The 113,215-nt window shown below is 71.5% G+C and carries 108 protein-coding genes, 1 tRNA gene and 2 pseudogenes (2 of these 111 only partly in view); 80 read left to right on the forward strand and 31 right to left on the reverse strand.

Annotation, left to right across the window (positions count from 1 at the left end; genetic code table 11):
• The 8 genes from JK361_RS19915 to JK361_RS19950 all read left to right on the forward strand — a co-directional run.
• Nucleotides 1-458, forward strand: partial view of a ketosynthase chain-length factor gene (locus JK361_RS19915; protein ID WP_201820078.1) — the 3' portion only. 760 nt of this gene lie to the left of the window's left edge; only the last 458 of its 1,218 coding nucleotides appear in the window; its start codon lies off the left edge, out of view; its stop codon occupies nucleotides 456-458.
• A 101-nt stretch (nucleotides 459-559) separates the two neighbouring features.
• Nucleotides 560-835 (forward strand): acyl carrier protein, encoded by a 276-nt coding sequence (locus tag JK361_RS19920; RefSeq protein WP_201820081.1) that lies wholly within the window; start codon nucleotides 560-562, stop codon nucleotides 833-835.
• Nucleotides 836-1,040: 205 nt separating this feature from the next.
• Nucleotides 1,041-2,111: an acyltransferase domain-containing protein gene (locus JK361_RS19925; RefSeq protein ID WP_201820084.1), complete on the forward strand. Its 1,071-nt coding sequence runs from the start codon at nucleotides 1,041-1,043 to the stop codon at nucleotides 2,109-2,111.
• 82 nt (nucleotides 2,112-2,193) lie between these two features.
• Nucleotides 2,194-3,183 (forward strand): dTDP-glucose 4,6-dehydratase, encoded by a 990-nt coding sequence (gene rfbB / locus JK361_RS19930; RefSeq protein WP_201820087.1) that lies wholly within the window; start codon nucleotides 2,194-2,196, stop codon nucleotides 3,181-3,183.
• A 37-nt stretch (nucleotides 3,184-3,220) separates the two neighbouring features.
• Nucleotides 3,221-4,384 carry a nucleotide disphospho-sugar-binding domain-containing protein gene (locus tag JK361_RS19935; RefSeq protein ID WP_201820090.1) on the forward strand — a complete coding sequence of 388 codons (1,164 nt, stop codon included), beginning with the start codon at nucleotides 3,221-3,223 and terminating at the stop codon, nucleotides 4,382-4,384.
• A gap of 13 nt (nucleotides 4,385-4,397) precedes the next feature.
• Nucleotides 4,398-5,153 (forward strand): NAD-dependent epimerase/dehydratase family protein, encoded by a 756-nt coding sequence (locus JK361_RS19940; protein WP_201820093.1) that lies wholly within the window; start codon nucleotides 4,398-4,400, stop codon nucleotides 5,151-5,153.
• Nucleotides 5,154-5,163: 10 nt separating this feature from the next.
• Nucleotides 5,164-6,360: a nucleotide disphospho-sugar-binding domain-containing protein gene (locus tag JK361_RS19945; RefSeq protein WP_201820096.1), complete on the forward strand. Its 1,197-nt coding sequence runs from the start codon at nucleotides 5,164-5,166 to the stop codon at nucleotides 6,358-6,360.
• Complete coding sequence (locus JK361_RS19950; RefSeq protein WP_201820098.1) at nucleotides 6,360-7,508, forward strand: MupA/Atu3671 family FMN-dependent luciferase-like monooxygenase; 1,149 nt, start codon at nucleotides 6,360-6,362, stop codon at nucleotides 7,506-7,508. The genes JK361_RS19945 and JK361_RS19950 overlap by 1 nt, the downstream gene beginning before the upstream one ends.
• Before the next feature lie 76 nt (nucleotides 7,509-7,584).
• Here the strand turns inward: JK361_RS19950 and JK361_RS19955 are convergent, their stop codons facing one another.
• Both JK361_RS19955 and JK361_RS19960 read right to left on the reverse strand, forming a co-directional pair.
• Nucleotides 7,585-8,205: a rhomboid family intramembrane serine protease gene (locus tag JK361_RS19955; protein ID WP_201820107.1), complete on the reverse strand. Its 621-nt coding sequence runs from the start codon at nucleotides 8,203-8,205 to the stop codon at nucleotides 7,585-7,587.
• Nucleotides 8,206-8,357: 152 nt separating this feature from the next.
• Nucleotides 8,358-9,404 carry a class I SAM-dependent methyltransferase gene (locus tag JK361_RS19960; protein WP_201820110.1) on the reverse strand — a complete coding sequence of 349 codons (1,047 nt, stop codon included), beginning with the start codon at nucleotides 9,402-9,404 and terminating at the stop codon, nucleotides 8,358-8,360.
• A gap of 191 nt (nucleotides 9,405-9,595) precedes the next feature.
• Here JK361_RS19960 and JK361_RS19965 point away from each other — a divergent pair, with 191 nt between their 5' ends.
• Nucleotides 9,596-10,945, forward strand: a complete 1,350-nt coding sequence (locus JK361_RS19965; RefSeq protein ID WP_201820114.1) for a nucleotide disphospho-sugar-binding domain-containing protein — start codon at nucleotides 9,596-9,598, stop codon at nucleotides 10,943-10,945.
• A gap of 96 nt (nucleotides 10,946-11,041) precedes the next feature.
• Here the strand turns inward: JK361_RS19965 and JK361_RS19970 are convergent, their stop codons facing one another.
• The 4 genes from JK361_RS19970 to JK361_RS19985 form a co-directional block, all read right to left on the reverse strand.
• On the reverse strand, nucleotides 11,042-11,761 hold the full coding sequence (locus JK361_RS19970) for an ABC transporter permease (RefSeq protein WP_236053308.1): 720 nt from the start codon (nucleotides 11,759-11,761) through the stop codon (nucleotides 11,042-11,044).
• A 5-nt stretch (nucleotides 11,762-11,766) separates the two neighbouring features.
• The gene (locus JK361_RS19975; protein WP_201820120.1) at nucleotides 11,767-12,729 is read right to left on the reverse strand and encodes an ABC transporter ATP-binding protein; all 963 of its coding nucleotides are present in this window, start codon (nucleotides 12,727-12,729) and stop codon (nucleotides 11,767-11,769) included.
• Nucleotides 12,730-12,761: 32 nt separating this feature from the next.
• A complete protein-coding gene (locus tag JK361_RS19980; RefSeq protein WP_201820122.1) occupies nucleotides 12,762-13,877 on the reverse strand; it encodes a ketoacyl-ACP synthase III family protein in 1,116 nt (371 codons plus the stop codon).
• 391 nt (nucleotides 13,878-14,268) lie between these two features.
• Nucleotides 14,269-15,267: an aldo/keto reductase gene (locus JK361_RS19985; protein WP_201820124.1), complete on the reverse strand. Its 999-nt coding sequence runs from the start codon at nucleotides 15,265-15,267 to the stop codon at nucleotides 14,269-14,271.
• A gap of 260 nt (nucleotides 15,268-15,527) precedes the next feature.
• Here JK361_RS19985 and JK361_RS19990 point away from each other — a divergent pair, with 260 nt between their 5' ends.
• The 8 genes from JK361_RS19990 (at nucleotide 15,528) to JK361_RS20025 (ending at nucleotide 23,886) form a co-directional block, all read left to right on the forward strand.
• Nucleotides 15,528-16,568: an aromatase/cyclase gene (locus tag JK361_RS19990; RefSeq protein WP_201820126.1), complete on the forward strand. Its 1,041-nt coding sequence runs from the start codon at nucleotides 15,528-15,530 to the stop codon at nucleotides 16,566-16,568.
• Entirely contained in the window at nucleotides 16,561-18,138 is a 1,578-nt protein-coding gene (locus JK361_RS19995) for a class I adenylate-forming enzyme family protein (protein WP_307787285.1), read from the forward strand. Before JK361_RS19990 ends, JK361_RS19995 begins: the two co-directional genes overlap by 8 nt.
• Nucleotides 18,139-18,167: 29 nt before the next feature.
• On the forward strand, nucleotides 18,168-18,473 hold the full coding sequence (locus JK361_RS20000) for an antibiotic biosynthesis monooxygenase family protein (protein ID WP_201820128.1): 306 nt from the start codon (nucleotides 18,168-18,170) through the stop codon (nucleotides 18,471-18,473).
• Between the two features lie 72 nt (nucleotides 18,474-18,545).
• Nucleotides 18,546-20,300: an FAD-dependent oxidoreductase gene (locus JK361_RS20005; protein WP_201820130.1), complete on the forward strand. Its 1,755-nt coding sequence runs from the start codon at nucleotides 18,546-18,548 to the stop codon at nucleotides 20,298-20,300.
• A complete protein-coding gene (locus JK361_RS20010; RefSeq protein ID WP_201820132.1) occupies nucleotides 20,297-21,085 on the forward strand; it encodes an SDR family oxidoreductase in 789 nt (262 codons plus the stop codon). Before JK361_RS20005 ends, JK361_RS20010 begins: the two co-directional genes overlap by 4 nt.
• A gap of 161 nt (nucleotides 21,086-21,246) precedes the next feature.
• On the forward strand, nucleotides 21,247-22,464 hold the full coding sequence (locus tag JK361_RS20015; protein WP_201820134.1) for an FAD-dependent monooxygenase: 1,218 nt from the start codon (nucleotides 21,247-21,249) through the stop codon (nucleotides 22,462-22,464).
• A 58-nt stretch (nucleotides 22,465-22,522) separates the two neighbouring features.
• Nucleotides 22,523-23,308, forward strand: coding sequence for a cyclase family protein (locus JK361_RS20020; protein WP_201820136.1), 786 nt, complete (start codon nucleotides 22,523-22,525; stop codon nucleotides 23,306-23,308).
• A gap of 113 nt (nucleotides 23,309-23,421) precedes the next feature.
• On the forward strand, nucleotides 23,422-23,886 hold the full coding sequence (locus JK361_RS20025) for a nuclear transport factor 2 family protein (RefSeq protein WP_201820140.1): 465 nt from the start codon (nucleotides 23,422-23,424) through the stop codon (nucleotides 23,884-23,886).
• Between the two features lie 77 nt (nucleotides 23,887-23,963).
• Here JK361_RS20025 and JK361_RS20030 read toward each other — a convergent pair whose 3' ends face one another.
• Together JK361_RS20030 and JK361_RS20035 are read right to left on the reverse strand one after the other, a co-directional pair.
• Complete coding sequence (locus JK361_RS20030) at nucleotides 23,964-24,830, reverse strand: ABC transporter permease (protein ID WP_201820143.1); 867 nt, start codon at nucleotides 24,828-24,830, stop codon at nucleotides 23,964-23,966.
• Entirely contained in the window at nucleotides 24,827-25,783 is a 957-nt protein-coding gene (locus tag JK361_RS20035; RefSeq protein ID WP_201820146.1) for an ABC transporter ATP-binding protein, read from the reverse strand. The genes JK361_RS20030 and JK361_RS20035 overlap by 4 nt, the downstream gene beginning before the upstream one ends.
• Nucleotides 25,784-25,983: 200 nt before the next feature.
• Here JK361_RS20035 and JK361_RS20040 point away from each other — a divergent pair, with 200 nt between their 5' ends.
• The 10 genes from JK361_RS20040 (at nucleotide 25,984) to JK361_RS20085 (ending at nucleotide 38,813) form a co-directional block, all read left to right on the forward strand.
• A complete protein-coding gene (locus JK361_RS20040; protein WP_201820149.1) occupies nucleotides 25,984-27,228 on the forward strand; it encodes a nucleotide disphospho-sugar-binding domain-containing protein in 1,245 nt (414 codons plus the stop codon).
• An 86-nt stretch (nucleotides 27,229-27,314) separates the two neighbouring features.
• Entirely contained in the window at nucleotides 27,315-28,598 is a 1,284-nt protein-coding gene (locus JK361_RS20045) for a nucleotide disphospho-sugar-binding domain-containing protein (RefSeq protein ID WP_201820152.1), read from the forward strand.
• Nucleotides 28,599-28,624: 26 nt separating this feature from the next.
• On the forward strand, nucleotides 28,625-29,713 hold the full coding sequence (locus JK361_RS20050; protein WP_201820155.1) for an NAD-dependent epimerase/dehydratase family protein: 1,089 nt from the start codon (nucleotides 28,625-28,627) through the stop codon (nucleotides 29,711-29,713).
• Between the two features lie 150 nt (nucleotides 29,714-29,863).
• Complete coding sequence (gene rfbH / locus JK361_RS20055; protein ID WP_201820158.1) at nucleotides 29,864-31,183, forward strand: lipopolysaccharide biosynthesis protein RfbH; 1,320 nt, start codon at nucleotides 29,864-29,866, stop codon at nucleotides 31,181-31,183.
• Nucleotides 31,180-32,256 (forward strand): ketoacyl-ACP synthase III family protein, encoded by a 1,077-nt coding sequence (locus tag JK361_RS20060; RefSeq protein WP_201820161.1) that lies wholly within the window; start codon nucleotides 31,180-31,182, stop codon nucleotides 32,254-32,256. The genes rfbH and JK361_RS20060 overlap by 4 nt, the downstream gene beginning before the upstream one ends.
• 1 nt (nucleotide 32,257) lies before the next feature.
• A complete protein-coding gene (locus JK361_RS20065) occupies nucleotides 32,258-33,748 on the forward strand; it encodes a class I adenylate-forming enzyme family protein (RefSeq protein ID WP_201820163.1) in 1,491 nt (496 codons plus the stop codon).
• Between the two features lie 93 nt (nucleotides 33,749-33,841).
• Entirely contained in the window at nucleotides 33,842-34,093 is a 252-nt protein-coding gene (locus JK361_RS20070; RefSeq protein WP_201820166.1) for a phosphopantetheine-binding protein, read from the forward strand.
• 47 nt (nucleotides 34,094-34,140) lie between these two features.
• The gene (locus tag JK361_RS20075) at nucleotides 34,141-34,890 is read left to right on the forward strand and encodes a glucose 1-dehydrogenase (RefSeq protein WP_201820169.1); all 750 of its coding nucleotides are present in this window, start codon (nucleotides 34,141-34,143) and stop codon (nucleotides 34,888-34,890) included.
• A gap of 72 nt (nucleotides 34,891-34,962) precedes the next feature.
• The gene (locus tag JK361_RS20080; protein ID WP_201820171.1) at nucleotides 34,963-37,317 is read left to right on the forward strand and encodes a methyltransferase; all 2,355 of its coding nucleotides are present in this window, start codon (nucleotides 34,963-34,965) and stop codon (nucleotides 37,315-37,317) included.
• A gap of 29 nt (nucleotides 37,318-37,346) precedes the next feature.
• The gene (locus tag JK361_RS20085; protein ID WP_201820174.1) at nucleotides 37,347-38,813 is read left to right on the forward strand and encodes an NDP-hexose 2,3-dehydratase family protein; all 1,467 of its coding nucleotides are present in this window, start codon (nucleotides 37,347-37,349) and stop codon (nucleotides 38,811-38,813) included.
• 354 nt (nucleotides 38,814-39,167) lie between these two features.
• On the opposite strand, the gene JK361_RS20090 is transcribed toward JK361_RS20085, so the two are convergent.
• The gene (locus JK361_RS20090) at nucleotides 39,168-39,860 is read right to left on the reverse strand and encodes a dTDP-4-dehydrorhamnose 3,5-epimerase family protein (protein WP_201820177.1); all 693 of its coding nucleotides are present in this window, start codon (nucleotides 39,858-39,860) and stop codon (nucleotides 39,168-39,170) included.
• Nucleotides 39,861-40,202: 342 nt separating this feature from the next.
• On the opposite strand from JK361_RS20090, the gene JK361_RS20095 reads away from it, so the two are divergent.
• Nucleotides 40,203-41,510, forward strand: a complete 1,308-nt coding sequence (locus tag JK361_RS20095; protein ID WP_201820180.1) for a hypothetical protein — start codon at nucleotides 40,203-40,205, stop codon at nucleotides 41,508-41,510.
• A gap of 71 nt (nucleotides 41,511-41,581) precedes the next feature.
• Here the strand turns inward: JK361_RS20095 and JK361_RS20100 are convergent, their stop codons facing one another.
• A complete protein-coding gene (locus JK361_RS20100) occupies nucleotides 41,582-42,781 on the reverse strand; it encodes an MFS transporter (RefSeq protein WP_201820183.1) in 1,200 nt (399 codons plus the stop codon).
• A 388-nt stretch (nucleotides 42,782-43,169) separates the two neighbouring features.
• Here JK361_RS20100 and JK361_RS20105 point away from each other — a divergent pair, with 388 nt between their 5' ends.
• On the forward strand, nucleotides 43,170-43,538 hold the full coding sequence (locus JK361_RS20105; RefSeq protein WP_201820186.1) for a hypothetical protein: 369 nt from the start codon (nucleotides 43,170-43,172) through the stop codon (nucleotides 43,536-43,538).
• A gap of 299 nt (nucleotides 43,539-43,837) precedes the next feature.
• Here JK361_RS20105 and JK361_RS20110 read toward each other — a convergent pair whose 3' ends face one another.
• The 4 genes from JK361_RS20110 to JK361_RS20125 form a co-directional block, all read right to left on the reverse strand.
• Nucleotides 43,838-44,062 (reverse strand): DUF397 domain-containing protein, encoded by a 225-nt coding sequence (locus tag JK361_RS20110; RefSeq protein ID WP_372448723.1) that lies wholly within the window; start codon nucleotides 44,060-44,062, stop codon nucleotides 43,838-43,840.
• A gap of 83 nt (nucleotides 44,063-44,145) precedes the next feature.
• A complete protein-coding gene (locus JK361_RS20115; RefSeq protein WP_201820191.1) occupies nucleotides 44,146-45,813 on the reverse strand; it encodes a DEAD/DEAH box helicase in 1,668 nt (555 codons plus the stop codon).
• Between the two features lie 242 nt (nucleotides 45,814-46,055).
• Nucleotides 46,056-46,259 (reverse strand): cold-shock protein, encoded by a 204-nt coding sequence (locus JK361_RS20120; protein WP_007383480.1) that lies wholly within the window; start codon nucleotides 46,257-46,259, stop codon nucleotides 46,056-46,058.
• Between the two features lie 228 nt (nucleotides 46,260-46,487).
• Nucleotides 46,488-46,826 (reverse strand): helix-turn-helix domain-containing protein, encoded by a 339-nt coding sequence (locus JK361_RS20125; protein ID WP_201820193.1) that lies wholly within the window; start codon nucleotides 46,824-46,826, stop codon nucleotides 46,488-46,490.
• 617 nt (nucleotides 46,827-47,443) lie between these two features.
• Here JK361_RS20125 and JK361_RS20130 point away from each other — a divergent pair.
• From JK361_RS20130 to JK361_RS20185, 12 genes are all read left to right on the forward strand, one after another.
• Nucleotides 47,444-48,388 (forward strand): chlorinating enzyme, encoded by a 945-nt coding sequence (locus JK361_RS20130; RefSeq protein WP_201820198.1) that lies wholly within the window; start codon nucleotides 47,444-47,446, stop codon nucleotides 48,386-48,388.
• 13 nt (nucleotides 48,389-48,401) lie between these two features.
• Nucleotides 48,402-48,677: a phosphopantetheine-binding protein gene (locus JK361_RS20135; protein WP_201820201.1), complete on the forward strand. Its 276-nt coding sequence runs from the start codon at nucleotides 48,402-48,404 to the stop codon at nucleotides 48,675-48,677.
• Between the two features lie 10 nt (nucleotides 48,678-48,687).
• Nucleotides 48,688-49,446 (forward strand): thioesterase II family protein, encoded by a 759-nt coding sequence (locus tag JK361_RS20140; RefSeq protein ID WP_201820203.1) that lies wholly within the window; start codon nucleotides 48,688-48,690, stop codon nucleotides 49,444-49,446.
• A complete protein-coding gene (locus tag JK361_RS20145) occupies nucleotides 49,439-51,022 on the forward strand; it encodes an amino acid adenylation domain-containing protein (RefSeq protein WP_201820206.1) in 1,584 nt (527 codons plus the stop codon). The genes JK361_RS20140 and JK361_RS20145 overlap by 8 nt, the downstream gene beginning before the upstream one ends.
• Before the next feature lie 82 nt (nucleotides 51,023-51,104).
• Entirely contained in the window at nucleotides 51,105-52,118 is a 1,014-nt protein-coding gene (locus tag JK361_RS20150) for a beta-ketoacyl-[acyl-carrier-protein] synthase family protein (RefSeq protein ID WP_201820209.1), read from the forward strand.
• A 25-nt stretch (nucleotides 52,119-52,143) separates the two neighbouring features.
• Nucleotides 52,144-53,445, forward strand: a complete 1,302-nt coding sequence (locus JK361_RS20155) for an aminotransferase family protein (RefSeq protein WP_201820213.1) — start codon at nucleotides 52,144-52,146, stop codon at nucleotides 53,443-53,445.
• A gap of 202 nt (nucleotides 53,446-53,647) precedes the next feature.
• A complete protein-coding gene (locus tag JK361_RS20160; protein WP_236053269.1) occupies nucleotides 53,648-54,943 on the forward strand; it encodes a hypothetical protein in 1,296 nt (431 codons plus the stop codon).
• A 166-nt stretch (nucleotides 54,944-55,109) separates the two neighbouring features.
• Nucleotides 55,110-56,072, forward strand: coding sequence for a cyclase family protein (locus JK361_RS20165; protein WP_201820216.1), 963 nt, complete (start codon nucleotides 55,110-55,112; stop codon nucleotides 56,070-56,072).
• Between the two features lie 112 nt (nucleotides 56,073-56,184).
• Entirely contained in the window at nucleotides 56,185-57,765 is a 1,581-nt protein-coding gene (locus tag JK361_RS20170) for a GMC oxidoreductase (protein ID WP_201820219.1), read from the forward strand.
• 210 nt (nucleotides 57,766-57,975) lie between these two features.
• Nucleotides 57,976-58,770 carry an SDR family oxidoreductase gene (locus JK361_RS20175; RefSeq protein WP_236053317.1) on the forward strand — a complete coding sequence of 265 codons (795 nt, stop codon included), beginning with the start codon at nucleotides 57,976-57,978 and terminating at the stop codon, nucleotides 58,768-58,770.
• Between the two features lie 38 nt (nucleotides 58,771-58,808).
• Nucleotides 58,809-60,251: a cytochrome ubiquinol oxidase subunit I gene (locus JK361_RS20180; RefSeq protein WP_201820224.1), complete on the forward strand. Its 1,443-nt coding sequence runs from the start codon at nucleotides 58,809-58,811 to the stop codon at nucleotides 60,249-60,251.
• Nucleotides 60,248-61,267 (forward strand): cytochrome d ubiquinol oxidase subunit II, encoded by a 1,020-nt coding sequence (locus JK361_RS20185; RefSeq protein ID WP_201820226.1) that lies wholly within the window; start codon nucleotides 60,248-60,250, stop codon nucleotides 61,265-61,267. Before JK361_RS20180 ends, JK361_RS20185 begins: the two co-directional genes overlap by 4 nt.
• Nucleotides 61,268-61,378: 111 nt before the next feature.
• Here the strand turns inward: JK361_RS20185 and JK361_RS20190 are convergent, their stop codons facing one another.
• The 4 genes from JK361_RS20190 to JK361_RS20205 form a co-directional block, all read right to left on the reverse strand.
• On the reverse strand, nucleotides 61,379-63,217 hold the full coding sequence (locus tag JK361_RS20190; protein WP_201820228.1) for a glycoside hydrolase family 15 protein: 1,839 nt from the start codon (nucleotides 63,215-63,217) through the stop codon (nucleotides 61,379-61,381).
• Between the two features lie 463 nt (nucleotides 63,218-63,680).
• Nucleotides 63,681-64,244, reverse strand: a complete 564-nt coding sequence (locus tag JK361_RS20195) for a gluconokinase (protein ID WP_201820231.1) — start codon at nucleotides 64,242-64,244, stop codon at nucleotides 63,681-63,683.
• Nucleotides 64,245-64,827: 583 nt separating this feature from the next.
• A complete protein-coding gene (locus JK361_RS20200; RefSeq protein WP_201820234.1) occupies nucleotides 64,828-65,049 on the reverse strand; it encodes a hypothetical protein in 222 nt (73 codons plus the stop codon).
• Nucleotides 65,050-65,384: 335 nt separating this feature from the next.
• Complete coding sequence (locus JK361_RS20205; protein ID WP_236053270.1) at nucleotides 65,385-65,750, reverse strand: hypothetical protein; 366 nt, start codon at nucleotides 65,748-65,750, stop codon at nucleotides 65,385-65,387.
• 173 nt (nucleotides 65,751-65,923) lie between these two features.
• Here JK361_RS20205 and JK361_RS41320 point away from each other — a divergent pair, with 173 nt between their 5' ends.
• The 4 genes from JK361_RS41320 (at nucleotide 65,924) to JK361_RS20225 (ending at nucleotide 70,717) form a co-directional block, all read left to right on the forward strand.
• Nucleotides 65,924-67,498, forward strand: coding sequence for a serine/threonine-protein kinase (locus JK361_RS41320; RefSeq protein WP_268983151.1), 1,575 nt, complete (start codon nucleotides 65,924-65,926; stop codon nucleotides 67,496-67,498).
• 704 nt (nucleotides 67,499-68,202) lie between these two features.
• The gene (locus JK361_RS20215) at nucleotides 68,203-68,556 is read left to right on the forward strand and encodes a hypothetical protein (protein ID WP_201820237.1); all 354 of its coding nucleotides are present in this window, start codon (nucleotides 68,203-68,205) and stop codon (nucleotides 68,554-68,556) included.
• The gene (locus tag JK361_RS20220; protein ID WP_201820240.1) at nucleotides 68,553-69,845 is read left to right on the forward strand and encodes a WXG100-like domain-containing protein; all 1,293 of its coding nucleotides are present in this window, start codon (nucleotides 68,553-68,555) and stop codon (nucleotides 69,843-69,845) included. The genes JK361_RS20215 and JK361_RS20220 overlap by 4 nt, the downstream gene beginning before the upstream one ends.
• On the forward strand, nucleotides 69,842-70,717 hold the full coding sequence (locus tag JK361_RS20225) for a hypothetical protein (RefSeq protein ID WP_201820243.1): 876 nt from the start codon (nucleotides 69,842-69,844) through the stop codon (nucleotides 70,715-70,717). Before JK361_RS20220 ends, JK361_RS20225 begins: the two co-directional genes overlap by 4 nt.
• Before the next feature lie 526 nt (nucleotides 70,718-71,243).
• Here JK361_RS20225 and JK361_RS20230 read toward each other — a convergent pair.
• On the reverse strand, nucleotides 71,244-71,594 hold the full coding sequence (locus JK361_RS20230) for a MerR family transcriptional regulator (RefSeq protein WP_201820246.1): 351 nt from the start codon (nucleotides 71,592-71,594) through the stop codon (nucleotides 71,244-71,246).
• 635 nt (nucleotides 71,595-72,229) lie between these two features.
• On the opposite strand from JK361_RS20230, the gene JK361_RS20235 reads away from it, so the two are divergent.
• The gene (locus tag JK361_RS20235; protein WP_201820249.1) at nucleotides 72,230-72,604 is read left to right on the forward strand and encodes a GvpU-like protein; all 375 of its coding nucleotides are present in this window, start codon (nucleotides 72,230-72,232) and stop codon (nucleotides 72,602-72,604) included.
• A gap of 242 nt (nucleotides 72,605-72,846) precedes the next feature.
• Here the strand turns inward: JK361_RS20235 and JK361_RS42860 are convergent.
• Nucleotides 72,847-73,062, reverse strand: a pseudogene (locus tag JK361_RS42860) (DEAD/DEAH box helicase); the annotation flags it as partial.
• A 358-nt stretch (nucleotides 73,063-73,420) separates the two neighbouring features.
• Entirely contained in the window at nucleotides 73,421-73,624 is a 204-nt protein-coding gene (locus tag JK361_RS20240; RefSeq protein ID WP_201820252.1) for a cold-shock protein, read from the reverse strand.
• 421 nt (nucleotides 73,625-74,045) lie between these two features.
• Between JK361_RS20240 and JK361_RS20245 the strand changes: the two are divergent.
• Nucleotides 74,046-74,231: pseudogene (locus JK361_RS20245) on the forward strand (PIN domain-containing protein); the annotation flags it as partial.
• Between the two features lie 540 nt (nucleotides 74,232-74,771).
• Here JK361_RS20245 and JK361_RS20250 read toward each other — a convergent pair.
• Nucleotides 74,772-75,188: an arsenate reductase ArsC gene (locus JK361_RS20250; protein ID WP_201820256.1), complete on the reverse strand. Its 417-nt coding sequence runs from the start codon at nucleotides 75,186-75,188 to the stop codon at nucleotides 74,772-74,774.
• A gap of 125 nt (nucleotides 75,189-75,313) precedes the next feature.
• On the opposite strand from JK361_RS20250, the gene JK361_RS20255 reads away from it, so the two are divergent.
• Together JK361_RS20255 and JK361_RS20260 are read left to right on the forward strand one after the other, a co-directional pair.
• Nucleotides 75,314-75,628 (forward strand): ArsR/SmtB family transcription factor, encoded by a 315-nt coding sequence (locus tag JK361_RS20255; protein WP_201820259.1) that lies wholly within the window; start codon nucleotides 75,314-75,316, stop codon nucleotides 75,626-75,628.
• 57 nt (nucleotides 75,629-75,685) lie between these two features.
• Nucleotides 75,686-76,474: an aquaporin gene (locus tag JK361_RS20260; RefSeq protein ID WP_201820263.1), complete on the forward strand. Its 789-nt coding sequence runs from the start codon at nucleotides 75,686-75,688 to the stop codon at nucleotides 76,472-76,474.
• A 65-nt stretch (nucleotides 76,475-76,539) separates the two neighbouring features.
• On the opposite strand, the gene JK361_RS20265 is transcribed toward JK361_RS20260, so the two are convergent.
• A complete protein-coding gene (locus tag JK361_RS20265; protein WP_201820266.1) occupies nucleotides 76,540-76,917 on the reverse strand; it encodes an ArsR/SmtB family transcription factor in 378 nt (125 codons plus the stop codon).
• A 219-nt stretch (nucleotides 76,918-77,136) separates the two neighbouring features.
• Here JK361_RS20265 and JK361_RS20270 point away from each other — a divergent pair, with 219 nt between their 5' ends.
• The gene (locus tag JK361_RS20270) at nucleotides 77,137-78,525 is read left to right on the forward strand and encodes an FAD-dependent oxidoreductase (protein WP_201820269.1); all 1,389 of its coding nucleotides are present in this window, start codon (nucleotides 77,137-77,139) and stop codon (nucleotides 78,523-78,525) included.
• Between the two features lie 441 nt (nucleotides 78,526-78,966).
• Here JK361_RS20270 and JK361_RS20275 read toward each other — a convergent pair whose 3' ends face one another.
• Complete coding sequence (locus JK361_RS20275) at nucleotides 78,967-79,731, reverse strand: DUF3800 domain-containing protein (protein WP_201820272.1); 765 nt, start codon at nucleotides 79,729-79,731, stop codon at nucleotides 78,967-78,969.
• A gap of 462 nt (nucleotides 79,732-80,193) precedes the next feature.
• Nucleotides 80,194-81,291, reverse strand: a complete 1,098-nt coding sequence (locus JK361_RS20280) for a DUF1152 domain-containing protein (RefSeq protein WP_201820275.1) — start codon at nucleotides 81,289-81,291, stop codon at nucleotides 80,194-80,196.
• A gap of 92 nt (nucleotides 81,292-81,383) precedes the next feature.
• On the opposite strand from JK361_RS20280, the gene JK361_RS20285 reads away from it, so the two are divergent.
• The 13 genes from JK361_RS20285 to JK361_RS20345 all read left to right on the forward strand — a co-directional run bounded on the left by JK361_RS20285 (nucleotide 81,384) and on the right by JK361_RS20345 (nucleotide 90,037).
• Nucleotides 81,384-82,124: a GntR family transcriptional regulator gene (locus JK361_RS20285; protein ID WP_201820278.1), complete on the forward strand. Its 741-nt coding sequence runs from the start codon at nucleotides 81,384-81,386 to the stop codon at nucleotides 82,122-82,124.
• A gap of 278 nt (nucleotides 82,125-82,402) precedes the next feature.
• Nucleotides 82,403-82,867, forward strand: coding sequence for an ATP-binding protein (locus tag JK361_RS20290; RefSeq protein ID WP_201820281.1), 465 nt, complete (start codon nucleotides 82,403-82,405; stop codon nucleotides 82,865-82,867).
• A gap of 65 nt (nucleotides 82,868-82,932) precedes the next feature.
• The gene (locus JK361_RS20295; protein WP_201820284.1) at nucleotides 82,933-83,661 is read left to right on the forward strand and encodes a GntR family transcriptional regulator; all 729 of its coding nucleotides are present in this window, start codon (nucleotides 82,933-82,935) and stop codon (nucleotides 83,659-83,661) included.
• A 121-nt stretch (nucleotides 83,662-83,782) separates the two neighbouring features.
• A complete protein-coding gene (locus tag JK361_RS20300; protein WP_073934345.1) occupies nucleotides 83,783-84,133 on the forward strand; it encodes an SCO3933 family regulatory protein in 351 nt (116 codons plus the stop codon).
• 5 nt (nucleotides 84,134-84,138) lie between these two features.
• Nucleotides 84,139-85,515 (forward strand): FtsK/SpoIIIE domain-containing protein, encoded by a 1,377-nt coding sequence (locus tag JK361_RS20305; RefSeq protein WP_201820287.1) that lies wholly within the window; start codon nucleotides 84,139-84,141, stop codon nucleotides 85,513-85,515.
• A gap of 83 nt (nucleotides 85,516-85,598) precedes the next feature.
• On the forward strand, nucleotides 85,599-86,279 hold the full coding sequence (locus JK361_RS20310; RefSeq protein ID WP_201820290.1) for a DUF2637 domain-containing protein: 681 nt from the start codon (nucleotides 85,599-85,601) through the stop codon (nucleotides 86,277-86,279).
• Between the two features lie 19 nt (nucleotides 86,280-86,298).
• Nucleotides 86,299-86,499, forward strand: a complete 201-nt coding sequence (locus JK361_RS20315; protein ID WP_159770605.1) for an RING finger protein — start codon at nucleotides 86,299-86,301, stop codon at nucleotides 86,497-86,499.
• Nucleotides 86,499-86,690: a mobile element transfer protein gene (locus tag JK361_RS20320; protein ID WP_201820293.1), complete on the forward strand. Its 192-nt coding sequence runs from the start codon at nucleotides 86,499-86,501 to the stop codon at nucleotides 86,688-86,690. Before JK361_RS20315 ends, JK361_RS20320 begins: the two co-directional genes overlap by 1 nt.
• A 26-nt stretch (nucleotides 86,691-86,716) precedes the next feature.
• The gene (locus JK361_RS20325) at nucleotides 86,717-86,911 is read left to right on the forward strand and encodes a hypothetical protein (protein ID WP_060880374.1); all 195 of its coding nucleotides are present in this window, start codon (nucleotides 86,717-86,719) and stop codon (nucleotides 86,909-86,911) included.
• A gap of 36 nt (nucleotides 86,912-86,947) precedes the next feature.
• Nucleotides 86,948-87,211, forward strand: coding sequence for a SpdD protein (locus JK361_RS20330; protein WP_201820296.1), 264 nt, complete (start codon nucleotides 86,948-86,950; stop codon nucleotides 87,209-87,211).
• 131 nt (nucleotides 87,212-87,342) lie between these two features.
• Nucleotides 87,343-88,644: a replication initiator gene (locus JK361_RS20335; RefSeq protein WP_201820298.1), complete on the forward strand. Its 1,302-nt coding sequence runs from the start codon at nucleotides 87,343-87,345 to the stop codon at nucleotides 88,642-88,644.
• Entirely contained in the window at nucleotides 88,641-88,856 is a 216-nt protein-coding gene (locus tag JK361_RS20340) for an excisionase family DNA-binding protein (RefSeq protein ID WP_201820300.1), read from the forward strand. Before JK361_RS20335 ends, JK361_RS20340 begins: the two co-directional genes overlap by 4 nt.
• Entirely contained in the window at nucleotides 88,856-90,037 is a 1,182-nt protein-coding gene (locus tag JK361_RS20345) for a tyrosine-type recombinase/integrase (RefSeq protein ID WP_201820311.1), read from the forward strand. The genes JK361_RS20340 and JK361_RS20345 overlap by 1 nt, the downstream gene beginning before the upstream one ends.
• Nucleotides 90,038-90,086: 49 nt before the next feature.
• Here JK361_RS20345 and JK361_RS20350 read toward each other — a convergent pair.
• A tRNA-Gly gene (locus JK361_RS20350) sits at nucleotides 90,087-90,160 on the reverse strand.
• Between the two features lie 258 nt (nucleotides 90,161-90,418).
• On the opposite strand from JK361_RS20350, the gene JK361_RS20355 reads away from it, so the two are divergent.
• The 3 genes from JK361_RS20355 (at nucleotide 90,419) to JK361_RS20365 (ending at nucleotide 91,850) form a co-directional block, all read left to right on the forward strand.
• Entirely contained in the window at nucleotides 90,419-90,589 is a 171-nt protein-coding gene (locus JK361_RS20355; protein WP_201820793.1) for a hypothetical protein, read from the forward strand.
• Nucleotides 90,590-90,757: 168 nt separating this feature from the next.
• Complete coding sequence (dcd, locus tag JK361_RS20360) at nucleotides 90,758-91,333, forward strand: dCTP deaminase (protein WP_201820314.1); 576 nt, start codon at nucleotides 90,758-90,760, stop codon at nucleotides 91,331-91,333.
• 13 nt (nucleotides 91,334-91,346) lie between these two features.
• Complete coding sequence (locus JK361_RS20365) at nucleotides 91,347-91,850, forward strand: phosphoribosyltransferase (protein WP_201820317.1); 504 nt, start codon at nucleotides 91,347-91,349, stop codon at nucleotides 91,848-91,850.
• A 135-nt stretch (nucleotides 91,851-91,985) separates the two neighbouring features.
• Here JK361_RS20365 and JK361_RS20370 read toward each other — a convergent pair whose 3' ends face one another.
• Nucleotides 91,986-92,945, reverse strand: coding sequence for a Yip1 family protein (locus JK361_RS20370; protein ID WP_201820320.1), 960 nt, complete (start codon nucleotides 92,943-92,945; stop codon nucleotides 91,986-91,988).
• A gap of 447 nt (nucleotides 92,946-93,392) precedes the next feature.
• Between JK361_RS20370 and JK361_RS42075 the strand changes: the two genes are divergently transcribed.
• Both JK361_RS42075 and JK361_RS20375 read left to right on the forward strand, forming a co-directional pair.
• Nucleotides 93,393-93,518, forward strand: coding sequence for a hypothetical protein (locus JK361_RS42075; RefSeq protein WP_262418722.1), 126 nt, complete (start codon nucleotides 93,393-93,395; stop codon nucleotides 93,516-93,518).
• A gap of 32 nt (nucleotides 93,519-93,550) precedes the next feature.
• Nucleotides 93,551-93,877 (forward strand): antibiotic biosynthesis monooxygenase family protein, encoded by a 327-nt coding sequence (locus JK361_RS20375; protein ID WP_201820322.1) that lies wholly within the window; start codon nucleotides 93,551-93,553, stop codon nucleotides 93,875-93,877.
• 240 nt (nucleotides 93,878-94,117) lie between these two features.
• On the opposite strand, the gene JK361_RS20380 is transcribed toward JK361_RS20375, so the two are convergent.
• Complete coding sequence (locus JK361_RS20380) at nucleotides 94,118-96,400, reverse strand: (Fe-S)-binding protein (protein ID WP_201820325.1); 2,283 nt, start codon at nucleotides 96,398-96,400, stop codon at nucleotides 94,118-94,120.
• 200 nt (nucleotides 96,401-96,600) lie between these two features.
• Here JK361_RS20380 and JK361_RS20385 point away from each other — a divergent pair, with 200 nt between their 5' ends.
• From JK361_RS20385 to JK361_RS20415, 7 genes are all read left to right on the forward strand, one after another.
• Nucleotides 96,601-97,626 carry an MraY family glycosyltransferase gene (locus tag JK361_RS20385; RefSeq protein WP_201820328.1) on the forward strand — a complete coding sequence of 342 codons (1,026 nt, stop codon included), beginning with the start codon at nucleotides 96,601-96,603 and terminating at the stop codon, nucleotides 97,624-97,626.
• A gap of 94 nt (nucleotides 97,627-97,720) precedes the next feature.
• Entirely contained in the window at nucleotides 97,721-99,568 is a 1,848-nt protein-coding gene (gene dnaK / locus JK361_RS20390; protein WP_201820336.1) for a molecular chaperone DnaK, read from the forward strand.
• A complete protein-coding gene (grpE, locus tag JK361_RS20395; protein WP_201820353.1) occupies nucleotides 99,565-100,221 on the forward strand; it encodes a nucleotide exchange factor GrpE in 657 nt (218 codons plus the stop codon). The genes dnaK and grpE overlap by 4 nt, the downstream gene beginning before the upstream one ends.
• 33 nt (nucleotides 100,222-100,254) lie before the next feature.
• Nucleotides 100,255-101,424 carry a molecular chaperone DnaJ gene (gene dnaJ / locus JK361_RS20400; RefSeq protein WP_201820355.1) on the forward strand — a complete coding sequence of 390 codons (1,170 nt, stop codon included), beginning with the start codon at nucleotides 100,255-100,257 and terminating at the stop codon, nucleotides 101,422-101,424.
• Nucleotides 101,425-101,428: 4 nt separating this feature from the next.
• The gene (locus tag JK361_RS20405) at nucleotides 101,429-101,878 is read left to right on the forward strand and encodes a heat shock protein transcriptional repressor HspR (RefSeq protein WP_201820358.1); all 450 of its coding nucleotides are present in this window, start codon (nucleotides 101,429-101,431) and stop codon (nucleotides 101,876-101,878) included.
• Between the two features lie 480 nt (nucleotides 101,879-102,358).
• The gene (locus tag JK361_RS20410) at nucleotides 102,359-103,465 is read left to right on the forward strand and encodes a sugar ABC transporter substrate-binding protein (protein WP_201820361.1); all 1,107 of its coding nucleotides are present in this window, start codon (nucleotides 102,359-102,361) and stop codon (nucleotides 103,463-103,465) included.
• Nucleotides 103,466-103,759: 294 nt separating this feature from the next.
• On the forward strand, nucleotides 103,760-104,803 hold the full coding sequence (locus tag JK361_RS20415) for a helix-turn-helix transcriptional regulator (RefSeq protein WP_236053275.1): 1,044 nt from the start codon (nucleotides 103,760-103,762) through the stop codon (nucleotides 104,801-104,803).
• 227 nt (nucleotides 104,804-105,030) lie between these two features.
• On the opposite strand, the gene JK361_RS20420 is transcribed toward JK361_RS20415, so the two are convergent.
• Complete coding sequence (locus JK361_RS20420; RefSeq protein WP_201820366.1) at nucleotides 105,031-106,041, reverse strand: helix-turn-helix domain-containing protein; 1,011 nt, start codon at nucleotides 106,039-106,041, stop codon at nucleotides 105,031-105,033.
• A gap of 312 nt (nucleotides 106,042-106,353) precedes the next feature.
• Here JK361_RS20420 and JK361_RS20425 point away from each other — a divergent pair, with 312 nt between their 5' ends.
• The gene (locus tag JK361_RS20425; RefSeq protein ID WP_201820369.1) at nucleotides 106,354-106,689 is read left to right on the forward strand and encodes a Rieske (2Fe-2S) protein; all 336 of its coding nucleotides are present in this window, start codon (nucleotides 106,354-106,356) and stop codon (nucleotides 106,687-106,689) included.
• A gap of 139 nt (nucleotides 106,690-106,828) precedes the next feature.
• On the opposite strand, the gene JK361_RS20430 is transcribed toward JK361_RS20425, so the two are convergent.
• Nucleotides 106,829-107,242, reverse strand: coding sequence for a pyridoxamine 5'-phosphate oxidase family protein (locus JK361_RS20430; RefSeq protein WP_201820372.1), 414 nt, complete (start codon nucleotides 107,240-107,242; stop codon nucleotides 106,829-106,831).
• A gap of 113 nt (nucleotides 107,243-107,355) precedes the next feature.
• Between JK361_RS20430 and clpB the strand changes: the two genes are divergently transcribed.
• Entirely contained in the window at nucleotides 107,356-109,977 is a 2,622-nt protein-coding gene (gene clpB, locus JK361_RS20435) for an ATP-dependent chaperone ClpB (protein WP_201820375.1), read from the forward strand.
• 126 nt (nucleotides 109,978-110,103) lie between these two features.
• On the forward strand, nucleotides 110,104-110,634 hold the full coding sequence (locus tag JK361_RS20440; RefSeq protein ID WP_201820378.1) for a YbjN domain-containing protein: 531 nt from the start codon (nucleotides 110,104-110,106) through the stop codon (nucleotides 110,632-110,634).
• A 47-nt stretch (nucleotides 110,635-110,681) separates the two neighbouring features.
• Here the strand turns inward: JK361_RS20440 and JK361_RS20445 are convergent, their stop codons facing one another.
• Nucleotides 110,682-111,866: a pyridoxal phosphate-dependent aminotransferase gene (locus JK361_RS20445; protein WP_201820380.1), complete on the reverse strand. Its 1,185-nt coding sequence runs from the start codon at nucleotides 111,864-111,866 to the stop codon at nucleotides 110,682-110,684.
• Between the two features lie 141 nt (nucleotides 111,867-112,007).
• Between JK361_RS20445 and JK361_RS41335 the strand changes: the two genes are divergently transcribed.
• Together JK361_RS41335 and JK361_RS20455 are read left to right on the forward strand one after the other, a co-directional pair.
• Nucleotides 112,008-112,376, forward strand: a complete 369-nt coding sequence (locus JK361_RS41335; protein ID WP_236053277.1) for a hypothetical protein — start codon at nucleotides 112,008-112,010, stop codon at nucleotides 112,374-112,376.
• Nucleotides 112,377-112,705: 329 nt separating this feature from the next.
• A protein-coding gene (locus tag JK361_RS20455; protein WP_201820383.1) for a DUF2617 family protein crosses the window boundary here: on the forward strand, nucleotides 112,706-113,215 show its 5' portion. Its footprint extends 15 nt past the window's final position; the window shows 510 of its 525 coding nt (coding positions 1-510); it begins with the start codon at nucleotides 112,706-112,708; the stop codon falls past the right edge of the window.

The raw sequence follows: 113,215 nt of genomic DNA on the forward strand, positions 1-113,215 counted from the left end.
GGGAGATCGCCGGCTACGCGGCGACCTTCGACCCGCGCCCCGGATCCGGCCGCCCGCCGGGCCTGCGCCGGGCCGTCGAGGAAGCCCTGGCCGACGCCCGGGTGACCGCCGCCGAGGTGGACGTGGTCTTCGCCGACGCCGCCGGCGTACCGGAACTGGACCGCGCCGAGGCCGACGCGCTGACCGAGGTGTTCGGCCCGTACGGCGTGCCGGTCACGGCACCCAAGACCATGACCGGCCGGCTCTTCGGCGGCGGCGCCTCCCTGGACGTGGCGACGGCGCTGCTGTCCCTGCGGGACGGGGTCGTCCCGCCGACCGCCAACGTCACCGCCCCCGCCGACGGCTGCGCGCTCGACCTGGTCACCGGCTCCGCCCGCGAGGCCCCGCTGCGCACGGCGCTCGTCCTGGCCCGTGGATACGGCGGCTTCAACGCGGCCATGGTCGTGCGCCGCGTCTGACCCGCCCCGCGCGGCCGGGGCAGCCCGCCGCGCCACGCCCGCCCATCAGGGACGGCGGCGCACGGCCGCCCGTCCCGGTCATCCGAGAGGAACAACCACCCATGTCCGTTCACACCCTGATCGACCTTCCGGAACTGACCCGTCTGCTGCGCGAGTGCGCCGGTGAGGAGGAGGGCGTCGACCTGGACGGCGACGTCCTCGACACCGTCTTCATGGAACTCGGCTACGACTCCCTGGCCCTGCTCCAGGTCGTCGGCATCATCCAGCGCGACCACGGCATCGAACTCGACGAGGACGCCGTCGCCGAGGCCGAGACCCCCCGCGCGCTGCTCGACGTCGTCAACTCCGCCGCCCGGGCCGAGCGGATCGCCGCCTGAACCACCCGGACCACCCGGACCCCGGGCCACCCGGACCACCCGGACCACCCCACCCGGCCGTGTCCCCCGACGGCCACCGCGCGGCCGCCCCGCTCCCCCCGCGGGGCGGCCGCCGTCTGCTTCCCGGACCGCCGCACCCGACCGGTCCGGCCCCGCCTTCGGTGAACGGCCCCTGCCGGGCCGCCGAACTACCAGGAGAGGGACCATGAGCGCAGTCGACACCCGTGCGCGCCCGCCGCACGACCGCCGGCCGGACGACGACACGGGCGGCCCCGAACGGATCGCCCTGCTGCTGCCCGGCCAGGGCGCCCAGCGCCCGGCCATGGCCCACGGGCTCTACGGCACGGAACCCGCGTTCACCGAGGCGGTCGACGAGGTCCTCGCGCTGCTCGGCGCGGAGGGCGACCGCATCCGCGCCGACTGGGCCGCCGACACGCCCGCCGTGCCGCTCGACCACGTCTCGCGCGCCCAGCCGCTGCTGTTCGCCGTGGACTACGCGCTGGGCCGGACACTGCTGGCCCGGGGCCTCGGGCCGGCCGCCCTGCTCGGGCACAGCGCGGGCGAGACGGCCGCGGCCGTGCTGGCCGGGGTGCTGGACCTCGACGACGCCGTGCGGCTGCTCGCCGAGCGGATCCGGCTGCTCGCCGAGGCACCGCCCGGCGGCATGCTCGCCGTCGCCGCCAACCCCGGGCAGGTCGCGCACCGGCTCACCGACCAGGTCGTCATCGGCGCCGTCAACTCCCCGAACCAGCTGCTGCTCGCCGGCCCGGAACCCGACCTCGGCACGGTCGCCGAACTGCTGCGGGCCGACGGGCTGACCTGTGCGCGGGCCAAGGCCACCACGGGCTTCCACAGCCCCTCGGTCAGGGCGGCCTGCGCCGCGCAGATCCCGTCCTTCCGTGCGGTGACGCTGCGCCCGCCGCGCATCCCGATCGTCTCCGGCTACACGGCCCGGCCGCTGACCGACGCCGAGGCCACCGACCCCGTCTTCTGGGCCATGCAGCCCGCCGAGCCGGTGCTGTTCGGGGCCGCGCTCGACCGGCTGCTCGCGGACGGGCCGTACCACCTGGTGGAGGCCGGCCCGGGGCAGAGCCTGTCGGCGCTGGCCCGCCGCCACCCGGGCGTCACCCGCGGCGGCAGCCGCGTCACCCCGCTGCTGGCCGCGCGCCCGCGCGGACCGGAGGACGACCGGGCCGCGCTGCGCACCGCCGTGGAGCGGCTCGCCCCGGCGGCCGGGTCCACGCGGGATCGATCCCGTTTCGAGGCGCGGGCATGACGCTCGGCTCGGCCTCGTGCCGCCGAGGTCCGCTGAGCGTCACCGAGCAACTCTGCCGAGCAAGGCCGAGGAAGGAGAGACCATGAAGATCCTGGTCACGGGAGGCGCGGGCTTCATCGGCTCGCACTACGTGCGCTCCCTGCTGGCCGGCGCGTACCAAGGCTTCGAGAACGCCCATGTCACCGTGGTCGACAGCCTCACCTACGCCGGAAATCCCGACAACCTGCCCCTGGGCCACCCCCGCCTGGAGTTCGTCAAGGGGGACATCTGCGACCTGCCGCTGCTCCAGGAGGTGCTGCCCGGCCACGACGCCGTGGTGCACTTCGCCGCCGAGTCCCACGTGGACCGCTCCCTCGCCGGCGCCGCCGACTTCGTCCGCACCAACGTCGGCGGGACGCAGAGCGTGCTGGAGGGCTGCCTGCGGTCCGGTGTCGAACGGGTCGTGCACGTCTCCACCGACGAGGTCTACGGCTCGATCGACGAGGGCTCCTGGACCGAGGAGTCCCCGCTGCTGCCCAACTCCCCCTACGCGGCGTCCAAGGCGGGCAGCGACCTGATCGCCCGCTCCTACTGGCGCACCCACGGCCTGGACCTGTCGATCACCCGCTGCTCCAACAACTACGGCCCGCACCAGCACGTGGAGAAGCTGATCCCGCTCTTCACCACCAACCTGCTGGAGGGCCTGCCGGTCCCGCTGTACGGCGACGGCGGCAACGTCCGCGAGTGGCTGCACGTCGACGACCACTGCCGGGCCGTCCAGCTGGTGCTCACCAAGGGCGAGGCGGGCGACATCTACAACATCGGCGGCGGCCACCACGCCACCAACCGGGAGATCACCGAGCGGCTCCTCGACCTGTGCGGCCGGGACTGGAGCCTGGTGCGCAAGGTCGCCGACCGCAAGGGGCACGACCTGCGGTACTCCCTCGACGACAGCAAGATCCGGGAGAAGCTCGGCTACGAGCCGCGGGTGCCGTTCGAGCAGGGGCTCGCCGACCTCGTCGACTGGTACCGCGAGAACCGCGACTGGTGGCACCACCCGAACGCGTCCCAGGCGCTCAGCCCGGCGTCCTGACCACCCCGACCGCACGCGAGACGACCAAGGAGTCGACATGCGGGTCTTGTTGACCACCGCGCCCCTGCACGGGCACTTCTTCCCGACGGTGCCGCTGGCCTGGGCGCTGCGGGCCGCGGGCCACCAGGTGCTGGTCGCCTGCCCGGAGAGCTTCACCGGCACGGTCGCCGGGGCCGGGCTGCCCGCCGCCGCGTCCGCACCGCACGTCGCCTTCGAGGAGTTCATGCTGCGCGACCGCGACGGCCGGCCGCTGCCCCCGCCGCGGGACCCGGCCGAGCGCCGGCGCAGCAGCGCCCGCGCCTGGGGACGGCTCGCCGCCCGCACGCTGGAGGGAACCCTGCGGATCGTCGAGGACTGGCGCCCGGACCTGGTGCTGAGCGAGCCCCTGGAGTACGCGGGCCGGCTCGCGGCCGCCGCCCACGGCATCCCATGGGCGGAGGCCGGCGTCGGCCTGTCCGACTTCGGCGACTCCCGGGGCCCGGCGACCGAGGAACTCGCCCCGGAACTGGCGCGCCTTGGCCAAGGCGCCCTGCCCGAGCCGGCCCTCGTCCTCGACGTCCGCCCGCCCTCGCTGCGCGGCGACGGCCCGGCCCGAGGCCCGGTCATGCGCTACGTCCCCCACAACGGCGCCGACGTCCGGCCGGCCTGGCTGGGACTGCCCCGCAGCAGGCCGCGGATCTGCCTGACGCTGGGCAGCATGCTGCCCCGGCACGGCCGGCTCGACTTCCGCGGCCGGCTGCTCGCCCTCGCGACCGCGCTGGCCGGGACGGACACCGAGGTCGTCATCGCCGTCGACGACGAGGTCGCGGACGGCTGGGAACGGCTGCCGCAGGGCGTCCTGGCGGCCGGCCGCTTCCCGCTGGACCGCGCCCTGACCGGCTGCGACCTGCTGGTCAGCCACGGCGGGGCCGGCTCGGCGTTCGCCGCGCTGGTGCACGGCGTGCCGCAGGTGTGCCTGCCGCAGACCGCCGACCAGTTCGAGAACGCCGACCTGATCGCGGCGAGCGGAGCCGGGCTCGCCCTGCCCTCCGACGCGTCGGACGACACCGTGGCGGAAGCCGCCCGGACCGTGCTCGGCCGGGCCGCGTACGGCGACCGGGCCCGCGCGCTGGCCGGGGAGATCGCCCGGCAGCCGTCGCCCGTCGACGTGGTCCCCCTGCTGGAACGGCTCGCCGCCGCCCCGGCCGGCGCGGACGTCTGAGGAGCGTGGACGGATGCGCATCGTCGGCCACGGCTTCCTCGCCCGGCACCTGTCACCGCTGCGGGACGCCCACGACGGCGTCGTGCTGCTGGCCGCCGGAGTCTCCTGGGCGGCCGGCACCTCCGAGGCCGAGTTCGCCCGGGAGGCGGACCTGGTCCGCCGCGAGCTGCGCGCCTGCCGCGCCGAGGGCAGCCGGCTCGTGTTCTTCTCCACCGCCTCCACCGGCATGTACGGCGCCGACGACTGCCGTGGCCGGGAGGACGAACCCGTCGTGCCCTGCACCCCCTACGGCCGGCACAAGCACGGCCTGGAGGAGGAGATCCGCGCGTCCGGCGCGGACCACCTCATCCTGCGCATGGGCCACGTCGTGGGCCCCGGCCAGCCCGCGCACCAGCTGCTGCCCTCGCTGATCAGACAGGTCCGGGCCGGCGAGGTGGTCATCCACCGGGGCGCCGCCCGGGACCTGATCGACATCGACGACGTCGTCGCCCTCGTCGGCCGCCTGCTCGCCCTGGGCACCTCCCGGGACGTCGTCAACATCGCCTCCGGCGTGCCCGTGCCGATCGAGGCCGTCGTCGAGCGGATCGAACAGCGCCTCGGCACCACCGCGGTGCGCGGCTACGTCGACGGGCACCGCGGCAACCACCGGGTCAGCACCGCGCGGCTGCGCCGGCTGGCGGGCCCCGCGTACACGCGCTTCGACGCGGACTACCACCGGCGCGTGCTCGACAAGTACGTGCCCCTACCCGACCCGACCCTTACGGCCTGAGGAGCAACAGGTGCGTGTGCTGTTCGTGACGGCGGTCCTTCCGTCGCACTACTTCGTCATGGCGCCCTTCGCCTGGGCGCTGCGGGCCGCGGGCCACGAGGTGTGCGTGGCGGCCCAGCCGGAACTCGTGGAGACCGTGGCCCGCTCGGGGCTGCCCGTGGTCCCGGTGGGCGGCGAGGCCGACTTCGCCGCCCGCTACCGCGACCGGACCGCCGGCCGCCCCGCCGGGGCCGGCGCCCGGCCCGGCGACCCCAAGGCGCTGTTCTGCACGGTCGCCGACGGCATGGCCGACGACCTGGTGGCCTTCGCCCGCCGGTGGCGGCCGGACGCCGTGGTGTGGGAGCCGACGACGCTCGCCGGCCCGCTCGCGGCCGCCGCCTGCGGCGCCGTCTCGCTGCGCTACCTGTGGGGGCCGGACATCGTGGGCCGCGGCATCGGCCGGCACAACCTGCCGCCGCAGTTCGCCGAGCTGTTCGCGCGCTTCGGGATCGACGTGGACGACATCCCGGAGTGGTGGAACATCGACGCCTGCCCCGACGACCTCCAGGTCACGGGCAACACCCAGCGCGTACCGGTGCGGTACGTGCCCTACAGCAACTCCCAGCACGTGCCCGACTGGTTCCTGCGCCGGGACGGCCGCAAGCGGGTGTGCGTCACCCTCGGCATCACCATGACGGAGGTGGCGGGCGGGAAGTCCTTCTTCGCGCCGCGCGTCCTGGACGCCCTCGCCGAGCTGGACATCGACCTGGTGACCGCCGTCGTACCCACCCAGCGGCCGCTGCTGGAGGGCCGGGTGCCCGACGGCGTCCGGGTCGCCGAGGACGGCGCCCTGCACATGCTGCTGCCCTCCTGCGACCTGGTGATCCACCACGGCGGCGTGGGCTCCATGCTGACCGCCGCGCTGTACGGCCTGCCGCAGCTGACGATCACCCAGATGCCGGACCAGAGCTTCTACTCCGGCTACCTCGCCGGGACCGGCGCGAGCGTGCACCTCACCGGCGACGAGGCCGACCCGGAGACGCTGCGCTCCGTCGTGCGCCGGCTCCTGGACGACCCGTCCTACCGCCGGGCCGCCGACGGCATCCGTACGGCGATGCTGTCCCGCCCGACCCCGCAGCAGATCGTCCCGACGGTGGAGCGCCTGGTCGCCGCCGCGCGGGGCGCCGCCCCCACCCGCACCTGTGCCCCCGAACAAGGAGCAGCCTGATGACGGACGTGTCCTCTCCCGCCCCCGGGCACCCGGCCGCACCCGGACCGGACCCGGCCCCGCCCGGCGGGCTCGGCTTCGGACTGTTCTTCTTCGCGGCCGTCGGCGACGCGGCCACCGAGGCCTACCGGCTGCTCCTGGCGAGCGCCCAGCGCGCCGACGCGCTCGGCTTCGACTTCGTCTCCACCCCCGAGCGCCACTTCCACCGCTTCGGCGGCGCCTTCCCCAACCCGGCCGTCACCTCCGCGGCGCTGGCCGCGGTGACCCGGCGGGTCCAACTGCGGGCCGGCAGCGTGGTCACGCCGCTGCACCATCCGGCGCGGATCGTCGAGGACTTCGCGGTCGTGGACGGCATCTCCGGCGGCCGGGCCGCGATCTGCGTCGGCTCCGGCTGGAACGTCAACGACTTCGTGCTCGCACCCGACGCCTACGCCACCCGCCGCGAACGCGTCGTCGAGGACATCGCCGCCATCCGCGGCGCCTGGACCTCGGGCCGCTGGACGGGACGCGGCCCCGGCGGCGACGAGGTCCGACTGGACCTGTTCCCGCGCCCCGTCCAGCGCGAACTCCCCGTGTGGATCACGGCATCCCGCAGCGAGGAGACCTTCCGGCAGGCGGGCCGGCTCGGGACCAACGTCCTGACCCACCTGGAGAACCAGGACCTCGACGCGCTCGCCGGCAAGATCGACGTCTACCGTCGCGCCCGCGCCGAGGCGGGCTTCGACGCGGGCCGCGTCACCGTCATGATGCACACCTACGTCGCCGACACCGACGAGGAGGCACAGGCCGTGGCGGTGCCGTGGCTGAAGCGGTACCTGCTCACCGCGATCGACCTGGAGGCGCGGGCGGTCGGCGCGGGCGGCTCGATGAGCGGCGGCCGGCAGGGCCGTGACTTCATGACCCGGCAGGAGGCGCGCGAGCGGCTCGCCGGACTCGGGGTCAACCGCTACCTCGACGGCACCTCGCTCATCGGATCGGTCGAGCGGTGCGCCGGTGTCGCCGCCCGGGTACGGGCCGCGGGCGTGGACGAGATCGCCTGCCTGGTGGACTTCGTGGGCGACACGGACACCGTGCTCGGCGGCCTGGACCGGCTGAACGCGGTACGGGAACGCAGCGGCGCGCCGGCGGCAGTGGGCGCCGGCGTGTGACGGACCGCCGTACCGCGACGACCGAGGGCGTCCCCGGAGGATCCGGGGACGCCCTCGGTCCGTGTCCCGTCCCCCGTCAGCCCTTCGCGCGGCGGCGACGGCGCAGCAGCAGTCCCGCGCCGAGCGCGGCACCGGCCAGGGTGGGCAGTCCGTGGATGTCACGGAAGGCCGTGTCCACGACCGCTCCGGCCAGCACCGCCGCCCCCCATATCCGCACCCGGTTGAGCAGCGGCCGGGGCCAGCCGCGGTCCTGCGCCTCCAGGAACAGCCAGGACACCAGCCCGCCGGCCAGCCCCAGCACGGCGATGGAGTTGCCCGCGCCGTGCGGCTGCCACAGGTAGCCGGCGAACTCGCCGGCGGCCGCGGGCACCAGGTACAGCGCGAGCATGCCCCGGGCGCCGAAGATCCGCTCGACGGGGACGCCGAGGGCCGCGACGGCGGGCACGGTCACCAGGGCCTGCCAGCCGGGGGACTGCACGAGCAGCGGGGACAGGGTCCGCCACCACTCGCCCGACGCCAGCGCGTCGGGGTCGCGGCGCAGCGCCTCCAGCACGTCGGGGAACGGGAACTGGGCCGCGGTCACCGCCCCGGTGACCAGCAGCACGGACGCCGTCGCCGGCGGCACGCGCCACCGGCGGGAGCCGGGCCGGGAGGCCGGGGGCGGGATCCGCTCGTCGTGCCGTGCGCCGGTCACCATGCCCAACTCCTGTCTGCGCCGCGGTCGTCGCTGCCGTCCGGGCGGAACCCGGCCGGCCCGCCCATGCATCCCACACCTCGCTCGAGGCCCGCTCGAGCGTCCCGCCGGAGGCTACCGCGAGCCGTCGCGGGCACACAGCGGCGCATGCCTGCTCAGCTCCCGGACCCGGGACGGGAGGCGACCAGGATGCGCAGGGGCAGGCCCGGCCGGGCGTGCAGTTCGGTCTCGGTGAGCCCCGCCGCGGCCAGCATCCCGCGGTGCGCGTCCGACGAGTGCATCTCGCCGCCCCGCGTCCAGGACAGCATCAGCAGGCCCAGCAGGTGGGCGTGCGGTTCGTCCGCCGCGGGCTGGTCGCCGGTGGTGAAGCCCATGACGACCAGCCGGCCGTCCGGAGCGAGGGCCCCGGCCAGCCTGCGCACCAGCGCGGCGGCCCGCTCGGGCGGGAAGTGGAACAGCACGTTGCCGAGCACGATCAGGTCGTAGGTCCGGGTGAGCGGAACGTCGAAGGCGTCGCCCGGCAGCATCTCCACCCGGTCGCGCACACCGAGGCGTTCGGCGTGCCGGCCGGCCACCTCCAGCACCGTCGGCCAGTCCTGCGAGCCGACGCGGGCCTGCGGCAGCCGCTGGGCGAGGACGTAACCGGCCAGGCCGTGGCCGCAGCCGACGTCCAGCACGTTCAGCTCCGTACGCGGGCGGGCCCAGGAGTCGAGGACGTCCGCCAGCAGCTCGGCCGCGCGCAGCGTGCCGAACGTGGTGTGGGTGGCGAAGTCCGTCCAGTACGGGAAGTCGGGCGCGAGCGCGTCGACACCCGGCACCGGGGTCCCCTCGCGCACGGTCCGCGCCAGCTGCCCCAGCGCCTCCCACTCGCCCTGGCTGGACGCCACCGCGGCGATGCCGCCGCAGTACCGGGGACTGTCACTGACCAGCAACTCCTGTCCGCCTGGGACCAGTTCGTAGCGGCCGCCCCGCTCGTCGAGCAGGCGCAGCGCGGTCAGCGCGCCCAGCAGCAGGCGGGTGCCGCGCGGATCGGCGCCCAGCCGGGCCGCCACCTCCGCCGCGTCCGCCGGCCCCTTGGCCAGCGCGTCGAAGACACCCAGCTCGACGGCGGCGCGCAGCACGGCGGTCGCCTTGAAGCCGGCCATCATCTCGAACAGCCTCTGCGGTGTCAGGGGCTGGGGTGTGCTGTCGGCCTCGGTCACGCTCGCTCCTTCCACGGGCCGCCCCCTGGGGCGGCCGCCGGCGGTTTCCGGGCGCCAGCGTGGCCGGGCCCGCTTCAGCACCGCTCCACTGCGGCTCGAACCGGGACGGCGGACCGGCCGGGCCTCCACCCCTCCTCGAGGCGGGCGCGCGACGCTGGCCCGCCGACCCGGTTGTGTGCAGGAGGCCGCCCATGCGTGTGCTGTTCACCGTCTCGGCCTGGAAAGGCCACTGGTATCCCCTGGTGCCGCTCGGCTGGGCGCTCCAGGCATCGGGACACGAGGTGCGGGTGGCGTGCGCCCCCTCGCAGAGCGAGGACGTCGCACGGGCGGGACTCACCCCCGTACCCGTGCTCGGCGAGCTGGACATGGTCTTCCTGGCCCGCCTCCAGAACGTGTGGAACGCGCAGGCGGGCCGCTGGCCGTATGCCGGACTGCCGCCGCACCCGGTGACCGGCGCGCCCCTGCGGTCGCTGTCGGAGTTCTCGTTCGCCGAGTTCGCCCGGGAGAGCGGCGTACGTCTCGCGGCCCCCACCCGGGTGAGCCACGACGCGGCCGTCGGCCTGGCCCGCCGCTGGCGGCCCGACCTGGTGGTGCACGAACTGCTGAGCATGGAGGGCCTGCTGGCCGCCCGGGTCCTCGGGGTGCCGGCGGTGCTGCACCTGTGGGGGCCGGCCGGTACCCACGAGGACGAGCCCGGTCTGCGGCTCCGCCCGGAGGACCCCACCGGCTCCTTCGCCCGGTACGGGGTCGGCGAACTCGGCCCGGACCTGGTGGAACACGTCATCGACCCGTGCCCCGGGGCGCTGCGCCCGCGGACGTCGGCACGGCGGCTGCCGATGCGGTACGTCCCCTACAACGGCCCCGGCCACAGCGGACCCGGTCACGGCCCCGGCCATGGCGGCCCCGGTCTCGGCGGCCCCGGCCACGGCGGCCCCGGTCTCGACGGCTCCCTCGCCGGCCCTATCACCGCGTCGGCCGGGGAGCCGGGCGGCGCGGCGCGGCCGCGGGTCTCGGCCGGCGCGGCGCGGCCGCGGGTCTGTGTCGTGTGGGGGAACTCGGTCGCCCGGATGGTGGGCCCGCAGGCCGCCGTCCTGCCGACGGTGGTGGAGGCCGTCGCCGGGCTCGACGCGGAGGTGGTGGTCACCGCCAACGCCGCGGACGCCGCCGCGCTCGGCCCGCTGCTGCCGAACGTACGGGTCCTGCGCGATCAGCCGCTGCACCAGGTGCTGCCCGGCTGTGCCGCGGTCGTGCACCACGGCGGGGCCGGCGTGCTGATGACGGCGCTGGCCGCGGGTGTGCCGCAACTGGCGCTGCCCTGCGCGATGGACCAGTTCCTCAACGCCCGGCGGCTGGCCGGCTCCGGGGCCGGTCTGGCCGTACCCGCCCACGAGGCCGGCGTGGCGCGGATCCGGGAGGCCGTCACGGCACTGCTGGGGCGGCCCGCCCACCGCACGGCCGCCGAGGAGTTGCGCCGGGAGATCGCGGCGCTGCCGTCCCCGCTGCGGCTGGTCGAGGACCTGGAGAAGCTGGCCGCCCGCTGACGGAGAACGCGACCCGCCGGCCGGCAGACGCGGCCCGCGGCGGAAAACGCCGAGGGCCCGCCCCCTGTGGGGCGGGCCCTTCGTCGTGTGCGGGGTTCAAACCCGGATCTCGTCGCGCCGGTACAGCCACGCGGCGAGTGCGGCGAACAGCGCCAGATAGCCGCCGAGCACGGCCAGGTCCGACAGGTGCGGCCAGTGCCCGAGCTGGGTGCTGTGCCCGAGTTCGGCCAGGTGGTAGGTCGGGGTCAGCTCGGCCACGATCCGCAGCCACGACGGGAAGATCTCCACCGGCCAGAACAGGCCGCCCACCATGGAGAAGCCCATGTTCACCACCATCAGCCCGATGGTGATCGAGGTGGTGGAGAACATGTAGCCCAGCATGACGCTCAGCGCGCAGAAGACGAGGCTGCCGAGCCAGACGGCGCAGCCGGAGGCGAGCCACAGCGCGGCGGACATGCGGACGTGGTTGAACACCGCGCCGAACAGGAAGATCGTCAGGGTGGCGGCGAGGCTGACCGCCGCCGCCGTGAGGACCTTCACCGTGATGTACAGGCCGCTGGACATCGAGGTGAGCCGCAGCTGGCGGGTCCAGCCCACCTCGCGCTCGGCGGCGATGCGCGGGCCGCCGGTGTTCAGGGACGCGCCGATCGCGCTGAACACCGCCATGGACACCAGCAGGTACTTGGCGGTCGAGGTGCCGCCGAGGGTGTGGCCCTGTCCCCGGGCGGACGACAGGTAGATGATGATCGGCATTCCGACGGTGAACAGGACGAAACGCCAGTCGCGCAGGGCGCGCTTTATCTCCAGCTCCAGCATGACGGTCAACGTGCCGGCTCCTTCTCGCGCGACTCGCTCGGTTCCTCGGTCAGGCTCAGGTACGCCTGTTCCAGCCCCAGCCCGGTGATCTCCAGGTTCCGGAAGGGCGGCCCGTCCAGCACCAGGCCCCGGACGGTGGCGTCGGAGTCGGTGCTGCGCAGCACCACGGACTCGCCGTGGACGTGTGCGTCCAGGACGCCCGGCAGGGAACGCAGTGCCGTGTGTTCGGCGCCGGACGCGGTGAAGGCGATCCGGCGCAGCCCGGCCCGTGCCTTCATCTCGGCCGGCGTGGAGTCGGCGAGCAGCCGGCCCTCGTGCATCACCAGGATGCGGTCGGCGGCGCTGTCCGCCTCCTCCATGTAGTGCGTGGCGAACAGCAGCGTGCGCCCGGCCCGGGTCTGGGCCCGCATGGTCTGCCAGAACCGGTGGCGGGCCGACACGTCCATGCCGGCGGTGGGCTCGTCCAGCACGATCAGTTCGGGGTCCTCGACGATGGCGAGGGCGAACCGCAGGCGCTGCCGCTGACCGCCCGACAGCTTGTCCACCCGGTGGCGGGCGATGTCCTCGATGTCGGCCTGCCGCATGATCTCGTCGACCGGCAGCGGGTGCCGGGCCAGCCGGTGCACCAGGCGGATCACGTCCCGGACCCTGACCTCCGGCATCATGCCGCCGGTCTGGAGCATGGCGCCGACCCGCCCGGAGCGGATGGCGTCGGCGGGCCGCTGCCCGAACAGCCGGACCTCACCGGAGTCGGGCCGCACCAGGCCGAGCAGCATGTCCAGGGTGGTCGACTTGCCGGCGCCGTTGGGGCCGAGCAGACCGATGGTCTGGCCCGGCTCGACCGTGAAGGAGAGCCCGGTCACGGCGTGCACGTCGCCGTAGCTCTTCGACACGCCCGTCAGACTGATCGCGGCGGCCGGCGCGGGACGCACGGCCGTCGTCGGCGGGCTCCCGTGGACGGTTGGCATCGGAATCGGTGTTCCTTTCGTCGGTGCCGCCCTCACGGCACGGGGTGGGGGGTCGAGGGGTGGGGGGTCGAGGGGTGGGGGGTCGAGGGGTGCGGTCGGTCGCCGGAGGCGGGGCCCGCGGCCCACGCGGGACGCCGCAGGATCTCCACCACGGCGCCCGACCAGGTGAAGCCGGCGCCCACGCCCAGCAGCAGGCAGCGGTCGCCGGGGCCGACGGCACCGGTGTCCACGAGCCGGCCGAGACTGGCGAACTGGTCGCCCGCGCCGAGGTGGCCCACGCCGCGGAACCAGGACCAGGCGGTGCGGTCCGGGTCGATGCCGTACGGGGCGAGGTAGTTGGCCGCCAGCCGACGGCGTCCGAAGTGGGGGAGGACGAACCAGTCGATGTCGTCGAGCTTGACGTCGGCGTCGGCGAGCGCCCCCTCCAGGGCCTCGCGCTGCCCGCGCGCGCTGCGGGCGACGGTCTCGCTCATGCTCGCCGAGGACAGGTAGCCCTTCTGGCACGCCTTCACGTCCAGCGGGCTGCGGACGGAGAACGGCGCCGGGCCGAAGGGGTCGTCGCCGCGGTGCATGGCCTCCAGCGACGGGTCGGAGACCGTGACCAGGCTGCGCAGGCGGGCGTAGCCGTCCTCGTTGGACAGCACCAGGGCGGCGCCGCCGTCCCCGAACACGCTGCCCGGGTCGCTGAACCAGCGGTCGATGCCCGGCAGGCAGAAGCGGTCCGCTGCGACGGTGAGCACCGCCGAGGGGCCCGGGGCCGCGGTGAGGTGGGTGGCGGCGAGTTCCAGGGCCGCCATGCCGCCGTTGGACATCTGGTGGAGCTCGATCGCCTGGGACCGGCCGCCGCCGAGCGCGGCGCGCTGGACGTAGGAGGCCGGGGCCCACATGTCGTGGCCCTGGTAGTAGACGTTGGCGTAGAGCAGGAGCCGCACGGTGGCGGCCGGCAGCCCGGAGCGCTCGAGCGCCTGCCGGGCGGCCCGGGCGGCCATCTCGGGGGCGGGCTCCTCGGTGGAGACGGTGGCGGCGACGAACTCGGTGCGGGCCACGTCCCGTTCGCGGCACAGCCCTTGCGCCGCGGCGTCGCCGACCGGGAGAGGACGCGGCAGCCAGGTGCCGTTGCCTGCGACATACACCGCCTCGTACTTCATGGAAGGGACCTTTCGGTTGCGGTCTGCTGCGGGGCGGGCCGGCCGGGTCGGGGGCCGGACGACCCGGGGGCCGGACGGGTTCCTGGGGCTGGGGGTGCGGGCAGGCGCCTGGGGCTGGGCGGACGCGGGTGCGGGCGGGCGTCTGGGGCCGGGCGGACGCGGGGGCGGGCGGGTGCTTACGGACCAGGCGGACGCGGGCGGGGGCGGGGGGCGGATGCCCAGGGCCCGGCGGCCCGGGGGCGGGCGGACGCCCAGGATCGGTCGGGCCCCAGGGCCGGGCGGACGCCCAGGATCGGTCGGGCCCCAGGGCCGGGCGGACGCCCAGGATCGGTCGGGCCCCAGGGCCGGGCGGACGCCCAGGATCCGTCGGGCCCCAGGGGCGGGCGGGCGCCTAGGGGCGGGCGGGCTCCTGGGACCGGGCGGCTGTGGGCGGTTGGGGCAGGCGGGAGCCGGCGACCGCGTCGGGCGGGAAGCAGGCCGCGAGCCGCTCGGCGTGCGCGGGGCCGAGCCGCTCGGCGGCGGCCGCGATGTTCTCCAGCAGGTGCGCGCGGCGCCTGGTGCCGGGGATGGCGACGATGTCGTCGCCGCGGCCGAGCACCCAGGCCAGCGCGAGCCGGGCCGGCGGGATGCCGCTCTCGGCGGCGATCCGGGCCGCGTCGACGAGCAGACCGGTGTTGCGCGCCAGGTTCTCCGGGCTGAACCGGGGGTGGTTGCGGCGGTAGTCGCGCGCCCCGAGCGAGGCGGCGTCCACGGTGCCGGTGAGGAAGCCGCGGCCGAGCGGGCTGCACGCGACGAGGCCGACGCCCAGTTCACGGGCGGCCGGCAGCACGGTGTCCTCCACATCACGGGACCACAGCGAGTACTCGGTGGCGACGGCCGCCACAGGATGCACGGCGTGCGCGCGGCGCAGGACGCCGGCGGAGACCTCGGACAGGCCGATGTGGCCGATCTTCCCCTCGGCGACCAGCTCGGCGAGGGCTCCCACGCTCTCCTCCACCGGCACCGCGGGGTCGACGCGGGCCAGGTAGTACAGGTCGATGCGGTCCGTGCCCAGCCGGGCCAGGGAGGCCTCGCAGGCGCGCCGCAGATACGCCGGCGAGCCGTCGAAGCCGGTCGGGCGCCCGGGGCCCGAGAACACGGCGCCCCCTCGGGTGGCGATCACCGCCCGGTCGCGTACGCCGGCCAGCGCGCGGCCGAGCAGCGTCTCCACGCCGCCGCCGCCGTAGAAGTCGGCCGTGTCGAGGAGCGTGACGCCGCGCTCCAGCGCCTCGCGCACGAGCGCGACGGCGGCGTCCTCGTCGACGGGGCCGTAGCCGCCGGTCAGGCCGAGGCAGCCCAGCCCGACGGCGGAGACCTCGGGGCCGGCCGCGCCCAGCTTCCTGATGTCCATGTGGTCCTTCCCCTGAGCCACCCGACGGTCCCCGGCCCACACCGGAGACCGGTCACGACGTGACCGCGGCCAGGATGGCGACGCCACCTAGAGCACCGGTGGACCCCCGGATTCCGGCCCCGCCCGCCACCCGGCCCCACCGGATTCCGGACCCCCACCCCCGCACCCCCTCCACCCCCACCCCCCTCCACCCGGTCCACCGGGGCTCCAGTGGCCTTGGAGGGCGGCGGCCGAGGGTGCCGTCGGTGGTGAGGCGGGACGTGACCGCCCCCGAGGACCCCCTGATCGAGAGGACTGCCGTGTCGAAGCCGGAATCCCATGTCGTCGAGCGGAGCATCACGGTCCGGGCGCCCGCCGACGCCGTCTACCAGCTGGTCGTCGATGTGGAGCGCTGGCCGCAGCTCATCCGCTCGGTGGCCCACATCGAGCGCACGGCGCACGGCGCCGCGTCGGACGAGGTCCGGGTGTGGGCCGTGCGCGGCCACGACCAGGCCGCCTCCTGGACGTCGTACCGCGACCTGGACCACGAGGCACGCACCGTCGCCTTCCGCAACGACCCGCCGGCCGGGCCCACCGCCTCCTCGGGCGGCGAGTGGCGGGTGCGCGAAGGCGCCGACGGCACCAGCGAACTGACCGTGCGTCACACCTTCGTACTGGCCGACGGTGTCCCCGCGGCCGCCGCCGCCGAGGTGTCGGCCGGCGTCGGACAGCACGCGGAGGCCCAGCTCGGCGAGCTGGCGTACGCCGCCGAGCACCGCGAGGAACTGGCGGAGCTGACCATCTCCTTCGAGGACCCGCTGTTCATCGGCGGCACCGCGGAGGACTCGTACGCGCTGCTGTACCGCGCACGGGAGTGGCCCGACCGCTTCCCGCACGTCACCCGGATCGACATGACCGAGGACGAGCGCGGCATCCAGTTCTTCGACATGGACACCCTCACGCCCGACGGCCGGGCCCACACCACGCGTTCGGTGCGGGTCTGCATGCCCCACCACAAGATCGTGTACAAGCAGATCAGCCTGGCTCCGCTGCTGACCGCCCACACCGGGCACTGGCTGTTCACCGAGACGCCCGAGGGTGTCGTCGCCTCCGCCCGGCACACCGCGACCATCAACCCGGACGCGCTCGACCTGCTGTTCCCGGGCGCGACCGTGCAGGACGCCCGCGCGTACCTGCGCAAGGCGCTCAGCGCCAACAGCGTGAGCAACCTGCGCTTCGCCAAGGAGTACGCCGAGGAGCTGGCGGAGCGCCGGGCCCGGGAGCGGGCCGAGTCCCGCGCACGGGAGACGGCCCGTGCGTGACGCGACCGGTACCGGCCACCGGCGCAAGCCGCTGGACCTGCCGGACCTGACGCTCGGGGAGCTGCCGCGCCGGGCGGCGAGGAACTGGCCGGCGCGGACCGCCCTGCGCCACGGCACGCGGGCCCTGACGTTCGCGGAGCTGGACGCGGCGACCGACCGCTGTGCCGCCGCCGTCCGGCAGGCCGTGGGCACCGGCGCCACCGTCGGCGCGGCCACCGTGCTCGCACCGGTCTTCGCGAGCCTGTACTACGGCACCGCCCGCAGCGGGAACACCGTGGTGACCCTGAACCCGCTGGTGCGGGGCGAGGCACTGCGGCACGTCCTCGCGGCGTCCCGCGCCCGGCTCGCCTTCCTCACCGGCGAGATGTGGGAGCGGCTCGCGCCCTTCCGGGACGAACTGCCCGACCTCGCCACCGTCGTCGTACTCGACCGCCCGCCGGCCGGTGCGCCGGCCGGGACCGTCGCGCTGGAGACGCTGCTCGCCGGCGCCCCCGCGGACGGCACCGCGGACGAGCCGGCCGATCCCGGCACCACCGCCTGCGTGCACTTCACCAGCGGCACCACGGGCGCCCCCAAGGCGGTGCCGCTCACCCACCGCAACCTCACGGTGAACGCCGCCCAGACCGCCCAGGCCCAGGGCCTCGACGCCACGTCGGTCACGCTCAACCAGCTGCCGCTGTTCCACCTCATGCACCTGAACTCGGCGCTGTGGGCCGGAGCCACGCAGGTCCTGTGCCCCGACGGCGACGCGGCGGCCGCCGTGGCCGAAGCCGACCGGTACGAGGCCACGCACTGGTTCAGCATCCCGATGCGGCTCGCCCGGCTCGCGGCCGACCCGAGGCTGCCCGAGCTGAAGCCCCGTACGGTCCGCGGCATCTTCTGCGGCGGCTCCGCGCTGCCCGCCGGGCCGGCCCGGGTGCTGTCCGCGGCGTTCGGGATCCCGGTGGTGCAGGGCTACGGCCTCGCCGAGGCCTCGCCCACCGTCACCCTCGACCTGCCCGCCCGGCCCAGGCCCGGTTCGTGCGGTCCGCCGGTCGCCGGGACCGAGTGCCGCGTCGTGGACCTGGCCACGCGCCGGGTCCTCGGCGCCGGAGAGCGCGGCGAGATCCAGATCCGCGGCCCGCAGCTGATGCGCGGCTACCTCGGCCCGGACGGACGGCAGGGCTTCGACGAGGAGGGCTGGTTCTCCACCGGGGACGTCGGCCACCTCGACGAGGACGGCTACCTGTTCGTCGCGGACCGGCTGGGCGACGTCTTCAAGTGCGACAACGAGATCGTCGCCCCCACCGAGGTGGAGGCCGTCCTCGCCCGGCACCCGGCGGTCGCCGACTGTGTCGTCTTCGGCCACCCGGACGAGTTCAGCGGTGCCGTCGCCCACGCCCTCGTCGTACCGCGCGCACCGGAGAGCGAGGACGCCGCGGCCCTGGCGGCCCGCATCGCCGAGGAGGTCAACGCCGACCTCGCCCCCTTCCAGCAGATCCACTACATCGACGCGGTGCCCGCCCTGCCGCGCGGCCCCGGCGGCAAGATCCAGCGCCGTCTGCTGCGCGCGACGGCCCTCGGCACCTGACCCCGTACCCACGCACAGAAGGACAGGACATGGCCACGCTCATCAACGAACTCAAGGTCATCGGCGACGTCGAGGACTTCGAGCGCATCACCGCCGGCATCACCGAGTACATGCAGCAGCAGCCCGGCTACGTCAGCCACCGCATGCTGCGCTCCCTGCGCCGTCCCGGCGTCTTCGTGGAGATCGCCGAGTGGGAGAAGCCCGAGGACCACGTCCGCGCCGTGCAGAGCGAGGGCTTCCGCAGCCGCGTCCAGCAGCTGGCCGGCGTCATCGAGAAGCCGACCCCCGACCTGTACGAGCTGATCCACGAGAGCACCGCCGCCCACGCGGCCTGACCACCCGTACCCGTACCCCCGCCGCCCAGGCCCCCGGCGCTCGCCGCGGGGCCGGGGCAGACGGAAGGAGGCATGAGGACTGTGCGAGAACCCATCGAGGTGCTCGTCGTCGGCGCCGGGCCGGTCGGGCTGACCACGGCCTACGAACTCACCCGGCGGGGTGTCCGGGTGCGTCTCGTGGACGCGGCCGCCGGCCCGGCCGCGACCAGCCGCGCCATCGCCACGCATCCGCGGACGCTGGAGACGTACGACCAGATCGGGCTGCTGGACGCCGTCCTCGCCCGGGCCCGGCGCATCACCGCGTTCACCCTGTTCCAGAACGGCCGCCGGCTCGCCCGGCTCGACGCCGACTACAGCGCCAGCCCCACCCGGTTCCCCTTCACGGTGACCATCGAACAGGTCGCCACCGAGGAGGTGCTGCGCGAGGCGCTCGCCGGTCTCGGCGTCCACGTGGAATGGGGCGTGCGCCTGGAGAACTTCGGCCAGGACCCGGAAGGGGTCACCGCCACCCTCCGCACCGCGGACGGCGGCACCGAGGCCGTCCGCGTCCCCTGGCTGGTCGGCACCGACGGCGGACACAGCACGGTCCGCAAGGTGCTGGGTCTGCCGCTCGTCGGCGAGTCCAACGAGACCTGGCTGCTCGCCGACGCGGCGGTGGACACCGAACTGCCGCCCAACAGCATCTACTTGATCCGCGTCGACGGCGGCACCCTGATGATGGCGCCGATGCCGAGGGAGCGCCGCTGGCGCATGCTCGACACGGTCGACGTCAGCTACGGCGGCGACGACGCGGCGGTCGCCGAGCGGTTCTCGCGCAAGCTCACCGCCGGGCTCGGCCACGAGGTCCGCGTGCACTCCCCGCGCTGGGTGTCGGTGTTCACCGCGCAGCAGCGCATGGTGCCGGACATGCGGGCGGGCCGGGTCTTCGTCGCCGGGGACGCCGCCCATGTGCACAGCCCCGCCTCCGGGCAGGGCATGAACACCGGGATCCAGGAGGCCTACAACCTCGCCTGGAAACTGGCGCTGGTGGTGCACGGCCACGCCCGCGAGGAGCTGCTCGACACCTACGCCGCCGAGCGGGTGCCGGTCGGCCGGACCCTGCTCAGCTCCACCAAGCGCGCCACCCAGCTGGTCGCCCTGAAGAACGCGCTGGCCTCGGTGGCGCTGCCGGTCGTCTTCACCGCGGCCCGGCTGCTGCCGCCGCTGCGCAGGAAGATGCAGCGCACCGCGCTCGGCCGGGTGTCGGGGCTCGACCTCCGCTACGCCGACAGCCCGTTGACGTCCGCCCAGGACGCGTCCGGCCCCGGACCCCGGCCCGGGGAACGGATCGGCCAGGTGCTGCCGGAGCGGGCGGCGAGCGCCGGCTGGACGGCACTCGCCGGTGAACTGCGCGATCCGCGCTGGACCCTGCTGTCCTTCGGCGACGGCCCGGCGGTGCGCCGGGCGGCCGACCGGTACCGGCAGTGGCTGTCCGTGCGAACGGTCACCGCGTCCGCTGCGGCTGCGGCTGCGGCTGACGTGTCCGCCGTGACGGACGGGCCGGGCGCCGGTGCGCCGCTCGCCGGACCGGGGCCGGTGCCGTCCGCCGAGCCGGGGCAGGCGGTGCCCGACATCCCGGTGCCGCTCGCCGACCCCGGGCAGGTGCTGCGCACCGACCTGGGCGCGGCCCCCGGCTCGTGGCTGCTGATCAGGCCGGACGGCTATCTGGCCGCCCGCGGGACCTCGCTCGCCGACCCGGCCGCGCTCGCGGCCCTCGCCCGGGCGAGGGGCGAAGAACCCGCCCCGCCGGCCCCCCTCACCCTTGCGACCGCTCAGGAGGAACTGTGACCACGGCACTCGCGCCGCGGGCGGCGGAGGCCGCCACGCTGGGACTGGACGGGCGCGTCGCGCTGGTCACCGGGGGCACCCGGGGCCTGGGCCGGGCCGTCGCCCGCAAGCTGTGCGCCTCCGGCTGCGACGTGTACCTCAACTACGCCGGCAGCGACGCGGACGCCGAGGAGGCGGTCGCCGCGCTGAGCGGACTGAAGGGCACCGCCGTCGCGGTGAAGGGGGACATCACCCGCCCCGAGACGCTGCCCGCCCTGCTCGACCGGATCACCGAGCGCCACGGCCGCCTGGACATCCTCGTCCACAACGCGGCGTCCTTCCATCCGGCGCAGACGCTGTCCGCCTCGGTCCCGGACGTCCACCAGGACATCGCGGCGGCCGTCGACCCGCTGCTGCACTCCGCGGCGCGGCTGGCCGAGGCGATGGCCGGCGGTCCCGGCCGTGTCGTCGCCGTCTCCAGCCTGGGCGCGCAGGCGGTCGTACCCCGCTACGTCGGCCTGGGCCTGGCCAAGGCCGCGCTGGAGAGCCTGGTCCGCTACCTGGCCGCCGAACTGGCGCCGCGGGGCATCGCGGTGAACGCGGTGAGCACGGCCAAGCTCGACAAGGGCGGCCCGGCGGCCGTCAACCCCGAGGCCGCCCGCGCGCTCGCCGCGCGCACCCCGGCCGGCCGGCTGACCCGGCCCGAGGACCTGGCCGACGCGGTGGCACTGCTGTGCACGGACGAGGCGGCCTGGATCCACGGCCAGGTGATCACCGTGGACGGCGGCTCCCGGCTGCGGGCCTGACCTCGACCGCCCGCACCACCCGGCCCCTGCGAAGCGCCCGGACCGGCCCGCGGGGCCCGACCGAAGCGGCCGGCCCCGTACCGGCCGACCCGACCGTACGGCCCGCGCGGTCCGACCGGACCGCGTGGACCGGACCGACGACTAAGGATGCGAAGAGCACCGTGACCGACATCAGGACCGACGTGTGCATCGTCGGCGGCGGTCCCGCCGGGCTCACCCTTGCGCTGCTGCTGCTCAGATCAGGGGTGCGGGTGACCGTGGTGGAGAAGGCCCGCGGCCTCGACCGCGAGTACCGCGGGGAGATCCTCCAGCCCGGCGGGCTCGCCCTGCTGGACCGGCTCGGCGTGCTGGAGGACGCCCGCGACCGGGGAGCCTTCGAGCTCACCCGGTTCCGGCTGACCGATCCCCGCCGGGTGCTCATGGACTTCGACTACCGGCGCCTGCCCGCCCCGTACGACCACCTGCTCAGCCTTCCCCAGCGCCATCTGCTCGAGGCGCTGCTGTCCCGGTGCGAGCGGTTCGAGGAGTTCCGCCAGCTGCCGGGGCACGGCGTCGCGCGTCTGATCGAGGACGGCGGTGCCGTGCGCGGGGTGACCACCAAGAGCCGCGACGGCGCCCGCACGGTGACGGCCCGGGTCGTCGTGGGCGCCGACGGCCGCTACTCCAAGACCCGCGCCCTGGCCGGCATCACCAACCGCCGCCACGACGTGTTCGACATGGACGTGCTGTGGTTCAAGCTGTCGGCCGACCCCACCGGAGTCGTCCGCATCCACCGCGGCGCGGGCGGCCCCGTCATCGCCTACGACTCCCACCCGGGCAGCGTCCAGATCGGCTGGACCCTGCCGCACCACAGCTACCGGGAGATCGCCGCCCTCGGCATCGAGCACGTGCGGGAGCAGGTGGCCCGCTCGCTGCCCGAGTACGCGGACCGGATCCGCGCCTCGGTGGGCGCGCTGACGGACCTGACGCTGCTGGACGTCTTCGCCGCCCGCGCCGAGCGCTGGGTGCGCGACGGGCTGGTGCTGATCGGCGACGCCGCCCACACCCACAGCCCGCTGGGCGCGCAGGGCATCAACCTCGCCATCCAGGACGCGGCGGCCCTGCACCCCGTCCTGGTCGGCGCACTGGGCCGGGGCACCGGCCCGGTCGGGTCCGGCCCGCTCGCCGCCTACGAGCAAGAGCGCTCGCCGGACATCGACGCCGTCATGCGGTTCCAGGTGATGCAGAGCAAGGGCATGTTCGCCGAGAGCCGCCTCGCCGCCACCGTCCGCCCCCGGATCGCCAAGGCCGTCAGCCGCACCCCGCTGGGCCGCAAGATCACCCGCCGGATCGCCTACGGCAACCCCGCCATCCAGGTCCGCGAGGACCTCTTCGTCTGACCCCGACCACCGTCAGGCCCTCCGACCACCCGTCAAGCCGCCGAACCACGGAGAGAACATGCGGTACATCGACCTGTCGACCCCGATCGACGCCTCCCAGTGGGAGCCGGAGCCCGTCTCCCACGAGATCGTGACCCCGGCCGAGGGGGCACAGCAGATGGCCAGGGAGATGCGGGAGAACTTCAACCTGGAGTTCGACCCCGCCGAACTCCCCGACGGCGAGCTGCTGTCCATCGACAACCTCACGCTCAACAGCCACACCGGCACGCACATCGACGCCCCCTCCCACTACGGATCCCGGGCGAACTACGGTGACGGCCGTCCCCGCAACATCGACGAGATGCCGCTGGACTGGTTCTTCCGGCCCGCGTTCGTGCTCGACCTCACCGACGCCGGCGTGGGCACCGTCGACGCGTCGGTGATCGAGAAGGAGCTGGACCGGATCGGCTACCAGCCGCAGCCGTACGACATCGCGCTCATCAACAGCGGCGCCTGGCGCAACGTCGGCACGATGCAGTACTTCACCGACTTCGTCGGCCTGGACGCCTCGGCGACCGAGTTCCTGCTCGACCTCGGGGTGAAGGTCATCGGCACCGACGCCTTCAGCCTCGACGCCCCCTTCGGTCACATCCTGAGCACCTACGCCCAGACCAAGGACAAGAGCGTGCTGTGGCCGGCCCACTTCGCGGGCCGTGACCGCGAGTACTGCCAGATCGAGCGCCTGGCCAACCTCGACCGGCTGCCGCGGCCGTACGGCTTCAAGCTGTCCGCCTTCCCCATCAAGATCACCGGCGCGGGCGCGGGCTGGACCCGCGCGGTCGCCCTCGTCGACGACGAGGACTGACGGCCCGCACCGCCCGGAACGAGCCGGGGCCGGTCCGCGGACCGGCCCCGGCTCGTTCCCTGCCCCTTTCCCGCACCCATCCGCCCACGGCAACCCGACAAGGAGCCACCACGATGACCACGCTCACCGCGACCGCACCGGCCGTCGACCCGTCCCTCTTCGCCCAGCTCTACGCCGAGGTGCAGCAGTTCTACGCCCACCACTTCCACCTCCTGGACGCCGGCGCCGCCGAGGAGTGGGCCGCCACCTTCACCGAGGACGGCTTCTTCCACCCGGAGACGCTGCCCGTGCCGGTGTCCGGCCGTGCGGCCCTGGCCGCGGGGGTCCGGCGCACCCACGACGAGCTGGCGGCCGAGGGCGTGCAGCGCCGGCACTGGCACGGCATGGTGTCCGTCGTGCCGCGCGAGGGCGCCGAGGTACTCGACGTGCGCTGCTACGCGCTGATATTCAGCACCCCCCGGGGCGGCTCCGCCGCGCTGCGCATGACGTGCGTGTGCGAGGACGTGCTGGTCCGCGTCGACGGCGCCTGGCAGGTCAAGGAGCGCCGCGTCACCCGCGACGACCAGCCGGCCGGCTGACCGCGGCCGCCGCACGACACACCAGCGCCCCCGGCGGACATCCGCCGGGGGCGCTGGTGTGTCGGGGTCAGGCCGTCTCAGCCGAGCACGCGGCGCCGGAAGTTGCGCAGCGCCAGGCCGCCCAGCAGCACGACACCGCCGGCCTCCGCGAGCAGGAACGCCCACACGGGCATGTGCCCGACCTCCGGGGTGAGCGAGGCGCGCAGCCCCTCGCCCATGTACACCACGGGGTTGAGCAGCGTCAGGTACTGGAGCCAGGGCACCGCCTTCAGGGCCGACCAGGGGAAGTACACGCAGCCGAGCACGGTCAGCGGCGTGATCACGGCCGCGAACAGGTGCTGCACCTTCTGCACGTCGAACAGCGTGCCCAGCAGCAGCCCGGTGCAGGCGGCGAGCAGGCAGGCGAGGCCGAAGGTGGTGACGAACAGCGGCCAGTCGTGGACGTGCACGTCCGGGGCCTGCCCGCCGGCGTGCACGAGCAGCACCACGGGGAACACCACCAGGCCCGCCAGCATCGCCTGGATGGCGGCGGACACGATCTTCTGCGCGGCGATCACCCACAGCGGCACCGGCGCCAGCGCCCGGTCCTCCATCTGCTTGGTGTACGTCAGCTCCATCAGCAGCGGGATCATCACCGCGGTGATGCCCTGCACGGCGATGGTGATGGCCACCAGGCCCGGCACCAGCACCGTGGTGAACTTCGGGGCGCCCGGCTGGTCCCCGCCGAAGCCGCCGGCCAGCCCGATCTTCGGCAGGACGTAGGCGAACCCGAAGGTGAACGCGAGCGGCTGCATCACGGCACGCAGCACCAGCGAGCCCAACTGCCGCCGGGTGACCCGCAGATCACGGCTGAGCAGCGCGGCGAAGGTGTGCAGCCCGGTCGACAGCCGCCCGCTGCGCGCGGGCGTCGCCGTCGCGGTGGGGGAAGCGATGGTCGTGGTCATTCCCGGTACTCCCGTCCGGTCAGGTTGAGGAAGGCGGTCTCGAGGCTCGGCGGCAGCGTCGCGGCGTTGCGCACGGACAGGCCGTGGTCGCGTCCGACGGAGATCAGCTCGCCGAGCAGGCCGTCGGCGGGGGCCGTGGCGTGCACCCGCAGATCGCGGCCGTCCGCCTCGGCACGCTGCACGCCGTCCAGCTTCCCGGCGATCTGCGCCGCCGCGTCGGCCGGTTCGTCGAAGGAGACCGTGATGACGGTCTCGGCACCGGCACTGGCCTTGATGCCGTCGACGGTGCCGCAGGTGAGGACCTTGCCGTGGTCGACCACGGCGATCCGGTCGCACAGCTCCTCGGCCTCTTCGAGGTAGTGCGTGGTGAGCACGATGGTCTGCCCGGCCGCGTTCAGCTCCCGGAGCAGCTCCCACAGGTTGCGCCGCGCCTGCGGGTCGATCGCGGCCGTGGGCTCGTCCAGGAACAGGATGTCCGGCCGGTGCATCAGCGCGCGGCAGACCATGGCCCGCTTGGACTGACCGCCCGAGACATGGTCGTCGAGCCGGCCGGCCACCTCCGCGAGCCCGAACCGCTCCAGCAGCTCCATGGCCCGGCCGCGGGACTCCTTGGTGCTCATCCCGAAGAAGCGGCCGCGGAACTCCAGGTTCTCCAGCAGGCTGACCGCCCGGTCCATGGTGTTGGCCTGGGTGACCACACCGATGTGCCGGCGGACGTCCACGGCCTGTGCCGTCACGTCGAACCCGGCGACCTCCGCGCTGCCGCGCGTCGGCACGATCCGTGTGGTGAGCATCCCCAGCGTGGTGGATTTCCCGGCTCCGTTCGGCCCGAGGAGCCCGAAGAACTCGCCCTGCCGCACCTCCAGGTCCAGCCCGTCCACGGCGTGCACGGGCCGGCCGCCGCTGGTGTACGTCTTGTGTAGTCCTGTCGTGCGGATGGCCGCGTCCGTCATGGCGGCGTCCTCCTTCGGGTGCGACTGCGCCGGTCTGGGCCGAGGCTGGGTCCGGGCAGTAGAGACCCGCTCCAGCAGGCCTGGAGCCGACGGCCCCTCACCCGGCGCGGTCGAGGAGGGTTCGACACAGGATCGAGCCCGGCCCGGGAGCATCCCCCCGCCGAGCGGGGCCGGCCCGCGGCTGACGGAGAGGTCTCACCATGCGTGTGTTGTTCACGGTGTCCGACTGGTCGGCGCACTACGCGCCGATGATCCCCCTGGGCTGGGCGCTGCAGGCGGCCGGTCACGAGGTACGGGTCCTGTGCACGCCCGCGCAGGCCGAGCCGGTCTCCCGGGCCGGGCTGACCCCGGTGCCGCTGCTGGGCGGGCTCGACATGGTCACCCAGACGAGGCTGCTGTACTTCTGGGACGCGCAGGCCGGCCGGCGCCCCTACCCGGGCCTGCCGCTGCACCCGGTCACCGGCGAGGAGCTGGCCTCGCTGGACGACTTCGACTTCCCCGCCTGGGCCCGGGAGAACAAGCGGGAGATCGCCACCGCGGTCAAGGGCAACTACGAGGGGACGCTGGACTTCGCCCGCCGCTGGGGCGCCGATCTCGTCGTCCACGACCCGCTGGCCGTGGAGGGCCTGCTGGCCGCGAAGGTCACCGGGGTGCCCGCGGTGCTGCACGCCTGGGGCCCGGTCGGCACCGACGAGGAGGAGCCGGCGCTGCGGCTGCTGCCCGAGGACCCCGCGGGCTTCTTCCCCCGCCACGGCGTCGGCGCGCTGGGCCCCGACCTGATCGAGCACGTCGTCGACCCGTGCCCGGGCGACCTGCGGCTGCCCACCCGCGCCCACCGGCTCCCGGTGCGCTACACGCCGTACAACGGGCCCGGTGAGATGCCGGCCTGGGTGCTCGAGCAGCCGGACCGGCCCCGGGTCTGTGTCATCTGGGGCAATTCGCTGACCCGGATGTTCGGGCCGCGGTCGTTCATCGTGCCCGAGGTCGTCGCCGCGCTCGGTGAGCTGGACGTCGAGGTCGTCCTGACGGGCACCCCGCAGGACATCGCCGCGCTCGGTGAACTGCCCGCCAACGTACGGGCCTTCGAGCGCTTCCCGCTCCAGTTCCTGCTGCCGACCTGCGCGGCGGTGGTGCACCACGGCGGGGCCGGCTGCACGATGACCTCCGTCGCGGCCGGCGTCCCGCAGCTGGCGCTGACCTTCGCGGCCGAGCAGCAGGCCAACGGCACCCGGGTGGCGGCCGCCGGTGCCGGACTGCACCTGCGCGGCGACCTCGCCGACCGCGACACGGTGCGCTCGCTGGTACGGCGGCTGCTGGACGAGCCGTCCTTCGCGAAGGCCGCGCTGCACCTGCGCGAGGAGAACCGGGAGCGGCCCACGCAGGCCGCGCTCGTCCGTGAGCTGGAGCGCCTCGTCGCCGACCGCACGGCCGGCCGCGCCGCCTGAGCGCCGGCCGCGGTCCCCGCCCACCGATCACGCGGACGCCCGAAGCGGGCCGACGCCCGAAAACGCCCGAAGAAAGCGGTGCTCCCATGCGCGTGCTGTTCACGGTCTCCGACTGGCCGACCCACTACTTCCCGATGGTGCCGCTCGGCTGGGCGCTCCAGGCCGCCGGCCAAGAGGTCCGGGTGGCCTGCGCCCCGTCGCAGGCCCGCACCCTGGAACGGGCGGGACTCACCCCCGTACCGGTCCTCGGCGACCTCGACATGGTCTTCCTGAGCCGGTTCAAGAACCTCACCGACATCAAGGCGGGCACTTGGCGCTACCCGGGGCTGCCCGGCCTGCATCCCGACACCGGCGAGGAACTGGAGTCGCTCGACGGCTTCGACTTCGCCGGGTACGCGCAGGAGTGCAAGCGCAGGATCGCGGGCGAGACCGGCAAGGGACTGGCCGGCGTCCTCGCGTTCGCCCGCGCCTGGCAGCCCGACCTGGTCGTCCACGACCGGCACAGCATGGACGGGATCTTCGCCGCCCGCGCGCTGGGCGTGCCCCATGTCGCCCACCTGTGGGGACCGGTCGGCACCGAGGAGGACGATCCCGAGCTGCACCCGCTGCCCGTCGACTACACCCGCGCCTTCCCCCGGCACGGTCTGCCGGAGATGGGCCCCGGCCTCGTCGAGTACGTCATCGACCCCTGCCCGCCGAGTCTCGCCCCGCCGACCGGCGCCACCCGGCTGCCCGTGCGCTACGTCCCGTACAACGGGCCCGGCGCGATGGCGCCGTGGGCGCTCGAGCCGCCGGCCCGGCCGCGGGTGTGCGTGCTGTGGAGCAACTCGGTGGGCCGGACCTACGGCACCGCCTCCTACCTGGTGCCCCGGGTGGTCGGCGCCCTGGCCGGCCAGGACCTCGACATCGTCCTGCCGGTGCACCCCGACGACGTGGCCACGCTCGGTGAACTGCCGGACAACGTGCGGGTGGTGGAGCAGTTCCCGCTCCACCTGCTGCTGCCCACGTGCGACGCGATCGTGCACCACGGCGGCGCCGGGTGCGTGATGACGGCGGCCGCGGCCGGGGTGCCCCAGCTCGCCCTCACGTTCGGGCCGGAACAGGACGCGGACGGGTCGCGTCTGGCCGCCACCGGCGCGGGACGGCACGTCACGGGCGACCGCGCCACACCGGAGCTGATCCGCTCGGCGGTCACCGCCCTGCTGTCCGACCCGTCCTACCGTGCGGCGGCCGCCCGGCTGCGCACGGAGAACGGCGCCCGCCCGGCCCCGGACCGGCTGGTGCCGGTGCTGGAACACCTGGCGTCCACGGGCCGCCTTCCGGCCACGCCCGCCGCGCCGCACACCGCTTCGCCGTCCGCCGCCGCCTGACGGCCGCGCAAGAGAAAGGCAACCCGATGAGCGGCCCACCCCAGCCGCCCCCCACCGACCGCCCGGACCCGACCGGCCGCCCGGACCCGACCGGCCGCCCGGACCCCACCGGTCGCCTGGGCCCCGCCGGCCCGGTCCGCCGGGGTCCTGCGGTCCTGGCCGCCGCCCCGCGCGTCGTCGTGCTCGGCGGCAGCGGTTTCGTCGGGCGGCACGTGTGTGCCGCCTTCGCCGCGGCCGGCCACGACGTGGTGTCCGTGGCACGGCGCGCCGTGACCGGCCTGCCCGGCGTGCACGGCGTCTCCCTCGACCTGCTGGCCGCACCGGAACCCGCCCTGGCGGGCCTGCTGCGCGACCTCGCGCCCTGCGTCGTGGTGAACACGACGGGCGCGGTGTGGGACGTGTCCGCACGGCAGATGACGGACGTCAACGTACGCCTCGTCCGGCGCGTCGTCGCGGCCGTGGGCGAGCTGCCCGAACCGGCCCGGCTGGTCCACCTCGGCTCGGTCCACGAGTACGGCCCGGTCCCGCGGGGCACCACCCTCGACGAACACAGCCCGCCGCGCCCCGCGACCGTCTACGGCCGCACCAAACTGCTCGGCAGCCGCACCGTCCTGAACGCGAGCGCGAACGGCCGGCCGGCCGGGGTGGTCCTGCGCGTCGCCAACGCCGTCGGCCCCGGGCTGCCGCGCGGCAGCCTGCTGGGCCGGGTGGCCGAGCAGCTGAGCGCCGCGGCCGACCGCGGCACCGCGGCGGAACTGCGGCTGGCCCCGCTGCGCGCCCGCCGGGACTTCGTCGACGTACGCGACATCACCGAGGCCGTCCTGGCCGCCGCGCAGCGGCCCGTGGCGGGCCGGGTGTTCAACCTCGGCCGCGGCCAGGCCGTCGACGTGCGCCGCATGGTCGACGACCTGATCGCCGCCAGCGGCATTCCCGCGCGGGTCGTCGAGGAGGGCGGCGAGGCGGCCCGCAGCGCGGGCGTGGAGTGGCAGCGCGTCGACCACGCCGCCGCCCGCGAAGCGCTCGGCTGGGTGCCCCGCCGCCCCCTCCAGGAGTCCCTGCGGGCGCTGTGGGAGGCGACCCGGGCGGGCCGCGGTCCGACTTCAAGGGCTTCTTGAGCCCCGTGCACCACCTTTACCCGGGGCGGGCGTCCGGCACCGTGCCGGACTGTCCCGTGAATCAACCCCCGATGAAGAAGGACCCGGAGCCCGTGGCCCGGATGTCCGAGGCAGGGCCGCTCGGCCCACAGGCGCGCGGGAGGCGATGAGGTGAGCGGCGGTAAAGCGTTGCTGCTGGAACACGTACGCAAGTACCACCGGGAGACGGCGAGCACACAGGAGTTCGTGCCGGGTGTCACTCCGCTGCTGCCCGCCGGGGCGGTGCTGGACGAGGACGACCGGGCCGCGCTGGTGGAGACGGCGCTCGACCTGAGGATCACCTCCGGGGTCAAGACCCGTAAGTTCGAAAGCGCCCTGGCCCGAGCGCTGGGCCTGCGCAAGGCGCACATGACCAACTCGGGTTCCTCGGCGAACCTGCTGGCCCTCACCGCGCTGACCTCGCCGCACCTGGAGGACCGCCGGCTGGTCCCCGGCGACGAGGTGATCACGGTCGCCGCGGGCTTCCCCACCACGGTCAACCCGATCGTGCAGAACGGCCTGGTGCCCGTCTTCGTCGACATCGACCTGGCCACGTACAACACCACACTGGACCGCATCGAGGCCGCGATCGGCCCCCGCACCCGGGCCATCATGATCGCCCACACGCTGGGCAACCCCTTCCCGGTCGCCGAGGTCGCCCGACTGGCCGCCGAACACGAGCTGTTCCTCATCGAGGACAACTGCGACGCCGTCGGCTCCCTGCACCAGGGACGGCTCACCGGGACCTTCGGCGACCTGAGCACGGTGAGCTTCTACCCGGCCCACCACCTCACCACCGGCGAGGGCGGCTGTGTGCTGACCGGCAACCTCGCGCTCGCGCGGATCGTCGAGTCACTGCGCGACTGGGGCCGCGACTGCTGGTGCGAGCCCGGCGAGGACGACAAGTGCCTCAAGCGCTTCCAGCACCAGATGGGCACCCTGCCGTACGGCTACGACCACAAGTACATCTTCTCGCACGTCGGTTACAACCTGAAGGCCACCGACCTCCAGGGCGCCCTCGGCCTGACCCAGCTCGCCAAGCTCGACGACTTCGGCCGCGCCCGGCGCGCCAACTGGCAGCGGCTGCGCGCCGGCCTGGAGGGCACGCCCGGACTGCTGCTGCCCGAGGCCACGGAGGGCAGCGACCCCAGCTGGTTCGGCTTCGTGATCACCGTACGGCCCGACGCGCCCTTCACCCGCAAGGGCCTGACCGACTTCCTGGAGGCCCGGCGCATCGGCACCCGGCGGCTGTTCGCGGGCAACCTCACCCGCCACCCCGCCTACCTGGACCGCCCGCACCGCGTCGTCGGCGACCTCACCAACAGCGACATCGTCACCGAGCACACCTTCTGGATCGGCGTCCACCCGCTGCTCACCCCGGAGATGCTCGACTACATGATCGGCTCCGTCCGGGAGTTCTGCGGCGCGGACCGGCTGAGGCAGGCGTCATGAAGTGGGACGAGCTGTACATCGCGGGGCTCGGCACCTGGCTGCCCGAGGCGCTGCCCGTGGACCGCGCGATCGAGCAGGGCCGGTACGACGCCGGGCGCGCCGAGGCCCGCGACTACGTCTCCGTGTGCGTGGCCGAGGACGTCGCCCCGCCGGACATGGCCGTACGCGCCGGCCGCACCGCCCTCGCACGGTCCGGCCTCGCCCCGCACGACTTCTCGCTGCTCCTGCACAGCAGCCTGTGGTACCAGGGCCTCGACATCTGGCCGACCGCCTCGTACGTGGCCGCCGGCACCGTGGGCCGGCACGTTCCCGCCTTCGACGTGCAGCAGCGGTGCAACGGCGCCCTCGGCGCGATCGAACTGGCGGGCGCCCACCTGCGGGCCCGCATCGGCAAGGGCCACGCGGCCCTGATCACCACCGGCGACCGCTTCGCCCCGCCGACCGTCGACCGCTGGAACATGCACGACTACAACGTGTACGGCGACGGAGGCACCGCCATGGTGCTCTCCACCACCGGCGGGTTCGCCCGCGTCCTGTCCACCGCCACGGTCGTCGACAACTCCCTGGAGGCCTCCGCCCGCGGCGACCAGCCGCTGCGCCCGGTCCCCGATCCGGACACCCCCGTCGACCTGGTGGCGCGCGCCGCGCAGCACGCGGCGGCCGGCGACCCCAAGCAGGTCGAACTGCGCACCGGGCGCCTCATCAACCAGGCCCGCAACCAGGCACTGGCCGAGGCGCGGACCCAGCTGAAGGACCTCGCCCGCGTCGTCATCGGGGCCACCGGACGCTTCGAGGGCGGCTGGCACTTCCACCACCTGCTCCAGGTGCCCGAGGCGCTGACCACATGGGAGTACGGGCGCACCACCGGGCACATCGGCGCGGGCGACTGGAACGCCGGCCTGGAGTGGCTGCTGCGCACCCGGGCCGTCGCGCCCGGCGACCGGATCCTGCTGTTCGGTGGCGGCGCCGGATACAGCTGCACCGCCGCCGTGGTGGAGATCACCGACGTGCCGCGGTGGGACGACGAGGCGGTGCCCGGCTCCCCGCCCACCGAGCGACCGGAAGGCATGTGACATGGCCGAACTGCTGCACGACCTGCTGACGGAGGCGGCCGCGAGGCGGCCCGCCGCGACCGCGGTCCGGGACGCCGACGGCGCCTGGACCTACGCGGAGCTGGACCGGGCCGCGGACGCCTGCGCGGCCTGGCTCGCCGACCGGGACGTCCGGCCCGGCGACCGGGTACTGGCCCGGCTCGGCAACTCCCGGCCCTTCGTGGCCCTGCTGTTCGGGGCACTGCGGGCGGGAGCCGTGTTCGTGCCGGTCGGCACCGCCATGAAGCGGTTCCACCTGGCCCGGGTGATGGCGGACGCCGAGCCGTCCCTCGTCGTGGCGGAGGGCGCGGACACCGGGCTGCTGACGGAGCTGGGCACGGCACCCGTGCACGACCTCGCGGAGCTGCCGGACGCGGACGCGGCCCACCGCGGACGGGTACCGGTGCGCGCCGACGACCTCGCGCTGCTCATGTACACCTCGGGCAGCACGTCGATGCCGAAGGCGGTCATGACCCCGCACCGCGCCGCGGTCTTCGTCACCGGCGCCATCGCGGAGCGGCTGGGCTACCGCGCCCAGGACGTCGTGCTCAACGCCATCCCGTTCTCCTTCGACTACGGGCTCTACCAGATCTTCCTCACCGTCGCGGCCGGCGCCGAACTGGTGGTCTCCCGCACCGACTCCCACGTCGGGCTGATGACACTGCTGCACCGGCACGCCGTCACCGTCTTCCCGGTGGTGCCCTCGCTCGCCGAACTGGTCCTCCGGCTCGCCGCCCGCGACGGCAGGCAGGCGTCCACGGTGCGGCTGTTCACCAGCACGGGCGCGGCGTTCAACCGCCCCGTCATCGACGGGCTGCGCGCCGCCTTCCCCGGGGCGCGCATCGCCCCGATGTACGGCACGACCGAGTGCAAACGGATCACGGTCCTCGAACCCGACGGCGACCTGGACCGCCCGCACTCCGTCGGGCGGGCGCTGACCGGCACGCAGGTGCTGGTCCTGGACGACGCCGGGCGCCCGCTGCCGCCCGGGGCGACCGGCGAGATCGCGGTACGCGGACCGCACGTCATGGCCGGCTACTGGCGGGCCCCCGGCATCACCGGGGAACGCTTCCGCACCGACCCCCGCACCGGCACCGTCACCCTGCACACCGGTGACTACGGCCGGCTCGACGCCGACGGCCACCTGTACGTCGAGGGGCGCCGCGACGACCTGTTCAAGCGGCGCGGGGTGCGGATGTCCGCGCTGGAGATCGAGGCCGCCGCGCTGGACGTGCCCGGGGTGCGGGCCGCGGCGCTGCTGCCGCCGGCCGACGGGGCCGACATGGTCCTGTACGTCGCCGCCGGCCGGCCCGCCGCCGAGGTGCTGGCCCTGCTGGCCGAGCGGCTGGAACCGGCCAAGGTGCCGCCCGTGTGCCATGTGCGCGCGGAGCTTCCGCTCACCCCGAACGGCAAGACCGACAAGAAGGCCCTCGCCGCCGAGCCGCCCGCACCGGCCGCCCGGTCCGCCGCCTGACCGGCCGCCGCGCTCCCCGCCACCCCTGCTCCCTCACCCTGCCTCACCCTTCTTCGCCCTTCTTCGCCCTTCTTCGGAAAGGAAGCCGCCACCATGACCGTCCCCTGGGACGAGGCCTTCGAGAAGATCCTGCGCGACGCGCTGCCGCTGCTGACCGAGGACTGCGCGCTGGGCAGCGACACCTGCCTGAGCGACCACGGCCTGGACTCGATGGCCACCATCGACACCCTGCTGCGGCTGGAGCAGCAGTACGAGGTGTCGTTCCCGGACGAGTACCTCGTCTCCGACACCTTCCGCACCCCGGGCAGCCTCTGGGCCGCCGTCGCCGGGCTGCGCGCGGCCTGACCGCCCGCCCGCCTCCCCCTCGTACCTCCACCCCGAAAGGCATCACCATGGGAAAGCTCGACGGCAGGGTCGCCCTGATCACCGGCGGCGCCCGGGGCCAGGGCGCCGCCGCGGCCCGCGCCTTCGTCGCCGAGGGCGCCAAGGTCGTCCTCGGTGACATCCTCGACGACCCCGGCAAGCGGCTCGCGGACGAGCTGGGCGACGCGGCGACGTACGTGCACCTGGACGTCCGGCGGGCCGAGGACTGGACCGCCGCGGTCGCCGCGGCCAAGGCGGCGTACGGCAAGCTCGACGCGCTCGTCAACAACGCCGGCGTGGTGGACATCGGCAGCGTCGAGGAGATGGCGCCCGAGGCGTTCATGCAGGTCGTCGAGGTCAACCAGCTCGGCGTCTTCCTCGGCATGCAGGCCGTCGTGCCGGCCCTGCGCGAGGCCGGCGGCGGCAGCATCGTCAACATCTCCTCCGTCGACGGGCTGATGGGCCTGAAGTACCTGTCCGCGTACTGCGCCTCGAAGTTCGCGGTCGTCGGCATGACCAAGGTGGCCGCCATGGAGCTGGGCCCGGACGGCATCCGCGTCAACGCGGTCTGCCCGGGCGTCATCCGCACCGAGATGACCGAGGACCTGCACGAGATGCAGGTCAAGTGGCTGCACCGGACCCTGCCGCTGCGCCGGTTCGGCGAGGCCGACGAGACCGCGTCCGTCGTGCTCTTCCTCACCTCGGACGACTCCTCCTACGTCACCGGCACCGAGGTGGTCGTCGACGGCGGCTGGATCGCCGGACACCTGACCCCGTGACGGGGCCGGAGCCGAGCCGCCCGGAGCCGGCGAGCCCCGCCCGCAGACCTTCCCACTGACGAGGAGACCGACGTGCGTGTGCTGTTCACCGTGTCGGACTGGCCGGGGCACTACTACCCCCTGGTCCCGCTCGGCCGGGCGCTCCAGGCCGCCGGGCACGAGGTGCGCGTGGTGTGCGCGCCGAGCGAGTCCGAGACGCTGCGCCGAACCGGCCTGACCCCCGAACCGATCGTCCGGCCCGGCCTGGACATGGCCACGCAGGGACGGCTGAACGCCTACCGGCAGGCCCGCAAGGGCGACTGGCCCCACCCCGGGCCGCCCCTGCACCCCGTCACCGGCGAGGAGCTGGCCCACCTCGACGACTTCGACTTCGCGGCGTTCCGCACGACCGAACGGCCGCGGATCCTCCAGGCCACCCGGGACGGCTTCGACGCGGTCGTCGCCTTCGCCCGCGCCTGGCGCCCCGACCTGGTCGTGCACGACCGGATGAGCATCGAGGGCCTGCTCGCCGCCCGGGTGCTGGACGTGCCCGCCGTCCTGCACCTCTGGGGCCCGCACGGCACCGCCGAACCGGAGCCGGAACTGCGGATCATCCCCGGCGACCCCACCGGGTCCTTCCCCCGGTACGGCGTGGCGGAGATGAGCGACGACCTCATCGAGTACGTCGTCGACCCCTGCCCGCCCGGCATCGAACCGCCCACGCACGCCCGCCGGCTGCACCTGCGGTACACCCCGTACAACGGCCCCGGCGAACCGCCCGACCTCCGGCCGCCGTCCACCGGCCGCCCCCGGGTCTGCCTGGTCTGGGGCCGCTCCCTGGCCGGTGTGTACGGCCCCGCCGCCCGGCTGGTGCCCGAACTGGCGTCCGTCTGCGCCGCGTCGGGCGCCGAGGTGCTCGTCCTGGCCGACCCCGACGACACCGCCCCGCTCGGCACCCTGCCGCCCGGCGTCCGGCTGCTGCCCGGCGCGCCGCTCTCCGACGTCCTGCCCGGCTGCTCCGCCGTCGTGCACCACGGCGGGGCCGGCTGCACCATGACCGCGGTCGCCGCGGGCGTGCCCCAGCTCGGCATCCCGTTCTCCGCCGAGCAGGAGCTGAACCTCCGCCGTGTCGCGGCCGCCGGCGCCGCACTGGCCGTCCCCGCGGGCGACGCCGACCGTGCGACGGCCGTGCGGGACGCCCTGGACCGGCTGCTGACCGACCCCGGCTACCGCACCCGTGCGGCCCAGCTGCGCGACGAACTGTCCCGGCTGCCCACCCCGGCCGCCCTGGTCCCCGTCCTCGAGGACATCGCCGTACGCCACCGGGCCGGCCGCGCCGTCCCCGCGGCCGCACCCATCGAACCGACACCCACCACAGAGGAACCCGCCATGCAGACCCAGCCGACCGGCACGCCGCAGGACGACCAGCTCGCCGCCGAGACCCGGATCAGGGAGATCGCCCTGAGCGTGGCCGCGGCCTCCGCACTCCAGACCGCCGTCCGCCTCGGTGTCGCCGACGCCCTGGGCGAGGAGGACGCCGACGCCCGCGACCTGGGCCGGGCCGTCAACGCCGCCCCCGACACCGTGGCCCGGCTGCTGCGCGCGCTCGCCGCGCACGGCGTGTTCGAGGAGACCGCCCCCGGCCGCTTCCGCCACACCGGGGCCTCCCGCCTGCTGCGCTCCGACGCACCCGGCGGCGGCATGGCCGACATGGTGCTGTGGGCGGGCGCCGCCTGGACCTGGGACGCCTGGCCGCGGCTGGAGCAGGCCGTGCGCACCGGCAAGGCCGTCGTGCCTGAGCTGTACGGCAAGGACTTCTTCAGCTACCTGCGCGAGGACTCCGGCGACGACGCGGAGATCTTCAACCGCGCCATGACCCAGGCCAGCGCGCTCACCTCCCGGGCCGTCGCCGACACGCTGGACCTGGACGGCGTGCGCACGGTCGCGGACATCGGCGGCGGCCACGGCCACCTGCTGCGCACCATCCTGGAGGCGAACCCGCACGTCAGCGGCGAACTGTTCGACCTGCCGAAGGTCGTGGCGGGCGCCGACCCGGCGCTGCGCGAGGGCGGCGAACTGGCCGGGCGGGCCCGCGTCACCCCGGGCGACTGCCTGGACGCCGTACCGGTCAGCGCCGACGTGTACGTCATCAAGCAGATCCTGAAGTGGGACGACGAGCGCTCGGTGCGGGTGCTGCGCAACGTCGCCGAGCACGCCGAGCCGGGCGCCCGCATCGTCGTCGTGCAGAACCTCGTCGACCTCAGCCCGGAGCCGCGCGTCACCACGGCGATGGACCTCTTCCTGCTGCTCAACGTCGGCGGCCGGGAGCACCACCAGGGCGACTTCGAGGACCTGTTCCGGCGCGCCGGCCTGGAGTTCACCGGCGTCACCCAGGCGCGCAGCGCGCTGTACCTGATCGAGGCCAAGGTCCCCGGCTCCCCGTCCTGACGACCCCGATCCCGCTTCCGGAGGCTGCCATGCCCGCATCACCACCGTCGACCGCCGCGCCGGCGCGGACGCCGCACGGCGCCCCGCCCCTCCCGGCCGCCCACCGCACCGGCGGCCCCCTGCGCCCACGGCGCGCGACCGGGCTGCCCGAGCGGCTCGCCCGGTCCGCGGCGGCCGGCCAGGGGCACCACCTGAGCACGGACGAGCTGCCCGGGTGGCTCGACAGCCGCCGCCGCGCGGGCCGCTTCCGGGTCTTCCGCGTGCCGTTCACGGAGCTGGACGGCTGGTCCTTCGCCGAGGACACCGGCGACCTGGTGCACCGCAGCGGGCGGTTCTTCTCGGTCGAGGGACTGCACGTCACCGCGGAGGACGGGCCGGTGCCCGAATGGCACCAGCCGGTCATCCGGCAGAGCGAGGTGGGCATCCTCGGCATCCTGGTCAAGGAGTTCGACGGGGTGCTGCACTGCCTGATGCAGGCCAAGATGGAGCCCGGCAACCCCAACCTGCTCCAGCTGTCCCCCACGGTGCAGGCGACCCGCAGCAACTACACCAAGGTGCACCGGGGCGCCGACGTGAAGTACATCGAGTACTTCACCAGCGCGCTCGCGGCCGGCCGCGCCCGTGCCCTCACCGACAGCCTCCAGTCGGAGCACGGGGCCTGGTTCCTGGGCAAGAGCAACCGGAACATGGTCGTCGAGGCACTGGACGACGTACCCCTGCACGAGGACTTCTGCTGGCTGACGCTCGGACAGCTGGGCGCGCTGCTGCACCACGACAACCTGGTCAACATGGACTCCCGTACGGTCCTGTCCTGTCTGTCGGCCGCCCTGACCGGTCCGGCCGAGCGGGACCGGGCGCTCCACACCGACCAGGAACTGCGCAGCTGGTTCACCCACGAGCGCGCCCGGCGCGCCCTCACCGCCCGGTCCGTGCCCCTGCGGGACCTGCCGGGCTGGGAGTGGGACGCCATGGCGGGCCGGCACCGCGAGGGCCGGTACTTCGACGTCGTGGGCGTCGCCGTGGAGGCCGGCAACCGGGAGATCACCAGCTGGCGCCAGCCGTTGTTCGAGCCGCGGGGCCGGGGCGTGACCGCGTTCGTGACCAAGCGGGTGGACGGCGTGCCCCACGTGCTGATGCACGCCCGGGCCGAGGCCGGATTCCTCGACACGGTGCAGCTCGCGCCCACCGTGCAGTACACCCCCGGGAACTACGCCTGGCTGCCGGCCGGCCTGCGCCCGCCGTTCCTGGACCAGGTCCTCGACGGCACCGCGGGAACGGTGCGCTACGACGTCGTGCACGCCGAGGAGGGCGGCCGGTTCCTCAACGCCGAGAGCCACTACCGGATCATCGAGGCCGACGCGGACTTCGCCGCCGAGGAGCCGCCGGGCCACCGCTGGTTCAGCCGGGCCCAGCTGGCCGCCTGCATAGGCCAGGCCAACTGCGTGAACGTCCAGGCGCGCACCCTGTTCGCCGTCCTCGACCTGGCGCTCGGCTGAGAGCCACGCGAAGACGGCCACCGGCCGCCGGACCGTCCCCACGGAAGCGGGGCGATCCGGCGGCCGGCGGCATGCCCGGCGGCCGGCGGCATGCCCGGCGACGTACTGCCCGGCGACGGACTGCCCGGCGACGGACGGCTCGCGATGGACCGCTCGCGATGGACGGCTCGCGATGGACGGCTCGCGGCGGACGGCTCGCGGCGGACGGCTCGCGACAGACGGCTCGCGACGGACCGCTCCCGGCGGTCCGCCGTCCCCGGTCCGCGCCCCCCGGTACGACAGCCGGCCGCCGGGCCGTCCCCCACCCACGATGGCGCGGGGGACGGCCCGGCGGCCGGCGTCGTCATCCGGGCCTCAGACCACGGCCCCCGTGCCGGCACCGCCGCCGGCCGTGCCCGTGCCCGGGTTGCCCGTGCCCGTGTTCTTGCCGTGGCCCGAGGCCAGATTCGCGTAGTGCTCCAGGCACTCCTCGTACGACGTGAGCAGGCCGGCGCGCCGGGCCTCGGCCACCGTCGGGGCCTGCCGGTCCTTCGGCGAGCGCAGCAGCTCGAAGCCGCCGGCCCGGCTCTCCTCATGCCAGGGCAGCCCCAGTTCGGGATCCATCGCGTCCAGGTCGAGCTGCGTGCCGGGGACGAACGTCGTGGAACACAGGTAGTTCACACAGGCGTCGTCGGTCAGCGCCAGGAAGGCGTGCCCGAGCCCCTCGGCGGCGAACACGGCCCGCCCGTCGGCGGCGGACAGCCGGTTGGCGGTGTGCCGCAGATAGGTGGGGGAGCCGGGCCTGATGTCGACCACCACGTCGAGCACCGCACCGCGGACACAGGTGACGATCTTCGCCTGTCCGGGCGGCAGCACGACGCCGTGCAGCCCGCGCAGCGTCCCGCGCCGGGACACCGAGTAGTTGCTCTGCACCGGGAGCATCGGCCGGCCGAGGGTCTCGGCGAGGACGTCGTACCGGAACGCCTCGTAGAAGCACCCGCGCTCGTCCTCGATCCGCCTCGGCTCCAGAAGGAGGGCATGCGGCACTGCGGTCCGGTGGATCTCCATGCCCTCGAACCTAACGGCCCCCTCTCGCATGCCGGTCGAACCGCCCACGGGCACCGCTGCGGTACGGATCGGCGGGCGCGCCGGGACGGCCCGCCGGGCGGCCTGAGGGACTGCCGGAGCGAGCCTGCCGCCAGTGCGCTCCTGCGTGGTCCGCAACGCCCGCCCGACTTGCGGAGGTTCAGGCTCCGGCTGATCCGGCGCCCCTCGAAGTCGGCTGTCCGGGCAGGTCGTTGAGGTAATCCGCCGACGCGGTCCCGTCGCTAGACTTGCCGTAGAGATCACGCCATCGGGGGAGGCGGTTCGGCTCGTGGGCTGTCCTCCGGGCAACGGAAGGGGCAGTGCATGAGGTCGGTACTCGCGAAGGCGTCGGTCGCCGTCGTGGCCATCGGGTCGCTCGCGGCCTGCGGCGGCGGATCGGGCGGAGCGAAGCCTTCCGGCAGCGCCGAGGAACCGTCCGCCCACGCCTCCACAGCGGCACCCACGCTCAAGCTCGACGTGCCCGCCGGGTACGACACCGCACGCGGCTGGCAGCTCTCGGGGAAGCAGCTCGGCCAGTACGCCGTGCTGCCGAAGGCCGGTGCGATAGCCGTCATGACGAGCCGGGGATCCACCTACCGGGTGACCGTACGGGACGCGGTGACCGGCGAGGTCCGCTGGACGGGCAAGCCGTTCGACAACCTCTCCGAGGGCTGGGCCCCCGGCCTGTTCGTCGTCCCCGCCGGCGGCAAGGAGTACCTGGTGACCTGGTCCCGGGGCGAGCAGGGCGAGGACGCCCTGTCCAAGGCGAAGCAGGTGTACGCCGTGGACGTCTACGCCGCCGACGGCTCGGGTGACGCGGTCGCGCCCGCCCACCACGTCGAGGTCCCGGCCTCCGACTACGGCACGGGCCGCGTCACCGACGGCGGGGAACGGCTGCTGATACCCGTGACGGACGAGCGCACGGCCGCCCTCGACGTGGCCACGGGCCGCACCACCACGTACGACACGGATTCCCTCAAGGCGCCCGGCTGCTCGTCGTGTTCCTACGGCAACGAGATCGCCGCCCTGACGGACCGGGACCCGGTGGTGCTCAACGAGGGCGCGGGCGCGTTCGGCATCCCCGGCTCCTGGGACGACGACCGCATCGCACCGGCCGAGGCCGATCCCGCGACCGGTGCCGTCTGGCCGGGCACCGGCGGGCACCTCATCGCCCGCTGGGAGCAGAAGAACGGCGGCAGTAAGAACGTGTGGGCCGTGCTCGACGGCAGGACCGGCCAGGTCCAGGCGTCCGCGCTGTGCGCCAAGCCGTTCATCGGGTCGGCGCAGGCGCCCGGCTCCGCGCTCTCCCCGAACGGCCGCTACCTCGTCTCCGACCACCTCGCCTTCGACCTGCAGTCGAAGAAGGGGTACTGCTTCGAGGAGACCGACGACACCAAACCCCTGAGCTTCGACACCGTCACCGACGACGGCACCGCCTACGGCACCTCGCTCACGAAGGGCGAGAGCCTGACCGGCACGAAGGCGCCTGTCGAGCTGTCGCTGGCCACGGGCACCCCGAAGCCGCTGCCCGAAGGGGCGGAGGTGCCGGCCGCCGACCTCGCCGGGGTCGGCGTCTTCACCCACGACGAGGGCAACGTGCCGTATCTGGTGGTCTACCGGCACAAGGGCTGAGGAGCGGCCGGCGCGCCGGGGTCCCGCGCGCGCCGGCCACCCGGACGCCCCCGGCCCCGGTGCCGGTCCCGTCAGGGCCGCTCGCGGGACCGGCGCGGCCGGCCACGGGCGACGAGGCACGCCGGCACCGCCACCGCGGCACCGGCGTACAGCAGGGCCGGGTAGTCCAGGGCGTGCACGATCTGCCCGCCGACGGCACCGGCCAGGGACAGTCCCACGAACAGCGCGCTGTTGTTCCACGACAGCATCGCGGTGGCCCGCTCGGGGAACAGGTCCACCAGGTGGCGCTGCTGGGCGGGGAAGAAGGCGTAGGCGGCCAGGGCGAACAGTCCCAGCGCACAGGCCAGCGCCCAGGTGACGGGAAAGACCAGGGCCACGACGGCTTCCAGCACCGCCGTCAGCGCCAGCGCCGACCTGGTGACCCGCACGGCATCGGAACGGTCCGCGAACCGGCCGCCCACCTGGCCGCCGACGACGGCACCGATGCCGTAGACGACCAGCAGCCACGTCACGGCGGTGGCCCTGCCGTCGGCGTGCAGCGCGACGGCCAGGAACGTGTACAGGCTGTACACGGAGAAGGCCCACAGGGCCGTGACCGCGACGGCGGACACCGCGGCGCCCGTACCGGGCCGCCCGGCCCCCCGCGGCGCGTCCGGCGCGGCGGCGGCCGCCGGGACCGGGCGGGCACGCCAGACGAACGCGTGCGGCAGGGCCAGCAGGAACGTGCCCGCGGCCAGGATGACGAAGGCGGACCGCCAGCCCACGTACCGCCCCAGCAGCGACCCGGCCGGCGCGCCCACCCACAGGGCGGTCAGCAGGCCCGACCCCACCACGGCCAGCACCTGTGCCCGGGCCCCCGGCCGGGCACGGGTGCTGACCAGGGCGTACACGGTGGGACCGGTCCCGGCGGCCGCGACACCGGCCACCACGCGGGCCACCAGCAGCAGCCCGAACCCCGGCGCCAGAGCGGTCCCCGCGTTGGCCGCGGAGAACAGCACCAGAGCCACCACCAGGACCGTGGCGCGGTCCCGCCGGTCGGAGAGCCAGCCGGCGAAGGGCGAGGCCACGACGTACGCGATCGAGAAGGCCGTGACGAGGAGGCCGGAGGCGGCCGTGGAGACACCGAACGACGCGGCGATACGGGGGAGCAGCGGCGCGACGACGAAGAGATCGGTCCCCACCAGGAACTGCGTCAGCCAGGCCAGCGCGACCGGCCCGGCGGACAGGCCGGGCACCGTGTCCTCCGCCGACTCCGCGCGGGCCGCGTGCATGGTCCGACGCTAGAGGCTCCGCCGGGAGGCGGCCATCGGGCACGGGCGCGCAATCCGGACGGCCACGGCTGTCTGGGACGGGCGTGGCAATCGGGGACTGGCGTGGCCGTCGGGGACGGGTGCGGCCGTCTAGGGACGCGCAAGGGCCTGAAGGCGCCCGCGGGGCGCGTCCTTTGGTGCCCTGGGCGGCGCTTTTGGCCGGCGGGAGGCCGGCCGCGTCGGACACCGGCGGAGTGACCGCGCCTGCTGCATTGGCAGCACCGTCGTCACCGGGTCGGGGGACGGCACCACCGGCCGGCGGGCGGGACCTCCCGAACCGGTGTGACGATCACAGCAAGGTGCCACGGCGACTCCCGGCCGTCACCACATCCGGTAGGAGGACCGATCGATGAACCTCACTCTGAAGCGCCTGCTCGGCGCTGCCGCGGCGGTCGCCACGGGCGCCACGGCCCTGCTCGGAACGGGCGCCGGCATCGCCGACGCCCGTTCCGAGAGGGCGCACTGCGACCGGGCCGAACGCCCCATATGGAGCGAGGGGCCCAGCCGGAACGTGACCGGCTTCGGGTGCAGCATTCCGGACCAGGAGCACCGCTGGTACAAGGTCGACATCGACACCCTCGTACAGCCCCACAACAAGACGGACTACGTGGACGGAGGCGTCGAACGGACCGGCACCCTCCACGACAGGACCATCCGGTGCCTGGGCTACACCCGCGACAAGAACAAGGTGAACTGGTTCGGCTGCGTGCCCCGTTGAGCACCGCCCCCGGACACGCGCGTCACCGGGTACGAGCCCGGCGGACGCCCGCCTGCCGATGAGCACAGGCCCGAAGGCCCCGGGTCACCGACCCGGGGCATTGCCGGAAAGAGGACACCGAGGCGCGGACTCGCCCACGCGTCCTTCAGGACGGCCCACCGGGCCGGGCCCTGCTCCGACGGCGGACCCGGCGGGGTCGGGCGTGAACCCCCCGTGCGGCTCCGAGGGTTCAGGGCACGCGGGGCGTTCCGGCCCTTCGGGAACGGGGGAATCGTGGCCTCTGGGGAACGCGGGACGTGCTAACCGAACTCGCCCTCGCGCACGCCTTCCCGGAACGCGGCCCATTCCTCCGCGGTGAACCGCAGAGGCGGCAGGTCCCGGTTGTCCGAGTCACGGACGGCAACGGCCCCGCCACCGAGGTCTGCCACCTCGACGCAGTAGGGGGTCGTCTTGTCCGTGCTCTTGCTGCTCTTGACCCAGCGCGCCGCCGTCAGGTCGAGCGCGTAGAGTCCAGCCTTGCTCATCGGCATCACAAACTCCGTTCGGCGCTCGTCGTGGGTTGTGCCTCCACGGTCACGCGTTCGCCCCCACCCCGCAACCGGCCAGGTCAGAGCCCCTGGGCGGGGTTCTTCGGCGCGGCCCGACGGGCCCGGGAGCCGGCCCGACCGCTCCCTCCACGGCCGGCGCCCTGACCGCTTGCCTTACGGCCGGCGTCCTGACCGCCCGCTCCACGGCCGGCGTCCTGACCGCCCGCTCCACGGCCGGCGGCCTGGCCGCTCGCTCCGCGCCCCCGGCTGCGGCGCCGACCGGGGGAGCCGCCGCCCTCGCGACGTCCGTCGGCCGCCGGTGCGGTGATGGTGACGGGAACGCCGGAGGGGGTCCGGGCGCCGGTGATGCGCTGGAGCTCGGCCTCGCCCGGGCGGATCCGGGCGGTGAGCGGAGCGATGCCGGCGTCGGCCATCAGACGGTCCACCGCGCGCCGCTGGTGCGGCAGCACGAGGGTGACGACGGTGCCGGACTCGCCGGCGCGTGCGGTACGGCCACCGCGGTGGAGGTAGTCCTTGTGGTCGCCGGGAGGGTCGAAGTTCACGACGAGGTCGAGGCCCGTGACGTGGATTCCGCGGGCGGCGACGTTGGTGGCCACCAGGGCCGTCACATGGCCGTCCTTGAACTGGGCGAGGGTCCGGTTGCGCTGCGCCTGGGACTTGCCGCCGTGCAGGGCCGAGGCCCGCACACCGACGGACAGCAGGTGCTTGGCCAGCCGGTCGGCCGCGTGCTTGGTGTCCAGGAACATGATCACGCGTCCGTCGCGGGCGGCGATCTCGGTCGCGGTGTCGTACTTGTCGGTGTCGTGCACGTGCAGCAGATGGTGCTCCATCGTGGTGACCGCTCCCGCGGACGGGTCGACCGAGTGCACGACGGGGTCGTGGAGGTAGCGGCGCACCAGGAGGTCGATGTTGCGGTCCAGGGTGGCCGAGAACAGCAACCGCTGTCCGCGGTCCGGGATCTGGTCGAGCAGTGCGGTCACCTGGGGCATGAACCCCATGTCGGCCATCTGGTCGGCTTCGTCCAGGACGGTGACGGCGATCCGGTCCAGCCGGCAGTCCTGCCGCTCGATGAGGTCCTTGAGGCGGCCCGGCGTCGCGACGACGACCTCGGCGCCCGCGCGCAGCGCGCTCGCCTGGCGGCCGATCGACAGGCCGCCCACCACCGTGGCGAGCCGCAGCCGCAGGGCGCGGGCGTAGGGGGTGAGCGCGTCGGTGACCTGCTGGGCCAGTTCCCGGGTCGGGACGAGGACGAGGGCGAGCGGCTGCCGCGGCTCGGCCCGCTGCCCGTCCAGACGGGCCAGCAGCGGCAGACCGAAGGCGAGCGTCTTGCCCGAGCCCGTGCGACCGCGGCCCAGGACGTCCCGGCCGGCCAGGGCGTTCGGCAGGGTGGCGGCCTGGATCGGGAAGGGCTCGGTCACGCCCTCGGTGCGCAGCGCGCTCAACAGCCGTGCGGGCATGTCCAGTTCGGCGAACGTCTCGACGGCCGGCAGCGGCTCGGTGAGGGTGACCGGCAGGGCGAACTCCTGCCGGCGCGGCGCGGAGTGTGCGCCCTGACCGCTCTTCCGGCCGGCACCCGGGCGGGAACCCTGACGGCCCGATCCCTGCGCACGGGGGCGACCACCGGAGGCGGAGTCCGTCGTGCGGGTGGAGCCTGCCGAACGCGTGGACCTTCGGTCCGTGCGGGAGCCACCGGCGGTGCCGCTGGCGCGGCGGGGGGTGCGGTTCAAGGAGGAACCTTCCTCGATGCGGCGTATCGAGGAATTCCGTCCGGCGGCGACGACCGCACCGGGATTCGCAAGAATGAGCCGGGGAAAAAAGAAAAGCCGGACCTCGTGGCGCAGCCGGGGCTGTCGGCGGGCCGGTGCATCCGGAGATCCGGAAAACAACGCGGCTGGGGCCCGCACCCCAAGAGCGCGGGCCCCAGCCACGTGATGCGCGAGCCACCGGCTCGCGACGATTCGCGTCAGCGTCAGGCGGGAACGATGTTCTCGGCCTGCGGGCCCTTCTGGCCCTGCGTGACGTCGAAGGTAACCTTCTGGCCTTCCTGAAGCTCGCGGAAGCCGCTGGTGGCGATGTTCGAGTAGTGGGCGAACACGTCAGCGCCGCCGCCGTCCTGCTCGATGAAGCCGAAGCCCTTTTCCGCGTTGAACCACTTCACGGTGCCAGATGCCATATTGAATCTCCCTTGGGGGGCAGTGCCGGACTCCACGCCTTGCGGAGCCGAGTCGCCGCGATGATCACCCCTCCGGAAAGATCCGGAAAGCTCTGCAAAGAAAAAATCTCTGGCAACCAAAACTGCAACTGCTATCACGCTAACACAGGTCGGCAGCAGCGGCCACGCATTTTCCGGCCGTCCGGTAATTCTCGCCCCACCGCGGTACGTAATTCTGTACCGGCGGCACTAGGTATCCGCGCGGCGCCCGTCCAGCTCCTGGCGCATTTCCCGGTTGAGGCGGAGGGCGTCGTCGAGCCGGTCCTCGAGGGAGATGATCCGGCACGCGGCCTCGATGGGAGTGCCCTGGTCGACCAGTTCCCGGGCGCGGGCGGCGGTGCGCAGCTGGTGGCGCGAGTACCGGCGGTGGCCGCCCTCCGACCGCAGGGGGGCGATCAGCCCGGCCTCGCCGACGGCCCGGAGGAAGGCGGGTGTGGTACCGAGAACGTCCGCTGCCCGTCCCATGGTGAAGGCGGGGTAGTCGTCGTCGTCGAGGTTGCCGGCGACAGAGGCGTTCTCGGCGGGCATGGCACCTTCGTTTCGGGGACACGGCGGGGAGGGCGTGCGTGGCACCCGCGCTCCGAGACACTCGGCGCCATCTGCCTCGTACCACAACCCTAACTCCGCCGGGGGCGAAGATGTGGCCTCGCCGTGACAGATTTCCGATGCGGCCGTGTGGGCCGGCCGTACGGCCCGCGCCCGCCGTCCTCCTCCGCCGCCCGGAGAGCGCTCCCGGGGCCGGACCGCACCCGGGAGCGTGAGGGCTCCGACGCCGATCAGCGCGGTGCGCCCGTGGTGCCGGAGCGCACCCCGGCGCCGCCGTTCGCTCGGCTGGGCCGCGTCCGGCGGCGCCCGGTCGGGCCCGGCCCGGCACGGCCCTGATCCGGGCCGGACCGTTTCCCGCTCGGCGGCCGGCCGGCGTGTCGTCCCGGGACAGAGGTGACCGACCGCTGGATAGGGGTTGCCAATAGGGGTCGGCCCCTGGATAGGGGTTCCCGATAGGGGTATTACGCGGCTAACGTCTTTTCCCGGTTCTTCGACTTATTTTCCGGTGCTTCGGTCATCGAGCCGCCGGCGGCCGCAGTATCCAGCCCTACGCCGCTCCAAGTAATACCTTCGAGCGCGATTAGGAACGAGGAGAAATCATGGCTCGTAAAACGTTCGCGCTGAGTGCCGAAGAGCTCGAACAGTTCGCTCGCGATGGCTACATCGGTCCTTTCGATCTCTATACCGAAGAAGAGATGGAAAGCAATCTCAGGCAGCTCAGGCCGAAACTGCTCAAGACCAAGACGTCCATCTACAGCGAGGGCCAGACCGAATCCGGGAACACGAACCTGGCGGCCAGTTACGACCGTCACCTCGACGTCGACTTCCTCGCCGAGCACGTCACCCGGCCGGAGATCGTGGACCGGGTGTCCAGCATCCTCGGCCCCGACACGCTCTGCTGGCGTACCGAGTTGTTCCCGAAGTACCCGGGTGACGAGGGCACGGACTGGCACCAGGCGGACAATTTCTCCAGCGTCGACGGCTCGAAGCACCCGCACATCGTGTGGCCGGAGGACGCGGAGTTCGGAGGCACCATCACGGCCTGGACCGCCTTCACGGAGGCGTCGGTCGCGAACGGCTGCCTCCAGTTCATCCCGGGCACCCACACGTCGATGAACTACGACGAGTCGAAGATAATGGAGTACAACCCGGACATCATCAACCAGGTGGAGAAGGACGGCGTCAAGCGCGGCCTCTTCGGCTACGACTACCGGCAGCTGCAGAAGGACCCGGACTGGACTCCCGACGAGTCCAAGGCCGTCTCCCAGGTCATGCGTCAGGGACAGTTCATCCTCTTCTGGTCGACGCTCATGCACGCGTCCCACCCGCACAGCGGAGAAACCGACCAGATGCGGCTCGGCTTCGCCTCCCGCTACCTGCCCACCCAGGTCCGGGTCTACCCGTACTCCGACGAGCTCCAGGAATTCGGAGCGCGCGCCAGTCTCGAGAAGTACGGCTGTGTGATGACCTCCGGTGAGGACCGGTACGGCCACAACCGCTTTGTCGACAGCACTGTCAACGGCTTCCGATTCCCCGTGCACTAGGAGAGATGGAAAAATGAGCGAGACGGACAACCGAATGGCACCGGAAACCCTTCAGGCCTGGGTCATCCACGAGTGCAAGCAGCTCGGCCTGCGGGTGGCGAGCGGCGAGGACGACTTCTTCGAGGCCGGCGGCACGTCGCTCACCGCGGTGAAGCTGATCGAGCGGGCGGAGCGGGAGTTCGGCGACGAGTCGCTGCCCGCGGACGAACTGTTCACCGAGAGCCGGATCACGGAGATCGTGGCCAGCATCCAGCGGAACGGCAAAAACGCCGACGCGGTCGCGGACTAGCAGGTCCGGCGTGGCGGCGACGGGCGACAAGTGGGTGATGACCCTCAAGGCGGCGGCGGCAGAGCCTGCCGGCACGCTGTTCTGCTTTCCCTACGCGGGCGGGAGCCCTGAGACGTTCCGTGGCTGGACCGACGGGATCGCGGACGACATCGAGCTGGTGTGCGTGATACTGCCCGGCCGGGGGCGCCGGCTCAAGGAAGCCCGCTACGACCGGTGGCAGCCCCTGGTGGACGATGTCTTCGAGGCGCTGTCACCGCACCTGGACCGCCGCCACGCCTTCTACGGCCACAGTTTCGGCGGGCGCCTGGCCTACGAGCTGTCCCACCGGGCCGCGGCCGAGTACCCGGGGATGACACGCCGGCTGTTCGTCTCCGGCTGCCGGAGCCCCGACATGCCGCAACGGCGCCCGTACATGCATCAGATGACGGAGAGCGACTTCCGCGACGCGGTGGCGGGCATGGGCGGCACTCCGGCGGAACTCTTCGAACAGGAGAGGCTGATGCGCCTGCTCCTGCCGACGGTGCGAAGCGAGATCCGGCTGGCCGAGCTGTGGGACGACCGCCACGCCTGCGGCGTGGACGTGCCCATCACGGCCCTGTACAGCCCGGACGATCCGATCGACGGCTGGGAGACCATGCGTGGCTGGCAGAAGTTCACCCAGCAGGATTACGAGCTGATCGAAGCTCCTGGCGGACATTTCTTCGTGGACAGTCACCCAGAGTTCGTAACAGATATCGTCAACACACGTCTGGGGAATTTGAATGGATAAGATCGCCCTCTCGGAAGAGGCTCTATCTATTCATCAGAAGATCAATCGGACGGAAGCCGCTTACCCGGCGGAGAGCCTGAAGGAGCTCTTCGAGGCCGCTGCCGCCCGTCGTCCGGATGCCGTCGCGGTCGTCCACCGGGAGCGCAGGCTCACGTACCGCGAGCTGAACGGCCTGGCGAACAGCCTGAGCGGGCGGCTCCGCTCGGCTGGAGTGCACCCCGGCGACGTCGTGGGACTGTGCGTCAAGCGCTCCCCGGAGATGATCATCGCGATGCTGTCGATCATCAAGTGCGGCGCCACCTACCTCCCGTACGACCGCACCTGGCCGGACGAGCGCCTGAGCGGGATCTTCCGCCAGGCCGGCTGCATCGCGCTGCTGACCGACGCGTCCGACGAGATGACGGCCCGCTTCGGGGCGATGCGGGTGGTCCCCGTCGACCCGGCCGCACTGAACGCGGACGAGGAGAACCCTCCCCTGCGGGTCGGTCCCGACTCCATCGCCTACATCGTCTTCACGTCGGGCTCGACCGGATCTCCCAAGGGAGTGCCGATCCGGCACCGGGGCGTCGTCCGCCTGGTGTCCGACGCCTGCTTCGTCTCCCTCGACGAGAATGCCGTCATCCCGCAGCTGGCGTCGATATTCTTCGACGCCGCGGTCTTCGAGATCTGGGGAGCACTGCTGAACGGCGGGACATGCGTGCTCTACCCGTCGGATCACGTCCGGCTGTCGGAACTGAAGCGGGTCGTGCGGCAGAACGGCGTCACGGCGGTCTTCGTGACGACGGCGCTTTTCAACGTGATCGTGGACGAGGCTCCCGGCACCTTCGACGGCGTACGGACGATCCTCACCGGCGGCGAGGCGCATTCCCTGGGACACATCGAAAGAGCGCGGAAATACTACGGGAACGACCGGGTCGTCAGTGTCTACGGGCCGACGGAGTGCTCGGTCTTCGCCACCTACTACCCCATCCGGGACTCCGTCCAGGGCGATTCGGCGCTGCCGATCGGCCTGCCCATCCAGAACACGTCCCTGTACCTCGTCCGTGACGGCGTGCTGTGCGCCCCCGGCGAAGCCGGAGAGGTGTGCCTGGCCGGACCCGGGCTGTCGCCCGGCTATCTGGGAATGCGTGAGCTGACGAAGAAGAAGTACGTCGAGTACGACATCGACGGGGAAAAGGTGACGCTCTACCACACCGGAGACCGCGGCTTCTTCCGGGAGGACGGCAATGTCGTCTTCCAGGGACGGCTGGACGACCAGGTGAAGGTCAACGGCTTCCGGATCGAACTGGGCGAGATCACGCACTTCATGAACGAGGTGCCGCACGTCAAGCAGAGCTATGTCACCACGAGCGAGAAAGAGTCCGGCGAGAAGGTCGTGGTGGCGTTCGTGGTGCCGGCCGACGAGGCGTGTACGCCCCAGGCGTGCCACGACCACCTGGTCAGGAAAGTCCCCGGCTACATGCTGCCCGGGGAGATCCATGTGCGCGAAAGCCTGCCGCTGACGGGCTCGGGCAAGGTGGACCGCAGGGCGCTGTTGTCACAACGGAATGATCAGGAGGCTCCTGAGTCGCAGTGACATGTGCGGCGTTCGGGCACCACACGCACGTGCCTGAGCCATGGGAATCCCGAATGAAGACGACAGAAGGGCAAGGATTTCAGTGACAGCGACCGGGTTGAGCATCAAGGCGGCGACTCTCTGGCTTCCGCCGACCAAACAAGGCCCTGCCGACGGCGAGGTCGGCGCGGCGGACCTGGAACGCATCGGCGTCGAGGAACTGTACGTCGCCCCGGACGACATCGCGCCGCCCCAGATGGCCGTGTTCGCCGCGAAGACCGTCCTGGAGACGAGCGGAGTCGCACCGTCCGACATAAGCTGCCTGGTCCACTCCTTCAGTTACCACCAGGGCTTCGACATGTGGTCGCCGGCGCACTACGTCGCCTTCCAGTCCGGCATCATCGAGGGGCTTCCCGTCAACGTGCAGCAGCTCTGCAACGGTGGCGGCCTGGCACTTCAGCTCGCGGCCAAGTGGCTGACCGCCACCCCCGACGCGAGCGCGGCCCTGGTCACGACCGCGGACCGGTTCTGCGCACCGGGATTCGACCGCTGGGCGACCGACGACGACGCGGCCTACTCGGACTCGGCGACCGCGGTCGTCCTCGGCCGGACCGGGGAGGGCGACGACTTCCTGCACCTCCGTTCGCTGGAGATGGCGTCGGACACCGAGGGCGAGATCCAGATGCGGGGGAACGACGAGTTCACCTCCGTTCCGCTGGGCCACGGCACCCCGATCGACCTGCGCCGCGCCAACAAGGTGTTCCGGGAGTCCGGCGCGGCGGCCCGCATGGTCAAGCTCGGTGTGCCCAAGCTGCACGAACTCGTCGCCCGGGCGCTGCGCTCGGCGGGCATCGAGACCAAGGACATCAGCAGCATCGCCCTGCCGCGTCTCACCCGGACGATGCGCGAGGGCATGTTCAAGCCCGCCATCGCCGAGTACGTGGGCGGAAACCCCCGCTACGTCGAGACCGACACCGGCTGCCTCGGCGCCGGAGACTTCCTCGGCAACCTGGTCGACATCGAGGCCACCCTGAACCCGGGCGAGTACGGGATGCTCATCCAGGGCACCGGCGGATACACCTTCACGTGTTCCGTGGTCCAGGCGCCGGCCGAGTAGCGCGGAGACCGGGGAGGACATGGCCGTGACGCCGAGTACATGGGACCGTGGAACGTACTCCCTGTGGCATGGGACCGTACCCACGTCGACGATCCTCGACCGGAGCGGACCCGCGGACATGTGGGTCAGGGGCGAGGGATCCTGGCTGATCGACGCCGCGGGAAACCGCGCCCTCGACGCCCGCGCGGGCGTGGGCAACATGATGCTCGGCTACGGCAGGACCGACGTCGTGGAGGCGATGACCCGGCAGGCGCAGGAGCTGCCCTACGTCTGCATGGTGCGGTGGGAACTGCCGGCTCCCGTGGTCGTCGAACTGGCGGGGGCACTCACCGAGATCGCCCCTTCCGGCCTCGACCGTGTGCGGTTCTGCCACACCGGCGGCGCGGCGGTCGAGAGCGCGGTCCTGATGGCCCGCTCCTACCACCGGAACAAGGGCCGGCGGGACAAGCGCCTCGTCGTGGGGCTGCGCGACAGCTACCACGGCAGCCCCATGGCGGCCATGGCGGCGAGCGGGCAGCGCATCATGCACTGGCTCTTCGGCCCGATGCCGGACGGCTTCGCCCACCTTCCGGAGCCGACCGGCGATTCCGGTACCGAACTCGCCGCCCAGCTGGACGCGCTGGGGCCGGAGCGCGTCGCCGCGTTGATACTCGAGCCGGTGAAGGGCAGGAACGGACAGCCGCTTCGCGACGCGTACCTGCGAGCCGCACGTGACTACTGCACGAAGAACGACATCGTCCTGATCTTCGACGAGGCGTTCACGGGGTTCGGGCGGATGGGGGAGATGTTCGCGGCCGGCATATCGGGTGTCTCGCCGGACATCATGTGCCTCGCGAAGGGCATCACGGCCGGTTACGCGGCGCTGGGCGCCGTCCTGGCGACCGACGAGATCTACCAGGCGTTCGACACCGGCAGCACGGTGTTCGCCCACGCGTCGACCACGGACGGCCATCCGGTGGCCTGCGCCGCGGCGCTCGCCGCGATCCGCGCGTACGTGAAGGAGGACCTGGTGGCCCACGGGCGGGCACTCGGCCGCCTCCTCCGCGACCGGCTGAACGACCTGCTCGAGGGGGCACCCACGTTCGGGGGCGTCCGGGCCGTCGGCGCGTACGTGGCGGTCGACCTCGTGGACCGGGACGGCAGCCCGCTCTCGATGCAGGACCGCCGCGACCTGGAGTCGGCGTGCCGGCGGCAGGGCGTGCTGGTCCACTACACGCCCGACACGGTCGTGCTGATGCCTCCGCTGACCATGACCACGCAGGAAGCGGAATTCGCGGCGGAACGGTTCGCGGGCGTCGTCTCCGGCCTGCGGCCGACCGTCGTGTAGGGCGTCAACCGCCGGGGCCGGCCCGCCGCGGCCGTCACTTCTCCGCCGAAGACCGGAACGCTCCCATCCCCCCGACCGCGTGTGACGTTTGAGCATGCGGGTGCGCTTGGTATTGCAGACAGCCTGTGTGACGGCTGTGCCCAAGCCACAGACATGAACTGGGGATGAGATGGCTCCGCGTGCAGTACATCATCGGCGCTCGGTGAAGCACCGTGTCCTTGCCGGGGTCTCCGCCGCGGCGGCGGCCGGGATCGCGTTCACCGCGACGATGGCGATGAACGCCGAGGCGGCGTGGACGGCGACGTGGAGCGTGTCGGCCTCCGGCTGGACCCCCGACGACTCGCCCACGGTGTCGGTCGACCGGCAGGGCGACGCCCTCCTGGTCTGGAACGCCTGCGACCTGTCGACGCCGGGCTGCTACTACCGGATCCAGGCCAGGGTGAAGACCGCGGGCGGCACGGTGACGGCGATCCGCACCCTGTCGCCCGACGGTGCCGCGCCGTCCTGGCCGCAGGCCGCCTCCGACGACACCGGCGACTCGGCGGTGGTCTGGCAGCAGGACAGCCAGGTGGTGGGCCGCCGGATCTCGGCCTCCGGCAGCCTCGTCGGTCCGCTCCAGAAGCTGTCCACGTCGGCGCCCGCGACCACCCCGGTGGTCGCCGTGTCCCCGGCCGGCAGCGCGATGGCGGCCTGGACGGAGGTCCGCGACGGAAGCTGGTACGCGGTCGCCCGCCGCATGGGATCCGACGGCACGCTCGGCGCGCCCATCACCCTCGGCTCGGGCACGGCGGACAAGCCGGCCGTCGCGGTGGACCGCAGCGGCCGGTTCGTCGTCGCCTGGGCACGCGACGCGGACGTCGTGGCCAAGCGGATCACGTCGACGTCCGTCTCCGCGGCGAAAGTGCTCACCTCGCCGATCGCGTCGTACGCCGGCTTCGGCGCGGTGCGGGTCGGTGTGGACCGCGACGGCGACGCCGTCATCACCTACCACTCCGGCGGCGGCGCCCGCTCGCAGGTCTGGGCCTCCCGCTGGAGCCGCACCGGCACCCTGGCCGCCCCCCTGCGCATCTCGGCGTCCACGGACAACGTGGGCTTCCACCACGCCCTCGCGACCGACCTCGGCGGCAACTCGATGATCGTCTGGACCCGCCACAACAGCAGCGGCGACCTCGAGCTGCTCGGCCGCCGCCTGTCCGCCGCCGGCACCCGGGGCGCCGTCACCGGCCTGGGCCTCGGCGACCGCCCCGACCTGGCCCTCGACGACGACGGCGACGGCATGCTGGTCTTCCACACGGTCGTCCCGAAGTCGACGCCCCCGTACAGCTACACCAGGACCAGCGCCCGCCTGATCAGCCGTACCGGCACCTTCGGCGCCACGAGGACCCTCACGTCGAACGGCCGCGTACCCCGGGTCGACACCCGCCCGGCCTCCCGGTTCACGGTGGTCTGGCAGCAGGAGAGCTTCCCCTACACGATCAGGTCGGTCACCGGTCCCTGACCGGCTCCGACCGCGGCCGCACCTATAAGCTGGCCGGCCCAGGGGGTGCGACGCGCCGCCCGCCGCTTCGACCGGCCGGCGTAATCCGCCCGCGCCCGGCGTGTGGCCCGGCCGCCTTGGTGATTCGGTGTCGGGAGGAACGCCGGCGCGAGCAGGAGGTTTCCCGATGGCCTCGGACCCGCCCGTACCCTCCCGTCCCACGACACCGCGGCCCCTGACCGAAGCGGCCTTCCGCGACCTGTACCGCCGGCTGCGCGGCCGGGCCCCGGAGGGCGGCGAGAACCGGCGCGGCGCGCTCCACCGGCTGACGCCGGAGCGCGTCGTGGCGGCCGCCGCCGAGGTCCGGTGCGGGCGCACCGTGTCGCTGGCCGCGACCGTCGAGACGCGGAGCGCTCCGGACAGTCCGGAGCCCGCCTCCCACCGGATGACGGCTCCCGCGCACGGCGAGACCGGCGCACCCGGGCTCGTGTTCGCCCGCGACCGGTTCGCCATGAACGTGCACGGGGACGTCGACAGCCACCTCGACGCGCTGTGCCACGTGATCTTCGACGGCGAACTGTACGGCGGCGTCCCCGCGAGCACCGTGACACCGGCCGGCGCCGGAGCGCTCACCCTCGATCTCGTGCGGGACGGCATCGCCGGCCGCGGTGTCCTCCTGGACATCCCGCGGCTGCGCGAGGTGCCCTGGCTCGATCCCGGCGACCAGGTGACCGCCGAGGACCTCGTCGCGGCCGAGGCCGCCCAGCGGACCGCGGTCGGACCGGGCGACCTGCTCTTCGTACGGGTGGGGCACCGCCTGCGGCGCCGCACCCTCGGCCCCTGGGACGTGACGCGCGCACGGGCGGGCCTGCATCCGACGGCCATGGAGTTCCTGGCCGAGCGGGGCGTGTCCGTCCTGGGATCGGACGGCAACAGCGACGCCGCGCCCAGCGCGGTCGCCGAGGTCGGGTTCCCCGTGCACGTGCTGGCCGTCAACGCCCTGGGGCTGCACCTGCTGGACTGGCTGGACTTCGAGGAGCTGGTACCGCACTGCGAGCGGCAGGCGCGCTGGCACTTCCTCTGCGTGATCGCCCCGCTGAGGCTCCCCGCGGCGACCGGCTCCCCGGTGAACCCGATCGCCCTGCTGTGACCGTGCCGGTGCGGGCGACCGCTCCGGGTGCCGCACCCCCCTACGGCGCGTACGTTCGAAGGAGGCAGACCGGCACCGGCCGCGGACCAGGCGAACAAGGACGGTGGTTGCCATGGACGCCCTGCCCCCGTACGACGTCATCGTCATCGGTACCGGTGCCGGCGGCGGCACCCTGGCCCACCGCCTCGCCCCGTCCGGCAAACGGGTGCTCGTCCTCGAACGCGGCGACTACCTGCCGCGCGAACGCGACAACTGGGACTCCACGGCCGTGTTCGTGAAGGCCAAGTACCGGGCCCCGGAGTTCTGGCTGGACCGGCACGGCAACGAGTTCCCGCCCGAGGTGAACTACTACGTCGGCGGGAACACCAAGTTCTACGGCGCGGCACTGTTCCGGCTGCGCCCCGAGGACTTCGGCGAACTCCGCCACCACGACGGCATCTCCCCCGCCTGGCCCCTCGTTTACGACGACCTGGAGCCGTACTACACCCAGGCGGAGCACCTCTACCTGGTGCACGGCCGGCACGGCGAGGACCCCTGGGAAGGGCCGTGCAGCGCCCAGTACGCGTATCCGCCGGTCGAACACGAGCCGCGGATCGAGCAGTTGAGCGTGGACCTGGAGAAGCAGGGACTGCACCCCTTCCACCTGCCGATCGGGGTCAACCTCACCCAGGACGAGGGCGGCCGGGCCACCCACGGCAGCGTCTGCATCCGCTGCGACCGCGTGGACGGCTTCCCCTGCCTGGTCCGCGCCAAGTCCGACGCCCAGGTGATCTGCGTGGAGCCGGCGCTGGAGCACCCGAACGTGGAGATGATCACCAACGCCCGGGTGACCCGGCTGGAGACCGACGCCACCGGACGCACCGTCACCGGCGTGGTCGCCGAGCTGCCGGGCGAGCGGGAGGCCCGGTTCTCGGCCGACGTCGTGGTCGTGGCGTGCGGCGCCGTCAACTCGGCGGCGCTCCTGCTGGCCTCGGCGAACGACCGGCACCCGCGCGGCCTGGCGAACAGCTCGGACGTGGTCGGCCGGCACTACATGCGCCACAACAACCTGGCGCTGATGGCCGTGTCGAAGGAACCCAACGGCACCCGGTTCCAGAAGACCCTCGCCCTGCACGACTGGTACCTGGGCGCGGACGACTGGGAGTACCCGCTCGGCGGGATCCAGATGCTCGGCAAGTCGGACGCCGAGCAGATCCACGGCGAGGCCCCGCGCTGGGCCGGAGCCGTCTCCCCGGACATGCCGTTCGAGGTCCTCGCCCATCACGCCGTCGACTTCTGGCTGTGCGGAGAGGACCTGCCGCAGCCGGACAACCGGGTGACCCTGGAGGACGGCGGACGGATCCGGCTCACCCTCGACGAGGGCAACAACATCGCCGGACTCCAGCGCCTGCGGCACAAACTCCAGCACATGCTCGGCCACCTCGGCATGCACGAGCACCGTCTGCTGTCCCGCAGCATCTACCTGCACAAGGGCATGCCGATCGGCGCCACCGCACACCAGGCCGGCACGGTGCGTTTCGGCACCGACCCGGCGTCCTCGGCCCTGGACGTCAACTGCAAGGCGCACGACCTGGACAACCTCTACGTCGTCGACACCAGCTTCTTCCCGAGCATCGGCGCGGTCAATCCGTCCCTGACGGCCATCGCGAACGCCCTCCGCGTGGGCGACCACCTGCTGGAGCGGCTCGGCTGAGCCCGTGCGCGCCCGTGGACTCCGACCGGGCGAAGATCCTCAGCCGGGCAGCGCAACGCGGTCCGCCGGGACGTGCCGCCGCCCCTCGCCGGTGCTTGTCTGATGCGTGGACCGCCGGGCCACGGAGCCCGCGCAAGCGGGCACGCAGCGGAGGAGCAGGACATCGTGAGTTCCACCGAGGGAACATCCCAGGGCGTGATCCCGGCCCACCTGCTGCGGGGGCAGAAGGCGCTCGTGACCGGCGCGAACTCCGGCATCGGCAGGGCGACGGCCATCGCCCTGGGCCGGGCCGGGGCCGACGTCGTGGTCAACTACGTGGCCGGCGCAGAGGAGGCCGAGAAGGTGGTCGAGGAGATCACCGGACTCGGGGTCCGGGCGGCCGCCTACGAGGCGGACGTCTCCGACGAGCAGCAGGTCGTCGCCATGACGGACCGCATGGTCCGGGAGTTCGGCACGATCGACATCCTGGTCGCCAACGCGGGACTCCAGCGCGACGCCCCGTTCACCGAGATGACCCTCGCCCAGTGGCAGAAGGTCCTGGACGTCAATCTCACCGGCCAGTTCCTGTGTGCCCGGGAGGCGACCAAGGAGTTCCTGCGCCGCGGGGTGGTCCCCGAGGTGTCCCGTGCGGCCGGGAAGATCATCTGCATGAGTTCGGTGCACCAGCTCATCCCGTGGGCCGGGCACGTCAACTACGCCTCCTCCAAGGGCGGCGTGCAGATGATGATGGAGACGCTGGCCCAGGAGCTCGCCCCGAAGAAGATCCGCGTGAACGCGATCGCCCCCGGGGCCATCAAGACCCCCATCAACCGAGGCGCCTGGGAGACGCCCGAGGCCCGGGAGGACCTGCTGCGGCTAATCCCGTACGACCGCATCGGCGACCCCGAGGACATCGGCTACGCGGCCGTCGGGCTCGCCTCCGACCTCATGGACTACGTCGTGGGCGCCACCCTGTACGTCGACGGCGGGATGACGCTCTTCCCGGGCTTCGCCACCGGCGGCTGACCCGTCCCACCCGCGCCGGTCCCGGGAGGGACGACACCATGCACACGGTCCTGCTGCTGGCGGACGCCCCGGCGCAGACGCTGCCGGCCAGATCGATGATGGCCTTCACCCTCGTCACGCACATCGTCCTGGTGCCGCTGGGCGTGGCGCTGCCGCTGATCACGCTGATCATGCACGGCTACGGTCTGCGCCGGAACGACGCCACCGCCCTGCTGCTGGCGCGGCGCTGGTCGGCCGTCATGGCGGTGCAGTTCGCGATCGGCGTGGTCACCGGCACGGTGCTGTCCTTCGAGTTCGGGCTGCTGTGGCCGGGCATGATGGGCCGGTGGGGCGATGTGTTCGGCATCGGCTTCGGGGTCGAGGCGTGGGGCTTCTTCCTGGAGGCCGTCCTCATCGCCATCTACCTCTACGGCTGGCGACGGCTGCCCTCCCGGGCCCACTTCCTGCTCGGACTGCCCCTGCCGTTCGTGGCGCTGCTCGGGGCCTTCGGCATCCTGGCCGCCAACTCGTGGATGAACACACCCCGCGGCTTCAGCCTCGACGCCGCGGGCAACCCCGTGGACGTGAACGTCCGCAAGGCGATCTTCACGCCCATCTTGGGCCCGGAGTACTGGCACTTCGTCGTGGCGATGTTCGTCACGGCGGGCTATGTCACGGCGGGCGTCTACGCCATGGGCTGGCTGCGCGGCCGCCGTGACCGCTACCACCGGCTCGGCTTCACGATCCCCTTCACGTTCGCCGCGGTGTGCACGCCGGTGCAGTTCGTGCTCGGCGACTCCATCGCCCGGCAGGTCTTCCACAAGCAGCCGGTGAAGTTCGCCGCCATGGAGATCGTCTGGAAGACCGACACCCACGTCCCGGAGTACCTGTTCGGCCGGCTGCATCCGAACGGCACCATCTCCGGCGGCATCAGGATCCCGCAGCTCGACTCCATCCTGGCCGGCTTCCGCCCGGACACCAAGGTCACCGGGCTGACCACGGTCCCCGCGAGCGACCGGCCGACGCCCACCCAGGCCACCATCGTCCACTGGACCTTCGACATCATGGTGGGGATCGGCTCGCTGCTGTTGCTGCTCGCGCTCTGGTACGGCGTCCTGTGGCTCTGGCGCCGCCGGCTGCCCGCCTCCCCGTGGTTCTTCCGCGCCGCGGCGTGCGCGGGCGTCGCCTCCGTCGTCGCCGTCGAGTGCGGGTGGATCACCACCGAGGTGGGTCGCCAGCCCTGGATCGTCTACCAGAACATGCGGGTCGCCGAGGCGGTGACGGCGACCCGCTCCACCAGCCTGTGGATCATGTTCGCACTGGTCGTCGTCGTGTACGTCTTCGTCTTCGGGTCGTTGCTCGTGGTGCTGCTGAAGATGCGCACACGCTGGCGACTCGCGGACCGGCAGGGCGGGCCGCTGCCGCCGAAGGAGACACCGGAGCCCGACACCCCGGAGACCGACACCCCGTACGGGCCGCGCTCCACCGGGAGCCGGCTGTGATCGCGGGGGTCATCGCCGTCGTCCTGCTGCTCGCGATCGCCGCCTACGCCTGCGGCGGCGGCACCGACTACGGAGCCGGGTTCTGGGACCTGACCGCGGGCGGCGCCGAGCGCGGCAAACGACCGCGCCGGCTGATCGACCACGCGATGGAACCCGTCTGGGAGGTCAACAACGTCTGGCTGGTCTTCGTGCTGGTGATCATGTGGACCGGTTTCCCGGTCCTGTTCCAGCAGGTCTTCACCACCATGTGGCTGCCCCTGGCGCTGGCCGCCGTGGGCATCGTGCTGCGCGGCGCCGGCTTCGCCCTGCGCAAGCCCGTCCGGCGGCTGGCCGGCCGGCGCCTGTACGGGGCCGTCTTCGCCGTCTCCTCCCTGCTGACGCCGTTCTTCCTCGGCGCCGCGGCCGGCGGGGTCGCCTCCGGCCGGGTGACCGCCACGACGACGGCGTCCACGGACGCCTGGGCCAACCCCACCTCCCTGCTGTTCGGCCTGCTCGCCATCGCGGCCACGGCGACCCTCGGCGCCGTCTTCCTCGCCGCGGACGCCCGCCGATTCGCCGAACCGGACCTGGACCGCTACTTCCGCCGACGGGCCCTCGCCGCCCTCGTCGCCGTCGCCGTGCTCGCCGTCGTCACCCTCTTCGTCACCCACGGCGACGCCCCCCACGTCTGGCACGGCCTCACGCACGGCACCGGTCTCTTCTTCGTGATCGTGGCGGTACTGGCCACGCTCGCCACCGCATGGCTGCTGACCCGGCCATCCGGGGCCTGGTCCCGGGTCACGGCGGTCGGCGTGGTCGCGTCGGCCGTCATCGCCTGGGGCATGGCACAGCGCCCCTACCTCGTCCCGACCTCGCTGACCGTCGCCCAGGGCGCGGGCGCCCACACCACCCTGCGCTGGCTGGCGCTCGTCACCCTCGTCGCCGTCGTACTCGTCATCCCCGCGGTCGCCCTGCTGTACCGGCTGGACACGCACGGCGAACTGGAGGGCCTCACCGACGCCGACCTGCGGCGGTGAAACCCTGAACCGGGCGGTCCGGCAGCGCCCTGAAGGGGCGCGGGGAACCGCGACCGGCCCCCGCGGACCCGCGGCCGATCGACGGCCCGTCGCGGCCCCGCAGCCAAGTGCTCAGCGCTTGGCCAGCGCCTCGTTGAGGGTGATCGCCGAGTCGATGAGCGCAAGGTGTGTGAACGCCTGGGGGAAATTACCGAGTTGCCGGCCCGTGGGGTCGATCTCCTCGGAGTACAGGCCCAGATGGTTGGCGTACCCCATCATCTTCTCGAACACCAGCCGAGCCCGGTCGGTCCGGCCCGCGCGAGCCAACGCGTCGACGTACATGAACGTGCACAGGGAGAAGGTGCCCTCCGAGCCGCGCAGGCCGTCGGGCGAGGCATCGGGGTTGTACCGGTAGACCAGGCTGTCGCTGACCAGCTCCTGCTCCATGGCGTCCAGGGTCGCCGTCCACATCGGGTCCCCGGGGGTGATGAACCCGACCGTCGCCATGCGCAGCAGCGAGGAGTCGAGGACCTCACTGCCGTAGTGCTGGACGAAGGCCTGCCGGTCCTCGCTCCAGCCCTTGGCCATGACCTGCTCGTAGACGGCGTCCCGTTCGACCCTCCAGCGGTCGGCCGCGGACGGCCAGCCCTTCGCCTCGGCGAGGCGCAGCGCGCGGTCGAACGCCAGCCACGACATCACCCGGCCGTAGGTGAAGGACTGGCGGCCGCCGCGGGTCTCCCAGATGCCCTCCTCCGTCTGGTCCCAGTGGTCGGCCAGCCACTCCAGGTCCGTCCGCAGCGAGGTCCAGCCCCCGTAGCCAACCTGGAAGCCGTGCTGGTGCGCGAAGTAGATGCTGTCCAGCGCCTCGCCGTAGATGTCCAGCTGGAGCTGGGTGGCGGCGCCGTTGCCGATCCGGACCGGGGCGGAACCCGCGTAGCCCTCCCAGTGGTCGAGGATCTGCTCGTTCAGCTCGGAGGAGCCGTCGACCTTGTACATGATGTTCAGCGGGCCCGTGCTCCCGGTGCTGCCGGCCCGCTCCTTGACCCGGTCACCGAGCCAGATGATGAACGCCCTGGCCTCCTCCGTGAAGCCCAGTCCCAGCAGGGCGTACACGGAGAAGGAGGCGTCGCGGATCCAGGTGAAGCGGTAGTCCCAGTTGCGCTCGCCGCCCAGTTGCTCCGGGAGGGCCGCGGTGGGAGCGGCCACCACGGCGCCGCTGGGGGCGAAGGTCATGAGCTTCAGCGTGATCGCGGACCGCTCCACCACCTCCCGCCAGCGTCCGGTGTAGCGCGACTGAGCGAGCCAGGACCGCCAGAACGCCGCCGTCTCGCCGAAGAGCCGTTCGTGTTCCTCGCGCCGGATCTCCCTGGGCGGTCCGTCGGCACCCATCTCCAGGATCAGCCCGCGCTGCTGGCCGGCCGTCAGGGTCAGCGAGACCTGGAGGTCGGCGTCCCGGTGCGTCAGGACGTCCGAGAACCGCTCGTCCTCCGGCTCCCGGATGGGGTGCACGGTGAGTTCCGTGCCGTCCTCCGCGACGAAGACCGCTCCGTGCGGGGTGACGTGCACCTCGTGCTTGCCGCGCCCGTAGTCGAACCGGGGGGCGACCTCCACGTCGAAGGTCATGGTGCCGCGCACACAGCGGACCAGGCGCACCAGCCGGTGCCGGCGCGTGGTCGTCCTACCGGTCACCGGCATGAAGTCGACCACCTCGCCGGCGCCCGCCTCGGTCATGAACCGGGTCACCAGGATCGCCGTGTCGGGCAGGTACAACTGCTTGGTCGAATGCATCGGGTGGGCCGGCCGGACCGTGCAGTGGCCGCCCTTCTGCCGGTCCAGAAGCGCCCCGAACACACTCGGCGAGTCGAACCGCGGGGAGCAGAACCAGTCGACCGCCCCCTCGGTGGTCACCAGTGCCGCGGTCTGGAGATCGCCGATCAGTCCGTGGTTCTCGATCAGCGGGTAGTCGTCCATCGGGGCGCCCCTTCCGGCCTGCGATTCACCCGAACGCACCCCCTCGATCAGGCTAAGTCGCAGCCCCGGCACCGGCTCGTCGGACGAGATCCCTGGGGCGACCGGGCCCTTCCGCCCCGGACGGCGCCACCTGCGTTCCCTAGCCCCGGGCGGGGCCACACGGGGTCCCGTCCCTACGGAAGTGGATCAGATCCATCCGGACCTCCTGGGGACGGGATCCGAGGTGGTCACGGACGGCACGGGGAGCCGAGGTGGTCACGGACGGCACGGGGATCCGACGTGGTCACGGACGACACCGGGAGCCGGGAGGTACGGACGGCACCGGGAGTCGGGCAGGTTTCGGTCCGGACTCGGCCCGCGAGAGCGGTCGCCGTCCGCCGGAGCGGTGGCCGTTCGCCGGAGCGGTCGCGCCGTTCGCCGGAGCGGTGGCCGTTCCGCGGCGGTGGTCACCGTTCCGCGGCGGTCACCGTTGCGGCGCGGACACGGCCCGCACCGCTGCCGCCAGAACCTCGGCCGGGCTCTCCGAGTCGTTGATGTCGATGGTGACGCCCGGTTCGTCGGCGTGCAGCGGATCCAGCGTGGCGTACTGCGAGTCGAGCAGCTCCGGCGGCATGAAATGGCCCTTCCGCCGTGTCAGGCGCCTCTCGGCCACCTCGCGGTCGAGGGCCAGGTACAGGAACCACACGTCCGCTCCCGTGTGCCGGAACTGGTCGCGATACGCGCGCTTGAGCGCGGAGCAGGCGGCGACGCCTCCGTGTCCGCTCGAAGCGGTGGTCCGGATCCACACGGTGATCGCTTCCAGCCAGGGCCGCCGGTCGGCGTCGTCCAGCGGGTGCCCGGACGCCATCTTGAGGCGGTTCGACGCGGAGTGGAGGACGTCCCCCTCCAGGAACGGCACACCGAGGAACCGCGCGAGCCCGGCTCCCACGGTGGACTTGCCGGACCCGGACACGCCCATCACGATCACCACGCGCGAACCGCCACCGTCCGGGCCGGCGATCCTCCCGGAACCGGGGTCGGAATGCATGCCTCCACTATCACCCGCACGCCCCGGCCGGTGCAGCCCTGGACACTCGCGGACTCGATGTGCAGCCGCGCGCTGTCCGAGGTCCGCGGCCTCGTCGCCGATGGAGTGCTGAGCATTCCCCGGGGCCGGCCGTTGCCGCTCGAACGCTTCACGGAGGTCATCGCCTTCACCGAGTCACACGTTCATGGTCACCCGTTCATGGCGGCGAACCGCTCCTCGTCCTCGAAAAGGGCCGGGACGAGGACGACGAGTAGGACGCGGTGTTACAGATACGGCCGCGGCCCTCGCACGACCCGAGCGCCCGGTGCGGGGGCGCCCCCCGTCACGCGTGGACCTAGGCGGCCTCGGATCGCGCCGCACGCCTGCCCGAGGCGGGCTCCTGTGCGTCGTCGAGCGGCCAGATCTCTTCGTCCCCGAAGTCCGGGGCCTGGAAGGGGTTGGTCGCCGGAGGCGGCGACGCCGCGGTGGAACGGCGGGGTTGCCCCTCCACGGCGGAGAACAGCGACGTCAGATCGATGGGAGGACTCTCTTTCGTGACAGGTCCCGGAAGGGGCCTGGTGTGCCGTGACCGGGCACAGCGGTCTTACAGCTTGGTCATCTTGGCGTACGGGCTCAAGATCCGCATCTGCGCCGAGCCGAAATCCACGAGCGCCGCGATTCCGTCCTCGATACCGATCACTCGGCCGAGGCCGTACACGTCGTGGGTGACCTGGTCACCCACGGCGAAGTGCTTGGGAACCGGTGTGACCGGGGCCTTGAAGGGGCTGGTGGGCAGATGACGCTTCGGCGCAGCAGGCTTTGTCATGGCTCAGTATGCACCTACGCGCATCCCGTTTGCTGTGGTCGTGGGCACAGATCCACACGGGGACAACCGCTTCACGCCCCCTGACCTGGGGATTCGATACCTGGCGCGGCAAAACTGAACCACGGCTCCCCTCCCCTGACGCCGGACGCCCCCGTCCTAGCCCCGGCCCCCGGAAACGGTCCCCTGGTCCCGCTCCCGGAAACGGTCCTCCGCCCCGGCTCCCGGAAACGTTCCTCTGGTCCCGGCTCCCGGAATCGGTCCTCTGGTCCTGCTCCCGGAAACGGTCCTCCGGCCCCGGCCCCCGGAAACCTGATCGCGTGGGCGGCGGCCCGGCTCTACGCAGTCGGCTCGTCCTCGCCGCCGGGGGCGAGCGCGAACATCCCGCCGATGCGGTTCCACATGAAACCCTCCCGCCAGCCGGGCCCGTCGAGCATCCAGCCGAGGAGCGCTTGCAGGACCTTCTCCTGGGACACCGTCCGGGTCTGGTAGTGCTCCGCGGGGACACCGTCGCGGTACTCCAGCTGGTAGGTGTTGTCGTCGCGGAACCAGACCTGGATGTACCAGTCGCCCTCACGTTCCTCGTCCCGCCGCTCCAGGATCAAGTACTCGTTGCCGCGCCTCAGTTCGGCGAGCATGGTCCCCACTGCCGGCTCCGTGGGACGCCGCACTTCGCGGCCCCGGCCGTCCGTCGCTGTCAGCATGGATGGATTGTGACGGGTGGGTCCGACAAGGGCGCCGGCCGCTTCCCGAACCCGTGGGCCCGTACGCATCGAGTCGCTGTCTTCGTCCGGATACCGGCACCGCCTCGGGGTACCCGCCGCGCAGCACGGCCCACGGCCGAGTCCGGTACGCGGTGACAGCAACGGAGAGCCAGATGAAGGTCCGCCGAACAGAAGCCCTGCCGACTCCCGCGCGGATTCCGGCGGGTAGGCGGTCCCCCCATGTCCTGGCCGGGCGGTACCGGCTGGGCGGGCGGATCGGATCGGGAGGCATGGCCGACGTCTACGAAGGCGTCGACACGCGCCTCCGGCGGCGCGTGGCGGTCAAGGTCTTCCGGCCGGGCGCCGAGCCGCGGACCGAGGACCGTCTCGCCGGGGAGGCCGTCCTCCTGGCCGGCCTGCAGCACCCCGGGCTGGTCACCGTCTACGACGCCGGCCGCCACGACGACCGCACCTACCTGGTCCTGCAACTGGTCGACGGCCCCACGCTGAGCGGCCTCCTCGCGCGCGGCGCGCTGCCCCAGCGGCGAGTGGCCGATCTGGGCACCGCCCTGGCGGAGGCGCTCGCCCACGTCCACGGGGCCGGGATCGTGCACCGCGACGTCAAACCGTCGAACGTCCTGCTCGATCCGGACGGTGCCCCGCACCTGGCCGACTTCGGCATCGCACGCCTGGCGGACGCCACGCGTCACACGGCTCCTGACGTGCTGACAGGAACCGCCGCCTATCTGGCGCCCGAACAGGTCGAGGGCGGGCACGTCGGGCCGGCCGTGGACGTCTACGCGCTCGGCCTGGTCCTGTTGGAGTGCCTGAAGGGCGAACTCGAATACCAGGGAACCCCCTTGGAGGCATCGATCGCCCGGCTGCACCGCCCGCCCACGGTCCCCGCCTGGCTCTGCCCGGACCTGGCCGCCCTGCTCGAGGCCATGACCGCCCGGCACCCCGAGGAGCGCCCGGACGCCGAGCAGTGCGCGCACGCTCTCTCCTCCCTCGACCTCTCGTCACTCGACCCCGGAGCCGCCCCGCTGCCGCCCCCGCCGCCCTCCACGGCCCGCCTCTCACCAACCGGCGCCGTTCACCCCTCCGCCGAAGCGCCCACACACAGGCGGGTCGTGACGGTCGCCGGGTCCCGGCCTCCGGGTGGCGCACGGGGGCACCGCCGCACCGCGGTGGGGACCGCCCTGGCCGCACTCTCCGTGGCCCTCGGGACGACACTCGCCGTCGCTCCGGGCGCCGGCGGGAGCGGTGACGACCGCGCCGGCACGACCCGGACCGTCGCCCATCCGCCGTCCGGCACGGGAATCTCCCGGAGCGGGCCCGGCACCGACGCACCGGCCGCCGGGACTCACCGGGACCAGCCCTCCTCCGGTACGTCCGACGCCTCCGGTACGTCCGACGCCTCCGGTACGTCCGACGCCTCCGGTACGTCCGACGCCTCCGGTACGTCCGACGCCTCCGGTACGTCTGACGTCTCCAGGACGTCCGACGCCTCCGGTCCGGCGGACGGATCCGCTGCCGAGCCCGTTTCCCTGAACCTGGACTCCTCCGACCCGGCAGCCCCGACGCGTCGGGCACCGGCCCGGCAGCACGGTGCGGAAACCCGTAAGCCGGCCCCGCACCACTCCGGGGGCACGGACGACCACCCCCGCCACGAGCCGCACAGTGCCCCGGAACCGCCGGGAAAGGCCGACGCATCCCCGCACCACCCGACACGGCAGGACCACGGCTGAGGGCCTGCTGTCACGGAGACGATCAGAGCGGCCCGCTCCGGCAGCCGACCGAACGCGGACGTGCGGCCCTCCCGGCAACCGGGACCAACGCACCGGCCCACGACCCCTCGGGGGGCCACTATCGCCCACAACAGCTACGTGAGGAGCGTGTTCGGCAGTGCCGGCTCGTACGCGATGTACGCCCCCTGCCCCCCCACACACAGCAATAAAGTCGTGTGGGCGGGATGGCACCGCTGTTGACCGCAGTTGTCCGTCCTGAAGGGCACGCCAAGGGCACGACGTAAGGGCGTGTGGGGGCCTGTGCGCACATGCTCTACGGGCCCCGGTACTGCGTCGGTGCGATGACCGGTTTCGGCAGGTTCTTTGCGCGTGCGCAGGCCGGCGGGCGAATGGCTTCGAGTCCGTCATGGTGCGTGCTCTGCCGACTGCCGCACCACTACCATCCCGGTCCTTGCATGCGAAGGCCGCCGTCCGCCCTCCAGTGAGTCCTGCACATCCAGGAAGAAGACGGCATCCCGAACGAGGCAATCACGCATGGCCGTCACGGGCGAGTCTGCTCACGCCTCTCACGCGCTGGCCGGTGACAGAGCTCACGACCCACCAGCAGACCTTTACTCGGCCTTTGCGCAGCTCGCGGACGTGAAGGGGGATGGCTAACTAGGGTCGAATGCCCGGTTGGTCAACGGAGGGGGAGACGTCAAGTCATGGGTGACAGCGGCGAGGTGCTCGACATCAAGATCGCAGATCTCAAGGCGACAGCACCTCACTTTCACCATCAGAGCGTTGCCCTTGCGCGAGCGCTCACGAAGTTGAAGCACGGGCTGGCTGCGGCCGGCTCTCCCTGGGGCGACGACGAGCAGGGCGAGAAGTTCCACAAGGCCTATGGCCCGCACGTCAAGCAGATCGAGCAGTCCACCCAGATCCTGGCTGAGGGGCTGGCCGGCATTCACGAAGCCATGGTCGACATGGCTGACGGGCACATCGACAACGAAGAGCTGATCCGAGGCATGTTCAGCCGGATCCACGTTGATCGCGACACCAAGGGCGATGGCAAGTGAGTGTCGCGGACAAGGCCCGCAAGGTCGTCCAGGACCTGACGGGCATGTGGTGGCCGGACGCCGATGAAGACGGGTTGCGGGATGCCGCGAAGGTGTGGAGGGACTTCGCCGACGACGTCGACGATGTCACCTCCGGCGCCAACAAAGCAGCGCGCTCCATCATCGAGCACAACAAGGGCGAGGCCATCTCCGCCTTCGATGATCCGTACTGGCGTCGCTACTACCACGATGGGCAGGGCTGGCTGAAGGATCTGGCCGACGCCGCCCGCGACATGGCCAAGGCGCTGGACGCGTACGCGGATGCCGTGCACGGCGCGAAGAAGAAGCTGGAACACGAGCTGGAGATCGTCGGCGCCACCCTCGTCGCCGGAACCGCCCTGGCCATCTTCACGGCGGGCATCTCGGAGGGCGCGGCAGCAGCGGCAGCGGTCACCGTCGCGGACATGGCCGCCGGCCTGGGCATCGCGGTGACCGAGGAGATCGCCACCATCGCGGGCACCACCCTGGCCACCGCAGCCTTCGCCGGCGTCGAATCCATCACGGTGGATCTCGCCGTCACGCAGCCTGTCTCTATCGCTTTGGGCGAGCAGAAGGGCGGACTCGGCCTCGATGAGGCACGGCAGGCCGGCGCGTACGGAGCCCTCACCGGTGGTCTCCTCGGAGGGGCCGGCGCCACTTACCGAGCCGTTCGCGCCGGAGGCTTGACCAGCTTTTTCGACAGCATCGACATCGATCTCGCCGGACCTCGCATGGCCCTGGCCGGGGTACCGGGTGATCTCGCGGCCGGCGACGCCTATGCGATGAGGGTCAGTGGCTCCGGCGGCGCCGCTACCGGACCGGGTAAGGGGCCGTGGCCTGTGGTCAACGGTGTCAACGGGCCCGCGGCTGGGAAGAGTCTCCTGCCTCCGAACCCTCGGCATACTGTCTCAGGGGCGGGGAGCGGCGAGATCAAGGAGGTGAACAGTGTCTTCCTGCGGGGTTACGAGCGGCACGCCAATCAAGACGTCGCTGACATCGCTGCCGGCAATGCCACCTGGAGAGCGCAGATCAGCCGCTATCAGATCAACGGGCGCACGTACGAGGTCGAACCCTCGGGCAGGGTGTTCCCCGACAGCGGGGAGGGCATCGTCAAGCTCGACCGGAACGAGTACGCCGCGCTCCAGCAGATCGTCAAGGCCAAGGGTGACATCAGTGCGGCCCCGCAGCTGACCCGTGCCCCGCGCTTCGTGAACAACCCGCAGGCCGTGCAGAAGGCCTTGGACATCTACAACGGGACCTATCCGTCATGACGTACAACTTCCTCACCGTAGAGCCTTTGAGCGTCGACGTTGTCGCTGCGGTACTTGCGCAGTGTCTGAACGTCCGTGTGCAGGAGATCGACGTCGCTGACGAGGACACTGACCAGGAGCTGCGCAACTGGGATGCCTTGGTGTTCTGCGACAAGGTCACGGTGCTGGGTGACGTGTCCGCGTCCCTGGACATCTATGTCCAGGAGTCCGTGCAACCGCAACCCAGCGAACGCGACCTGGCGTCCGCCTTCGCCCGGGGGGCAGACACCGTGGTTCTCTTCCCCGCCGAAGAAGCGCCTCCGAGCGCGTACTGGCTCGCCAGGGAAGACGGTCTGGTCACGCGAGCACGCCTGTACGGTTCCGACGACGAACCTCGTTACACGATCGACCGGGTGGAGGATCCCGTCGGCCGACTGCCGCATGTCACGGTGGCCCGGATTCCGGAAGTGGTCCGCGAACTGAAGATCGCAACGCCACTCGCCGACGCCTTCGCCGCGTACCTGCGACGCATGCACCCGGACGAGGCCGGCACCTTGGGATCGCCGGCCTGGACGGCGAGCGATCGCCTCGGTGCGTGGGAAAAACTCGTCCGCCAGATGGAAGCCGCGTGGGCGCCTTCCGATTGGTATCCCCCGGACCTCTACGGTGAACGCCTCGAAGTGCGCGACGAGCTGGAGCAGGTGCGCACTCGACTCCCGCAGGACCTTACTGTCTTGCTCCGGAACTCTCTTGCGCCTCTGGACGCCCTCTTCGCCGAGCTGACAGTCGATGACACCGGCGGTCTGCTCCGCAAGGAGCTTCTTCCGGTGGAGGGCGCCGCTTCGTCCCACGGATGGTGGTGGGACCGCCGCCCTGAACCTCTGCCCTGGTGATACAACGGACCGGTGGTGCCGACTGCGGTCCAGCCTGGCCGGACCCGGTCTTGAGACGTTCCGGGCGTGCCTTTGGCTCCGGGATGCGCCGACGGCGCTGCGCGATGCGGTACTACGCGACCTGCCGGAAGCTGTGGCCTCTGCGCGCCGGTTTCCACCACCGCCTCTTCGCGACGGCGCTTGGACGGTCGCATGGCGGCTGACCTGTGGGGATGGAGACGCCTGCGCCGTTGCGCGGGCCGGTTGGTGCCGCTGGGGACCCTGGTTGTCCGCTCTTATGGGCACGCTGTGGGCACGGCGTCGAAGGACGCCGGCCGAAGCGCTTGCGTGAACGGGCTCTGCGCTTGGCGCCGCTGCCTGCGTCGACCAGCCCGCGGACCCTTGGCGAGTGCACAGCCCTTCCGGCGGGGTGCGCCTCCCGGGGGCGAGGGCGGCGCGGTTCGGCAGCAGCGGACCGGCGATTTTCCGAGCCGTGCTCTCCTTCGGCCGCAAGACGGCGTTCCGGATACGGAACGCGCCCGCGGGTTCAGGCGGAGCCGGAGCCGGCACTGCCCGCCGATTCGCTGGCGGCGCGGCGGTACTCGGCGTTGATGCGCTGCGCTTCCTCGAGCTGGTCCTCGAGGATGACGATGCGGCATGCGGCCTCGATCGGAGTCCCCTTGTCGACGAGCTCCCGGGCGCGAGCGGCGATCCGCAGTTGGTAGCGGGAGTACCGGCGATGTCCTCCCTCCGAGCGGAGCGGAGTGATCAGACGAGCCTCGCCGATGGCTCGGAGGAAGGCCGGAGTGGTGCCGAGCATCTCGGCTGCCCGGCCCATCGTGTACGCGGGGTAGTCGTCGTCGTCCAGACGATCGTTCAGAGGGTTGTCCGATGTCATGTCACCTCGCTGTGCAACGCGTCGAGGGGCCCTGGTGCCGTACGGCACCAGGGCCCCGAAGGAAATTGAACACCATCTGTCGGCCCTACTGCTGTGCCGACCTTCTGTTTCCGCTACCCGGCCCGGCAGAGGGGGGTGCGGGGGGATCGCAGCTGCTTGACCGGGGACCACCATCCATTCCGGGGTCTTGCGGTACCCGGGCCGAGTGCTTCTCGGGCCGGGCGATCCTGATGGCGTCTGCTCCTCCGTTCCTCTCTGAACCAACCACTGATTGAACCGGTACTGCTGTTGGCAGCTCCTCGACGTGCGAGCCGCCCAGTGCGGCTCTCAGTCCCGTCACCGTTCTGGGAACACTCTGGCTTCGAGGCCCGAGAGCCGCACTGACCTGCGCACTTCGTGTTCAGCCACCCGCCAGTTCGTGTCTGGCGGATCTCGTCGACCGTCTCTACGAGAAGAAGCGTACCCACATCAGGAACGAAAATCTACTCCTGCAGAAGTAGGTTTCACTCTTCTGGTGGAGGAAGAAGCCTGCCGCGATCGGCCCTCCCCTGTTGGCGGAGCCGCCTGCTGCCGCGCGCAGCCGATTCAGCCCCGCGGGGGTACGGGTACGGGTGGGCCGCATAAGCTCTGCCGTCATGTCGAACCCTGATGAGCTGCTCGTCGCCATCTCCACCGCGGTGGAGTCCGAGGAAAGCAATCAGATGTCGCTGACCGTGGTCGTCGGCGGCGCCGTCATCACCGGCCGGCTGGCTCCCGAGGCCGTGTGGAGGGAGCGGGTGGCGGAGGTCTTGAAGGACTCGGACCGGCTCGGCCCGTTCTCGGACGTCTTCGCCCGCCGGCCGGGAGGGAACCGGTCCGGTCGCGACGAGGCGCCCACGCATCTGCACTTTCATCTCGCCCGGATCTTGCAGGGCAGCCTCGGGATCCCGGCGACGGGTGGCATGTACCGAGTCGCGATCAAGGACGTCAGCGCGTGGACAGTAGGAGATCTCATCCACTACGACGCCTGAGACGCTGCCTCCGCCCATTGCCCGGCCGGCGCTTTCCGAGCGGACGGCGACACAGCGGTGGGGGCCTTGCCGACGCGCGTCGCCAAGGCCCCCACCGGGATCCTGAGAGCGGTCGCCCGCCCGTCCTCCGGCCACGGGTCCTCCCTCGCCCACGGGCGCTCCCTCGGGGCGCTCGTGGCAGGTGAAGCCGAGACCCGGCGCACATGGTCAGGTACTCGACCTGCCCTGCGGCGCACCCTCCCGCCGACGGGTCGGCCCTGGCGGTCCCGGTACGGCGAAAACGCGCGGCGGGCGCGTTCCACGACAGGCGTGGTGAGGACCACAGGGAACCCGGAGGGCGCTTGGGCGCCTGTCATGCGGCTCTGCTCCGCCTCGCCCGAGCGGACCGGGGTGACGCGCGGGCTGATGCCGGCCGAGGCCATCAGCCGAGTCGTGCCGCGGCGTTGGCCGGGGGTGACTCGACAACGGCAGCGCGAGCGTGACCATCTTCGGCGGGCGAACTCGCCCCGCGCCGGCTGTCGGTTTCCGTAGCCGTCGGAGCGGCGCGAAACGCCGGAGCGGCCTGCGGCGGCGCTTCCTCCGAAGCGGTCGTATGTGCGATTGGTGCGCGCGCGAGTGGTACGTGTGCGGTTGATGCGGAACCTTCCTCGATGCGGGCACGCATCAGGGAATTTCCGCAGCAGACTGAGCGGCGCAGAGAATCGCGAGAACGGGCCGAAAAATGACAGCGACGAATCATCCTGGGAATGAAGCGAGCTGGGACCCGCACCACAAGGTGCGGGCCCCAGCTGCGAAGTATGCGTCAGTGCCGGTGCGTCAGGCGGGAACGATGTTCTCGGCCGTCGGGCCCTTCTGGCCCTGCGCGATGTCGAACGACACCTTCTGGCCTTCCTGCAGCTCACGGTAGCCCTGGGCGGCGATGTTCGAGTAGTGGGCGAAGACGTCGGGGCCGCCGCCGTCCTGCTCGATGAAGCCGAAGCCCTTTTCCGCGTTGAACCACTTCACAGTGCCAGTAGCCATGTTGTCTCTCCTTCGGAGGCGGTGTACGGGAATACGCCCTGTGCGCTTCCGTGTCGCCGTGATGATCAGCCGTCGGAAAAACCTTCTGGCAACCACACCTGCAACTCGTTCGACAGTAGCACGGGGCGCTCAGCCTTGCGCTGTGGACAATTCCGCTCCGCCGGGCGGTCGAGAAATAGTCGCCGTACCCCGCGCTTATTTCTCATTTCGCGGACACAGATATTGCTCTCCACGGGCGCGGCTTTCCTGCCGTGACTTCCGCGCACGGCCCTCTGACCTCGCTCGACGGGACATGCGCCGCTGCCACCGTCGCGAGCGGATGGCGCAACGGCGAACGCGCCCGAGACTCCCATACCGAAATAAAGGTCACACCCCCCGCGAAGGCGGCGGCAGGCGTCCAGTGCGAAGTCCGGGTCGACGCGCCGCCCGGTCCGTCCGTGTCCGCTACCGCGTGCTGGACCTCGACCTCGCCGACGCGGTGAACAAGGCGCTTGCCGCCGACTGTGGCATGGACGCGATTCTCACCCTCGACCGACGAGATGTCCGGGGTGCACGCCCGTTGGGCCGCTACAAGGCGTTCCGGGTACTCCCCGACGACCTCCCGCTCCGACGCAGGCTCCTAGGGGTCAAGTGCCTGCTCCTGCAAGGGCCTTGCGCCGCCCACGACGAAGCACGTACAGGACGGGTGTCCGCCATCGCCCAGGGAATTGAGCTGAGGGATCGCCTCCAGCTCATCCATGTGCAATTCCCCAATGAAACAAGCCCCAGGCCACTGACCTGGGGCTTCATCATGGAGCGGGTGACGAGAATCGAACTCGCGCTCTCAGCTTGGGAAGCTGAGGTGATCTGGGGCCTAAATCCGCGGCTGACCTGCTGCTGAGCGGAATCGGTGTCTGGAGCGAGGCTGGCTGGTTCCCCGGTGTTCCCCGTGGTTCCCCGCACGATCTGGCACGCGTCTGGCACGACCTCCTCGTCCCGAACTATCGGCCGGACGGCCATTGCAGTCCAGGACGCTGGTCGCGGGGTCTCCGGCGGCCTTTGATGGTCGGCTGCGGTTGCGGTGGTTGCTGTACTCCGCTGCTGTACCGCAATCAGCGTCCAGCAAGGTGACATCCGAAGTCGTTCGTCTCGCTGAGGGCAGTGAGTGTCAGCTCGCCGCAGCGTCTATCTCGGCGATCAGCGCCTCGATGCGGGTCTTGATCTCGTCGCGGATAGGCCGGACGGCTTCGACGCCCTTGCCGGCCGGGTCCTCCAGGGCCCAGTCGAGGTACTTCTTGCCGGGGAAGATCGGGCAGGCGTCGCCGCAGCCCATGGTGATGACGTAGTCGGATGCCTGGACGGCCTCGGTGGTGAGGATCTTCGGCTTGGCCTCGGAGATGTCGACGCCGACTTCCTTCATGGCCTCGACCGCGGCGGGGTTGACCTGGTCGCCGGGAATGGAACCGGCGGAGCGGACCTCGATCCGGTCGCCCGCGAGGTGGGAGAGGAAGCCGGCGGCCATCTGCGAGCGCCCGGCATTGTGGACGCAGACGAACAGTACGGAGGCGAGCGGGCTGGAGGACATCGGTTCTTCCTTCATGAGCGGACCGAGCGGGTCCCTTCGGACCGTCGCCGTCGGTACGTGGGATACGGCTCCGTGGGATCAGCCTGCACTGGTATCAGTCCAGGCTGATGTGACAGTATCAGCCCATGCTGACGTCAGTCGATACTGATCTGATCCGGGTGCTGGCCGACCCGCTCAGGCTCCAGATCGTCACCTTGCTCGCCAGGGAGACGCTCTGCACCACGCACCTGATCGAGGAGACGGGGGCCAAGCAGACCAACCTCTCCAACCACCTCAAGGTGCTGCGCGAGGCCGGGGTCGTGGAGACGGAGCCATGCGGCCGGTTCACCTACTACCGGCTCAGGCCCGATGTCATCGCGTCGCTGGCAGGTCAGTTCGCCGACCTTGCGGAGACCGCGCGAGCCACCGCTGAAAACAACACCAAGCGGACCTGCCCCTGAGTCGGCGTTCGTCGCACGCCGCGTCCCGTCACCATTCGCACGCATCGAGGAGACCTGTTGAGCGCCACCGAGGCCGCTGAGCACGACAGAGCAGAAGAGTCCCCCATAGCCCCGGCCGCCGGCCCTCAGCCTGCCCCGGGTGCCACCCCGCCCCAGGCCCCTCCGCTGCTCGCCAGGGCGGCGGCGGAACTGGTCGGCACGGCTGCACTCGTGGCGATCGTGGTCGGCTCCGGCATTCAGGCCACCGAACTGACCAAGGATGTCGGCCTCCAGCTGCTGGCCAACTCCACGGCCACCGTCTTCGGCCTCGGCGTCCTGATCACCCTGCTCGGCCCGGTGTCCGGCGCACACTTCAACCCGGCCGTCACCCTGGCCGAGTGGTGGACCGCCCGGCGAGGCGGCGCCGGCGTGAGCCTGCGCGAGCTGGGTGTCTACGTCCCCGCGCAGATCGTCGGCGCGATCGCGGGCTCAATCCTGGCCGATGCGATGTTCGGCGAGCCGCTGGTCAAGTGGTCCACCCACGACCGGTCCGACGGGCACCTTCTTCTCGGTGAGGTGGTTGCGACCGCGGGGCTGATCCTGCTGATCTTCGGTCTCGCCCGCACCGACCGGCTTCGCTTCGCCCCCGTAGCGGTCGCCTCCTACATCGGCGCCGCGTACTGGTTCACCTCATCCACGTCCTTCGCCAACCCGGCGGTGACCATCGGGCGTGCCTTCACCGACACCTTCGCGGGTATCGCTCCCGGCTCGGTCGCGGGCTTCATCGCCATGCAGCTGATCGGTGCCGTGGTCGGCCTGGCGCTCGTGGCTCTCATCTTCCGGCCGGCCCCGAAGGTTGGTGAGTGACACCGGCGTGAGGGGTGGTGATCGGCGGCCTTCTGTGCTCGCCGATCGCCGCAACGGGGCGAGCGTCAGACCGTAGCCGGTGCGAAGGTCAGCAGCTTGCCCATGGCCGCCAGTACCGACGGCTCGACCCGGTAGTACACCCACGTGCCGCGCCGCTCGGAGGTCAGCAACCCGGCTTCCTTGAGCTTCTTCAGGTGGTGGGAGACGGTCGGCTGGGAGACGCCGACATCAGAGATGTCGCACACGCACGCTTCCCCGCCCTCATGGGAAGCCACGGCGGAGAACAAGCGCAGCCGCACCGGGTCGCCTAGCGCCTTGAACATCCGCGCGGCCGTCTCGGCCTCGTCCGCGGTGAAGGGCCGCTCGGTGAGCGGCGGGCAGCACGGCGCCACGGCGCCGGCAGGCTCAGGCTCTATTAGCGGCAGCACCCTCGTATTCGACATGCGTCTATGTTGACACACGTCGAAACCAAGAGGCCAGGGGCGGATGGCTCGGCCCGGCCGCCACAGTTTCCGAGGCTGCCGCCGGTGACCACTCTTCCGATCGCGTGCACTTCTAGGCATCGCGGATTTGATGGATGTCTATGTTGACGTTCGTCTAATCGGGGTGCCATGCTGGCGGCGCAACGCATCGACAAACGTCGAAACAAGCGAGGAGTCGCCGTGAACGCGCCCGTCACCATCGAGCTGCCCGTCGTCGTGATCGGAGCTGGACCTACTGGTCTGGCCGCCGCCGCCCATCTGGTTCAGCGCGGTATCGAGCCGCTGGTGCTGGAAGCCGGTCCGGCCGCCGGTGCGGCTGTGCGCGAGTGGTCGCACGTGCGGCTGTTCTCCACGTGGGGCGAAGTGGTTGACCCCGCCGCAGAAAAGCTCCTCGCCCCCACCGGCTGGAGCAAGCCGGACGCGGGAACCTACCCGTCGGGCGGAGACTGGGCCGACCTCTACCTGAAGCCTCTCGCGGAAGCGCTCGGCGACAAGGTCCGCACCGGCGCCCGGGTGACCGGCGTCTCCCGCACCGGCCGGGACCGGATCGTCGACGCCGACCGCGAAGCACAGCCCTTCGTCGTCCACGTCGAGCACGCCGACGGCCGGGAAGAGCGCCTGTTCGCCCGCGCGGTCATCGACGCCTCCGGCACCTGGACCATCCCGAGCCCCGCCGGCGGCAGCGGCCTTCCCGCCCTCGGGGAGCGAGCGGCCGCCGGGAAGATCACCTACCGCGTCCCCGACCTGAAGGACCCGGCTGTGCGGGCCCGGTACACGGGCAAGCGCACCGCCGTCATCGGCTCCGGAGCCTCCGCGTTCACCGCGCTGGCCTACCTCGCCGACCTGGCCAAGTCTGAGGACGGTGCGGGCACGAAGGCCGTGTGGATCCTGCGCCGTGGCATCTCCGGGTCCACCTTCGGCGGCGGCACCGCCGACCAGCTTCCGGCTCGCGGCGCGCTCGGCCTGGCGGCTAAGGCAGCAATGGACGACGGGCACGCGGACGCGGTCACGGGCTTCCGCACCGAGGTGATCGAGCGCGATGGCGACGGCCGCCTGGTCCTGGTCGCCGAGGACGGCCGTCGACTGGAGCCGGTGGACGAGGTGATCGTGCTGACCGGCTTCCGCCCCGACCTGTCGTTCCTCTCGGAGATCCGCCTCGGCCTGGACGAACGCCTCCAGGCCCCGACCGCGCTCGCTCCGCTGATCGACCCCAACCAGCACTCCTGCGGCACCGTCTACCCACACGGCCACCGGGAGTTGGCCCACCCGGAGCAGGGCGTCTACCTGGTCGGAATGAAGTCCTACGGCCGCGCCCCGACGTTCCTCGCCATGACCGGCTATGAGCAGGTCCGCTCCGTCGTGGCCGCCCTCGCCGGCGACATCGAGTCCGCCGACCGCGTCGAACTGACCCTCCCGGAAACCGGGGTGTGCGGCGGAGCGGGCCTGTTCGATGCCCCCGAGGCAGACCAGACCAGTGGCGGATGCTGCGCCCCGGCACCTCAGCTGATCCAGCTCGGCGCGAGCGCCCCTGCCGAAGAAGCGGCGGCGGGTGGCTGCTGCGGATCGTGAACAGTCTCAACGCCCTGAGACGCGGGGCCGCGACCGGATCGGGGGATCGGTCGCGGCCCCGTGCCGTGCTGCTCGCCCTCTGCCTTACTTGGGTCACCAGCTGGGGCATCGTCGAGACAACGGTCGAGGCGGGTATGCCGGTTGTACGGCGGCTTACGAGGTCGTCTCAGTGGCCTTTGCAGCACCGCTGTATGGCACCAGTAGTCCCTGTAACCTCATCGATCGCTTCAGCTGGGCGGTAGCCACAAGTCGCTGTCACGATCAGATTTCACGTTCGGACGAACCTCGTACGCGGTGTGGCCCCTCGCAACTTGAACCCGCTAGGGTAGAGAAAACAAGGGCCACCTAAGTGGTCGCGGGGAGAACGCTTGGTCTGCTGCCAGACCCTTCCGAGATGTCGGTTGAAGCGCCCCGGGCCTCTTAGGTGGCCCTTCTGCTACGTCACAGACCTTCCTTGGGCCACCACGGCAAAGACGTGAAGGTGGCTTCGTTGCCAAGGATCTTGAAACCGTAGTTGCGGGTCACGCCTCGACCGTTGCGGCGTATCTGGTGACGTATCGCAAGCAAGTGCGCAGGCTCGTAGCCACCATAACCGTCGGGACGTATGGCAGCGCTGAGCATTCCTGCGTACTGGTCAGCGGCCTGGAGGCCATCCCACTTGGCTTGGTCCTCGAAGGTCGGCTGACCGCGGAGTAGGCGCCACGGCACCCACGTCGGGCCTTGCTGCGTCTTGATCTTGAAGTAGTCGCACGTGGTTCGATGGTCGAAGCCCCGCACGTGCCCGAATTTCACGACGATGTCGCGGGCGCCCCCCGGCCAGTCGCCGGCGGCGAGCAACAGTCTTTCCAGGATCATGCCCGCAGCGAAGTTGTAGAAGATCACCTGATCCTGTCTCATCCCAGCGTGTGCGGGGATCGCTGCCTTTTCGACGACCACGTACACGATCTTGACGCCTGGTACCTGCGAGAGGATCTTGGATACGTACTGGCGCCTGGGATAGACCTTGACGTGATCTTTCCAGTGGAGGGCTTTACCGGGCGGCACCCTAAGATCGCGTCGAAGCTGGGACAGGGCCGCGCGCATTACGGCTTCGTGCTCGTCCGCGATCAGGACGGCAGCAAAGGAGAAGTACGGAGATGCTGTAGCGGAGATACCGCGATCGCCAGTCTCATCTACGTATGCCCGAATAAGCTGGCGTGTGGGCATCTCACTCCCTCCACATACGATATGACGTGCCGTTAGTGGAAAGCTACACCACTCACCCGATCTACCACCACTAGATGTGGTGGTCTTTTTTGATCCACCCACTACATCTAGTGGTTGACCTCAAGGTTGGCGGAGCGGCTTTGGGCTGGAGCTGCTTTGGCGCGAGTGATCATGGCCCCGTAAGCTTCCGGCGCGTCGGGCAGTCTGTGGACCTGCCCGGTAAAGCACGACGTTGGGGCCATGATCTTCGAGGCTCGCGCCAAAGTGGCTGCCTAAAGCCGTGGAGTCGACCGCCCCAGCCACGACGTACCCCTTCTCTGGCATCAGGTGGCTGACTGCTCTGTGCGCGGCACGGGCGCCGGCCGGGCTGGAGCGGGGCGGAGACAGGAGCGCAGGCCCGGCCGGGGGCCGGGCCGCGCGCGGTGAGCGGAGCGAGCCGCCTTGAACCTGTGAAGAAGGTTGTTACTCAGCAGGATCTGTGATCCGCCACAGGGGCGCGTCGTACTTCTCCGGACGGCTGCTGATCAGCAGTTGGCGCAGGTCTTCGCGTAGGGAGCCATTGAAGTTCAGTGCCTCGGTGATGCGGCGGAACGTTGTGTGGGTGACTCCGCGGCTTCGGGCCTCGGCCTCGAACTGATCGAGTTGGGTCAGTACAGCCTCGGGGTCGAGCTGCGCCGGTGGCTGGTCCTTGAGCCATGCGGCCTTGTTGCGTTCGTAGTCAATCTCTGAGTATCCGCAGATTTCGCGGCTGTGTGCCTCTACCTCGTCCAGGGTGGCGGTCGTGGTGATGGCACGGGCCAACTCGTTGCGGCTCAGCGCCTCGTCCAGGTCGACCTCGTGGACGGTCGGCCCTTCGTCGGTGAGGTGGGCGGGAAGGCCGGCGTCCCGCATCTCGCACGTGCCGCGTGTGCCGCGGGCTGTCGCCGCGAGCATCCCGGTTGCCTCGGAGGGGTGCCACTCCAGGACCGAGCTGATCGGCTCCACGTCCTTGGCCGTGAAAGTGTGGACAAGAGGGCCGAGCATGCCGCGCACTTCGTCAGAAGGCAGTTCGCCGTCCAAGCCTGGGCCTGCCACCAATAGGCGGATCGGTGCGTTCACTTGGCAGCACGCGGCGAGCGTGACGGCGTCGGCAAGCGGACTCTTGAGCGTCGGCTCATCGCCTCGGGCGAGGATGTCTCCGCCGACGTCAAGGAGATCGATCGTCTCCGGTGAGAAGTGGGTTGCCAACTCTTCGAGTTGGCGGGTGATGCCCTCGACTCCGTGGTGTGGGTCGATCAGCGCGAATGTGTGCGGGAGCTCTGCCGCGAGTCGGGGGAGGGTGGAGCCTGCTGGAGCGATCGGGCGGGCCTCGGCCGGCACTGTCCGGACTGCTGGGGTGAGGTGCTGGAGGCCGGTGAAGTTGTTCGGTCCTCGGGGGCCCGGTACCGGGTCGATCAAGAGGCGGTCCCACGCGTAGGTGAAGATCACCGCCTGGTCCTCGTCGCCGTAGAGGGCGGCGTGAAGCATTGCGGCGGCGACTGCGTCGCCCCCTCCTCCTGCTGCGACGATCAACCGCTTCATGCGGTTCAGCCTACGGGGTCGGGGGTTGACCACTCATCCTATAGTGGCTACTGGCCATAGCCACTTGGCTATGGGAAAGGTGAGGAGGCGGCATGCCGCAGATCGAGGAGGCTCAGCCGAAGTATCTCCAGATCGCGCACTACATCCGTGATCAGATTCTTCGGGGTGACTTGCGGCCGGGGGACGAGGTTCCCTCGGAGAGGCAGTTGGCTGCGAGCTGGAAGGTGTCCCGTCCGACGGCTGCGCGATCGTTGGAGGCGCTGAGTCATCAAGGACTCGTCGAGAAGCGTCAGGGGTCGGGCACGTACGTGCGGAGCCTGGAGGTCAACCGGCGGGCGCGTGAGTTGTACGGGCGGGCTCGGCAGACCGGGAAGATCTACACGCCTGGTGAGTACGCGGTGATCACCTCAGCCGGTTGGATGGAGGCCCCGGATCACGTCGCTGAGGCATTGGGCCTGGTCAAGGACCGCCGGGCCGTGCATCGGCGGCGGGTGACGAACAACCAGGACGGGCCGATCACGCTGTCCACGTCGTGGTTCGCTCCGGATGTCGGCCAGCGTGCGCCGAAGCTCCTGGAGCCGGAGCGCATCCAGGAAGGGACGCTCATGTACGTCGAGAACATGACCGGGCGTCAGGGCAGCTATGCCGAAGATCGCATGTGTGCTCGCGATGCGACGGAGGAGGAGGCTGCGGATCTTCAACTGCCATCCACGTCCGCCGTACTGATCGTTCATCATGTCGTCTTCGACCTCCAGGACCGGCCGTTGGAGTTCGCCGAAGCCACGTACCCGCCGCATCGCTGGGCGTTCGAGCAGGGCTATCCGCTCACCTGATGGCCTGGCGGTTGTGCCGAATCGCTTGCACAGCCCAAGTGGCTAATGCCACTATCCAGGAAGTGGCTAAGGCCACTTGATTCGGAAGGGGGCACGGGGTGACGAGTCAGCGGCCGGACCAGGGCGCGCGTGCAACTTGCCGGGGATGTCGGGGGCGCGGCTGGAAGCGCGTCGGCTCCCGTACGGCTCTGGCGCTCTCGACGGCCAATGACCGCGTCCGTGCCACGTCGAAACGACGCTGCCTCGACTGCGACGGCAGCGGCAAGGAGTGAGTGCGGATGGCCTACTCGATCGACCGCTATCCCTCTGCGGACTCGCCGCGACTCGGCGCCATGACCCTGCACCCCGTCGCGGAGTCCGTCCCTCGGGCCCGGCGATGGTTCCGGAAGTTCATCGCCCCGTACAACCCGGCCTGCTCGATCGACGACTGCGCGTTGATGATCTCGGAGCTGGTGACTAACGCCATTCTCTACGGGCGGGCTGATGAGAGCTGGGTGGTGCGCGTTGCGTGGTATCGCGTGGAGACGTCACTTCGGGTGGAGGTACACAATCCGGGATTCCCGGCGAGTGTGCGCATGCGGAAGCCGGACGCCAGCGATGCCCACGGGCGCGGGCTGCTCCTCGTCGACTCCATCGCCGACTCGTGGCACTCCGGTCCCAGCCGCTTCGGCGGGACGGTTGTCTCGTTCACCATGGCCGACGCATGGTCGCCTGATGAGGTCTTCGGGCCCGTTCTGTTCTGACGGCGCAGTTGTCGCTAGTCTGGTTGACCAGTTGACTTGGCCAATCTCGACAGGCGGCGGCGTTCATGGCGTATGAAGTGGAGGCACCGAAGTACGTACGCCTCGCGCAGACGATTCAGCGCCGCATCGAGGACGGCACCTATCCGCCTGGCACTCGGGTGCCCAGTGAGAACCAACTGGTGCAGTCCTTCGGAATGTCCCGCCCGACCGTCGTGCGGGCCCTGGAACTGCTCAAGCGGGACGGCTGGCTGGAGTCTCGGCAGGGGTACGGCACGATCGTCCGGGGCCGTCCTGAAGTCGTTGAGCAACAGGACCGGCGGGGGCGAGCGGTCCTGAATCGCGACGAGTCGCGGTCCTCCGGGCGCCTGGTCGAAGTTGCTGAGATGCCTGTTCCCGCGCGGATCGCCTCCGCGCTAGGGCTCCCGAAGCGAGCCAAGGTCCTCATGCGCCGTTTCCTTGCGGAGGAGGAGGGTGAAGCGGTCGAGTTGGTCTCGACGTACTTCCCCGCCGGCCTGGTCGAGGGGACCGAGTTGGCGAGCACTGATGCCCTGAGCGGCAGTGTGCGCAAGCATGTGGAGGCTCGGAAAAAGGTCCGCTATGACCACGTGACGGAACGGGTCTCGGCTCGACTGCCTGAGAGTGGTGAAGCCGAGCTTCTGGGCTTGCCTGACGGTGTGCCCGTGCTCAGCATCCTGGTCATCGCGTGCGATGCGTCCGGACAGGCGCTGCAAGTCTCTGATGTGCTGCTTCCGGCCGACCGTCAGGAACTCGAAGACACCTATCGCTTGAACTGACGCCTGATCCAGGCGAGTTCGCCCCTAACTCCCTTGACAAGTCAACCTGCCATCTCTAGCTTCGAACTTGCTAAGTCAACTTGTCAGGTGGCGGGTTGATCGACTCGAAGGAGAAATCTCTGTGCGTGTGATCCGCGTTGACGCCTCGACCGCCACGATCCTGCTCACCGAAGCGCCGGCGCCGAAGGTGCGTGACCGGCAGACCGGTGAGATCGCCAAGGATGCCGTGAGCGGTGAGGCACTGATGACGGTCGGCGTCGTCTTCATCGACGAAGGCGAGTCGTCCCTGATCCAGGTCACCATCCCCGAGAGCGGGGTGACCGACGGGCTGACGGTCGGCGCTCCTGTCTCGCTGCCGGGGCTCGTCGCCCGGCCGTGGGAGAGCGTGTTCAACGGCCAGCAGCGGCACGGCATCGCCTACCGGGCCACCGCCGTGGCTCCGGGTGCCTTCCCGATGGCGCAGGCGGGCTGATCGCCGTGACCGACCTGGTGACGCTGGCCGAGTGGGGTGCGCCGCTTGCTGCGATAGGCGGCGGCGCGCTCTACGCCCGGCACGCCCACCCTGCGGCGTACTGGTCCACGGTCGGGCTGCCGATCTCGGTGGCCCGGCTGCTGGCCTCGTACTCCTCGACCATGGACGCGTGTGGCCTGACGGTCCCGCCGTCCCGGTTGCGGGCGCTGGCCGTCAAGGCGACCACTCGGCGGGAGGTCCGGCCCGTACCGCCTCGGCGGGGCGTGATCCGGCCTACCTCGACCGGTCTGCGGCTCCGGCTGCGGCTGGCTCCGGGACAGGAACCTGCGGATGTGGCGGCCTCGGCCGAACGGCTGTGGCACGCCTGGGGTGTTCACGCCGTGTACGTGCGGGACGTGAAGCCTGGAGTCGTGGAACTGCGGCTCGTCGGCTTCGACGTCCTGCGGAACGTGCGGATGCCTCGTCGGGCCGTCCCCGGACCGCTTCGGGTGCCGGTGGCTCTGCGCGAGGATGCGACGGCGTTCGTACGGGACTACCGGGCCGTACCGCATGAACTGGTTCTCGGCGCCACGTTGTCGGGCAAGTCCATGTTCCTGCGGAACCTGCTCGCCGGGCTGGCTGCCCAGCCGGTTGTCCTCGTCGGGATCGACTGCAAGCGGGGCGTGGAGCTGGCGCCGTTCGCTGCCCGGCTCTCCGCCCTGGCCACCGACCCGGTACAGGCGGCCGAGCTGTTGCCCGTGCTGGTGAAGGAAATGGAGGAGCGCTACGACCTGATCAAGGCGCGGCAGGGCATCGCCCCCGGTACTCCGGATGAGTTGATCACCTCGGACATCTGGGGCCTGCCCGACGACGAACGCCCGACTCCCATCGTGCTGTTCATCGACGAGGTGGCGGAACTCTTCCTTGTCGCCACAAAGAAGGAGGAGGAACGGCGGGACGAGATGGTCACCCAGCTCATCCGGCTCGCTCAGCTCGGCCGTGCGGCCGGCATCTATCTGGAGGTGTGCGGGCAGCGCTTCGGCGCCGAGCTGGGCAAGGGCGCCACCATGCTCCGGGCGCAGCTGACCGGCCGTGTTTGCCACCGCGTCAACGATGAAGCCTCCGCCAAGATGGCGCTCGGTGACATCGCCCCCGAAGCGGTCTTCGCAGCCTGTGCCATCGCACCCGAGCTGCCCGGCCTCGCCGTCGTCGGCGACACGTCCGGTGGCTGGTCCCGCATCCGCACGCCTCACCTGTCCCTCGCCGAAGCGGCGGCCATCTGCCGTGAGGCGGCCCACCTCGCACCCGACGTGCCCGCCCTCGCGCCCTTCCGCCCCTACGTCCCTCCCGCGCTGGTGGAGGCCTCCGGGCCGGTAGCCGCTCCTCGCCCCGTCGCCGAGTAGCCGCACCCGTTCCCACGGTCGGCGCGACCGTCCCGCGCCATGTCCCTACCCCACCCATGCCCGAAACCGGAAGGAGTCGCGCCGTGCGTGCCCTGCCCGTCCGTGTGGACGCCGTACTCGTCCAGGCGCTCATCGCCGCCGCGCTGTCCTTCGCCCACCTGCATGACCTTGCCTTCGCCGCCGGACAGGACGGCTGGAAGGCGTGGGCCTACCCGGTCTCCGTCGACCTGCTGATGGTGGCGGCCTGGCGGCGACTCCGCTCGGGGGAGTCGAAAGCGGCCGGGTGGTGGTGGTTCCTCGTCGCGCTGGCGGCCTCACTCGGCGCCAACGTCGCCACCGCCGGACTGCTCGACCTGGACGACGTTCCCGCCTGGCTGCGCATCCTCGTCGCCGGCTGGCCCGCGGTCGCCTTCCTCGGCGGCACGCTCCTCGCCCACGGCGCACCCCAGACATCCCACGCCGCGACCGACACCGAACCGCCCTCGACGATCACGGACTCGGCACCGCAACCGCCCGCAAGAGAGACAGAGGTGGAGCCGCCCGTAGCGGTGGCCGAGCTTCCGTCCGTCGAAGTCGTGTCGGCTCAACCCTCGTCCGCTCCCGTGCCGTCCGCTGCCGTACCGCCTGCCCTCGTCGCCCTCGCCCGCAAGGTCGCCGACGAGCACCACGCCCGGACCGGTACCCCCATAGACACTCCAACCCTTCGCGCCCGGCTCGGCGTCCCTTTGCCGCTGGCCGAAGCAATCGCCGATCAACTCACCTGATCTCGGAGGACTTTCCACCTTGCGACCGTCCACGCTCCGCGCACTCAAGCGTGCCGCCGAGCTGACCCGACAGAACCGCCTCACCGAAGCCGTGCTCATCGCCGAACCCGTGATCCTCGCCGCCGACAGCTACGAGGGCGACGAGATCTTGCGCTGGCTCGCCGACCACGTCACCGACTTCACCGGCGAGACCGGCGACGACCAGAAGGAGAACCCCTGATGCCCGCCAACCGCCGCTTCCGCAACCTCGTCCGCATCGGTCCCGTCCAGGTCGGCACGTACTACGACGGCCGGGGCCGTGAGAAGCACACCGCCGCCTGCACGGCTCCGCGCTGCGGCTTCTCGACCGACTACGACAGCCGGGCCGCCGCCGAGCTGGCCGCGCGCACCCACTGCTGCGCCGTCCGCTGATCCGAGACGACACCCGAGGAGATCCCGTGACCGTCTCGCTGCCGCTCGTCTTCGTCCTGGGCGTCATCGCCTGGGCCGCGATCAAGTTCCTCGGCATCCGCCTGTGGGTCGCCGTCGTGATCGCCCTGTTCGGCTTCTGGCTCTCGCACACCGTCCTCGCCCCGGCCATCGAGTCCGGCACCCGCTCCGGGGTCGACGTCGTCAACGGCAACCGCGACTGAGCCAACGACCGCAAGCAACCGCAAAGGAGACCCGCCGTGTTCCGTCCCAAGATGCCCGACACTCCGCACGTCCCGAGCATCACCATGCACATCCCGCAGGAGCACGCCCCGGTTCCGGCTCACTCTGCCGGTCGCCCGGTCGCCCCGTTCGTGGGCGTCGGGGTCGGAGCGGTCGCCGCCGTGGTCGTCGTGGGCGTCGTCCTCACCGCGCTCCTGGCGGCGGTCACCGTGTCGGCCATCTCCGTGGCCATCGCCGCCGTCGTCCTGCGCTCCCTCGTCAACAGCGCGCCCAAGCGCTGACCGGCCGCCGGGGCGGCAACAAGCCGCCAAGCATCCCGCCGCCCCGGGGCCGTCCCTCCCAACCGCCGAAACAGCCGAAAGGAACACCCATCATCACCCGGCAGACTCCGCCACCGCTGGCGGAACTCTCCATGCTCGCCTCACTCGGCACCCTGCCCGAACTGGCCCGCCAATTCTCCGGCCTGGGCGGCTGCACCCACCCGGTACGCCTCGACGGCCACCGCACCGAGTACGCCGTCGACACCACGACCGGTGAGGTCGGGCGCGTGCTGCACCACCTCGACTCGACCACCCTCCCCGCCGGAAACCTCCTCGTCCGCTGCAACAACCGCCGTGCCACCCGCTGCCCGGCCTGCGCCGAGGTCTACCGCCGCGACACCTACCACCTGATCACCGCCGGACTCCGCGGCGGCAAGGGCACCCCCGAGCAGGTCGGCACGCACCCACGCGTCTTCGCCACGTTCACCGCGCCGAGCTTCGGCCCGGTCCACAACCGCCCCTCCAGCGGACGGCCCTGCCGCTGCGGTGCCCGGCACGACGACACGGACTCGGCCCTCGGCACGCCCCTCGACCCGGACACGTACGACTACGAAGCGGCCGTGCTCTGGAACGCGCAGGCCGGGGCCCTCTGGCGCCGGTTCTCCATCTACCTCCGCCGTGAGGTCGCCAAGCGCGCCGGCCTCACGCAACGGGCCTTCCGCGACCACGCCCGCATCTCCTTCGCCAAGGTCGCCGAGTACCAGAAGCGCGGCGCCGTCCACTTCCACGCGGTCATCCGCCTCGACGGCCCCGAGGGAGGCGAGACCTCGCCCCCGGCCTGGGCCACGGCTGAGCTGCTGGGTGACGCGATCCGTGCCGCTGCCACCGCCGCCCGTGTCCACGGCCCGACCGTCGACGGCCGGGCACACTCCTTCGCCTTCGGCCGTCAGCTCGACGTCCGCCCGATCCGCTCGTCCGACTTCGACGGCGGCCAGGAGCTGACCGAGCGGGCTGTAGCCGCGTACATCGCCAAGTACGCCACCAAGGGCGCCGAGACCGCGACGGGCACCCTCGACCGGCCGATCCGCTTCCTCGCCGAGCTGGCCGGGGCCCGGATCACCGACCACGCCCGCCGCCTCATCCGAACCGCCTGGACCCTCGGCGCACGTCCCGAGCTGGCCGACCTCCGCCTACGAGCCTGGGCGCACATGCTCGGCTTCCGCGGCCACTTCTCCACCAAATCCCGCCGCTACTCCACCACCCTCGGCGCACTCCGCGACGCCCGCGCCGAATGGCGCCGCGCCCAAGCTGCCTCGCCCGCACCCCAGGACGGCGAAACCACGCTCGTCCTCGCGCACTGGGTCTTCGCCGGAACGGGCCTCAGCGCGGGCGAAACCTGGCTGGCCGCATCCCTCGAACCTGCTCCCGGAACGGAAGGAGAGCCGACCACATGAACGAGCGCTACCTGTCCGTGGACCAGGTGGCCGAGCTGCTGGGCACGACTGCGCGCTTCCCCCGGCGGCTGATCGAGGAGCGGCGCATCCGGTACGTCAAGGTCGGCCGGCACGTCCGCATTCCTGAGAGTGCACTTCGCGAATACCTCGCCTCGCGCACTGTGGAGCCGCTGCGTCGGCCTCGTTCCCGCTTCGGGAGGGCTGCTGCCTGATGGCCAACAGCAAGGGCAGGCGCCGTCGTTTCGGCGCGATCAGACGGCTTCCTTCGGGCCGGTACCAGGCTCGCTATCCGGGCCCTGACGGCGTGATGCGTCCGGCTCCCGTCACCTTCGAGACCACGGCCGACGCCGACGACTGGCTTGCCGAGAAACAGACGGAGATCCGCCGGGGGGAGTGGCGCGACCCCGAGGCAGGTGCGGTGAGCTTCCGGGCCTACGCAGACAAGTGGGTCGATGAACGGGAGCTCGCGCCGCTCACCCGCGACCTGTACCGATACCTCCTCGACAAGCACCTGTTCGCCTTCGCCGAGTCGGACTTGGACGAGATCACCGCTCCGCGTGTCCGCGAGTGGCGGGCCGATCGGCTGCGGACCACGAACGCCAAGACGATGACTGCCAAGGCGTACCGGCTCCTCAAGGCCATTATGGAGACGGCCGTGGACGACGAGCTGATCACGCGCAACCCGTGCCGGATCAAGGGAGCGGGGAAGGAGAAGGCGGCTGAGCGGCGTATCGCGACCGTCGCCCAGGTGGATGCCCTCGCCGAAGCGGTGGGGATGCGGTGGCGGCTCATGGTCTACCTGGGCGCGTACGGCCCGATGCGGCCGGAAGAGCTGGCCGGCCTCCGCCGCCGAGACGTCGACCTCGACAACCTTCGCGTCCGCGTCCGCCTCGCCGAGCCGGAGCGGATGAACGGGCGGCGCGTCCAGGGCGACACCAAGTCGGAGGCGGGCACCCGGACTGTGATTCTTCCCGCGTTCCTCCGCCGGGAGCTCTGCTGGCATCTGGAGAGCTACGCCGAGCCGGGCCCCGATGGGCTGATCTTCGTAGGGGAGAAGGGCGCTCCGTTCCGGCGCAGCACCTTCGGGCGGAAGTGGCGGCGGGCGCGGGAGGTCGTGGGGATGCCCGAGGGTTTCCGGTTCTACGACCTTCGGCACACCGGGCACACGCTGTCCACGCGCTCCGGTGCCACGCTCAAAGACACCATGGTGCGTGCCGGGCAGTCCTCGGAGAAGGCGGCGCTGATCTATCAGCACTCCGACGACGAGCGGCAGGAGGAGGTGGCCGCCGGGCTGGATGCGACGGTGCGGAAGGCTCGGGCTGCGGTCAGGGAGACCCAGCGCGACAAGGGGCCCGACAAGCCTTCTGGCACGAATCTGGCACGCGGCGAGTGATCGCACCGGACAGCAAAACGGCCCAGGTCTTTGACCTGGGCCTTCTTCGTGGAGCGGGTGACGAGAATCGAACTCGCGCTCTCAGCTTGGGAAGCTGATGTTCTACCATTAAACTACACCCGCGTAAGTACGGACATGGTCTCGATGAACCCCGTGTCCGGACGCTCGCTCACTTTACATCATCGCAGACCCCTGGTGCTCGAATCCCGGGGGTTTGAGTCTGTCTCAGGGTGGGATCCGGCTGCGGGCGGCTCGAGTTGGGGCGTACCGTGGAGGCGCTGTGGAGGCCGGAGTGCCGCCTGGAGAGTCGTCTCTTTGATCCCGTAATGTGGCTTTTGTCGTCCGGGCAGAATCGCCGGACGAGGCTCTTGGGGAAGGGACTTGAGGGACTTGATGGAACGCACCGTCGTCCGCTGCGCGGACGGGCACGTCTTCAGCACCGCTTCGTTCCCGATGCAGAAGGCCGAGCGGCTCGGCCCCGGCCGGCTCGTGCGGTGTCCGCGATGCGCCCGGCTCCGCAGTGCGGTGCCCGTGGTCATGGAGAAGCGGTAGCAGCGGTACGAGCGGTAGGCGGTACCGAGCGGTGCGAGCGGAAACCGGCACCGGGCGGTACGGCGGCAAACGGGAAGGTCAGGGACCGGCTGTAGTCGGAGTGTGACAGCGGGCGCGCGGAGCCGTCGTGATTGCCACGGCTCCGCGCGCCTTGCGTATCCTCGCTACGTGCTTCTCTCAGACAAGGACATCCGGGCCGAGATCGACGCCGGGCGGGTGCGGATCGATCCCTACGACGAATCCATGGTGCAGCCGTCGAGCATCGACGTACGGTTGGACCGGTATTTCCGGGTGTTCGAGAATCACCGGTACCCCCACATCGACCCCTCCGTCGAGCAGGCCGATCTGACCCGCCTGGTCGAACCCGAGGGCGATGAGCCGTTCATCCTGCATCCCGGGGAGTTCGTGCTGGCCTCCACCTACGAGGTCATCACCCTGCCCGACGATCTCGCCTCGCGGCTCGAGGGAAAGAGCTCGCTCGGCCGGCTGGGTCTGGTCACGCACTCCACCGCCGGTTTCATCGACCCCGGGTTCAGCGGTCACGTCACGCTCGAGCTGTCCAACCTCGCCACGCTCCCCATCAAGCTGTGGCCGGGGATGAAGATCGGTCAGCTGTGCATGTTCCGGCTGTCCTCGCCCGCCGAGCACCCCTACGGCAGCGAGCGGTACGGCTCCCGGTACCAGGGGCAGCGCGGGCCGACCGCCTCGCGGTCCTATCTCAATTTCCATCGGACCCAGGTGTGAGGGCTACGACGACATGACCGACGCAGACGTGCGGGAGAACCTGACCTACGAACGGTTCGGGTCCGCCATCCGGGAGCTGGCGCAGACGATCGCCGACGACGGGTACGAGCCCGACATCGTGCTGAGCATCGCGCGTGGCGGGGTGTTCGTCGCCGGCGGGCTCGCCTACGCCCTCGACTGCAAGAACATCCACCTGGTGAACGTGGAGTTCTACACCGGCGTGGGCACCACCCTGGAAATGCCGGTCATGCTCGCGCCCGTGCCGAACGTGATCGACTTCTCCGACAAGAAGGTGCTGATCACCGACGACGTCGCGGACACCGGCAAGACCCTGAAGCTGGTCCGCGACTTCTGCCTCGACACCGTCGCCGAGGTGCGCTCCGCGGTGATCTACGAGAAGTCGCACTCGCTCGTGAAGTGCGAGTACGTGTGGAAGCGCACCGATGACTGGATCAACTTCCCGTGGAGCGTCGAGCCGCCCGTGGTGAAGCGTGAGGGACAGGTCCTCGACGCGTAGCGAACCGTCCACGCCAGGCACGCCCGGCAGGCCGTCCACGCCCGGCAGGCCGTCCACGCCCGGCCCGGGGCGTCGTACACCGAGGGCCCTCGGCATGTTGCCGAGGGCCCTGTCGCATCCGGTGGCCGGCGACCGCTAGAACGTGCCCAGCTTCACTATCGACAGCAGCGCGACCAGCTGGATCGCCGACGCGCCCAGCGCCTTCGGCCAGGGCAGGTCGTGGGAGCGGGAGACCATCAGGGTCAGCAGGGCGCCCGCGCCGATCCAGGTGGCCCAGCCGAGGACCTGGACGAAGCCGGCGTCGCCGCCGAAGAACATGGCGAAGACCAGGCGGGGCGTGTCCGTGAGGGCCGCGATCAGCATGGACAGGCCCACCGTGGGCTGCCAGGCGCCGTCACCGCCCAGCTGGCGGGCCAGGGTGTGCGTGACCACGCCCAGGACGAACAGGCCCACCACCATCGCGACGGCCGCCAGCAGCACCATCGGCACCGTGGTGGAGAACGAGGAGTCGATCGCGTCCTTGCGGGCGTCGTCGAAGCCGAACACGGCCAGCAGGCCGTACAGGAAGGTCACGATGAGCGCGGGGGCCCACATCGTGTAGTCCCGCATGCGCAGGAACGTCTGGTCGGGGGCGAAGACGACCCCCTTGAGCAGTGCCTTCCAGTGCAGGGGAGGACCGACCGGGCCGGCGGGCGCGGCGGCCGAGCCGGCGTGGTAGGTCGAGCCCTGGGTGTAGCCGGCGGCCTCGTCGACCGAGAACGCCTGGGTGTGGCCCGGGTTGTTGGCCGCGTACGGGTCGTGCGGGGCGTGCCCGGGCTGCGCGTAGCCGCCGTCGCCGAAGTACTCCGGTCCGTCGTCGGCCGGCCCCGGGTAGCCGTACTGCTGCCCCTGCTGCGGGTACGACGGCTGTGGCGCCGACGGGTAGCCGTAAGACGGGCCCGAGGGGCCCGGCCGCCCGTACGACGGCTGTCCGTGAGACGGACCCCTGGGCTGAGCGGGGCGTTGCCCGCGTCCGCGCGACGGTCCCTGGGGAGCCTGCTGTCCTTGGGGGGTGCGGTTGTCCCGGCCCCCGCGTCCGATCCTGAATCCAGCCACGTCATCGAACGTACCTGGTCCCGGCGGCCGACGGGCCGGGCCCGGCGCTCAGGGCCCGGCTTTGCGGCCGACCTGTGACATCCCCTAAGGGACCGTCAGGCCGCGGTACCAGGGGACCGTCGGGGACCGCTCAGGGTTCCCCGGGAGTTTCGCGGAGCACCGCCCGAGCCCGGGGGAGCAGGACCGTGCGCCGGAGGCGGTGTTCAGGCGGGCGAGGCATGGCGGGGCATCCGCAGAAGGTGAGGTGCGGCCGCCCCGGGCCGGCCCGCGCTGCACGGCCGGTCGGCGGGGCTCGGGGGTCCGTCCTCCCCGGTGAGCCGCAGCGCCCACAGCGCCACCACCCGCGCCGCCGCGCACCCGGCGGCCACGCCGCCCCACACCAACGGTCAAGGGCCGTACGGCCGGCGTCTGGCTGCTGGTGGCGCTCGCCTCCGGCGCCATGTTCGGTTGCCTGATGAGCATGCCTGGCGCCCGATCCTGCTCGGGCAGGAGGCGAACGCGGTGTCCCTGCTGTTCGCCGGGGGCGGCTTCGTACTCGTCCTGTTGGTGTACGCCGTCACGACCGGCTTCTGAGAACGGTCGGGGGCATGGTCCAGGATGGGTCCATGAGCGTAGTGAAGATCAACGTGCTGACCGTGCCCGCCGAGCAGCGGGAGGTGCTGGAGAAGCGGTTCGCCTCGCGGGCCCACGCGGTGGAGAACTCCGACGGCTTCGAGTGGTTCGAGCTGCTGCGGCCCGTCGAGGGCACCGACACCTACCTCGTCTACACGCGCTGGCGTGACGAGGAGTCCTTCCAGGCGTGGATGGAGGGGCCGATGAAGTCCGCGCACCAGGGCGGCGGCGAGGGCGGCGAGCGTCCGAAGCCGGCGGCCTCCGGCTCCACCCTGTGGTCCTTCGAGGTAGTCCAGCAGGCATCCCCGAAAACCCCTTAACCCACCCCCACCCCCACCCCCACCCCCACCCCCACCCCCACCCCCCGCGGCCCGGCGGCCGCGGGGGGACTGATCGGCAGATCGGTTCCACACCCAAGGAACGGCGGATCGGGCCGGCCTGCGGGTTTACGGAGAACGGCCTCCATCGCGGTGGAACGGATCCGCCGATCACGCCGTGCATACGACGGCGCCCCCTGCCTGTGCGGGGCAGGGGGCGCCGTCGGGGTTTTCAGTGGTCGGTCACTTCACCGGTTCCGGTTCCGGCTCGCTCTCGGTCTCGGGCTCGCCCGCCGGGTCGACCGGCGTCCTGACCGAGTCCAGCAGGAGCTGGGCGACGTCCACGACCTGGATGGACTCCTTGGCCTTGCCGTCGTTCTTCTTGCCGTTCACGGAGTCCGTGAGCATGACGAGGCAGAACGGGCAGGCGGTGGAGACGATGTCCGGGTTGAGGGAGAGGGCCTCGTCGACGCGCTCGTTGTTGATGCGCTTGCCGATCCGCTCCTCCATCCACATCCGGGCGCCGCCGGCGCCGCAGCAGAAGCCGCGCTCCTTGTGGCGGTGCATCTCCTCGTTGCGCAGGCCGGGGACCTTGCCGATGATCTCGCGCGGGGGCGTGTAGATCTTGTTGTGGCGGCCCAGGTAGCACGGGTCGTGGTAGGTGATGATGCCCTCGACCGGGGTCACCGGGATCAGCTTGCCCTCGTCCACCAGGTGCTGGAGCAGCTGGGTGTGGTGGATGACCTCGTAGTCGCCGCCGAGCTGCGGGTACTCGTTGCCGAGCGTGTTGAGGCAGTGCGGGCAGGTGGCGACGATCTTCTTGGCCGACTTCGGCTTCTTCGACTCCGCGGTGACCTTGCCCTCGTCGTCCAGCTCCTCGCCGAACGCCGTGTTCAGGGCCATCACGTTCTCCATGCCGAGCTCCTGGAACAGGGGCTCGTTGCCGAGGCGGCGGGCGGAGTCACCGGTGCACTTCTCGTCGCCGCCCATGATCGCGAACTTGACGCCCGCGATGTGCAGCAGCTCGGCGAAGGCCTTGGTCGTCTTCTTGGCGCGATCCTCCAGGGCGCCGGCGCAGCCGACCCAGTAGAGGTACTCGACCTCGGTGAGGTCCTCGATGTCCTTGCCGACGACCGGGACCTCGAAGTCGACCTCCTTGGTCCACTCCAGGCGCTGCTTCTTCGCCAGGCCCCAGGGGTTGCCCTTCTTCTCCAGGTTCTTGAGCATCGTGCCCGCCTCGGACGGGAACGCGGACTCGATCATCACCTGGTAGCGGCGCATGTCGACGATGTGGTCGACGTGCTCGATGTCCACCGGGCACTGCTCGACGCAGGCGCCGCAGGTGGTGCAGGACCACAGGACGTCCGGGTCGATGACGCCGTTCTCCTCGGCGGTGCCGATCAGCGGACGCTCGGCCTCGGCGAGGGCGGCGGCCGGAACGCCGGCCAGCTGCTCCTCGGACGCCTTCTCCTCGCCCTCCACGGTCTTGCCGCCACCCGCGAGCAGGTAGGGCGCCTTGGCGTGGGCGTTGTCGCGCAGCGACATGATCAGCAGCTTCGGGGACAGCGGCTTGCCGGTGTTCCAGGCGGGGCACTGCGACTGGCAGCGGCCGCACTCGGTGCAGGTGGAGAAGTCCAGCAGGCCCTTCCAGGAGAACTGCTCGACCTGGGAGACGCCGAAGACGTCGTCGTCACCGGGGTCGGTGAAGTCGATCGGCTTGCCGCCGGAGGTCATCGGCAGCAGCGCGCCGAGGGAGGTCTCACCGGTGGCGTTGCGCTTGAACCAGATGTTCGGGAACGCCAGGAACCGGTGCCAGGCCACGCCCATGTCGGTCTTCAGGGCGACCGTGATCATCCAGATGAAGGAGGTCGCGATCTTCAGGCCGGCGAAGAAGTAGGTGAGGTTCTGGAGCGTGGAGACGTCCAGGTCCCGCAGCCAGGCGACGACCGGGTACGAGATGAAGAAGGAGGCCTCGTAGCCGTCCACGTGGTGCTGGGCGCCTTCGAGGGCGTGCAGCATGAAGATGCAGACGCCGACGATGAGGATGACGGCCTCGACGAAGTACGCCTGGCCGAAGTTGGAGCCGGCGAAGCGGGACTTGCGGCCCGGCTTGTCCGGCTTGCTCAGCTGGCGGATGACGATCAGGACGAGGATGCCGAGGGCCGTCATCGTGCCGAGGAACTCGACGAAGACGTTGTACGGCGCCCAGTCACCGATGATCGGCAGGAGCCAGTCCGCCTGGAACAGCTGCCCGATGGCGTTGACGATCGTCAGCAGCAGGGAGAAGAAGCCCACCGCCACGAACCAGTGCGCCACGCCGACGATGCCCCAGCGGTTCATCCGGGTGTGGCCGAGGAACTCCTTGGCCACGGTGATGGTGCGCTGTGCGGGATCGTCGGTCCGCGTACCGGCGGGCACCGGCTGGCCCAGCCGCATGAAGTTGTAGATCTGCAGGAGGGCGCGGCCGAACAGTGCCACGCCGACCACGATCAGGACCAGCGACACGATGATCGCGGCGAGTTGCATTGGGGCTCCTGAGGCGGCCTCGGTCTGAACGAGCTGTCTGAACTGATCGACGTTACTAAGCGGTAACTTATGTAGTCCGTCTGAGAGTACCCCTATCTTCCGTCGAGATGCAGCAGAGCGCGGGGTGATATGGGTCGCCGCCAGGCAATCGGATCGTGTTATTCATACCGAATTGCTAATTTCGCCCCTACCTTAGAGCCGTGCTCTACGGGATCGCCGCCGCCACCGCCGCCCTGCTACTCGCCGCCGTGCTCGCGGCGGTTTTCCGGGCGCCCGCCCTGAGGGCCGGCATCCTCGACCGCCGCTGGCAGCGGCCCCTGCCGCTCCTCGGCGGGCTCGCCGTCGTGGCCGTCACCTGCCTGGTCGCCGGGGTGGGGGAGTGGAGCCGGGTCGCCCCGCTCGGTGAGGGGGTCGGCGACCTGCTGACGGCGGCGGCAGCGGTCGCCGGGCTCGGTCTGGTGGCCGACGTGTGGCGGCTGCGCACGCGCGTGCTCGTCGCCGGCACGGTCGTGGCGGCCGCCTGGGTGGTGCCGTACGACGAGACGGGCGTGCCGGGCGGGATGCTGGCGGTCGGCTGGATCGTCCTCGCCTCGCTCGCCTTCAAGGGGCTCGACCATGCCGACGGCCTGGCCGGCACGGTCGGGGTGGTCACCGCCTTCGGGGTGGGCGCGTGCGCCGCGGCGGAGGTGATGGACGGGCTGGCCGTGCTGCTGAGCGTGGTCGCCGCCGCCCTCACCGGTTTCCTGATGCACAACTGGCATCCGGCGCGGATCGGCCTCGGCGCCTGCGGCTCCCTGTTCACGGGGTTCCTGCTGTCCTCCGCCGTCGTCTTCACGCGCGCGGGGTACGAACTCGGGCCGAGCGTGGCGGTGGTCTTCTGCCTCAGCGCCGTCGCCGTCGCGGACGCGCTGCTCGTGGTCCTCGCCCGGACGGTGGCCCGGCGTCCGCTGCTCCGGCGCGGCCCGGACCATCTCGCGCACCGGCTGCGGAGGCTCGGGCTCACTCCGCAGGGGTCGGTCGTGCTGCTGGGGGCCGCTTCCTTCTCCTCGGTGCTCGTGGGGGTACTGGTGCACGCGGGATGGACCGGAAGCAGGGCCGCGCTCTGGGTGGCCGGCGGGGCGGTCCTCGTCGTTCTGGTGCTCGTACTCCTTCGGAGTCCTGCCCAGCCGCCCCGGCCTACGACATCTACGCAGGTCAGCGGGCGGTTGCGTGTAAGGAACGGATAAGAGTTGAGCCTTGCTGACTCAGGTCTGTTGACCCCGAGAATCTCCTCGTGCACACTTGAGCCTGTTCCACTCAAGTCAGCTGGAGGAATCAACCATGGCACGTGCGGTCGGCATCGACCTGGGCACGACTAACTCCGTCGTCAGCGTTCTGGAAGGCGGCGAGCCCACCGTCATCACCAACGCCGAGGGCGCCAGGACCACGCCGTCCGTCGTCGCCTTCGCCAAGAACGGTGAGGTGCTCGTCGGCGAGGTCGCCAAGCGCCAGGCGGTCACGAACGTGGACCGGACCATCCGCTCGGTCAAGCGCCACATGGGCACCGACTGGAAGATCGAGCTGGACGGGAAGCCCTTCAACCCGCAGCAGATCTCCGCGTTCATCCTGCAGAAGCTCAAGCGGGACGCCGAGGCCTACCTGGGCGAGAAGGTGACCGACGCGGTCATCACCGTCCCGGCCTACTTCAACGACTCGGAGCGTCAGGCGACCAAGGAGGCCGGCGAGATCGCCGGTCTGAACGTCCTGCGCATCGTCAACGAGCCGACCGCCGCCGCGCTGGCGTACGGCCTCGACAAGGACGACCAGACGATCCTCGTCTTCGACCTCGGTGGCGGCACCTTCGACGTCTCGCTGCTGGAGATCGGCGACGGCGTCGTCGAGGTGAAGGCCACCAACGGCGACAACCACCTCGGTGGTGACGACTGGGACCAGCGCGTCGTCGACTACCTGGTCAAGCAGTTCCAGTCCGGTCACGGCGTGGACCTGTCCAAGGACAAGATGGCCCTCCAGCGCCTCCGTGAGGCCGCCGAGAAGGCCAAGATCGAGCTGTCCTCCTCCACCGAGACCTCGATCAACCTGCCCTACATCACGGCCTCCGCCGAGGGCCCGCTGCACCTGGACGAGAAGCTCACCCGGGCGCAGTTCCAGCAGCTGACGGCCGACCTGCTGGAGCGCTGCAAGACGCCGTTCCACAACGTCATCAAGGACGCCGGCATCGCCCTGGGCGAGATCGACCACGTCGTCCTGGTCGGCGGCTCCACCCGTATGCCCGCCGTCGCCGAGCTCGTCAAGGAGCTGACCGGCGGCAACGAGGCCAACAAGGGTGTCAACCCGGACGAGGTCGTCGCCATCGGCGCCGCCCTCCAGGCCGGTGTCCTCAAGGGTGAGGTCAAGGACGTCCTGCTCCTCGACGTGACCCCGCTGTCCCTCGGCATCGAGACCAAGGGCGGCATCATGACCAAGCTCATCGAGCGCAACACCACGATCCCGACCAAGCGGTCCGAGATCTTCACGACGGCCGAGGACAACCAGCCGTCCGTGCAGATCCAGGTCTACCAGGGTGAGCGCGAGATCGCGGCGTACAACAAGAAGCTCGGCATGTTCGAGCTGACCGGTCTGCCGCCGGCGCCGCGTGGCGTCCCGCAGATCGAGGTCGCCTTCGACATCGACGCCAACGGCATCATGCACGTGACCGCCAAGGACCTGGGCACGGGCAAGGAGCAGAAGATGACCGTCACCGGCGGCTCCTCGCTGCCGAAGGACGAGGTCGACCGGATGCGCCAGGAGGCCGAGAAGTACGCGGAGGAGGACCACGCCCGCCGCGAGGCCGCCGAGACCCGTAACCAGGGCGAGCAGCTCGTCTACCAGACCGAGAAGTTCCTCAAGGACAACGAGGACAAGGTCCCCGGCGAGATCAGGACCGAGGTGGAGTCCGCCGTCGCCGAGCTGAAGGAGAAGCTCAAGGGCGAGGACACCGCCGAGATCCGCACCGCCACCGAGAAGGTCGCGGCCGTCTCGCAGAAGCTGGGCCAGGCCATGTACGCCGACGCCCAGGCGGCGCAGGCCGCGGACGGTGCCGGTGACGCCGGTGCCGGCCAGGCCAAGGCCGACGACGACGTCGTCGACGCCGAGATCGTGGACGACGAGCGCAAGGACGGTGCCGCGTGACGGAGGAGACCCCGGGCTTCGAGGAGAAGCCCGACGTCCCCTCCGGCGCCACCTCCGACGACGCCGAGCCGAAGGCCGCCGCCTCCGAGGAGGCGGCGGCCCCGGCCGGGGACGCGAACGAAAGTGCCGGTCTGGTCGCACAGCTGGACCAGGTGCGCACGGCGCTGGGCGAGCGCACCGCGGACCTCCAGCGCCTTCAGGCCGAGTACCAGAACTACCGCCGCCGCGTCGAGCGCGACCGGGTCGCGGTCCGGGAGATCGCCATCGCGAACCTCCTGACCGAGCTCCTGCCGGTGCTCGACGACATCGGCCGCGCGCGGGAACACGGCGAACTGGTCGGCGGCTTCAAGTCGGTGGCCGAGTCGCTGGAGACCGTCGCGGCCAAGATGGGCCTCCAGCAGTTCGGCAAGGAGGGCGAGCCCTTCGACCCGACCATCCACGAGGCCCTGATGCACAGCTACGCGCCGGACGTCACCGAGACGACCTGCGTGGCGATCCTGCAGCCGGGGTATCGCATCGGCGAGCGCACCATCCGCCCCGCGCGGGTGGCCGTCGCCGAGCCACAGCCCGGCGCGCAGACGGTCAAGGCCGAGGGCACCGAGGAAGGCGCGGCGGCCGACGACAAGGACAACGGTGGCCCGGAGGAGGGCTGACGTAGACACCGGACGGAAGGAGGGACGTCGAGGATGAGCACCAAGGACTTCATCGAGAAGGACTACTACAAGGTCCTCGGCGTCCCCAAGGACGCCACCGAGGCCGAGATCAAGAAGGCGTACCGGAAGCTCGCCCGCGAGTTCCACCCGGACGCCAACAAGGGCAACGCCAAGGCCGAGGAGCGCTTCAAGGAGATCTCCGAGGCGAACGACATCCTCGGCGACCCCAAGAAGCGCAAGGAGTACGACGAGGCGCGCGCGCTGTTCGGCAACGGCGGCTTCCGCCCCGGACCGGGCGCGGCCGGCGGCTCCTTCAACTTCGACCTGGGCGACCTCTTCGGGGGCAACGCCCAGAGCGGAAGCTTCGGCGGCGGGCTCGGTGACGTCTTCGGGGGCCTGTTCAACCGCGGTGGCGGCGCCGGGGGCACGCGTACCCAGCCCCGGCGCGGCCAGGACATCGAGTCCGAGGTCACGCTGAGCTTCACGGAGGCCATCGAGGGCGCCACGGTGCCGCTCAGGATGTCCTCCCAGGCGCCCTGCAAGGCCTGTTCGGGCACCGGCGACAAGAACGGCACACCGCGCGTGTGCCCGACCTGCGTCGGCACCGGACAGGTGGCGCGGGGCTCCGGCGGCGGCTTCTCGCTCACCGACCCATGCCCCGACTGCAAGGGCCGCGGCCTGATCGCCGAGCACCCCTGCCTGCAGTGCAAGGGCAGCGGGCGCGCCAAGTCGTCGCGGACCATGCAGGTCCGCATCCCCGCGGGGGTGACCGACGGCCAGCGCATCCGGCTGCGCGGCAAGGGTGCGCCCGGTGAGCGGGGCGGCCCGGCGGGCGACCTGTACGTGGCCGTCCACGTCGGGGAACACCCGGTGTTCGGGCGCAAGGACGACAACCTCACCGTCACCGTGCCGGTGACGTTCGCCGAGGCGGCCCTCGGCGGCGAGGTGCGGGTGCCGACCCTCGGCGGCCCCGCCGTCACCCTGAAACTGCCGCCCGGTACCCCGAACGGCCGTACGATGCGGGCGCGGGGCAAGGGCGCGGTCCGCAAGGACGGCACCCGCGGCGATCTGCTCGTCACCGTCGAGGTGCGTGTCCCCACGGACTTGTCGGGGAAGGCTCGTGACGCGCTGGAGGCGTATCGCGAGGCAACCGTGGGCGAGGACCCGCGGGCGGAGCTGTTCGAGGCCGCGAAGGGAGCTTGAGTGTATGGACGGCCGTCGGCGTAACCCGTATGAACTGACCGAGGAGACCCCGGTCTACGTCATCTCGGTGGCGGCCCAGCTCTCCGGACTCCACCCGCAGACGCTGCGCCAGTACGACCGCCTGGGCCTGGTCTCCCCGGACCGCACCGCGGGCCGGGGCCGCCGCTACTCGGCCCGTGACATCGAGCTGCTCCGCCAGGTGCAGCAGCTGTCGCAGGACGAGGGCATCAACCTGGCCGGCATCAAGCGGATCATCGAACTGGAGAACCAGGTCGCCGCGCTCCAGTCCCGTCTCGCGGAGATGGAGGCGGCCCTGGACGGCGCGGCGGCGGCGATGCAGCAGCGCGAGGCGGCCGTGCACGCCTCCTACCGGCGCGATCTGGTGCCGTACCAGGAGGTCCAGCAGACGAGCGCGTTGGTGGTGTGGCGGCCGAAGCGGCAGCAGCAGGACTGACGCGCCCAGGCGCGCACGAAGAGGGGCCCGGACACCGGGCCCCTCTCGTCGTTCCCCCGCCCCGCCCCGCCGCGGTGCGCAGGCGGCGCCGTGGAGGGGGCCCGAGGGGTGCGCAGGCCGTGCCGTGGAGGGGGCCGGAGGCGGCGTGTGCGGCGGCTGCGGCGGGCGTACGTCTGGCTGGGTTCATTCGGTCTTCTGATCGAATCGGGGTGCGGGCCGGCGCCGCCGATGATCATGGCTCGTGGTGGACGGGCCGGTTGTGCGGTCTTTGCCGACCCGTGAACTCCCTTTGGATGGACGGCCCGTAAAGAGCCCTTGAAGGTGGTTTCGCGTGACCTCCACAGGTGCTGCTGAGCGTGGTGTTGCGCACTCGTTAAGTGATTCTTCTTGACGCCGGGTGTGGCATCCGCGTTGTCTTTTCAGACACCTGGGTCGTATTGCAGCACCCACGTCCGGAACGCACCTGAAGTGAGCCCCCGAATGCGTCGTATCGTCCTGTCCGTGGCCGCGTCCACGATGACCCTCTCGCTCGCCGGCTGTGGCGTGCTGAACGCGACGGAGGACGGCGCGAGCGCGAGCCCGACCAAGGGCAACGACATCACCGTGGGCCTGCTGCTCCCGGAGAAGGCGAACAGCCGCTACGACAAGTTCGACTACCCCATCATCAAGAGCAAGGTCGCCGAACTCACCGGTAAGCAGGGCAAGGTCGAGTACGCGAATGCCGACGCCAGTGCCGCCCGGCAGTCGGAGCAGTTGCAGAACATGATCGACGCCAAGGCCGACGTCATTCTGCTCGACGCGGTGGACGCGCACGCCATTGCCGGTGATGTGAAGAAGGCCAAGGACGCGGGCATTCCGGTCATCGCCTACGACCGTCTCGCCGAGGGTCCGATCGACGCCTACATCTCCTTCGACAACGAACTCGTCGGCGAGGTGCAGGCCCGTACCCTGCTGGAGGCCCTCGGGTCGGGCGTCGACACCTCCGACAAGATCGTCATGGTGAACGGCTCGCCCACCGACCCCAACGCCAAGCAGTTCAAGGGGGGTGCGCTGTCGGAGCTGTCCGGCAAGGTGACGATCGCGGACTCCTTCGACACCAAGGACTGGAAGCCGGAGATCGCCGAGAGCAGGATGGCCCAGGCGATCGCCTCGATAGGCAAGGACAACATCGCCGGCGTCTACGCCGCCAACGACGGTATGGCCGGCGGTGTCATCAAGGCCCTGAAGTCGGCCGGCGTCACCAAACTGCCCCCGATCACCGGCCAGGACGCCGAACTCGACGCGGTGCAGCGGATCGTGGACGGCGAGCAGTACATGAGCGTCTACAAGTCCTACCCGGACGAGGCCGAGGCCGCCGCGCAGATGGCCGTCACCAAGATCCAGGGCAAGGACATCCAGTTCGACGCCCTCACCCAGGACCGGGTGGACAGCCCCAGCCTCAAGGACATCCCGTCCAAGCTGGTCCAGGTGAGCGCGCTGACGCAGCACACCATCAAGGACACGGTCGTCGCCGACGGCATCTACTCGGTCGACGAGATCTGCACCGCCAAGTACAAGGCGGCCTGCGCGACGCTCGGCCTCAAGTAGGCCCCGGCGCCGCGTTTCCAGGACGCGGCCGGGTGGCCCGGCCGGAGTGGGGGCACCCCGGCCGGGACCGTTCCGGGTGCCGTGGGCACCCGGGGGAAGCGACGCCCGCGATGCCGAGGTGACGCCGGCGCCACCACCTTCATCTTGTTGCAATGCGCGGGGCGGAGCCTCGCCAAACCCGGGCAGAACAGGGCGCTTTGGGCGCACCTCTGTGGGGAGCCGTGTTGCGGACCGGGTCGGCGCCGCGCATAGTTGCGCTGCGGAAGTGGCAGCACACCGGGGGTGGAATGGGCGATGGCCGGGCGCGGGGCGGAGGAGCATCCTCACGGTGCCGACCGGCTGTGTGAGGCCGGGGATCGGGTGTACTCCCGTGCCGTACGCCGGGGACGGGTGCGGCGCACGGACGCCGAGCCCGTGCCCTGTCTGCTGGAGCTGGCCCTGCTGCACCCGGATCCCGACGACATGGACTGGCTGGTGCCGACCTCCCCGCAGGAGGTCATGACCCGGCTGCTGCGCGGGGTCTACGACGAGGTCAGCGCCAGTCAGCGGCGGGTGGGTTCGGCGGTGGCCGCCTTCGAGTGGTACGCGGGCCTCGGCCGGCAGCTGAACGCACTGGCGGCACCGGCCGAGGGCAGCGCCATCCGCGTCCTGGACGGCCTCTCCCGCATCCAGGCCGCGATGGACGAGGCGACCGAGGCGTGCACCACCGAGGTGCTCACCGTGCAGCCCGGCGGCATCCGGCGGGAGGCCGAGCTGACCGAGGGCCTGCACCGGGCCCTCGCCCTGCGCGGCCGCGGCGTGCGCATGCGCGACCTGTACACCCACGTCGCCCGGCACGGCCAGGGACTGCTGAACTACCTCGAACTGATGGGTGACACGGTGGAGGCCCGCACCCTGGACGAGGTCATCGACCGGCTCATCCTCTTCGACCGCACGGTGGCCTTCATCCCCGCCAACGCCGACCGCACGATGGCCCTGGAGCTGCGCCACCCGGCGCTGGTCGAATACCTGGTGACGGTGTTCGAGCGCCTCTGGCGGCTCGCCATCCCCCTGACGGCGGCCCTCCCCGACACCGGCATCGAGGGCATCTCGCACCGCGAGCAGTCCATCGCCGCGCTGCTCGCCGAGGGCCACCAGGACGCGGTGATCGCCGAGCGGCTGGGCATCAGCGTGCGCACCTGCCGGGCCCACATCGCCCGTCTGTCGGAGACGCTGGGCGCGGCCAGCCGTACCCAGCTGGGGGTGCGTATCGCCCAGGTCGGCCTGGACGGCCATCGGCCGCCCCTGCCGAGCACCGCCCTCACCGGTCCGGATCAGGAACCCCCGCCCGCGCGATGAGGTGACCGGGCTGCGCCCGGCTCCCACTGCCGAGGCCGGCGGCGGGCTTGGCGATGTGCGGCCGAGCGGGGTGCAGCGGCCCGGAGCCGGCGAGGCAGGGCGTACCGGCCGCGTCAGCGGCGGCTGTGTGCCCCTCCCGCAGCGCGCGTTCGTACAGCTCCCGTCCGGCGGTGCACGGGTCCTCGACGCGGTGCGCGCGGTGTCCGGCGCCCAAGCCGCTCAGCGCGTCACTGCTCCCGGTCCAGGATGCCGGACTGGGCGATCAGATAGCCGAGCTGGGCGCGGCTGCCGCTGCCGAGGGCGGTGGCCAGCTTGGCGATGTGGGCGCGGCAGGTGCGGACGTTCATGCCCAGGCGGCGGGCGATGGCCTCGTCCACGTGCCCCTCGACCAGGAGCTTGGCGATGGAGTGCTGGACCTCGGTGATGCCGTCGGGGGCGGTCTCGTACGGGGCCCCGGCGCTCAGCGGGACGGCGTGGTCCCACATGAACTCGAACACCTTGATGAGGTAGCTGACGAGGCCCGGCTGCCGGATCTCCAGGGCCACTTTCTGGTCGTCACGGGTCGGGATGAAGGCGACGGTCTGGTCGCAGATGATGAGCCGCTCGACCAGTCCGTCGATGGTGCGCTGCTCCACCTTGCCGTCGGAGAGCCGGGCGGCGTAGTCCAGCCGCTCGGAGCTGTACCGGGCGGTGTGCGGGTAAAGCGTTCTGATGCGCACTCCGCGTTCGATCAGCGGCCGGTCGCGGCCCAGCCCCTGCTTGAGGCTGTGTTCGGGCCGGTGGCCGCTCGGCTGCACCGTGAGCATCTCGGTCTGGCACTGGGACGTGGCCAGATTGAGCGCGGCGTTGATGCGTTCACTGCCCTCCAGCACGGTGATGGAGTCGCTGCTGGACGACATCTGGGCGCCGAGCACCATGAAGGGGGCGAAGGCGTCGGAGAGTTCGATCGACTGCCGGCGGCGCTCGGTGATCTCGTTCTCGATCGGATTGAGCCGCTGGGCGAGGGCCACGGCGGGCGGGACCGGACGCAGCCAGTCCGGATCGTCGGGATCGGGGTGGAGGAGGGCGAACTCCATCAGGCAGGGAGCCGACGCCGCATCTTCCCTGGCGATACGCCCGGTACGCAGGGCGGCAGCATAAAGTTGGCCGCCTTCTTCGCACATCTCGGTCATCGCATGGGGATGTGTCGCCTTAGTCTGATTCGCTACCAAATCTCCACCCCCCAGGGTCCTGAACATGCAGGAACATGATGCACCGATCGTGTGGCAATGATGTGCCCGAATGAGCCATCGTCGTACTCGACGGGGGAAGAGGGGACCTTCAAGTGAGGACGAAGCCGACTATGCGTAACAGAATGCTTCGCTCGGTGCTTGTCGCCACCTTCGCCGCCGTTGCTACCGTCGGGGTTCTCATCGGAGGGTCCGGCGGAACGAGTGATGACGCGGGCGACAGTGTCTGGCCGCTGGCCCCGAAGGGGCATGTGCTGGCGGACAGCGTCTGGCCGGTGGCAGCGGCGGCGGAGTCGACGGCGAACGTGGCTGGGAGCTGATGTGACCACTCCACCCGACGACCGCTCCTTCCGCCGTGAAATGGCCACCGCCTACCGCTCCGGCTGGCACTTCATCGACCTGGTCACCGCCATCCCCCACAGTGGTGACTCGTTGATGGTGACCGTGTTCGGCGAGCCGGTCGTCGTCACCCGGGACGACGACGGTGACGTACGGGCCTTCCGGTGCCTGCGCAAGCCGCGCGGCGCGCCGCAGCCGGTGCGATGTGCCATCCGGTACGGAATGATCTTTGTGAACCTGGACCAGCGGGACCACCGGCTGTGCGAGCCGGCGGAGTCCGACCTGAGGACCATCTCGGCCACCCCCCGCAGTGCCTGACGCGATTCCCCCGTCGTAACAGATCGCTCAGGTACTTCCCCCCGCAGCGGCGTCACCGTGACCTGAACACGGTGACGCCGCTGCAGTTTTGCGGGGACATTTCCGGCTATGGGCGCGCCACCACGGTGGCCGAAAATGTTCACCCGTGCCCCAGTGCCCGTTCGACCTCGATCTCGATCACCACGCGAGCCGGATTCGGGCGGGGCGTCCGTTCGTAGCGCTCGGCGTAACGCCGCACCGCCTCCGCCACCCGTTCCGGCTCGGTCCGCACCCTCGCCCGCCCCTCCAGCGTCGCCCAGCGCCGGCCGTCCACCTGGCACACCGCGACCCGGGCGCCCTCGGACCCGGCCGCGCGCACATGCCCGGCCTTCGCGCTCGTCCCGCTGGTGATCACCCGGGCCAGCCGGACCTCGGCGTCGTAGGTCACCCCCACCGGCACCACGTGCGGGCTGCCGTCGGGACGCAGGGTGGTCAGCGTGCACAGGTGCCGTTCGCGCCAGAAGGCGAGGTACGGCTCGTCGGGGGAAACCGGGTCCACGGAGTGCCTCGTCATGCGCGCAACCTAGCCCGGAAGCACTCCTCCGTGAACCTTGAGCGGAATAGACTCAACTTTGTGTACACTGGTTAAGTCAGCAGTGAGAGCGGTCGAGGAGGAGAACGGACAACGTGGACGCCGAGCTGACCAACAGGAGCCGGGACGCGATCAACGCGGCGAGCAGTCGCGCCGTGACCGAGGGGAACCCGGACCTCACCCCTGTTCACCTGCTGCTGGCTCTGCTCCAGGGGCAGGACAACGAGAACATCACCGATCTGCTCGCCGCCGTGGAGGCCGACCAGGCCGCCGTGCGCGCGGGCGCGGAGCGGATCCTGGCCTCGCTGCCCAGCGTGACCGGGTCCACCGTGGCGCCCCCGCAGCCCAACCGCGAGCTGCTGGCCGTGATCGCGGACGCCGGCGAACGCGCGAAGGACCTCGGTGACGAGTACCTGTCCACCGAACACCTGCTGATCGGCATCGCCGCGAAGGGCGGCGCCGCCGGCGAGCTGCTCAAGGGGCAGGGTGCCGGGGCGAAGAAGCTGCTGGAGGCATTCCGGAAGGCCAGGGGAGGACGCCGCGTGACCACCGCCGACCCCGAGGGCCAGTACAAGGCCCTGCAGAAGTTCGGCACCGACTTCACCGCCGCCGCCCGCGAGGGACGGCTGGATCCGGTCATCGGACGGGACCAGGAGATCCGGCGGGTCGTGCAGGTGCTGAGCCGCCGTACCAAGAACAACCCCGTCCTCATCGGCGAGCCCGGTGTCGGCAAGACCGCCGTCGTCGAGGGGCTCGCCCAGCGGATCGTCAAGGGCGACGTGCCCGAGTCGCTGCGCGACAAGCGGCTGGTCGCGCTCGACCTCGGCGCGATGGTGGCCGGCGCCAAGTACCGCGGCGAGTTCGAGGAGCGGCTGAAGGCCGTCCTCGCCGAGATCAAGGACTCCGACGGCCAGATCATCACCTTCATCGACGAGCTGCACACCGTCGTGGGAGCCGGCGCCGGCGGCGATTCGGCCATGGACGCGGGCAACATGCTCAAGCCGATGCTGGCCCGCGGCGAGCTGCGCATGGTCGGCGCGACCACCCTGGACGAGTACCGCGAGCGGATCGAGAAGGACCCGGCGCTGGAGCGCCGCTTCCAGCAGGTGCTGGTCGCCGAGCCGACGGTGGAGGACACGATCGCGATCCTCCGCGGCCTGAAGGGCCGGTACGAGGCCCACCACAAGGTGCAGATCGCCGACAGCGCCCTGGTCGCGGCGGCCACCCTCTCCGACCGCTACATCACCTCCCGCTTCCTCCCCGACAAGGCCATCGACCTGGTCGACGAGGCGGCCTCCCGCCTCCGCATGGAGATCGACTCCTCGCCCGTCGAGATCGACGAACTCCAGCGCTCCGTCGACCGGTTGAAGATGGAGGAGCTGGCGATCTCCAAGGAGACCGACCCGGCCTCCCTCGCCCGCCTGGAGAAGCTGCGCCGCGACCTCGCCGACAAGGAGGAGGAGCTGCGCGGCCTCACCGCCCGCTGGGAGAAGGAGAAGCAGTCCCTCAACCGGGTCGGTGAGCTGAAGGAACGCCTCGACGACCTGCGCGGCCAGGCCGAACGCGCCCAGCGCGACGGCGACTTCGACACCGCGGCCAAGCTGCTCTACGGCGAGATCCCGCAGCTGGAGAAGGAGCTGGAGGCCGCCTCCGAGGCGGAGGAGGCGTTGACATCCTCCACCTCCGGCGGGGGCGCCAAGGACACCATGGTCAAGGAGGAGGTCGGCTCCGACGACATCGCCGACGTCGTCGCCGCCTGGACCGGCATCCCGGCCGGGCGCCTGATGGAGGGCGAGACGCAGAAGCTGCTGCGCATGGAGGACGAGCTGGGCAAGCGGCTCATCGGCCAGACCGAGGCCGTGCGGGCCGTGTCGGACGCCGTACGGCGCTCCCGTGCCGGCATCGCCGACCCCGACCGCCCCACCGGTTCCTTCCTCTTCCTCGGCCCGACCGGCGTCGGCAAGACCGAACTCGCCAAGGCGCTCGCCGACTTCCTCTTCGACGACGAGCGGGCCATGGTCCGCATCGACATGTCGGAGTACGGCGAGAAGCACAGCGTGGCCCGGCTGGTCGGCGCCCCTCCCGGCTACATCGGCTACGAGGAGGGCGGCCAGCTGACCGAGGCCGTGCGGCGGCGCCCGTACAGCGTCGTGCTGCTGGACGAGGTGGAGAAGGCCCACCCCGAGGTCTTCGACATCCTGCTCCAGGTGCTGGACGACGGCCGCCTGACCGACGGCCAGGGCCGCACGGTCGACTTCCGCAACACCATCCTGGTGCTCACCTCCAACCTGGGCAGCCAGTTCCTGGTCGACCCGACCACCACCGAGGCGGAGAAGAGGGAGCAGGTCCTGGAGGTCGTCAGGGCCTCCTTCAAGCCGGAGTTCCTCAACCGGCTGGACGACCTGGTGGTCTTCTCCGCCCTGACCAAGCCCGAGCTCGAGCGGATCGCACAGCTCCAGCTCCAGCGCCTCGGCAGGCGGCTGGCGGAGCGCCGGCTCACGCTGGACGTCAGCCCCGAGGCACTGGCCTGGCTGGCGGAGGAGGGCCTGGACCCGGCCTACGGCGCCCGTCCGCTGCGCCGGCTCGTCCAGACCGCCATCGGCGACCGGCTCGCCAAGGAGATCCTCTCCGGCGAGATCAAGGACGGCGACACGGTCCGCGTCGACCGCTTCGGCGAGGGCCTGCTGGTGGGCCCGGCGACCGGGAAGACGCTGTGACGTCCACGCGCTTCCGCCCAACCGGACGGATCATGTCAGCCGAGGGCTGACAGGCCCCGCCGGGGCTTGCCACCCCCCTCCCCGCATGGGGGAGGATGGCGGCATCCGCATGAAGGGAAAAACACGGTGAGCATCGACCCGTCCTCGATTCCGAATTTCGGGGGCCAGCCCGAACCGCAGCCCCAAGGACCGGCGGGCCCCGTCCTCCCGGATCAGGACCTGGTGAAGCAGCTTCTCGACCAGATGGAGCTGAAGTACGTCGTCGACGAGGAGGGTGACCTCGCCGCGCCGTGGGAGCAGTTCCGCACGTACTTCATGTTCCGGGGCGAGGCCGAACAGGCGATCTTCTCGGTGCGGACCTTCTACGACCGCCCGCACAAGATCGATGAGAAGCCGCAGCTGCTGGAGTCCATCGACGACTGGAACCGCCGCACCCTGTGGCCCAAGGTGTACACCCACACCCACGACGACGGCACCGTCCGGCTGATCGGCGAGGCCCAGATGCTGATCGGCACGGGCGTCGACATCAACCACTTCGTCTCGTCCACGGTCAGCTGGGTGCGGGCCGCGATCGAGTTCGACAAGTGGCTCGTCGAGCAGCTCGGCATCGAGCAGGAGGTCAACGAGGCCGACGAGCCCGAGGACGACGGCGAGTAGGAGACCCCGGCCGGTCCGGGGGCGCAGCGCGCCCCCGGACCGCGGTGTCACATGCCCCGCAGCCGCTCCACGGCCTCCCGGAGCACCTCCTCCCGCTTGCAGAAGGCGAACCGCACGAACGGCGCCCCGGCCTCCCGGTCGTCGTAGAAGACCGCGTTGGGGATGGCCACCACGCCCGCCCGCTCGGGCAGCGCGCGGCAGAAGGCGAAGCCGTCCTTCTCGCCGAGGGGCCGGATGTCGGTGGTGACGAAGTACGTGCCGGCCGGCCGGAACACCTCGAAGCCCGCCGCCGTCAGCCCCTCCGCGAGGATGTCCCGCCGGGCCAGCATGCCCAGGCGGAACTCCTCGAAGTAGGAGTCGGGCAGGGCGAGGGCCTCGGCCACCGCGTACTGGAACGGTCCCGAGGACACGTACGTCAGGAACTGCTTCACCGAGCGGACCGCGCCGACCAGCTCCCGCGACCCGGTCACCCAGCCGACCTTCCAGCCCGTGAACGAGAACGTCTTCCCCGCCGACCCGATGCTCACCGTGCGCTCGCGCATCCCGGGGAACGTGGCCAGCGGCAGGTGCTCGGCGCCGTCGAAGACGAGGTGCTCGTAGACCTCGTCCGTCACCACCAGCAGATCCCGTTCCACGGCCAGCTCGGCGACCGCGGCCAGCTCCGCGCGGGTGAGGACCGTACCGGTCGGGTTGTGCGGGGTGTTGATCAGCAGCAGCCGGGTGCGGTCGGTGACGGCCGCGCGCAGCTCGTCCAGGTCGAGTCGGAAGCTTCCCCCGTGCGGCCTGAGGGTCACCGGCACCCGCCTGCCGCCCGCCATCGCGATGCTCGCCGCGTACGAGTCGTAGTACGGCTCCAGCGCCACCACCTCGTCCCCCGGCTCGACCAGCGCCAGCAGCGAGGCCGCGATGGCCTCCGTCGCGCCCGCGGTGACCAGCACCTCGGTGTCGGGGTCGTGAGCGAGCCCGTAGCGGCGCTGCTGGTGCGCGGCGATCGCGGTGCGCAGCTCGGGGATGCCGGGGCCCGGCGGGTACTGGTTGCCGCGGCCGTCGCGCAGGGCCCGGACGGCGGCCTCCCGGATCTCCTCGGGGCCGTCGGTGTCGGGGAAGCCCTGGCCCAGATTGATCGACCCGGTCGCCACGGCGAGCGCCGACATCTCGGCGAAGATCGTCGTCCCGAACTCGGTGAGCCGGCGGTTGAGGTGAGGGCGTGCGCTGGAGGTCATGCCGGTCATCCTGCGCTCAAGCTCTGGAGTTCCTCAACTCTGCTTTGCGTGCCGTACCGGCCGGGCATCCCCCCGGCACCGCGCCAGCCGCGGTGCCAGACGAGGCGCCCACGGGGGGCCGCTTCGGGGGAACGGAAGGAGGGTGGCGCCATGAGTGACACCGCGATCGAAGGCATCATCCTGGCGGTGGCCGTGGTCGTGCTCATCTCGGCGGCGCAGGCCCGCCGGAGCCGGCGGACCAGGGTGTCGTTCGGCAAGGGCCGCGGCCGGAACGGCGCGTACCGCAGGTCGTCCTCGTCGTCCTCGTCGTCCTACGCGGGCGACGCGGGGGCGAGCAGCTGGTGGGTCGGCGGCGCTGACTCCGGCTCGTCGGGGGGCCACGGCGGGCACCACGGGGGCCATGGGGGACACTCCTGCGGCGGCTCCTCGTCCTGCGGTTCCTCGTCCTGCGGCGGAGGTTCGTCGTGCGGCGGGGGTTCGTCGTGCGGTGGCGGGGGCGGATGCGGCGGAGGCAGCTGACACGGGGCAGCTGAGCTTTTGGGACAGGGGGAAACGCGTCCGGACCGCACACGGGCGGGCGCCCGCCGGGCAGCAGATCCGGCGGGCGCCCGCCGCGTCCGTTTCCGCGCCCGGCGTACGCCATGGTTGAACAGTTGAACGTTGGAGCCCTCTGAGGGATGGAAACCGCACGAAGTTGGGTAAAAACGCTGTGGCGTCGCCACTGTTCATGATTCCCTCTAAATCGCCAAGGCAGCCCCTCGGACGCCCCCCTGATTCCCCACCCCGGCCGGGCCGGCTGGGCTGACATGGCCGATCTCCCCCTCGTTGCGTGCTAGCGGAGCCGATCCATGCTCACGACCCTGAACACCTCCTACACCGATACGCGCGCTGCCGACCTGGCCTGGGCCCTGGGACGCGACCCGCTGCCCGCCCTGGCCACCCTCGATCTCGAACTGGCGGACGCAAAACTTCAGTTGAGGCTGCTCGGCGCGTCCCACCAGGTGCTCCTCGACGAGGCACGAGGCCGCTGTTCGGAAACGGTCGCGTGCATCCCCGGTTCCAGCACCCCGCTGCCGCTGGGCGTCGCCAAACGGGTCGGCGACTGGGAGTACGAGTTCGCCGCCCGCGTGGAGGTGCTCACCCCCGGCTCGTTCGCGGGCCGCGCACAGGAGCTGCTGGCCCTCGTCTCCGAGCATCCGCACGGTCTCGCGGGCGTCTTCCCCGGCAGCCCGCACGCCTTCACCGCGATGCTGGCCCAGCAGCACGCAGGGCAGGTGCACTGGCGCACCTGGCACGCCTATCCGCAGGACGGGCAGCTGGTGGCCACCCGGACCAGGGTCGGGGCGCGGGTGCGGGTG

This window comes from Streptomyces musisoli (assembly GCF_016741855.1).
Taxonomy (GTDB): domain Bacteria; phylum Actinomycetota; class Actinomycetes; order Streptomycetales; family Streptomycetaceae; genus Streptomyces; species Streptomyces musisoli.

Coding starts and splice junctions, on each gene's coding strand:
- JK361_RS19920 (WP_201820081.1), top strand. CDS start 560: ATGTCCGTTCACACCCTGATCGACCTTCCGGAACTGACCCGTCTGCTG.
- JK361_RS19925 (WP_201820084.1), top strand. CDS start 1,041: ATGAGCGCAGTCGACACCCGTGCGCGCCCGCCGCACGACCGCCGGCCG.
- rfbB (WP_201820087.1), top strand. CDS start 2,194: ATGAAGATCCTGGTCACGGGAGGCGCGGGCTTCATCGGCTCGCACTAC.
- JK361_RS19935 (WP_201820090.1), top strand. CDS start 3,221: ATGCGGGTCTTGTTGACCACCGCGCCCCTGCACGGGCACTTCTTCCCG.
- JK361_RS19940 (WP_201820093.1), top strand. CDS start 4,398: ATGCGCATCGTCGGCCACGGCTTCCTCGCCCGGCACCTGTCACCGCTG.
- JK361_RS19950 (WP_201820098.1), top strand. CDS start 6,360: ATGACGGACGTGTCCTCTCCCGCCCCCGGGCACCCGGCCGCACCCGGA.
- JK361_RS19955 (WP_201820107.1), bottom strand. CDS start 8,205: ATGGTGACCGGCGCACGGCACGACGAGCGGATCCCGCCCCCGGCCTCC.
- JK361_RS19965 (WP_201820114.1), top strand. CDS start 9,596: ATGCGTGTGCTGTTCACCGTCTCGGCCTGGAAAGGCCACTGGTATCCC.
- JK361_RS19970 (WP_236053308.1), bottom strand. CDS start 11,761: ATGCTGGAGCTGGAGATAAAGCGCGCCCTGCGCGACTGGCGTTTCGTC.
- JK361_RS19975 (WP_201820120.1), bottom strand. CDS start 12,729: ATGCCAACCGTCCACGGGAGCCCGCCGACGACGGCCGTGCGTCCCGCG.
- JK361_RS19980 (WP_201820122.1), bottom strand. CDS start 13,877: ATGAAGTACGAGGCGGTGTATGTCGCAGGCAACGGCACCTGGCTGCCG.
- JK361_RS19985 (WP_201820124.1), bottom strand. CDS start 15,267: ATGGACATCAGGAAGCTGGGCGCGGCCGGCCCCGAGGTCTCCGCCGTC.
- JK361_RS20000 (WP_201820128.1), top strand. CDS start 18,168: ATGGCCACGCTCATCAACGAACTCAAGGTCATCGGCGACGTCGAGGAC.
- JK361_RS20005 (WP_201820130.1), top strand. CDS start 18,546: ATGAGGACTGTGCGAGAACCCATCGAGGTGCTCGTCGTCGGCGCCGGG.
- JK361_RS20020 (WP_201820136.1), top strand. CDS start 22,523: ATGCGGTACATCGACCTGTCGACCCCGATCGACGCCTCCCAGTGGGAG.
- JK361_RS20025 (WP_201820140.1), top strand. CDS start 23,422: ATGACCACGCTCACCGCGACCGCACCGGCCGTCGACCCGTCCCTCTTC.
- JK361_RS20030 (WP_201820143.1), bottom strand. CDS start 24,830: ATGACCACGACCATCGCTTCCCCCACCGCGACGGCGACGCCCGCGCGC.
- JK361_RS20035 (WP_201820146.1), bottom strand. CDS start 25,783: ATGACGGACGCGGCCATCCGCACGACAGGACTACACAAGACGTACACC.
- JK361_RS20040 (WP_201820149.1), top strand. CDS start 25,984: ATGCGTGTGTTGTTCACGGTGTCCGACTGGTCGGCGCACTACGCGCCG.
- JK361_RS20045 (WP_201820152.1), top strand. CDS start 27,315: ATGCGCGTGCTGTTCACGGTCTCCGACTGGCCGACCCACTACTTCCCG.
- JK361_RS20050 (WP_201820155.1), top strand. CDS start 28,625: ATGAGCGGCCCACCCCAGCCGCCCCCCACCGACCGCCCGGACCCGACC.
- JK361_RS20060 (WP_201820161.1), top strand. CDS start 31,180: ATGAAGTGGGACGAGCTGTACATCGCGGGGCTCGGCACCTGGCTGCCC.
- JK361_RS20065 (WP_201820163.1), top strand. CDS start 32,258: ATGGCCGAACTGCTGCACGACCTGCTGACGGAGGCGGCCGCGAGGCGG.
- JK361_RS20070 (WP_201820166.1), top strand. CDS start 33,842: ATGACCGTCCCCTGGGACGAGGCCTTCGAGAAGATCCTGCGCGACGCG.
- JK361_RS20075 (WP_201820169.1), top strand. CDS start 34,141: ATGGGAAAGCTCGACGGCAGGGTCGCCCTGATCACCGGCGGCGCCCGG.
- JK361_RS20085 (WP_201820174.1), top strand. CDS start 37,347: ATGCCCGCATCACCACCGTCGACCGCCGCGCCGGCGCGGACGCCGCAC.
- JK361_RS20090 (WP_201820177.1), bottom strand. CDS start 39,860: ATGGAGATCCACCGGACCGCAGTGCCGCATGCCCTCCTTCTGGAGCCG.
- JK361_RS20095 (WP_201820180.1), top strand. CDS start 40,203: ATGAGGTCGGTACTCGCGAAGGCGTCGGTCGCCGTCGTGGCCATCGGG.
- JK361_RS20100 (WP_201820183.1), bottom strand. CDS start 42,781: ATGCACGCGGCCCGCGCGGAGTCGGCGGAGGACACGGTGCCCGGCCTG.
- JK361_RS20105 (WP_201820186.1), top strand. CDS start 43,170: ATGAACCTCACTCTGAAGCGCCTGCTCGGCGCTGCCGCGGCGGTCGCC.
- JK361_RS20110 (WP_372448723.1), bottom strand. CDS start 44,062: ATGAGCAAGGCTGGACTCTACGCGCTCGACCTGACGGCGGCGCGCTGG.
- JK361_RS20120 (WP_007383480.1), bottom strand. CDS start 46,259: ATGGCATCTGGCACCGTGAAGTGGTTCAACGCGGAAAAGGGCTTCGGC.
- JK361_RS20125 (WP_201820193.1), bottom strand. CDS start 46,826: ATGCCCGCCGAGAACGCCTCTGTCGCCGGCAACCTCGACGACGACGAC.
- JK361_RS20130 (WP_201820198.1), top strand. CDS start 47,444: ATGGCTCGTAAAACGTTCGCGCTGAGTGCCGAAGAGCTCGAACAGTTC.
- JK361_RS20135 (WP_201820201.1), top strand. CDS start 48,402: ATGAGCGAGACGGACAACCGAATGGCACCGGAAACCCTTCAGGCCTGG.
- JK361_RS20145 (WP_201820206.1), top strand. CDS start 49,439: ATGGATAAGATCGCCCTCTCGGAAGAGGCTCTATCTATTCATCAGAAG.
- JK361_RS20165 (WP_201820216.1), top strand. CDS start 55,110: ATGGCCTCGGACCCGCCCGTACCCTCCCGTCCCACGACACCGCGGCCC.
- JK361_RS20170 (WP_201820219.1), top strand. CDS start 56,185: ATGGACGCCCTGCCCCCGTACGACGTCATCGTCATCGGTACCGGTGCC.
- JK361_RS20180 (WP_201820224.1), top strand. CDS start 58,809: ATGCACACGGTCCTGCTGCTGGCGGACGCCCCGGCGCAGACGCTGCCG.
- JK361_RS20190 (WP_201820228.1), bottom strand. CDS start 63,217: ATGGACGACTACCCGCTGATCGAGAACCACGGACTGATCGGCGATCTC.
- JK361_RS20195 (WP_201820231.1), bottom strand. CDS start 64,244: ATGCATTCCGACCCCGGTTCCGGGAGGATCGCCGGCCCGGACGGTGGC.
- JK361_RS20200 (WP_201820234.1), bottom strand. CDS start 65,049: ATGACAAAGCCTGCTGCGCCGAAGCGTCATCTGCCCACCAGCCCCTTC.
- JK361_RS20205 (WP_236053270.1), bottom strand. CDS start 65,750: ATGCTGACAGCGACGGACGGCCGGGGCCGCGAAGTGCGGCGTCCCACG.
- JK361_RS41320 (WP_268983151.1), top strand. CDS start 65,924: ATGAAGGTCCGCCGAACAGAAGCCCTGCCGACTCCCGCGCGGATTCCG.
- JK361_RS20215 (WP_201820237.1), top strand. CDS start 68,203: ATGGGTGACAGCGGCGAGGTGCTCGACATCAAGATCGCAGATCTCAAG.
- JK361_RS20225 (WP_201820243.1), top strand. CDS start 69,842: ATGACGTACAACTTCCTCACCGTAGAGCCTTTGAGCGTCGACGTTGTC.
- JK361_RS20230 (WP_201820246.1), bottom strand. CDS start 71,594: ATGACATCGGACAACCCTCTGAACGATCGTCTGGACGACGACGACTAC.
- JK361_RS20235 (WP_201820249.1), top strand. CDS start 72,230: ATGTCGAACCCTGATGAGCTGCTCGTCGCCATCTCCACCGCGGTGGAG.
- JK361_RS20240 (WP_201820252.1), bottom strand. CDS start 73,624: ATGGCTACTGGCACTGTGAAGTGGTTCAACGCGGAAAAGGGCTTCGGC.
- JK361_RS20250 (WP_201820256.1), bottom strand. CDS start 75,188: ATGTCCTCCAGCCCGCTCGCCTCCGTACTGTTCGTCTGCGTCCACAAT.
- JK361_RS20255 (WP_201820259.1), top strand. CDS start 75,314: ATGCTGACGTCAGTCGATACTGATCTGATCCGGGTGCTGGCCGACCCG.
- JK361_RS20265 (WP_201820266.1), bottom strand. CDS start 76,917: ATGTCGAATACGAGGGTGCTGCCGCTAATAGAGCCTGAGCCTGCCGGC.
- JK361_RS20275 (WP_201820272.1), bottom strand. CDS start 79,731: ATGCCCACACGCCAGCTTATTCGGGCATACGTAGATGAGACTGGCGAT.
- JK361_RS20280 (WP_201820275.1), bottom strand. CDS start 81,291: ATGAAGCGGTTGATCGTCGCAGCAGGAGGAGGGGGCGACGCAGTCGCC.
- JK361_RS20285 (WP_201820278.1), top strand. CDS start 81,384: ATGCCGCAGATCGAGGAGGCTCAGCCGAAGTATCTCCAGATCGCGCAC.
- JK361_RS20290 (WP_201820281.1), top strand. CDS start 82,403: ATGGCCTACTCGATCGACCGCTATCCCTCTGCGGACTCGCCGCGACTC.
- JK361_RS20295 (WP_201820284.1), top strand. CDS start 82,933: ATGGCGTATGAAGTGGAGGCACCGAAGTACGTACGCCTCGCGCAGACG.
- JK361_RS20320 (WP_201820293.1), top strand. CDS start 86,499: ATGCCCGCCAACCGCCGCTTCCGCAACCTCGTCCGCATCGGTCCCGTC.
- JK361_RS20335 (WP_201820298.1), top strand. CDS start 87,343: ATGCTCGCCTCACTCGGCACCCTGCCCGAACTGGCCCGCCAATTCTCC.
- JK361_RS20340 (WP_201820300.1), top strand. CDS start 88,641: ATGAACGAGCGCTACCTGTCCGTGGACCAGGTGGCCGAGCTGCTGGGC.
- JK361_RS20345 (WP_201820311.1), top strand. CDS start 88,856: ATGGCCAACAGCAAGGGCAGGCGCCGTCGTTTCGGCGCGATCAGACGG.
- JK361_RS20365 (WP_201820317.1), top strand. CDS start 91,347: ATGACCGACGCAGACGTGCGGGAGAACCTGACCTACGAACGGTTCGGG.
- JK361_RS20375 (WP_201820322.1), top strand. CDS start 93,551: ATGAGCGTAGTGAAGATCAACGTGCTGACCGTGCCCGCCGAGCAGCGG.
- JK361_RS20380 (WP_201820325.1), bottom strand. CDS start 96,400: ATGCAACTCGCCGCGATCATCGTGTCGCTGGTCCTGATCGTGGTCGGC.
- dnaK (WP_201820336.1), top strand. CDS start 97,721: ATGGCACGTGCGGTCGGCATCGACCTGGGCACGACTAACTCCGTCGTC.
- dnaJ (WP_201820355.1), top strand. CDS start 100,255: ATGAGCACCAAGGACTTCATCGAGAAGGACTACTACAAGGTCCTCGGC.
- JK361_RS20405 (WP_201820358.1), top strand. CDS start 101,429: ATGGACGGCCGTCGGCGTAACCCGTATGAACTGACCGAGGAGACCCCG.
- JK361_RS20410 (WP_201820361.1), top strand. CDS start 102,359: ATGCGTCGTATCGTCCTGTCCGTGGCCGCGTCCACGATGACCCTCTCG.
- JK361_RS20415 (WP_236053275.1), top strand. CDS start 103,760: ATGGCCGGGCGCGGGGCGGAGGAGCATCCTCACGGTGCCGACCGGCTG.
- JK361_RS20420 (WP_201820366.1), bottom strand. CDS start 106,041: ATGTTCAGGACCCTGGGGGGTGGAGATTTGGTAGCGAATCAGACTAAG.
- JK361_RS20430 (WP_201820372.1), bottom strand. CDS start 107,242: ATGACGAGGCACTCCGTGGACCCGGTTTCCCCCGACGAGCCGTACCTC.
- JK361_RS20445 (WP_201820380.1), bottom strand. CDS start 111,866: ATGACCGGCATGACCTCCAGCGCACGCCCTCACCTCAACCGCCGGCTC.
- JK361_RS41335 (WP_236053277.1), top strand. CDS start 112,008: ATGAGTGACACCGCGATCGAAGGCATCATCCTGGCGGTGGCCGTGGTC.